The 81,629-nt window shown below is 36.3% G+C and carries 72 protein-coding genes, 8 tRNA genes and 1 pseudogene; 48 read left to right on the forward strand and 33 right to left on the reverse strand.

Annotated elements, in window-relative coordinates; all coding sequences use genetic code 11:
• From JCM15579_RS13830 to JCM15579_RS13840, 3 genes and pseudogenes are all read left to right on the forward strand, one after another.
• A partial coding sequence (locus JCM15579_RS13830) for a DUF4238 domain-containing protein (protein WP_218186177.1) occupies positions 1-488 on the forward strand: 488 nt, incomplete at its 5' end.
• A 274-nt stretch (positions 489-762) separates the two neighbouring features.
• A pseudogene (locus tag JCM15579_RS21545) lies at positions 763-1,185 on the forward strand (VOC family protein).
• A 27-nt stretch (positions 1,186-1,212) separates the two neighbouring features.
• Positions 1,213-1,974, forward strand: a complete 762-nt coding sequence (locus JCM15579_RS13840) for a cyclase family protein (protein WP_054721048.1) — start codon at positions 1,213-1,215, stop codon at positions 1,972-1,974.
• A gap of 300 nt (positions 1,975-2,274) precedes the next feature.
• Here the strand turns inward: JCM15579_RS13840 and JCM15579_RS13845 are convergent, their stop codons facing one another.
• From JCM15579_RS13845 to pheT, 3 genes are all read right to left on the reverse strand, one after another.
• On the reverse strand, positions 2,275-2,949 hold the full coding sequence (locus JCM15579_RS13845) for a PrsW family glutamic-type intramembrane protease (protein WP_054721049.1): 675 nt from the start codon (positions 2,947-2,949) through the stop codon (positions 2,275-2,277).
• A 162-nt stretch (positions 2,950-3,111) separates the two neighbouring features.
• Positions 3,112-4,860 carry a tetratricopeptide repeat protein gene (locus tag JCM15579_RS13850; RefSeq protein WP_218186179.1) on the reverse strand — a complete coding sequence of 583 codons (1,749 nt, stop codon included), beginning with the start codon at positions 4,858-4,860 and terminating at the stop codon, positions 3,112-3,114.
• Between the two features lie 162 nt (positions 4,861-5,022).
• Positions 5,023-7,470 (reverse strand): phenylalanine--tRNA ligase subunit beta, encoded by a 2,448-nt coding sequence (gene pheT / locus JCM15579_RS13855; RefSeq protein ID WP_054721051.1) that lies wholly within the window; start codon positions 7,468-7,470, stop codon positions 5,023-5,025.
• Between the two features lie 219 nt (positions 7,471-7,689).
• Here pheT and surE point away from each other — a divergent pair, with 219 nt between their 5' ends.
• The 3 genes from surE to lpxB all read left to right on the forward strand — a co-directional run bounded on the left by surE (position 7,690) and on the right by lpxB (position 9,998).
• Positions 7,690-8,463 (forward strand): 5'/3'-nucleotidase SurE, encoded by a 774-nt coding sequence (surE, locus tag JCM15579_RS13860; protein WP_054721052.1) that lies wholly within the window; start codon positions 7,690-7,692, stop codon positions 8,461-8,463.
• Positions 8,447-8,746 (forward strand): hypothetical protein, encoded by a 300-nt coding sequence (locus JCM15579_RS13865; RefSeq protein ID WP_054721053.1) that lies wholly within the window; start codon positions 8,447-8,449, stop codon positions 8,744-8,746. The genes surE and JCM15579_RS13865 overlap by 17 nt, the downstream gene beginning before the upstream one ends.
• 121 nt (positions 8,747-8,867) lie before the next feature.
• Positions 8,868-9,998 carry a lipid-A-disaccharide synthase gene (gene lpxB / locus JCM15579_RS13870; protein WP_054721054.1) on the forward strand — a complete coding sequence of 377 codons (1,131 nt, stop codon included), beginning with the start codon at positions 8,868-8,870 and terminating at the stop codon, positions 9,996-9,998.
• A 2-nt stretch (positions 9,999-10,000) separates the two neighbouring features.
• On the opposite strand, the gene JCM15579_RS13875 is transcribed toward lpxB, so the two are convergent.
• Positions 10,001-10,744: a GIN domain-containing protein gene (locus tag JCM15579_RS13875; protein WP_054721055.1), complete on the reverse strand. Its 744-nt coding sequence runs from the start codon at positions 10,742-10,744 to the stop codon at positions 10,001-10,003.
• Complete coding sequence (locus JCM15579_RS13880; RefSeq protein ID WP_172677440.1) at positions 10,731-11,702, reverse strand: acyloxyacyl hydrolase; 972 nt, start codon at positions 11,700-11,702, stop codon at positions 10,731-10,733. The genes JCM15579_RS13875 and JCM15579_RS13880 overlap by 14 nt, the downstream gene beginning before the upstream one ends.
• A 242-nt stretch (positions 11,703-11,944) precedes the next feature.
• Here JCM15579_RS13880 and gldF point away from each other — a divergent pair, with 242 nt between their 5' ends.
• The 6 genes from gldF to JCM15579_RS13910 all read left to right on the forward strand — a co-directional run bounded on the left by gldF (position 11,945) and on the right by JCM15579_RS13910 (position 19,306).
• Positions 11,945-12,676, forward strand: a complete 732-nt coding sequence (gldF, locus tag JCM15579_RS13885) for a gliding motility-associated ABC transporter permease subunit GldF (protein ID WP_054721057.1) — start codon at positions 11,945-11,947, stop codon at positions 12,674-12,676.
• Positions 12,670-14,382 carry a gliding motility-associated ABC transporter substrate-binding protein GldG gene (gene gldG, locus JCM15579_RS13890; protein WP_054721058.1) on the forward strand — a complete coding sequence of 571 codons (1,713 nt, stop codon included), beginning with the start codon at positions 12,670-12,672 and terminating at the stop codon, positions 14,380-14,382. The genes gldF and gldG overlap by 7 nt, the downstream gene beginning before the upstream one ends.
• Positions 14,383-14,630: 248 nt before the next feature.
• Entirely contained in the window at positions 14,631-15,761 is a 1,131-nt protein-coding gene (gene dnaN / locus JCM15579_RS13895; RefSeq protein ID WP_054721108.1) for a DNA polymerase III subunit beta, read from the forward strand.
• A 101-nt stretch (positions 15,762-15,862) separates the two neighbouring features.
• Positions 15,863-16,630, forward strand: a complete 768-nt coding sequence (locus tag JCM15579_RS13900) for a 3'-5' exonuclease (protein WP_054721059.1) — start codon at positions 15,863-15,865, stop codon at positions 16,628-16,630.
• Positions 16,631-16,660: 30 nt separating this feature from the next.
• The gene (locus JCM15579_RS13905) at positions 16,661-17,272 is read left to right on the forward strand and encodes a fumarylacetoacetate hydrolase family protein (RefSeq protein ID WP_054721060.1); all 612 of its coding nucleotides are present in this window, start codon (positions 16,661-16,663) and stop codon (positions 17,270-17,272) included.
• 237 nt (positions 17,273-17,509) lie between these two features.
• The gene (locus tag JCM15579_RS13910; RefSeq protein WP_054721061.1) at positions 17,510-19,306 is read left to right on the forward strand and encodes an AMP-dependent synthetase/ligase; all 1,797 of its coding nucleotides are present in this window, start codon (positions 17,510-17,512) and stop codon (positions 19,304-19,306) included.
• A gap of 246 nt (positions 19,307-19,552) precedes the next feature.
• Here the strand turns inward: JCM15579_RS13910 and JCM15579_RS13915 are convergent, their stop codons facing one another.
• The 5 genes from JCM15579_RS13915 to JCM15579_RS13935 form a co-directional block, all read right to left on the reverse strand.
• Positions 19,553-20,419 (reverse strand): class I SAM-dependent methyltransferase, encoded by an 867-nt coding sequence (locus tag JCM15579_RS13915; protein WP_054721062.1) that lies wholly within the window; start codon positions 20,417-20,419, stop codon positions 19,553-19,555.
• Positions 20,420-20,453: 34 nt separating this feature from the next.
• Positions 20,454-21,161, reverse strand: coding sequence for an MgtC/SapB family protein (locus JCM15579_RS13920; RefSeq protein WP_054721063.1), 708 nt, complete (start codon positions 21,159-21,161; stop codon positions 20,454-20,456).
• Between the two features lie 9 nt (positions 21,162-21,170).
• On the reverse strand, positions 21,171-21,596 hold the full coding sequence (locus JCM15579_RS13925; RefSeq protein WP_172677441.1) for a GNAT family N-acetyltransferase: 426 nt from the start codon (positions 21,594-21,596) through the stop codon (positions 21,171-21,173).
• Positions 21,589-23,016 (reverse strand): NfeD family protein, encoded by a 1,428-nt coding sequence (locus tag JCM15579_RS13930; protein ID WP_054721065.1) that lies wholly within the window; start codon positions 23,014-23,016, stop codon positions 21,589-21,591. The genes JCM15579_RS13925 and JCM15579_RS13930 overlap by 8 nt, the downstream gene beginning before the upstream one ends.
• Positions 23,017-23,091: 75 nt before the next feature.
• The gene (locus tag JCM15579_RS13935; RefSeq protein WP_054721066.1) at positions 23,092-23,874 is read right to left on the reverse strand and encodes an EI24 domain-containing protein; all 783 of its coding nucleotides are present in this window, start codon (positions 23,872-23,874) and stop codon (positions 23,092-23,094) included.
• Between the two features lie 191 nt (positions 23,875-24,065).
• Between JCM15579_RS13935 and purB the strand changes: the two genes are divergently transcribed.
• The 3 genes from purB to JCM15579_RS20290 all read left to right on the forward strand — a co-directional run bounded on the left by purB (position 24,066) and on the right by JCM15579_RS20290 (position 27,670).
• Positions 24,066-25,403: an adenylosuccinate lyase gene (purB, locus tag JCM15579_RS13940; protein ID WP_054721067.1), complete on the forward strand. Its 1,338-nt coding sequence runs from the start codon at positions 24,066-24,068 to the stop codon at positions 25,401-25,403.
• 120 nt (positions 25,404-25,523) lie between these two features.
• Entirely contained in the window at positions 25,524-27,353 is a 1,830-nt protein-coding gene (locus tag JCM15579_RS13945; protein ID WP_054721068.1) for an ABC transporter ATP-binding protein, read from the forward strand.
• A gap of 170 nt (positions 27,354-27,523) precedes the next feature.
• Positions 27,524-27,670 carry a hypothetical protein gene (locus tag JCM15579_RS20290; protein WP_157471486.1) on the forward strand — a complete coding sequence of 49 codons (147 nt, stop codon included), beginning with the start codon at positions 27,524-27,526 and terminating at the stop codon, positions 27,668-27,670.
• Between the two features lie 134 nt (positions 27,671-27,804).
• Here JCM15579_RS20290 and JCM15579_RS13950 read toward each other — a convergent pair.
• A tRNA-Trp gene (locus JCM15579_RS13950) sits at positions 27,805-27,877 on the reverse strand.
• Between the two features lie 253 nt (positions 27,878-28,130).
• Here JCM15579_RS13950 and JCM15579_RS13955 point away from each other — a divergent pair.
• Positions 28,131-28,574, forward strand: a complete 444-nt coding sequence (locus tag JCM15579_RS13955) for a (4Fe-4S)-binding protein (protein ID WP_054721069.1) — start codon at positions 28,131-28,133, stop codon at positions 28,572-28,574.
• 67 nt (positions 28,575-28,641) lie between these two features.
• On the opposite strand, the gene JCM15579_RS13960 is transcribed toward JCM15579_RS13955, so the two are convergent.
• The 4 genes from JCM15579_RS13960 to JCM15579_RS13975 are packed head-to-tail and all read right to left on the reverse strand — an operon-like array spanning position 28,642 to position 33,094.
• Complete coding sequence (locus tag JCM15579_RS13960) at positions 28,642-29,553, reverse strand: DUF4249 domain-containing protein (RefSeq protein ID WP_172677442.1); 912 nt, start codon at positions 29,551-29,553, stop codon at positions 28,642-28,644.
• A gap of 4 nt (positions 29,554-29,557) precedes the next feature.
• The gene (locus JCM15579_RS20295; protein WP_157471487.1) at positions 29,558-29,821 is read right to left on the reverse strand and encodes a hypothetical protein; all 264 of its coding nucleotides are present in this window, start codon (positions 29,819-29,821) and stop codon (positions 29,558-29,560) included.
• A 23-nt stretch (positions 29,822-29,844) separates the two neighbouring features.
• Positions 29,845-32,136, reverse strand: a complete 2,292-nt coding sequence (locus tag JCM15579_RS13970) for a TonB-dependent receptor (RefSeq protein ID WP_054721072.1) — start codon at positions 32,134-32,136, stop codon at positions 29,845-29,847.
• Between the two features lie 7 nt (positions 32,137-32,143).
• Positions 32,144-33,094, reverse strand: a complete 951-nt coding sequence (locus tag JCM15579_RS13975) for a FecR family protein (protein WP_054721073.1) — start codon at positions 33,092-33,094, stop codon at positions 32,144-32,146.
• Between the two features lie 251 nt (positions 33,095-33,345).
• On the opposite strand from JCM15579_RS13975, the gene JCM15579_RS13980 reads away from it, so the two are divergent.
• Positions 33,346-34,323 carry a tetratricopeptide repeat protein gene (locus JCM15579_RS13980; protein ID WP_054721074.1) on the forward strand — a complete coding sequence of 326 codons (978 nt, stop codon included), beginning with the start codon at positions 33,346-33,348 and terminating at the stop codon, positions 34,321-34,323.
• Positions 34,324-34,339: 16 nt separating this feature from the next.
• Complete coding sequence (locus JCM15579_RS13985) at positions 34,340-34,717, forward strand: hypothetical protein (RefSeq protein WP_054721075.1); 378 nt, start codon at positions 34,340-34,342, stop codon at positions 34,715-34,717.
• Between the two features lie 42 nt (positions 34,718-34,759).
• Here JCM15579_RS13985 and JCM15579_RS13990 read toward each other — a convergent pair whose 3' ends face one another.
• Complete coding sequence (locus tag JCM15579_RS13990; protein WP_054721076.1) at positions 34,760-35,305, reverse strand: RNA polymerase sigma-70 factor; 546 nt, start codon at positions 35,303-35,305, stop codon at positions 34,760-34,762.
• Positions 35,306-35,455: 150 nt separating this feature from the next.
• On the reverse strand, positions 35,456-35,776 hold the full coding sequence (gene hpf, locus JCM15579_RS13995; protein WP_245625906.1) for a ribosome hibernation-promoting factor, HPF/YfiA family: 321 nt from the start codon (positions 35,774-35,776) through the stop codon (positions 35,456-35,458).
• 313 nt (positions 35,777-36,089) lie between these two features.
• On the opposite strand from hpf, the gene JCM15579_RS14000 reads away from it, so the two are divergent.
• Positions 36,090-36,935, forward strand: coding sequence for an AraC family transcriptional regulator (locus JCM15579_RS14000; RefSeq protein WP_054721078.1), 846 nt, complete (start codon positions 36,090-36,092; stop codon positions 36,933-36,935).
• A gap of 109 nt (positions 36,936-37,044) precedes the next feature.
• On the forward strand, positions 37,045-37,674 hold the full coding sequence (locus tag JCM15579_RS14005; RefSeq protein ID WP_054721079.1) for a LysE family translocator: 630 nt from the start codon (positions 37,045-37,047) through the stop codon (positions 37,672-37,674).
• Positions 37,675-37,725: 51 nt separating this feature from the next.
• Here the strand turns inward: JCM15579_RS14005 and JCM15579_RS20440 are convergent, their stop codons facing one another.
• From JCM15579_RS20440 to JCM15579_RS14020, 4 genes are all read right to left on the reverse strand, one after another.
• A complete protein-coding gene (locus JCM15579_RS20440; protein WP_172677443.1) occupies positions 37,726-37,881 on the reverse strand; it encodes a hypothetical protein in 156 nt (51 codons plus the stop codon).
• Positions 37,882-37,956: 75 nt separating this feature from the next.
• Complete coding sequence (locus tag JCM15579_RS14010) at positions 37,957-38,937, reverse strand: permease (protein WP_083464694.1); 981 nt, start codon at positions 38,935-38,937, stop codon at positions 37,957-37,959.
• A gap of 435 nt (positions 38,938-39,372) precedes the next feature.
• Positions 39,373-39,945: an RNA polymerase sigma factor SigZ gene (sigZ, locus tag JCM15579_RS14015; RefSeq protein WP_172677444.1), complete on the reverse strand. Its 573-nt coding sequence runs from the start codon at positions 39,943-39,945 to the stop codon at positions 39,373-39,375.
• Between the two features lie 326 nt (positions 39,946-40,271).
• Complete coding sequence (locus JCM15579_RS14020; RefSeq protein WP_054721081.1) at positions 40,272-40,694, reverse strand: mercuric transporter MerT family protein; 423 nt, start codon at positions 40,692-40,694, stop codon at positions 40,272-40,274.
• A 276-nt stretch (positions 40,695-40,970) separates the two neighbouring features.
• Here JCM15579_RS14020 and JCM15579_RS14025 point away from each other — a divergent pair, with 276 nt between their 5' ends.
• Positions 40,971-42,434, forward strand: a complete 1,464-nt coding sequence (locus JCM15579_RS14025; RefSeq protein WP_054721082.1) for a hypothetical protein — start codon at positions 40,971-40,973, stop codon at positions 42,432-42,434.
• Between the two features lie 124 nt (positions 42,435-42,558).
• Entirely contained in the window at positions 42,559-43,026 is a 468-nt protein-coding gene (locus tag JCM15579_RS14030; RefSeq protein WP_054721083.1) for a hypothetical protein, read from the forward strand.
• An 18-nt stretch (positions 43,027-43,044) separates the two neighbouring features.
• On the opposite strand, the gene JCM15579_RS14035 is transcribed toward JCM15579_RS14030, so the two are convergent.
• From JCM15579_RS14035 to JCM15579_RS14045, 3 genes are all read right to left on the reverse strand, one after another.
• Positions 43,045-43,572: a hypothetical protein gene (locus JCM15579_RS14035; protein WP_054721084.1), complete on the reverse strand. Its 528-nt coding sequence runs from the start codon at positions 43,570-43,572 to the stop codon at positions 43,045-43,047.
• Between the two features lie 73 nt (positions 43,573-43,645).
• Positions 43,646-44,683 (reverse strand): hypothetical protein, encoded by a 1,038-nt coding sequence (locus tag JCM15579_RS14040; RefSeq protein ID WP_054721085.1) that lies wholly within the window; start codon positions 44,681-44,683, stop codon positions 43,646-43,648.
• Positions 44,670-46,502, reverse strand: coding sequence for an AAA family ATPase (locus tag JCM15579_RS14045; protein WP_054721086.1), 1,833 nt, complete (start codon positions 46,500-46,502; stop codon positions 44,670-44,672). The genes JCM15579_RS14040 and JCM15579_RS14045 overlap by 14 nt, the downstream gene beginning before the upstream one ends.
• A gap of 222 nt (positions 46,503-46,724) precedes the next feature.
• Here JCM15579_RS14045 and JCM15579_RS14050 point away from each other — a divergent pair, with 222 nt between their 5' ends.
• Positions 46,725-47,972 (forward strand): hypothetical protein, encoded by a 1,248-nt coding sequence (locus JCM15579_RS14050; protein WP_157471488.1) that lies wholly within the window; start codon positions 46,725-46,727, stop codon positions 47,970-47,972.
• 82 nt (positions 47,973-48,054) lie between these two features.
• Here JCM15579_RS14050 and JCM15579_RS14055 read toward each other — a convergent pair.
• Both JCM15579_RS14055 and JCM15579_RS14060 read right to left on the reverse strand, forming a co-directional pair.
• Positions 48,055-48,129: transfer RNA gene (locus JCM15579_RS14055), tRNA-Arg, on the reverse strand.
• 45 nt (positions 48,130-48,174) lie between these two features.
• Positions 48,175-48,249 (reverse strand) — tRNA-Arg (locus JCM15579_RS14060).
• Between the two features lie 326 nt (positions 48,250-48,575).
• On the opposite strand from JCM15579_RS14060, the gene JCM15579_RS14065 reads away from it, so the two are divergent.
• Entirely contained in the window at positions 48,576-49,748 is a 1,173-nt protein-coding gene (locus JCM15579_RS14065; RefSeq protein WP_054721110.1) for an MFS transporter, read from the forward strand.
• A 49-nt stretch (positions 49,749-49,797) separates the two neighbouring features.
• Here the strand turns inward: JCM15579_RS14065 and JCM15579_RS14070 are convergent, their stop codons facing one another.
• Together JCM15579_RS14070 and JCM15579_RS14075 are read right to left on the reverse strand one after the other, a co-directional pair.
• A complete protein-coding gene (locus tag JCM15579_RS14070) occupies positions 49,798-50,562 on the reverse strand; it encodes an MBL fold metallo-hydrolase (RefSeq protein WP_054721088.1) in 765 nt (254 codons plus the stop codon).
• 31 nt (positions 50,563-50,593) lie between these two features.
• Positions 50,594-51,526, reverse strand: a complete 933-nt coding sequence (locus tag JCM15579_RS14075; protein WP_054721089.1) for a bile acid:sodium symporter family protein — start codon at positions 51,524-51,526, stop codon at positions 50,594-50,596.
• Between the two features lie 236 nt (positions 51,527-51,762).
• On the opposite strand from JCM15579_RS14075, the gene JCM15579_RS14080 reads away from it, so the two are divergent.
• The gene (locus JCM15579_RS14080; RefSeq protein WP_054721090.1) at positions 51,763-52,470 is read left to right on the forward strand and encodes an SAM-dependent methyltransferase; all 708 of its coding nucleotides are present in this window, start codon (positions 51,763-51,765) and stop codon (positions 52,468-52,470) included.
• A gap of 208 nt (positions 52,471-52,678) precedes the next feature.
• Here JCM15579_RS14080 and JCM15579_RS14085 read toward each other — a convergent pair whose 3' ends face one another.
• On the reverse strand, positions 52,679-53,713 hold the full coding sequence (locus tag JCM15579_RS14085) for a DHH family phosphoesterase (RefSeq protein WP_054721091.1): 1,035 nt from the start codon (positions 53,711-53,713) through the stop codon (positions 52,679-52,681).
• Between the two features lie 210 nt (positions 53,714-53,923).
• Here JCM15579_RS14085 and JCM15579_RS14090 point away from each other — a divergent pair, with 210 nt between their 5' ends.
• Complete coding sequence (locus JCM15579_RS14090) at positions 53,924-54,343, forward strand: nucleoside-diphosphate kinase (RefSeq protein WP_054721092.1); 420 nt, start codon at positions 53,924-53,926, stop codon at positions 54,341-54,343.
• 50 nt (positions 54,344-54,393) lie between these two features.
• On the opposite strand, the gene JCM15579_RS14095 is transcribed toward JCM15579_RS14090, so the two are convergent.
• Positions 54,394-54,684, reverse strand: coding sequence for a DciA family protein (locus JCM15579_RS14095; protein WP_054721093.1), 291 nt, complete (start codon positions 54,682-54,684; stop codon positions 54,394-54,396).
• Positions 54,681-55,790: a DNA replication/repair protein RecF gene (gene recF / locus JCM15579_RS14100; RefSeq protein WP_054721094.1), complete on the reverse strand. Its 1,110-nt coding sequence runs from the start codon at positions 55,788-55,790 to the stop codon at positions 54,681-54,683. The genes JCM15579_RS14095 and recF overlap by 4 nt, the downstream gene beginning before the upstream one ends.
• Before the next feature lie 176 nt (positions 55,791-55,966).
• On the opposite strand from recF, the gene JCM15579_RS14105 reads away from it, so the two are divergent.
• The gene (locus JCM15579_RS14105; protein WP_054721095.1) at positions 55,967-56,659 is read left to right on the forward strand and encodes a tetratricopeptide repeat protein; all 693 of its coding nucleotides are present in this window, start codon (positions 55,967-55,969) and stop codon (positions 56,657-56,659) included.
• A 57-nt stretch (positions 56,660-56,716) separates the two neighbouring features.
• On the opposite strand, the gene JCM15579_RS14110 is transcribed toward JCM15579_RS14105, so the two are convergent.
• The gene (locus JCM15579_RS14110) at positions 56,717-57,583 is read right to left on the reverse strand and encodes a diacylglycerol/lipid kinase family protein (protein ID WP_054721096.1); all 867 of its coding nucleotides are present in this window, start codon (positions 57,581-57,583) and stop codon (positions 56,717-56,719) included.
• Positions 57,584-57,992: 409 nt separating this feature from the next.
• Between JCM15579_RS14110 and JCM15579_RS14115 the strand changes: the two genes are divergently transcribed.
• From JCM15579_RS14115 to JCM15579_RS14170, 15 genes are all read left to right on the forward strand, one after another.
• Positions 57,993-58,075 (forward strand) — tRNA-Tyr (locus tag JCM15579_RS14115).
• A 41-nt stretch (positions 58,076-58,116) separates the two neighbouring features.
• Positions 58,117-58,189: transfer RNA gene (locus JCM15579_RS14120), tRNA-Gly, on the forward strand.
• 20 nt (positions 58,190-58,209) lie between these two features.
• Positions 58,210-58,292: transfer RNA gene (locus JCM15579_RS14125), tRNA-Tyr, on the forward strand.
• Positions 58,293-58,334: 42 nt separating this feature from the next.
• Positions 58,335-58,407, forward strand: a tRNA-Gly gene (locus JCM15579_RS14130).
• A gap of 9 nt (positions 58,408-58,416) precedes the next feature.
• Positions 58,417-58,501: transfer RNA gene (locus tag JCM15579_RS14135), tRNA-Ser, on the forward strand.
• Between the two features lie 242 nt (positions 58,502-58,743).
• Positions 58,744-58,827, forward strand: coding sequence for a GIY-YIG nuclease family protein (locus tag JCM15579_RS22330; protein ID WP_218186188.1), 84 nt, complete (start codon positions 58,744-58,746; stop codon positions 58,825-58,827).
• Between the two features lie 601 nt (positions 58,828-59,428).
• A complete protein-coding gene (locus JCM15579_RS14140) occupies positions 59,429-61,855 on the forward strand; it encodes a TonB-dependent receptor (RefSeq protein WP_054721097.1) in 2,427 nt (808 codons plus the stop codon).
• 255 nt (positions 61,856-62,110) lie between these two features.
• Positions 62,111-62,797: an aquaporin Z gene (aqpZ, locus tag JCM15579_RS14145; protein ID WP_054721098.1), complete on the forward strand. Its 687-nt coding sequence runs from the start codon at positions 62,111-62,113 to the stop codon at positions 62,795-62,797.
• 107 nt (positions 62,798-62,904) lie between these two features.
• Positions 62,905-63,483, forward strand: a complete 579-nt coding sequence (locus tag JCM15579_RS14150; RefSeq protein WP_054721099.1) for a DUF1287 domain-containing protein — start codon at positions 62,905-62,907, stop codon at positions 63,481-63,483.
• A gap of 129 nt (positions 63,484-63,612) precedes the next feature.
• On the forward strand, positions 63,613-64,050 hold the full coding sequence (locus tag JCM15579_RS14155) for a VOC family protein (RefSeq protein WP_054721100.1): 438 nt from the start codon (positions 63,613-63,615) through the stop codon (positions 64,048-64,050).
• A gap of 147 nt (positions 64,051-64,197) precedes the next feature.
• Entirely contained in the window at positions 64,198-64,434 is a 237-nt protein-coding gene (locus tag JCM15579_RS22005; RefSeq protein ID WP_218186180.1) for a DEAD/DEAH box helicase, read from the forward strand.
• Positions 64,428-64,778: a DEAD/DEAH box helicase gene (locus JCM15579_RS22010; protein ID WP_218186181.1), complete on the forward strand. Its 351-nt coding sequence runs from the start codon at positions 64,428-64,430 to the stop codon at positions 64,776-64,778. Before JCM15579_RS22005 ends, JCM15579_RS22010 begins: the two co-directional genes overlap by 7 nt.
• Positions 64,775-65,518 carry a helicase-related protein gene (locus tag JCM15579_RS20920; RefSeq protein WP_218186182.1) on the forward strand — a complete coding sequence of 248 codons (744 nt, stop codon included), beginning with the start codon at positions 64,775-64,777 and terminating at the stop codon, positions 65,516-65,518. The genes JCM15579_RS22010 and JCM15579_RS20920 overlap by 4 nt, the downstream gene beginning before the upstream one ends.
• 123 nt (positions 65,519-65,641) lie before the next feature.
• The gene (locus JCM15579_RS14165; protein ID WP_054721101.1) at positions 65,642-65,854 is read left to right on the forward strand and encodes a hypothetical protein; all 213 of its coding nucleotides are present in this window, start codon (positions 65,642-65,644) and stop codon (positions 65,852-65,854) included.
• 173 nt (positions 65,855-66,027) lie between these two features.
• On the forward strand, positions 66,028-71,583 hold the full coding sequence (locus JCM15579_RS14170) for an alpha-2-macroglobulin family protein (protein WP_054721102.1): 5,556 nt from the start codon (positions 66,028-66,030) through the stop codon (positions 71,581-71,583).
• Between the two features lie 309 nt (positions 71,584-71,892).
• Here the strand turns inward: JCM15579_RS14170 and JCM15579_RS20925 are convergent, their stop codons facing one another.
• Positions 71,893-72,096: a hypothetical protein gene (locus tag JCM15579_RS20925; RefSeq protein WP_218186183.1), complete on the reverse strand. Its 204-nt coding sequence runs from the start codon at positions 72,094-72,096 to the stop codon at positions 71,893-71,895.
• A 5-nt stretch (positions 72,097-72,101) separates the two neighbouring features.
• On the opposite strand from JCM15579_RS20925, the gene pbpC reads away from it, so the two are divergent.
• From pbpC to JCM15579_RS14200, 6 genes are all read left to right on the forward strand, one after another.
• A complete protein-coding gene (gene pbpC, locus JCM15579_RS14175; RefSeq protein ID WP_218186184.1) occupies positions 72,102-74,357 on the forward strand; it encodes a penicillin-binding protein 1C in 2,256 nt (751 codons plus the stop codon).
• A 76-nt stretch (positions 74,358-74,433) separates the two neighbouring features.
• Positions 74,434-75,480 carry a CNNM domain-containing protein gene (locus JCM15579_RS14180; RefSeq protein WP_054721104.1) on the forward strand — a complete coding sequence of 349 codons (1,047 nt, stop codon included), beginning with the start codon at positions 74,434-74,436 and terminating at the stop codon, positions 75,478-75,480.
• 21 nt (positions 75,481-75,501) lie between these two features.
• Positions 75,502-76,416, forward strand: a complete 915-nt coding sequence (locus JCM15579_RS14185) for a glutaminase (RefSeq protein ID WP_054721105.1) — start codon at positions 75,502-75,504, stop codon at positions 76,414-76,416.
• Positions 76,417-76,495: 79 nt separating this feature from the next.
• Positions 76,496-77,035, forward strand: coding sequence for a carbonic anhydrase (locus tag JCM15579_RS14190; RefSeq protein ID WP_054721106.1), 540 nt, complete (start codon positions 76,496-76,498; stop codon positions 77,033-77,035).
• Between the two features lie 62 nt (positions 77,036-77,097).
• Positions 77,098-77,823: a pseudouridine synthase gene (locus JCM15579_RS14195; RefSeq protein WP_054721107.1), complete on the forward strand. Its 726-nt coding sequence runs from the start codon at positions 77,098-77,100 to the stop codon at positions 77,821-77,823.
• A gap of 558 nt (positions 77,824-78,381) precedes the next feature.
• A partial coding sequence (locus JCM15579_RS14200) for a hypothetical protein (RefSeq protein ID WP_218186185.1) occupies positions 78,382-81,629 on the forward strand: 3,248 nt, incomplete at its 3' end.

Here is an 81,629-nt window from a genome sequence, read left to right on the forward strand (position 1 = left end):
CATTTAAAACTAAGGAAATGTGTAAAGAGAACCTTTTTATATATTCCTTGAACAAAAAGGCAAACAAAGAGCTGGTAGGCTTAATAGTTTATAATATTACTGATAAAGATGTAGCATGTAAGATAGATAGACAAATTACTAAATCAGTTGATAGAAATGATATTGAAAATAGTTTGAAAAAATTAGAAAATGAATATCAAAAAATCATACAATTAAAAACCAAACTCGAATCATTTCTAGATATTCACACTTTAGATATTGACACAGAGTATTTACTTTTAATAAGTGATATTTGCATGAAAATTAGAGCTTTTGAAATCAAATTCAATCGAAATTATAATTCAAAAGACTTATTTGATAAGGGGTTGATGAAAAGACATGACATTGAAGGAATAAGTGAATTAAGAAATTCTTATGAACTAATCATCAATTTAACAATTTTCCTATTAGGTAATGACAATATCGAATATCATATTGAGAAGAAATAAAACCAGTTGCCAACAAACCGCAACAGAGCATAAAGGGTGCAGTGCCTTTTGGTAGGTTCGTAGCTTCGGCAATCAACGCCAAATCGCAGATTTGGCTCTGAAATGAAAAGTCAAAACAAAATATGCGCTTTGGCTCTGCTCAATTTGGAAAGTGTGTAAGGTTAAATTCCTTTACGCTCCATGCGGCAGGCCGTTGCAAAGGCATTTTATTCCTTATCTAGTGCAAGAACGAAAAGAATTTTAATAACAAAATAAATTGAAGAGATCATTATTCATGAAACAATCAATAATACATATAGCATTAGTTGTAAGAGATTATGATGAAGCAATCGATTTTTACACTAAAAAGTTGAATTTCGAATTAATTGAAGATACCTATCAGCCAGAGTAGGATAAACGTTGGGTTGTTGTTTCACCTCCAGGCTCATCTGGCACTACGATACTTCTTGCAAGAGCATCTAAGCCAATACAAAAAGAATTTATTGGAAATCAGGCAGGCGGGAGAGTGTTTCTGTTTTTGAATTCAGATGATTTTTGGAGAGACTATAATGAAATGATTTCGAAAGGGATTGAATTTGTTAGAGAGCCTAAAGAAGCAGATTATGGAACCGTAGCAGTATTTAAGGATTTGTATGGCAACCTTTGGGACTTATTGGAATTGAAAGCAGATCATCCATTAGCAAAGAGAAATAACTAATCGGGAGTAAGAAATTATACGGAGACAATGAAAATAGTAGATTTATCAAAAACCATACGATACAATAAGTCCGACCCTTGGTTTATGAAGGTTAAGATTAAACACAAGGCACATAAAAAGGCAGGTTTGTTATTGCGTTTTTTGGGCTTACCAAAGCGCTTGTTCCCTAAAGGATTTAAGGGTTGGGCAGATGATACCATCAAGCATATGGGGGTGCATTCGACAACACATATTGATGCCCCCTGGCATTATACACCTACCGTAAATGGAGAACGTGCAAAGACCGTAGATGAAATACCTTTGGAATGGTGCTATGGCGATGGTATTGTGATTGATATGAGCCATAAGGAAGATTTTGATGCGATTAGTGTGGAGGATATTCAAGATTTTCTTGAAAAAGAAAAGCTATCGATAAGGGAAGGTATGATTGTTTTGATTTATACCGGCAGAGACATTTATAATGGCACAAAAGATTTCCCGGATAAAGGGACAGGCATGAGTGCAGGCGCTACCGAATGGCTAATTGATCAAGGTATAAAAGTGATGGGGATTGACTCCTGGGGTTGGGATTTACCATTGAAACATTTGATAAAGAAGGCAAAAGAAACCAAGAATTCGGAGTTGTTTTGGGAAGCTCATGTAGTTGGACAAAGGAAAGAGTATTGTCATATGGAACAACTTGTAAATTTGGGAAGCCTTCCATACACGGGTTTTAAAGTTGCCGTTTTCCCACTTAAAATTGAAGGGGCATCAGCTGCACCAGCCAGGGTTGTTGCAATTTTTGAATAAGAGGAAGCAGTCTCACAGTTGGTGTGCGATTCTATCGCGTTTCATTTCTAAAACAAGCCACACTAGAGGACTCATGCGGTCAATGTCATTAAGTTAAGAGTGAATCCTTTTGATAAACATTGCCAAATTACCCCAAACCCCTAAAGGGGCTTACCCAACGCGCTGTTCCCTTTAGGCTACAAAGCAAAGCGTTTCATGACTAAAAGGAATAATAAAAGGGTGAGCGTGGGGCGAAATCGGCTAACTTAATGACATTGCTCTTGCTTTGCGAGCCGGAGTTACAAGTTTGGCTGATTTTAATTACCTGTATCTAAATATCGATTTGTTATTCAATTCGGTCATTTTCCCATTGGTTTTGTACATCAAATAAATTAGGAATGGGAAGAATAGGATCAATACCCAGTTGATTTGTACCATGAGAATAAAGTCGTAGATGCCATGTACCAGGAATGGAATGAAGAATGCCATTACAAAAAGTGGTAGCCTGCTGCCTTTCGAAAACTTGGCTAGTCCTAGATAATAGCCCATCATGATGCCGAACATGGCATGGGCAGGAACAGCGGTGAAAGCTCTCGCAATTCCGGTGCTCATTCCGTTTGAAAATACATACATGATGTTTTCTACCAAGGCAAATCCCAGCGATACGAAAACGGCATATACAATTCCATCGAATCGTTCGTTAAAGTTTGGGTTTTTCCATACTAAAATGTAAACCGCCAATAGTTTAAAGGCTTCTTCGCAAAGGGCTGCTACTAAAAAGGCATCGCCAAAGGCATAACCAATTTTTTCGTGGAAAATATGAGGAAGAAAAGAAGAAACTGTTTGCTCGGCAAATATAATTGGTATAGTAATGATCATACCGGCCAGTAGTCCTTTTCCCAATAGAGAAATTGGTTCTTTCTCGTATTTGTCGCGATAGTAAATGTAGAACAGAATAATGGCAATGGGAGCTACAGAGATTAGTAGAAGGTTCATGTGTGTATATTGATGTGATATGAAGTCATCAAATTTAGAAAAAGTATTTTGTTAAACCAATAAGAATAATAAAAATGCTTTCCGCACTGGTTAAATGAGATAGCAGGCATACAATTTCCTCGTAGCCTGCTATGCTTGTATGTTTTATGTGAGAATGCTTATTTATTCGGAATCCTCCATGTCTGCAATTCTGCAGTAGCAGGATCGATCTACTTTTACATCAGCACGTGCGCTGGCAATCTCGAACTGTGAGTGATATTTTTTTGCTTCCTCTTCCTTGCCCTGTTTTTCTAAAGATTCGGTAAGTCCATGCAATGCCCAAAGATTTTTGGGATGACGTTTCAAATCATTGCGATAGACTGATTCTGCTTCTTCAAATCGCTCTTGTTCCATTAGTAAGGCACCAAGCGCATGTCGAGCAGGTTGCATCCATCCCCAAGGCTCATCGTAGTTTAAGGCATCATCGAGCTGAACTGCCTGTCGCAATTGCTCGAAAGAAAATTCATAATCTCCTTTTCGATAGGCAATTTCACCTGCCATCATTTTATTGGCAACTCCTAAAATATCACGCGAAGTGTTGTTGAATAGTATGCTTGTTTTGGGAACTTTGGCCAGGGCTTGTTGGTAAGCTGCCTGTTCCTTTTCGGCTTGTTTTACCATACCTTTTGTGGCGAATGCAAGTGCCCGGGCATAATGCCATATGCTGCGCGACACTGGTAGGTATTCCGCAGGTTCGGGTTCTTCTAAAATCTCATCCCAACGACCAAATCTTACCAGTACGTGCAGAGGTATTGGCATGAAAGCATCTAAAAAATCAGCCCATTCCTTCAAGAAATCCTCCGGAACCTGTTTTGGAATCTCTCTCGCAGTCTTTAGGGCCAATTCGCTTTGTCCGTCGAACATGGCTCCGTAAACCAGGAAGTGATAGTTGTGTAAGCGATACAATGTGTAAAAATTATAAGCTCCCTCTTTCTTTAAGAATTCTTTATCTGCGGCTATTGCTCTCAGGTTGGCTTTATTGGCAGCATCGTAATTTCCAACCAATACGTCAATATGAGAGGGCATATGTACAAGATGTCCTGCTCCAGGCATTGCATCACGCAATGCATTGGCTGTAGGTAAAGCCTTTTCAGGAGTAGGAGAGGCTTCCATTACATGAATGTAAAAGTGACACAAGGCAGGATTACCTGGAGATTGTTTGAGACCCTCTTCTAAAACGGCAACAATTTCAGGAGTTTCTGCGGCAGGGGTGCCGTCGGGAGTCCAATGGTTCCAAGGGCGAAGGTTCATAAGCGATTCGGCAAAGAGTGCAGTGACCAATGCATCTTTGGGATATTTTTTGTGTAGTTCTCGCATCGCGTCGGCGTATGCCTTGTTGAGTGGGTACCTGTCATCAGGAACAGGTGTGGCATATCGAAGTGCGAGTGTTGCAATCAAATCCTTTTCTATCGGGCTGGCATTTTTCGCATGTAAATTGGCCAGGTGTAGGCAGTGAGCTGCCTGTGCTATCTGATGCGCTTCAATTTCCAGGTTGTTAATGTTAGGTCCCCATGCATATGCAATGCCCCAAAGAGCCATTGGCATGGCCGGATCTTCTTGGAATGCACTTTCAAAGCAGCGAACAGCTTCTTCATGGTTGAAGGCATGACATAAAGCTAAGCCTCTGTCGAACCAGATTTGCGCCTGATTTGATTTGGTTGAGACTTTGTAATGAAAATCCCCCAAGTCATAGTAGGAATCTTCATACTTTGTATCGTGATTGGATAATTCATTACCTGTTTTTGAGTGAAAATCACAGCCTGCACTAAAGGTTAAAAGCAGGATTATAATAATGGTATTTACTTTCTTCATTGCGTCTCCTTTCTCCACATCTCTCATTCCCTTCTGACGACGTATTTTTGTGTAAATCAAATTTGATATGCAATTTACGAAATATAGATCTGGAAGTCAATGGCAAAGATTTGAGGAGCTCAGTAGTAGATACCATATGTTATGGTGTTTAAGGTGTGATGTAATGATAAAAAAAAAGCCGACTCCCAAAGGAATCGGCTTCTCAGTTTTATTTGATAACAATTAACGCAACTCAGCGCCTATTTGTTTTTCGTAGCTCTTAATTAGCTTTTGCATGATCTTGTCAATCTGCTTGTCATTCAAAGTTTTTTCAGTATCCTGAAGAATGAAACTTACTGCGTATGATTTTTTATCCGCACCTAGTTTTTCACCTTCGTATACATCGAACAATGAAACAGACTTCAATAACTTCTTCTCGCAGTTGAAAGCAATGGTTTTGATTTCAGCAAAGCTTACCGATTTGTTGATTAACAAAGCAAGGTCACGTTTTACAGCTGGATACTTTGGCAATTCGGTATAAGAAACCTTATTCTTCATGGCCTCTTTAATTAAAGTAGCCCAATCGAAATCAGCGTAGTAAACCTGAGTGTCAATATCCATTGCTTTCAAGATTTTTCCGCTCACCATACCCATTTCAACCAAAACGGTTTTCTTAACGCCATAGCTTAATCCTTCGGTAAACTGATCGTTTTCAGTTTCCTTGATTTTTAGCTTCTCAATATCGAAACCTAAACGCTTCAAAATATTCTCTACATAAGCTTTCATGTGGAAGAAGCTTGTTGGCTCTTCTTTCAAGTTCCAGCTAGCAGGAGTTTTGTTACCACACATGAAAACACCCAAACGTTCTTTTTCAAAATAGTTGTCAACTGGGTTTTCGTTTTCAGGATTTACAAAGTGCTGGTATGATTTACCGAACTCGTAGAATTTCAAATCAGAATTTCTGCGGTTGATATTGTAAGCCACACACTCTAAACCACCAAACAACAATCCTTGACGCATTGCGTTCAAATCAGAACTCAATGGGTTGAAGATGCGAACTGTGTTCTCTTGTTTAAAGCTTTCCAATCCTTCGTAGTAAGAAGCTTTGGTCAACGAGTTATTCATGATTTCGTTGAAACCAGCAGCTGTCAACATATCAGCAATGGTATTTCTTAGCTTGTGCTCGTCAATTTTTGGAGCATAGCTCAATGAAGCATTCACTTTTGAAGCTACTTCAATATTGTTGAAACCATAAATACGCAATACTTCCTCTACGATATCCGCTTCGCGTTTCACATCCACTCTGTAAGGAGGAACCAACAGGTTCAATGTGTCACCATCTTCTTTTTCAACTTTAATTTCTAGAGCCGAAAGAATATTTTTGATGGTTTCTTTTCCAATCTCTTTTCCGATTAAGCTTTCGATACGCTCAACGCTTACCTCTACTTTGAAATCTTCAACAGGATTTGGATAAATATCGATAACCTCTGATGCAATTTCACCACCTGCAATCTCTTTGATTAAAAGAGCTGCACGTTTCATTGCATAGATGGTGTTGTTAGGATCGGTTCCACGTTCGAAACGGAAAGAAGCATCGGTATTTAAACCGTGACGACGTGCAGTTTTACGAACAAATACTGAATCGAAATAGGCACTTTCCAAGAAAATGTCGGTAGTAGTTTCGCTTACCCCTGATTCTATTCCACCGAATACACCAGCAATACACATTGGGGCTTCGTCGTTGCAGATCATCAAATCTTTCTCGTTCAATTCTCTCTCAACTTCATCCAATGTTTTGAATAAGGTACCATCAGCAAGGGTTTTTACAAGCACTTTGCCATTTGTTTTTGCATAGTCGAATGCGTGCAATGGCTGACCAGTTTCAAACAATACATAGTTGGTAATATCCACTACATTGTTGATTGGGTTTAAGCCAATTGCTTTCAAACGATTTTGCAACCATTCTGGAGATTCAGCAATTTTAACACCGCTGATACAAACTCCTGAGTAACGGTGACAAGCCTCGTTATTTTCTACCTTCACATCGATAGGCAAGTTGTTGTTGTCAACCTTGAAATCTTCAACTGAAGGAATTTTGTAATCAATCTCTTTTTGTTGTTTTAGGTATGCCGCCATATCGCGAGCCACACCAATGTGCGATGCACCGTCAATACGGTTAGGAGTCAAGTCAATCTCAATGGTCAAGTCATCCTCAATGTTGAAGTACTCTGCAGCAGGAGTTCCCACAACAGCATCTTCAGGTAGAACCATAATTCCATCGTGACCTTGTCCAAGACCAATTTCGTCCTCAGCACAAATCATACCCATTGAAAGCTCACCTCTAATTTTTGATTTCTTAATGGTAAAGCTATCGTCGCCATCGTACAAAACAGTTCCAACTGTGGCAACCACTACTTTTTGTCCTGCAGCCACATTAGGTGCACCGCAAACAATAGGTAAAAGTTCGTCGCCGTTAACATCAACGCTTGTAATGCTCAAATGATCTGAGTTGGCATGAGGTTCGCAAGTCTTTACTTCACCAATTACCAATCCTTCTAAACCTCCTTTAATTGATTGGAACTTTTCAATTCCGCCAACTTCCAATCCAATTTGAGTTAGAATCTCATCCATTTCTGCAGGTGAAAGATCAATGTCAATATAATCTTTCAGCCATTTGTACGATACCTTCATTTGTATGTATATTTTATCAGATAATTATCAAATTATACTTGCAAACAGATGCAGTTTGTCTACTGTTTACAAGCTTACAAAAGTAGAAATTTTAGGCTCAAGTACCAAAGAACATCTAAGGATAAAGTGTTTAAGTTTTTGTTTACTTTAAATCTGTATGATTGGAATTGCTTATTGCCCCAAATTCGGATATATTTGTACAATTATCAAAATTGAGATATGAGCGATAAACCAATTATACTTGTTACTAACGATGATGGATTAAATGCCAAAGGAATTAAAGCTTTGGTGGCAATGGTTAAAGGATTTGGCGACATCTACGTGGTTGCCCCGAACCGTTCTAATTCAGGAAAATCAAATTCTATAACTGTAGAGGTTCCTATTCGAATTAAAAAAGTTCGCGATGAAGAAAATTTACACATTTATTCTTGCAAGGGAACTCCGGTAGATTGTGTAAAATTGGCTTTGAACAAGATTTTACCTCGAACTCCTGATTTTCTGGTTTCAGGTATTAATCATGGTGCAAATACATCGGTTAGTGTTTTGTATTCGGGAACCATGGGGGCTACTATCGAGGGTTGTTTGAATGGAATTCCTTCTATTGGGTATTCGCTTAACGACTTTAGTGCAGATGCTGATTTTTCTCAAAGCATTAAATATGGCCGAAAGATTTTTGCCAATTTAATTGAAAAGGGATTGGAGAGAAGCGTTTGTTTGAATGTGAATTTCCCTAAAGGCGATATTAAAGGCATTCGTGTTTGTCGTCAGGCAGATGGTCGCTGGAAAGAGGAGTTTGATCATAGACAAGATCCATTTGGAGGAGATTATTACTGGTTGACAGGCTACTTTAAGAATGCAGAACCTAATGCTGAAGAAACGGATGAATGGGCAATTCATAATGGCTATGCATCTGTCGTTCCTACAAAAATTGATATGACAGCTCATCAATTGGTAGAAGACCTAAAAAACTGGGATTATGAAGTCGAAGATTAATTCTACTATTTTAGGACTTATTATTGGTTTACTTGTGCCGGTGTTATCAATTTTGTTGGCTTATGTGGTACGTTTTCAGGATGAATTAACCATTAAGGAGTTTGTTGACAGTTTGCTAATCTACAGGGTGTATACCAAGGTAATGGCTTTGGGAGTATACTTTGGCAATATCGTTTTTTTCTTTTTGTTTATTAAAACCGATTTGTTGAAAGCGGCAAGAGGTGTGCTTTTGGCTACTATACTGTATTCTTTTGCCATAATGGTTTTCCGATTTGGATTTTAGACGCTGATTAGAAGTAAAATAAGATTTGGTGATTGAACCAAATCCACAAATAAGTATTGAATTGTGAGGATTTAATTCTCAACTCATTCCCGATAACTATTGGGATCATATTCAGAATTCCATGAGATATTATATTATAGCAGGAGAAGCATCAGGAGATCTTCATGCTTCGAACTTGATGAAAGAAATAAAAAATGAGGATTCGGCAGCCGAATTTAGATTCTGGGGTGGCGACCTTATGCAAGCACAAGGCGGTGAATTGGTAAAGCATTATCGAGAAACTGCTTTTATGGGATTCTTAACTGTGCTAAAGAATTTGGGAAAGATTCGAGCGAATTTTTCATTGTGCGAGAAGGATCTTTTGGAATACAAACCTGATGTTTTGATACTAGTAGATTATCCTGGATTTAATTTAAGAATGGCAAAATTTGCCAAGGAGCATGGAATACGTGTTCATTATTATATTTCACCTAAAATTTGGGCCTGGAAGGAGGGGAGGGTGAAGAAGATTAAAGCTTATGTGGATCGCATGTTCACCATTTTTCCTTTTGAAACAGAATTCTACAAAAAGCACAATTATGAGGTGAGTTTTGGAGGAAACCCCTTGTTGGATGCCATCGAGAATCGTCCCAATAAAGAGGAATCATTTGAAGATTTTACCACTAAAAACAATCTACCTAACAAACCAATTGTAGCCTTATTGGCAGGAAGTAGAAAGCAGGAAATAGAAAGAATACTCCCTGTAATGTTAGATGTTGTTGGTGATTTTCCAGATCATCAGTTTGTGGTGGCTGCAGCTCCTTCTATCACAAAGGAATTTTACGCACAAGTAGTTGGCAATAGAGATGTGAAATTTGTTTACGGACAAACCTACGATTTATTGCAGCAGTCAAAAGCGGCATTGGTAACTTCGGGAACTGCTACTTTGGAAACCGCTCTTTTAAGAATTCCTCAGGTGGTTTGCTATATCACAGGTGGAGGAAGAATTCTTTTTGCAATTGGCAAGCGCTTGCTAAAAGTAAAGTACATATCCTTGGTTAATTTGGTGATGGATAAATTGATTGTGAAAGAATTGATTCAGCATTACTGCAATAAAGAAAGTATTGCCAGCGAGTTAAAGAACATTTTAGCGGAAGGAAGCTATCGTTCCGAAATGCTTACGAATTATCAACTGCTAAATGAGAAATTGGGAGGAGCAGGTGCTTCGGCTCGATTTGCCAAAATGATTATTACAGACCTGAGAGCTCAGTAAAATTATTCCTCGATTACTTTTCCGGTTGGATTCTGATTGTTAACCTGAACTCTTTTTACGGAAATTTCAGGAGTTCCTGTGTAGTATATGTTACCACTAGAGTATATGCTTACACTGAGTTTGTCTTTTGCCCAAACATGAGCTTCTCCAATACCATTTTGAGCCAGAGTTATGTTGTTACTCTGTAAACTTCCTGCTTTAATATTAATTACACCATTAAGAATATAGTGAGCGTTGGGACAGATTCCTGAAAATTTATATCCGCCAGTTGCTGAGCCCAATGAGTGAAACTTCATGCTGTCATATTCTAAATTCAAATTCATTTCAACAAGTTGTGATTCTGAATAAACAATAATGTCGAGGTGATTTCCACTAAGTTCATTTATACTTGAAATGTTTGCCGGAGCTGAACAAGTTATTTTATTCACTTCTTTTAAATGAACCTCTGCAGTAATTAAATCAAAATTACGAGCTTTATTGTTGTATGAATGGTCTATTATCAATTGTTGATCTGCTACTTTAACATTTGTTTTTGAAATTAAATTTTCTCCACCTTTCAGCACAATAAACTCTTCATCATCCTGAATGATTTGGATCTGAAAAGTATTTAAGTTTTCGATTGCACTTACTCCGTTTATATCTATTCTCTTTTCTATATATTCTCCTTCACTTTCGAAAGGATTAAAAGAACTGCAAGATGACAGGCAGAATGTTGTTAAAATAATTAGTAGGCTAACGTTTCTCATTATTATTTGTTTTTAATCTATAACCAATTCCCCATTCAATATAATCGGCCTTTCCCAAGTGAGCTTTTAAACCTAAACTGGCTAAAAAGTGTTCATTTATCTTATATTTTAAACCAATTCTAGTATATAAGGGTTTTTCTGGTTTTGTTTCGAAAAGGGTATAAGCTCCTACGTTTGCAACAATGCTAAACCTTTGTATAATCAGTTCGTGGGATACAAAAATAGCCTGGCTAAAACGATCTTTAAATTTGGTTTGAGGATCAAAATCCCATTTTCCTCTGTTTGCTGATTTATCGTAGAAGAGATCGATTCCTAATCCTATTTTCTGCTTGGCGTTTATGCCTCTTAAATATCCTAGATTTAAGCCTATTGTGTAATATTTATGATCATCTTTTACTGCTGTTTGTTTAATGCCATTGTTCCAAATAATTACAATTTCATCATTTAATTTTGGATGGTTTAAATTTTCGTGGCTCCTAACAGACTTATGAAATTCATTAAAATGATATTGAATACCAATACTTGCAGTGGCCATATTAAGTCCTTTGTTAGGTACTTTTATGGAACCATTGGAAAGGTGTTGGAAACCTACTCCTGCATTGGCAGACCACTTATTTGTGAAATGATATGAACCATTTAATAGAATTTTGAAGAAAGCATTGAATTCTGATCCTATTGCCACATTCGTATAATTCTCTGTAGGGTGAAAGTGTTTTTTTGTATGCGCAATTCCAAAACCTGTTTGAAAACGTAAATTTCCTTTCTGGTAATCTTTAAGATTAAAATTGATATATGGAAATAAAGCATTTGTATTCCCAAATACTTCATCATTTCCCAGACTTCCATGATAAAATCCTAAACCTATCTCTGGTTGATTGTACAATTTGGACCACGATCGACTTCTTGAAGGAAGAAAACCAAAATTTAGTTCAATAGCACTAACTTGATCATTAACCAAATAGCTTATTGATTTATGATGAGGTATAACCACACCATAATGATATCTTATGTTTGTTATAAATATATCTTTATTATCATTTTCTTGTGCAGTACCGCACTTGAAAATTAAAAAAGAGAGTAAAAGCAGTACGCAATTTTTCATGTTCAAATTTATGTAAATTAAATGATTTGAAAAACAAATTTTTTCTACTAAAATAATTTTGCAAATTTGTGGTAGTATAGTAAAATAACACACATTTTATGCTAGCACTTCTAACAAAGGAGTTCCGAACCTTTTTCAGTTCTCTTACTGGTTACCTGATTTTATCAGTTTATTTAATAGCTACAGGATTATTCGTATGGGTATTTCCAGGATCTACAAATCCATTGGATACAGGATATGCAAATCTTGATGTTTTGTTCGAGATGTCTCCCTGGATCTATCTGTTTTTGATTCCTGCGGTTTGTATGCGATTGTTTGCAGATGAGAAAAAACAAGGCACCATAGAACTGGTATATACGAGACCCTTAAAGGAGATGGAAATTGTATTTGCAAAGTATTTTTCGGCCCTTTTGGTTATTTCTGTTTCTCTACTATTCTGCCTGATTTATTATTTCTCCATTTATTATTTGGGAAATCCTGTTGGGAGCATTGATTCAGGAGCTTTCTGGGGATCGTTTATTGGACTGTTTCTACTCGCTGCAGTATATGTTGTCATTGGTGTTTTTTCCAGTTCGGTAACCGATAATCAAATTGTAGCATTCCTACTAGCCTTGGTTCTGTGCTTTTTATTTTATACCGGTTTCAATTACTTAGCTGACTTGATTATCTTCCGGAATGTGCAATCGGACATTTACAATTTAGGAATTCAAGAGCACTATAAATCAATTTCTCGAGGAGTGGTAGACTCCAGAGATTTGGTATATTTTATGGGTGTAATTGTGGCTTTTTTGTTGATTACAATAACAGTTTTAAAGAGTAGAAAATGGTAAAAGAAAAAGCTATGATTAAAAACAGAAGGAAGCAAGATATTCTTAATTTGTCGATTTCTTTAATTGCATTAGGAGTTCTGGTTCTTATTCTTCAAGTGTATTTTTTTCGCATTGATTTTACAGCCGAAAAAAGATATACATTATCAGATAATACCAAGCAATTGGTAGGTTCTTTAGATAAGGATCTGTACTTTGAAATTTACCTTGCGGGAGGTTTGCCACACGGGTTTAAAAAGCTTCAGAAAGCAAGTATTGAAATGCTTGACGAATTGGAAGCTTATGCAAATGTGAATATCAATTATGCCTTAATTAATATCAGTGATATTCCTAATCCCAAGCAAAGGAACGAAATGTACGAACAGTTGGCTGCACGAGGATTAAAACCAACCAGTGTGCAAGAAAGAACTACCGATGGAAGTTTAAAACAAAAGATTATTGTTCCGGGAATAATAGTGCATGATACAGAGAAGGAAACCTCGGTTCACTTGTTGAAAAATGTGGCTGGTTTATCTGCCGAAGAAAATCTTAACCATTCCATTGAAACCATAGAATTTGAGCTGACAAAAGCCATTCGAATGTTGCAAAGTAAGCAACCAAAGAATATCGCTTTCCTAACTGGACAAGGAGAATTAAGCGAATTTGAAGTTGCCGATTTTACAGCTTCTTTACTTCAAAAATATGAGGTGGATAGGATCTCTGCCCAAAAATTGAATCAATCTAAAAAGAAATATTCGGCGTTGGTAATTGCACAGCCAAGAAATGAATTTTCCAAAGAGGCCAAATATCAGATTGATCAATACTTGATGAATGGCGGACGAATCCTGTGGCTTGTAGATGAGGTGGTGGCAAGTATGGATAGCTTACAAGTAAAAGAAAGTACAGTGGCTTTTTATAAGCCACTAAATATCGAAGATCAGTTGTTTACTTATGGAGTTAGGATTAATCCTGATTTGGTGATGGATATTCAGGGACAATTGATTCCGGTTCAAACTGCTTTGCCCGGAGAAAAACCAAAATTTACGCCTGCTCCATGGTATTATTCGCCTTTATTGAATGCGCCAGATCATCATCCGATTACGCGAAAATTGAATGTGGTAAAAGCTGAATTTGCCAATTCGATTGATTGGGTGGGAGAGAATGCTAATGTGAAAAAAACGACTCTGCTTACAAGTTCTGATTATACGCGATTAGAGAAGGTGCCAAGTATTGTGAGTCTAGAAATTGTGAATCAAAAGCCTAAGCCGGAAGATTTTGTGGCAGGTAGAAAGAAAATTGCTGTTTTGCTGGAAGGGAAATTTCAATCGGCATTTAAGAACAGAGCCTGGAAAGGAATCGATCGCGAATCATTTAAATCAGAAAGTGACCTAAGTAAAATGATTGTGATTTCTGATGGAGATATTATTAAAAACAGAGTCCGTGGAGTTGGAAAAAACAGACAGATTGAAGCTTTGGGATATGATAGATATTCTAGAAAAACATATGGGAATCGAAATTTTCTTTTAAACTGCATTGATTATTTGTGTGATAACGAAGGTTGGATGGAATTAAGGGCACGAGAAGTAAAGCTCAGAATGCTTGATAAAACCAAAATCAGATCGGAAAGATTATTTTGGCAAGTGGTGAATGTGATTTTACCCTTGTTATTACTTTTGATATTGGGAGTGTTAAGATATTTTATGAGAAAAAGAAAGTTTGCAAGATCATAAATATGAGAGAGATATTTATGATCTCAAAGATTGTTGTGGATCTTAATATTATTGGTAATATCCGCTGTTTGAATAAAATTCTGATTTTATTTAGTAAGGTGGCAAATCTTTTTTGTCTTAAGGATATCGTCAATCCTTAATAAATTTGTATATTCACCACTTAATACTGTGCTAAAATAAGATTCGGTTTTGAACTTGTTTAAGCGTTGAAATATAGAATTTTAGGTTAACTTTTAAATATTATGCAAATGAAATTTGTAGTATCAAGTACAGAATTGTTAAGTCATTTACAGGCCATCAGTAGAGTTATCAGTAGTAAAAACACTTTACCAATTTTGGATAACTTCCTTTTTGAGCTTAAAGATGGTGAATTGATAGCGACTGCATCTGATTTGGAATCTACTTTAATTACCACTATTCCTCTTGAAACTTCGGAAGGCGAAGGGGTAATTGCTTTTCCTGCTAAAATTTTGACTGATACTTTAAAAGAATTTCCAGAACAACCTCTAACTTTCGATATCGACAGTACATCTTTGGCTGTAAGAATTACATCTGAAAATGGTGTGTTTAGTATCGTTGGACAGAATGGTGAAGATTTCCCAAAACTTCCAGAAAAAGAGGAAGGTAATTTGGTAAACATTACCGTTGAGAGCAATGTTCTTTTAACAGGTGTAAATAAAACTTTATTCGCAACTGCTGATGATGAACTTCGTCCGGTTATGAATGGTATTTTCGTTGAGTTGGGTAATAATGATTTAACTTTTGTAGCATCAGATGCTCACAAGTTGGTTCGTTACAAACGTCTAGATGGAAGATCAGATGTGGAGTCATCTTTCATTTTGCCTAAGAAACCAGCTTCTTTATTACGCAATATCTTGCCAAAAGAAGAAAATCCTGTAAAAGTGGAATTCGATGAAAGGAATGCATTCTTCACATTATCAAATTACAAGTTGATTTGTCGTTTGGTTGAAGGAAACTATCCAAGTTATAACTCGGTGATTCCAAAGAATAATCCTAATGTTCTTACCATAGATAGAGTAGAGCTGTACAACACATTAAAACGTGTATCTGTATTCTCAAATCCTGCAAGTAACTTGATTAAGTTCGAATTGAAAGCGAACGAATTGGTAGTTTCTGCTCAGGATATCGACTTCTCAATTTCAGCAAGGGAAAGATTGCTTTGTCAGTACGAAGGACAAGAATTGGAAATTGGATTTAAATCAGTATTCTTATTGGAAATCCTTGCAAATATTTCATCATCGAATGTGATGATTGAATTATCTGATCCAACAAGAGCAGGTATTTTCTTACCATACGATAATGAAAATGCCGATGAAGATGTATTGATGCTGTTAATGCCAATGATGATTAATGCATAAACAGTATTAATTCCAAATAATGATATTAAAAACCTAACAGAGAGCATATTTCTGTTAGGTTTTATATTTTTATACCGTATAAAAAATTACAAGAAAAATAAATGAATCTTAATTTAAAGAATCCAATAGCGTTTATCGATTTAGAAACAACAGGTATTAATGTTGCAAAAGATCGTATTGTTGAAATCTGTATTGTAAAAGTTAGTCCCAATGGCGATGAAGAGGTGAAAACATATCGTGTTAATCCTGAAATGCATATTCCAGCCCATGCGTCAGCAGTTCATGGCATAAAGGATGAGGATGTAAAGGATGAGCCAACGTTTAAAGAGTTAGGAAAAAACATTGCTAAATATTTAGAAGGATGTGATTTGGCAGGTTACAATTCGAATCGATTTGATTTTCCGTTATTAGCTGAGGAATTTTTGCGTGCTGATATTGATTTTGATATGCGCAAAAGAAAGTTTATTGATGTACAGACCATTTTTCACAAAATGGAACAGCGCACTTTAAGTGCGGCTTATCGTTTTTATTGTAATAAGGAATTGGAAGGAGCTCATGGTGCAGAGGCAGATACCAAAGCAACTTACGAAGTGCTAAAATCACAATTGGATAAATACGATTCTTTAGAGAATGATATTGAATTTTTGGCAAAATTCTCAACTCAGAATAAAAATGCTGATTTCGCAGGTTTTATTATCATTGATGATAAAGGGGTAGAAAGATTCAATTTTGGTAAGAACAAAGGAAAAACTGTTGAGGAAGTGTTGGAGCAACAACCAGGGTATTATGGTTGGGTTATGAATAGCGATTTTCCATTGTACACGAAAAAAATCCTTACAGAGATTAAACTTCGAGGGTTTAATAAATAGTTCATTGTTTAACCGATCATACTTAATGAAATGAAGATATTAGCCATTGGAAGAAATTACGTAAATCATGCCAAGGAGTTAAACAATCCGGTACCTGAGGAACCTGTTGTGTTCTCTATGCCTGATTCGGCTTTGCTAAAGAATAATAATGATTTTTATTATCCGGATTTTTCCAAGGATATTCATCATGAGTTGGAAGTAGTGGTGAAAATTAATAGAGTGGGTAAGAATATTCCTATTGAATTTGCTCATCGTTATTATGAAGAGATTGGTTTGGGAATTGATTTTACGGCTCGAGATATTCAGGTGGAATGCAAGAAAAAGGGACTGCCTTGGGAAAAGGCCAAAGCCTTTGATGGAGCAGCTCCAATTAGTAAGTTTATTCCTAAAAATAAGTTTAAGTCGGTTGATAATTTGAATTTTAATTTGGATATCAATGGGGAGAGAGTACAGGCTGGAAATACAGCAAATATGATTTTCTCAATTGATTACTTGATTTCTTATTTATCACAGTTTTTTACATTGAAAATTGGAGACATGATTTATACTGGAACGCCAGAGGGAGTTGGTCCTGTAAAGATTGGAGATCATTTGGTTGCAGATTTAGAAGGTGAGAAATTATTGGATTTTCATGTGAGATAAGGCATAATACAGCATAATTTCTGTATTTAAGATATCTACAACGACCATTAACTTATGTTGATGGTCGTTTTTTGTGTAAAATGTTGAAGTGTAGCTTACTTATCGAATTTTAAAAATTGTATTATGATGTGAATTGATAATATTTGACGAGATTATAAGTCCTTACAATTCAATGAAAATATTTTAAATCGGGTAAACATGATTATATTTGTATCGATTTACAACTAAAATACTTTTATGGAGTATCAACATTGGGGCAAGTTGATTCGTGACAGAATTGAAAAATTCGGCGATCGAATCGCAATGCGCTATAAAGATGAAGAGAGCAATAAGTGGATTGGTGTAAGCTGGAATGAATTTGGTTTGCAAATTCGACAAGTATCAAAGGCTCTTATGAAATTGGGTGTTAAGGAGAAGCAATCTGTTGCAATTTTCTCTCAAAACATGCCTGAATGGATTACCGCAGACTTAGCTATTATGAGTGTTCGCGGCATTTCTGTTCCAATATATCCTACAAACTCAACAAACGAAGCAAAATACATCGTTCAAGATTCTGAAGTTCAGGTTATTTTTGTTGGAGAACAAGAACAGTACGATCGTACCATGGAATTGATTAAAGAGGTTCCACACGTGAAAATGGTTGTTGTTTTTGATAAAAAGACAGAGCTTACGGATCATGATAAATCTATGTATTGGGATGAGTTCATCATTAGTGGACAAAACTCAGGTTTAGGAAAAGAATTTGATGAACGCTTTTACAGCGGTGAGTTCGATGATCTGGCTACCTTGATTTACACATCAGGAACCACAGGTGAACCCAAAGGAGTAATGATTGATCACAAGAACATTTCGAGTGTATTGGTCTCTCACGATAAGGAGTTAAATGTTTCAGAAGATGACATTTCTCTTAGTTTCTTGCCATTAAGTCATGTTTACGAACGTGGATGGTGTTTCTTCTGTTTCCATCGTGGGATTGAGGTTTACTTTAACCGTGATCCGAAGAAAATTGCGGAAACAATGAAAGAGGTAAAACCAACATTAATGTGTACGGTACCTCGTTTGTATGAAAAGATTTATTCGGGCATTAAGGATAAAACCGAAGAAGCTTCGGCAAGCAAACGTGCTTTGTTAAATTGGTCGCTAAAAGTTGGCGAAAAATATTACAATCAATATCAGATGTTTGAGAAAAAAGTTCCTCTGGGATTAAAGCTTAAACATAGAATTGCCGACAAGTTAGTTTTAAGCAAACTACGCGGAATTATGGGAGGTAGAATCAACTTTACACCTTGTGGTGGAGCTCCTGTTTCTAGAGAAATATTAGAGTTTTTTCATTCTTTAGGGATTAATGTAAAAGTTGGTTATGGTCTTACCGAAACCATGGCTACTGTTAGTTTGTATGGCGATAAGAATATCGATTTTAGAACAGCCGGAAATACCATTGTTGGAACCGAAATTAAAATTGGTGAAAATGATGAGATCATGGTGAAAGGCCCGGGTGTAATGCGTGGTTATTACAAAAAGCCTGAAGCTACGGCGGAAGTAATGAAAGATGGCTGGTTCTGTACCGGTGATGCAGGTAGAATTGACGAAAATGGTTGCCTGATTATAACCGATAGAATTAAAGATCTGATGAAGACTTCTGGAGGAAAATATGTTGCTCCACAGAAAATTGAAACTACCTTGGTTAACGATCAATTTATTGAGCAAATTGCTGTAATAGGGGATTGTAGAAATTATGTGACTGCACTGGCAGTACCAGCATTTGGTCCCTTGCAGGCTTATGCAATTCAGCAAAATATTGTATTCAATTCAATTGAGGAGCTTTTAGCAAACTCACAAATTATTGAGTTTTTTGAAAAGCGATTTGAAGAATTGCAGAAGGAGCTTTCAAGGTTTGAGAAGGTGAAGAAATTTACCCTTCTTCCTAAAGAATTTACGATTGAAGCAGGAGAAATTACCTCTACTCTTAAATTGAAAAGAAAGGTAATTCAGGAAAAATACAAGCATCTTATCGAAAAGATGTATAAGGAATAAAACGACAGTTTAACCATTAATAGAAACCCGAGAAATTAAATTTTTCGGGTTTTTATTTTGTGATTAGAATCACGCGAACAACTTGCGACTATGGGCGCGAACTATAGGCGCGGTATAGCGCAAGAAGCATGCGTGCAAAGTCGCGAACAGTTTGCGGGGATAAGCTCAAACACCTTGTGCCTATAGGCGCAAGTTTATAATAGAGTAAAAGGAATTTTTCCAAGCTATTACAAGAAGCTTTTTAGCTTACTTCTGAACAATCATACCAATCCATGGACTACCCTCTTCATATGGTTTTCCTCTTAAATTAGCCCAGTAATCCTTAACTGTAAATCCATGTTCTTCGGCCATTGCAATGGCTCGCTTTACCGAAAAATAATGTTTCCAAATGTGATGAGTTCTCATCTCACCATCATTAAAAACTAAGGTGTATTTGTCGAGACGAACCTTATCCTTTTTGTATTTGTAGTGCGATTGTAATAGTAAATGTTCTTTCTCGCTCCAGAAACCGTCTTCATTGCTAATGTACCAAGATTGATCTGGCTCCCTTGTTTCAAAATAATATTTGGTAAATACATCAAATATTAGGAATCCGCCAGGTTTAAGGGCTTTATAAACTTTCTTAAGAAGCTTGTCGCGATCTTGATGCGACAGTACACACAAATCCCCGTAGATTAAACTTACAACATCAAATTCCTTTTCGTAATCAATCTCAAGATAATCCTTACACAGGTATTGAATTGGATAGCCGAATTCTGCTGCCTGTTCCTTTGCATAGTTAATAGAGTTCTCTGAAAAGTCGATTCCTGTTACATCGAATCCCTGCCCAAAGAAATTTTCGCTATACAAACCCGGGCCACAACCAAGATCAAGATATTTACTTTCTTCAGGTAATTTCATGTAAGCACTAAGCCAGTTAACTGCCTGAATAATATTTTCGTACTTTCTTGATCCTTGATCTGAATCATCATCAAGGTGAGCATAAAGAAGATGTTCTGATATATATGCATCTTGCCAAAAATTACCATCATCCTTGGCAAATAATTTAGGTTTCTTTGTGATCTTTTCCAGATCATTGAAGTTAAGAAGACCTTTTGCAGTTAGTAAGTTCATAAAACTAGACATTTGAATTGAGCATCGGTGATGCTTATAGAATTTGTTGCAATTTTACTCTTTTTATTCCTGGAATACTACCCAATTCAGAGGTTAGTTTATTTAGTTTAACTCTTTCCGAAATTTGAACAGTAAGGTAGTAACTAATTCTATTTTCATCGTAATGCTGTTCCACATCAATGGTTCGAATGGCAATCTGATGTTTTTTCAGGATATGTTTAAAATCATCAGGAGATACTTCTTTGTTTTTAACATGGATATGAAGACGTTTGATGAATTTTCCTGGGAATAATTTCTTTTCAATAACATCCATTGCAATTAAAGAGATCAGTAAAATGGTAGCTCCAATGATAGCTCCCATATACATTCCAGCACCAATTGTTAAACCAAGTGCGGCGATTACCCAAATCGAAGCAGCGGTAGTTAATCCTTTTACATTAACGCCAAATTTCATAATGGCTCCTGCTCCTAAAAAACCTATTCCCGATACTACCTGAGCGGCAATTCTACCTGGATCTCCATTTTGAAAATTTTGAAATGTTTGGGGAATATAAATCGATAATAACATGATTAAGCTGGCTCCCATACATATTAAGATATGTGTACGTAATCCGGCTGGTTGTCTATGAGCTTCACGTTCAAGCCCAATTATGGCTCCAATAAAAAAACTAAACAACAATCGCCAAAAGATGGTTGCAGTTGTTATTTCGGTGGTTGATATGAGTTGATTGATATAATCCATTTATCGATTTTAGTGTTTGCGCTTGATCATTACATCGTATCTGTCAAGATATTGGAAGCCTAAATTTTTGTAAAGTTTAATGGCATGTTTATTTGTTTCATGAACTTCAAGCTTAATTTGCATGTTTAATTTTTTTGCAAACTGAAGAGCTTTTTCACTTAATAATCTTCCGTATCCTCTCTGCTGATAGTTTGGGTGCACGCCCAAGTGATGCAGGTACAATCTGCGTGAATCATTGGTAAGCCAAATTGTGCCAATGCACTCGCTAGTGGTCAAATCTTCAAGAATCCAGAACTTACCTCCAAATTTTAAGCTCTTTTCTATCGTGAGAGCTGTATCAGCACGTTTTTCGTCAGCTAAACCAGTTAATTCCCATAAACCAAGCACAGCAGCGAAGTCATGAGCCTCATATTCTCTAATCTCTATTTTATTCATCATCCTCTTTCTTTATCACATAAACTTGACCTGTTTCGAATCGAATTACCTCTACTTCGGTCTCTTTATCGATAAAACCATCTTCCGATTTGGCATCGTAGATTTGATTGTCGATAATCACTTTTCCGGATGGGCGAAGTACACTCATTGCAATACCAATTTTACCAATCATGGTTTTTGCCCTCATGTCAACGCCAACGTAACCTTCTTCAGCATTTTCGACGGTACTTAGAGCCAAATGACCAAGGAATGAGTTGGCAGAAAATAGTTTCTTACTCAGGTAAATGGAACCCACAATGGCTACAAGAATTGAAAAAATCACCAAAAGCAATGAAGCTACAATGGTTTTGATATGTCGAGGTTCAAATTCAAAAGCAACATTATCGACTAAACTTAAGGTCAAGCCAGTGATGATGAAAATGATTCCGGAAACTCCTGCAACCCCAAAGCCAGGGATTACAAATATTTCCACGGCGAGCAGTATCACTCCGACTCCAAAAAGAATAATCTCCCAATTTTCAGCCATTCCTTCCAGATAAAGAGGAGAGAAGTACAATACTGCTGCAATTGCAGCAGCAAGAATTGGAAATCCGATTCCGGGAGTTTGCAATTCAAAATAAATTCCTCCTATAATGATCATGATTAGAATTCCTTGCAATACCGGATTTATCATGAAATCAACCACTTTTTCTATTCCAGATGGTTCGTAGGATTTTATGGTATATTCTTTGACTCCTGCTTTTTCTAAAACTTCAGAAACGCTGTTGGCAATTCCTTCGCAGTATCCATTTTTAATGGCTTCATCCGGAGTAAAGGTCAATACTTTTCCTGTATCAATTACATTTTCGATATAGGTTCTTGGATCAACCATTGCTTCAGCAATTAATGGGTCGCGTTTCCATTTGTAAATGGTATCGCCAGCTAGAATAATTGTGTCTTTTCCATGTGCTTCCGCAGTAGCACGCATGGTTGATCTCATGTAAGACTGGTATTTATCTGGCATGGCCTGCCCGGTTTGATTTACCACGGTAGCAGCGCCAATATTAGCTCCAGATCTCATGTAAATGCTGTCGCAAGCAATTGAAATTAATGCTCCTGCCGAGGCTGCATTGTTGTCGATAAATACATAAACCGGTTTTTTGTTATTTAATATCGCAGTACGAATCGAGTCTGCGTGAATTACCATACCACCGTAAGTATTCATGTGAATTAAAATCAAATCGGCATTTAATTTATCAGCTTCCCGAAAGGCATCTTTGGTTTGACGCCAGGCTGCAGGGCCAATTTCTCTTTTGATATCAAATTTGTATACAAGTTTTTCAGTCGATTCAACTAAGGAATCAGAGGCAAGTTTTGCTTCAGCGGATAAACCGATAAGTATTACTAGCAAAGAGAGAATAATATTTCTGAAAAGATCCATATAAGTACTTTTAGTTGTTTATTGTATATAAGATAACAATTAACTCGCAAATATTCTTTTGAAAAAGCTTAAGATTTAGTGCTTCTCTTTTTCCCAAATTTCATTAACAGCTAATGTTCCGGCTACAACCGATACAATTGCTGCAAAGCTTGAGAAAGAAACACCACAGAAAGGAACAATCAAGCATAGCGAAAACACAAAACCATTTGCAATTACAATTCCCTTGTTTTCTCTCATAAATTGCACACTTTCCTTAATGCTTAGTCTTTTTCTTTCAATGGCATAATCCAAAAATGAAAATCCATAAAAGTAAGCCGAAATGAAAAACAGAATTATGGCTGAAGCCCAACCAATAATTGGGATAAAACTTAGAATAAACATTAATGCGGTTAATAGCAACTCTATGCAAAGGTTTCTAAGGGCAATAAATACTCCGCGAATAATATCTTTAACCAGTTGTCTGAATTCAAAAGGATAATCGTTACCAGTTTTAATTTTCTCGGTTCGCTCCGATAGGTAAGAGAACACTGGAGACATGATGATAATGATGATATAACCTCCGAAGTATGCAAAAATTAGGAAAAAGAGAACTTTGAACACAATCCAGATAAATCCACCAATTGTAGCCTTTAGAAATCCAGAACCCCAAAAATCAGCATTTTCAAGATCTAACCAATTTTGTAGGTAGGTTTGAGTTTGGTCCGATAACGAGCCAATATAATCCCATCCAACCCAGAATAGAAGAATATTCAGCAATAAAGGAAAAATAAAGAACCAAGCCAGTCTTTTTCTAAATATATAATTTAAGGCTTCCGAATAAGTGCGTAAACCAAATCCAAAATCTTTAATCAGTTTCATGTTTTTATAGATGTAAGATGACAATTGTGCTTTAACAAAAATAAGATTAAATGTGTAATACCAAAAGAACCTGAATCCAAAATCTTTAATCGAACTCAGGTTAATATATTGCGTCAGACTTCTTGCATTTCATAGCTTTTAATTACCTTTGTGACTCTAAATAACCATTATTGATATTTAATATTTTAGAAATGCAAAGTTTGATAGCAATTTCGCCGGTTGACGGGCGTTACCGTGACAAAGTAGATGTATTGGGTGAGTATTTTTCAGAGTACGCTTTGGTACGTTACAGAGTGTTGGTTGAAGTAGAATATTTTATTGCTCTTTGCGAGGTTCCTCTTCCACAGTTGAAAGATTTTAGCAAAGATTTATATACTGATTTGCGTAGCATTTACCTTGATTTTACCGTTGAGGATGCGCAAAAAGTGAAGGATATCGAGAGTGTAACCAACCACGATGTAAAGGCAGTTGAGTATTTTATCAAAGAAAAGTTCGATGCTTTAAAATTAGAGAAATACAAAGAATTCATCCACTTTGGATTAACATCTCAGGATATAAACAATACTGCAACTCCATATTCTTTGCGTGATGCTGTTTACGATGTGTATTACCCTTTATTGGATCAGTTGATTGCGAAACTGGAAAGCCTTTCTGAAGATTGGAAAGAAATTGCAATGTTGGCTCGTACTCATGGTCAGCCAGCTTCTCCAACTCGTTTAGGAAAAGAAATTCAAGTGTACGTTTACCGATTGAAAAGACAATTGGATTTGTTAAAGAGCGTTCCTTGTTCTGCTAAATTTGGAGGTGCAACAGGTAACTTCAATGCACATCATGTTGCCTATCCTGAAGTGGATTGGAAAGAATTTGGGAATCACTTTGTAAATGACATTTTAAAACTAGAGAGAGAAGAGCTAACTACTCAGATTTCGAACTACGATAATATGGGTGCGATTTTCGATAACTTGAAACGCATCAATACCATTTTGGTTGACTTGAACCGTGACTTCTGGACTTACATTTCCATGAACTATTTCAAGCAGAAAATCAAGGAAGGTGAAGTTGGTTCTTCAGCAATGCCACACAAGGTGAATCCTATCGATTTTGAAAATTCAGAAGGGAACCTAGGATTGGCGAATGCTACTTTCGAACACTTGGCTACTAAGTTGCCAGTTTCTCGTTTGCAGCGTGATCTAACGGATTCAACTGTACTAAGAAACATCGGCGTTCCTTTTGCACATACCATCATTGCATTTAAATCTTTATTAAAAGGTTTAGACAAACTATTGATTTCAAAAGAAGCTTTTGAAGCTGATTTGGAAGCAAACTGGGCAGTGGTTGCAGAAGCGGTTCAGACCATCTTGCGTCGCGAAGGATATCCAAATCCTTATGAGGCATTAAAAGCTTTGACTAGAACCAATACTCATGTTACTCGAGAAAGTATTGCTGAATTTATCGATACACTAGAAATTGGTGATGATTTGAAAGCTCAATTGAAAACAATTAGTCCTGATAATTATACAGGAATCTAGAAAATATTAATATTTGTTAATACTTTGTTTTTAGGCTGTAAGAGTTGTACTTTTACAGCCTATTTTTATTGGGCAAATTCTTAAGTTCCCAATATTCTTATTTAACTATTTATACTTTTAATGAAAGATTTTATTAAGGTTCTTAGGCGATTCCTTCCTCCTTATAAAGGGGATACGACAATGATGTTTGTTTATAACCTGTTAGGTGCTATTTTTGGAGTTTTTTCGTTGGGTGCAATTGTTCCTGTGTTAGATACATTTTTTAATAAAAGTGTAGAGGTTTCGGTACTTGAAAAAATGCCATGGGAGCTCAAAACAGATGTAGTAATGCACAATTTTAATTATTACATTACCTTAATAAAGACTGAGTATGGTCCTGAGTATACGTTGTTTTTTATAGCTGTAGTTGCATTAACTATGGTGTTATTTAAAGTACTATTTACTTTTTTAGGCTCATATCACTCAGTTAATATCAGGAATGGAGTCGTAAGGGATTTACGCCTACAGATTTATAATAAAATGATTTCATTGCCTCTTCCTTTTTTCTCAGCGGAAAAGAAAGGAGATATCATTGCGCGCTCAACAGGAGATGTTCAAGAAGTTGAGATTTCGGTGATGAGTTCAATTGATATGATCTTCAAAAATCCAATTATGATACTAGTTTATTTAATTGGATTGTTATCAATTAGTGCTCAGTTAACATTATTTGTATTTATCATGTTACCAATTGCAGGTTATATTATTGGATTAACGGGTAAAAAATTAAAGAAATCTTCAAGAGATGGACAGAATAAAATGGGCGATATCTTATCAACCATAGAGGAAAGTTTATCGGGGTTGAGAATTATTAAGGCTTTTAATGCCGAAGAGAAAATGCATATTCGTTTTTCGGAAGAAAGCAACTCTTACAGAAGAATCATGAATAGCATGATGCGCCGTTATGTTTTAGCGCACCCAGTAAGTGAGTTCATGGGAACTTTAGTAATGTTGACGATTATGTGCTATGGTGGAATGTTAATTCTTAATGGTACTGGTAATTTAACAGGCTCTACATTTATTGCATATCTTGGGATGTTCTATATGATAATTGCACCTGCTAAAGCTTTTTCAAAGGCTGCATATACTATCCAGAAAGGTTTAGCAGCAATGGATCGTATTGATCAATTGTTAGAAGCAAAATCTACCATTACCGATAAAGAAAATGCAAAATCAGTTAGTGAATTCGGTAACTCAATCCATTATAAAAATGTTACCTTCTCTTACAATGGAGAAAGGAATGTGTTGAAGAATGTAAATTTGGAAATCCCGAAAGGAAAAACTGTTGCATTAGTTGGTCAATCAGGTTCGGGTAAAACTACTTTTGTTGATTTATTGCCAAGATTTTATGATGTAAATGAAGGTAGTATTAATGTTGATGGTATTGACATTCGTGACTATAAAATGAAAGATTTACGAAACCTGATGGGGAATGTAAATCAGGAGTCAATTCTTTTTAATGATACCATTTTTAACAATATTGCTTTTGGAGTTGAGAGCGCAACAATGGAAGATGTAGTTGCGGCCGCAAAAATTGCCAATGCTCATGATTTTATCAGTGCTACAGAGAATGGTTACAATACCAACATTGGAGATCGCGGTAGTAAACTATCAGGAGGACAGCGTCAGAGATTAAGTATTGCACGTGCGGTTCTTAAAAACCCACCAATCATGATTTTGGATGAGGCTACCTCAGCTTTGGATACGGAGTCAGAAAGATTGGTGCAGGATGCATTGGATAAATTAATGGAGAATAGAACCTCATTGGTGATTGCTCACCGACTATCAACAGTGAAGAATGCAGACTTGATTTGTGTTTTCCATGAAGGAGAAATTGTAGAACGAGGCAAACACGATGAATTAATCGAGAAAGGTGGAGCCTACAAGAAACTGTATGATATGCAGCTATTGTAGTATTTAAAAGAATAATACATAGAGAAAGATGGATCATTTTAATGGTCCATCTTTTTTTTGATCATTATAGAAAATGATAAGGATTGTGAATTAAAAATGTAACGCCACAAAACCTTTTCTCGTACAAATATCTGACAATATGATTTTTGAAGAACTAAAATTTTGATGTTATGTCTAAAACTTTTAGAGCTGAACAGACCAGAGAAAAGAGAAGACGACCTCAATCGAAGAAATCAAAGAGAGGATTTAAAAACATAATAAACCGAGAAAATCATCAGGAAATAGCAGACAATTATTTATTGAAAGAGCGTGTGTGAAATCACCGATAGGTGACTCTTCATACCAGAGTGAAATAATATTAGTATTGGAACAATTAAAAACAGAGAACCGCCTTCGGGCGGTTTTGTTTTATATAGAAACAAAAAAACCTTCCAAAAAATGGAAGGTCTTGCACGGGAGGAGAGACTCGAACTCCCGACACCTGGTTTTGGAGACCAGTGCTCTACCAACTGAGCTACACCCGTGTGTTTTTGTAGACTTTAGGACTATCGTTTCTCAAAAGTCTGCGACAAAAGTAGAACATTTTTTTAGATCTGCAAGAGCTTTTTCATGCTAAAATTAGGAATTTAATCAGCTTGACTTTTCTTGTTATTGCAGGAGATTCAGGATGAGGGAATTGTCATAAGAACTTTTTTTAGGCTTTAAAATAAAAATCTGCAATTTTTTTAAAAATGTGGTAAATTAAAAGGTGACAATCTAACATCAAAATAAGAAATCATGAAGAATACAAAAAAGGAATATTCAAACGGAGAGGTTACTGTGGTTTATGATTCGGCTATTTGTATTCATGCCGGAATCTGTTTTAAAGGTTTGCCAACAGTTTTTCAACCAGGAACACGCCCATGGATCAAAATGCAAGGATCGGATACGGAATCAATTATTAAGCAGGTGCAAAAATGTCCATCTCGTGCTTTATCCTTTTACATGAATTCTCCTGAGGAGGATGAGGCTGATAAGGGGCCAATTAAAGCTTTGGAAACTGGTAAAAAAGTTGAAGTTATGACCAACGGGCCATTGATGGTTGAAGGGCCAATTACACTTGTTAGATCGGATGGAAAGCGGGAATCTATGGAAGATACTTGTTATTTTTGTAGGTGTGGAGCTTCGAAAAATAAACCATTCTGTGATGGTTCGCATCAGGATATTGGTTTTAAGGAATAAAAAAGAGCACTTAATCCAGTGCTCTTTTTACTTATAAAATCATTTAAATATCAAATATCTGTCTGCATTACTTGTCTCGATGAACAATAGTGGTTCGAGTAATAGAGTAGACAGCAAAAAATCCAATGGCCCCATTAGAAATATTTGAAGTAATATTTCCAGGAGGTCCTGAAAACATATTTTGGCCTTCATCCAATTCTTGAAGTTGGCTCACAAAGTCGTAATATTCTTCACTGATTGCATAGGTTTCCAGAGTAATTATATCATTGTCTTTTAGTATTTCATCTGTTTTTTCCTGGTTAAACTCACCAACATCAACACCTTTTGAGGTTTCACCATTAAAGTAGGTGTCCTTCTGAACCAGTATTTCTGTAATTGTATCATGTACCATCACATCATTTATTCTGCATGCAAAACCATAATAATCTTCTGTTTTAATATCATCTTTCATATATAGAGAAACCAGCCAAAATGGTCCTTTATCAACATCTTCGTCATAGGATTCGTAATCAGGATCAAAATGCATTTTTATAGAATCTATGACGTAATTTGATTTCATTGTTGAACTGGCCAAATATTCTTCTAATGTTCCGTCCTTATTTACATCTACATTTGTAATTGACAAAGAGTATGTGTTACCTGGTTGACCAGCAAATGCCTCCTCACTTTCGTAGTATCCTGGTTTAGTTTCTTGATAGTTATAGGTGGTTTTGCCGTCAGTAACGGTAATTTTAGCACTGTGAACAGGTATGGCATCCTGGTTGAAAAAGACATCACTTGTTTCTTTCAGGATTACATGGTGTTTTGTTAAATCAGATGTAACAGCAGCTTCAACTGATAAGCGGGTTTCTCCACTATCAACATCAACATTAATCTCTTCTGTACAGGATGAAAAAATAATAGTAAACATCAACAAACAAATGCACTTCAACTGTTTGTTTGTAAATGACGAAAATGGAATTAATATTTTAGTTTGCATCATTCTAAAATTTAAAGTTATAAGTGATTGAAGGAACAAATGTAAATAGGTATGTTTTTTCAGCTTTCATCACCTTAGGATTATCATCATCCTGCTTGAAACTAATGTACCATGGATTTTTTCTGCCATAGGCATTGTACAATGAGAAATTCCATTCGCCTTCCCAATTACGGCCAGGTTTCTTTTTGCCTTTTAAAGTTAATGCCAAATCTAAGCGATGATTATCGGGCATTCTATAGGAGTTTCTACCCGAATAGATTTTTACCAATGCACCTTGGTATTCTGCTCTTCCTATAGGTAGGTAACCGGAGCACCGGTAGAATAGGTGAAATTGGCCGAAATGCTTGTTCTTTTTGTCAAGTTATAGCTCAATGCAGCTTTGATATTGTGCGGAACATCGTAAGGTGAACGATATGACTTTCCATCGTTAATACCTTCAATTGTTCGTTTTGTTCTGGAATAGGTATATCCAATCCAACCTTGTAGTCGGTTGAAATTTAAATTGGTTGTTAATTCAAAACCATAAGCTTCTGCCGATCCTGTTCGTAATTCTCCCTCTAGATGCTTGTTTAGAAGCAATTCTGCAAAGTCTTTAAAATCGATAGAGTTATTCATTTTCTTATAATATCCTTCCAAAGACATTTCAATGGTATTGTCTCTAAAATTTCTGAAATATCCCAAAGCGAATTGGTCAGAAGTTTGAGGTTTTACATTTGGAGAAGCTGGAAACCAAATGTCTAAAGGTAAGCCACCTGTAGAGTTTTGAGTCAGCTGCATGTATTGAGTGGTTCTTGAATAACTTGCCTTTACCGAAGAAGTAGGAGTAAGCATGTATTTAAGACCGAACCTAGGCTCCAAATTAGTATATGTATTAAAAATATCACCATTCTTATAAGTTGTTGAATCAACAACATTGTAATTTTCATCAAAATCATAAACGGTTCCTTTACCTATATTATTGAACATGCTAAAGCGCAATCCATATTTTAAGGTCAAGCGATCGCCAATTTTTTGTTCATTGGAAATGTATAATGCTTCTTCTAATCCATTTGACTCATTTACGCGATAGTCCGAAAGAAAAGATTGCTCTCCTAAGCCAAACGCATGACCTGGCTCAAATTTGTGATAAGTAATAATTCCACCAAATTTGATGTTGTTATTGGCATTTAAGAAGTAATTGAAATCAAGTTTCGCCGAATAATCTTCCATATTCGATTTCCACTTAAATGCATCGGCTCCTAATTTATTTGATAATTCGTAATCGTATTTACTATATAGGAAAGTAGCATTGGAAAACAATTTGTTTGAGAACAGATGGTTCCAACGCAAACTAACCGTACGATTTCCATAGTTCAACTCGTTTTCGTTGCTTTTAAAAACATCCTTACCCAAATAGGTTGATATAAAAAGACGGTTTTTATCATTGAAGCGATGGTTGATTTTTGCATTTACATCGTAAAAGTACACGACATTGTCTTTCACATCTTCGTCGGAAGATAACTTCAGGAACAAATCGGCGTAACTTCTTCTTCCAGAAAGCATGAAAGAGGTCTTTTCGTTTTTGCCTATTGGACCTTCAAGAGTTAACCTTGATGAAACAGTACCAATACCACCATTTCCACTAAACTTTTTGCTGTTTCCGTTTTTCATTCTGATGTCCAGAAAAGAAGAAAGACGTCCACCTACAGCAGCAGGAATATCTCCTTTGTAAAGCTTCATATCGCTTAAAGCATCGTTGTTAAAAATAGAGAAAAAGCCAAGCAAGTGAGAAGCATTATACACAGGAGCTTCATCGAGAAGCAGCAAGTTTTGGTCTGGATTACCTCCTCGAACACTAAAACCACTCGAACCTTCGGCAGCAGGTTTTACACCAGGAAGCATTTGTACAGCCTTAATTAGATCGACCTCACCCATTAAGGCAGGTAGCTTTTTTATGGTTGTTGCCGGCATTTTTACCACACTCATTTCAGCACGTTCAACATTGCTGGCCGCAGCCTCTCCTCTTACTACAACTTCTTTTATTTGGAGGTTATCCGATGACAAATCAATATTTAAATTCAGGTTATCGGTAACTTCCAAAACTTTTGATTGAGTTTTTGTACCCAAAAAAGAATAGCTAAGCGTATAAAAACCAGCAGGAACACTTAAGGAGTAAAAACCATATGGATTGGTGATGGTACCTTTTTTTAGCTCTTTGATATAAAAGGTAGCACCAATTAAGTCTTCACCATTGTTTGCATCTTTTATATACCCACTAATGGTTACCTTTTTTGCTGGATACTTTTTAAAAGCAATCTGATTTCCAATGATTTTGTATTTTAATTGTAGCTGCAAACAGACCTTATCCAGCAATATTCTTAGTTGATAAGATTTTTTACCCAAGTAAATTTTTTTCTTCCCAAGTTCTGCACTTGGGTAGGTACAATTCAATTTTGTTTGGTTTTTAATTAAATCCATTAAATCCACAAAGGAATAAGCTTCTTGATTGGTTTTAATGGTTTGGGTGTCTTTCGATTGAGACATTACCGTATTCATTCCCAACAGCATGAATGTTGCTGTTAGAAAAAGAAATATATTTCTCATGTACAAATTATTTTAGTAGGATGTACGAATTGTTTTTTTCGATATCAAGATCTAGGGTAAAAGAGATGGTTTCCAGAATATTTTCCAGATTTTGATTTTCAAATACTGTTGTCAACCTGAGCTGTGGAACAGCTTCCCCTTCTAATCTGATATCTACATTAAATAGTTCATTTAAATCATTACATATCGATTTTAAACTTTCGTTCTGATATGCTAAATACTGAATTTTTATTTCTGAATGATGAGAGTCATTTGTGCTTTTAAGAATTGCATGTTGCTTGGTAATAAACTTCGCTTTATCACCTCTCACCAGTCGTACCTTATTTGTTGATTCATTTTTTCCCCTAAATTCAACAATTCCCGATTCAACCTCAATAAAGGTATTGCCATTGGCTTCCGAAATTCGAAATGATGTTCCGATAACCTTTGTCTGGGTTTGACTGGTGGTGATGATAAATGGTCTGTTTTTGTCCTTTGCTACATTAAAAAAAGCTTCCCCTGTAAGCTCAATTGATCTCACTTTCTCTGAAAAGTGTTTCGAATGCTTAATGGTACTTCCCTGGGCCAACAGAATCGTACTTCCATCAGGCAGATTCAACAACTTTTCATTTGCAATATTATTTACAACCAATGTTTGATTCGAATTGGTATTCATATATAAATACGACGTAATTCCACTTACCATTAGTATTGCAATTGCTGCCGCATACTGCAGGTAACGGCGAATTTTAACACGCTTTTGTAAGTTTTTCTTTTGTAATAATTTACTGTAAGCTTTTTTCGAATCAAATTCAATTTTCTTTGCGGATGAGGATTTGCATTCCCAATAAAACCTTAACTCTTCAAGGTATTTTTGGTTGGTAGGATCTTCCTCCATCCAATTTTCCACTGCCTGTTTTGTTTTGTTATCACATAGCTTGTTTAAATAATCAGTTAATATTTCTGTGTTAATTTTCATGGCCCTGAAATCTTAATACATGTATAAATAAATTGCAATTCTATAGGTAAGACAACTAAATCAGATTTACCCCTATAGAATTTTCATTTTTTTTACCAAAAAGATGAAATTAGACCATTTATCACTCATAATCAGGAGTTATTCATTTGGAATTGAAGTGCTAAAAATACCTCAGAATATTCAATTCATTCAGTTATTCTTTTGTTCAAATATTAAACGTTATATTTATTACAAAGAAACTTTCGATTTAAATGAAGATATCATTCAATAAGCTGAGTTTAATACACCTTTTAATTCAGTTCTTATTAATAGGAGTAAATGCTAATGCGCAAGACTTTGATTCGTTAAAATCAGAATATGATTTTGATATTCGATTGGAATCAGATAGTATACTACTAATTAGAAAGAGTTCCTCTTATATGGTTTCAGCATTTATATCAAGCCGAAATAAAATCTGTTTAAATGCTAATATTTATAATGCAAGACATTATCATGGCAATGGGATTTGTTATGAACTGGAGGGTTTTAAAGACGGTAAGTTTGTTTCTTATCAAGAATTTGATGATGGATTTGGCCTGGATGTAAACTACTCTGGCGTTTACTATACTGAATTGTCAAAACAGATCAAATATGAGTTTAATCCTTTTGATTGTCATCATCCGGTTTCAAATAGGGTGTACAGGTTTAGGCTATTTCTTCGTTTACAGGATAAAGTGATAAATACTTCTGAGTGGAAATATGTATATGCTGTTAGGAAGAAAAAGCAAATAAAAGAAGTCATTAAAAGCATGCGTAGACTTGTTAGTACTTATCAATTTAAATCACAAAAGGCAGATCCTTTAAAGTATGATTGGTACTTAAAAAAAGCACAATATTCTTTGGAGCAGAATGAATATGAGAAAGCTCGTGATTATAGTTTGAAAGTAATAGAATTAGATTCATTAAATGGCAATGCTTATGTATTGGTTGGTTTAGCGTATATAGGATATGCAAATGTTGATGAGATAAAGTATTTTCCTAAAAAAATGATCTATTGTCTTGCCGTTGATCAGTTTCAAAAAGCCAAGGCAATAGATCCGAATGTAAGGGAAAGAGCACAAAAATTAATACAAATCTACTCTAAACATTTTTTGCGCAGAGATGAATTTTATGGTGACTTTAGGGAAGGAGATAAATACACAGTAGGTTATTGGATTAATGAAGAAACTACAGTTCGATTTTCCAATTAATTAGTAAATAATAAGAATGAATAAGAACATAGATTTATATAGTTTGCTTTTTGCGGTAGCAGTATTAAGCTATCTTCTATACAGAACATATCAGCTGGTTTTAAGTGCTCAAAGCATAAAAGTTTTTCTTAGAGATTACTATCAAAGAGAGGGGTATTCCAATATTGAAATTTCTGAATTGAATACAACAGAAAGATTAAAATATGGTGTGCCAGTTATATCTATTTTTAGATTTTACAGTTATTATTTCGGTGTATTTAGTAGTCAGATAGAGTATGTTAGAAAGGTAGAATTGGTTGATAAAGCAGAGAATGATTACATTATATATGTAGAATTAATAGTTAAAAAGAAAAGTGTTATCCAGATAAAGGAGTTTGATAGTTATAAGTTCTAGTTTCTTTTTAAGGAAGTAAGGTGTTTGTTCACTGATAACTGCTCACTGATCATTGCTCACCATCATCAAGAAATAAACCAGCAAGTCATTTTTATCCAATTGTGCTCTTAATTTTTTAATTGCCGTATTCATCTGGTTTTCGATGGTTTTTTTGGAAATGTTAAGGTGTTCAGAGATCTCAAGATAGGACATCTGCATATTTCTACGCATGATAAATACCTCTTTGCATTTGGGTGGTAAATTTTCAACGGCACGTTCTACCTTCGATCTAATCCTGGCAAGGTTTTCTTCTCTATTTAGCTCAAATGGAGTATCAATAGGATCTTCAACTTCCTCGATAGGCAGAATACTTTGCTGTACATTTTTCTTCATTTGGCTGATGCAGGCATTCTTAACCGCTCTATACAAATAAGAGGAGATGGATGTATTGATTTTAGGAGGAGAATCCCAAATTTTAAGAAAAATGTCCTGTACCAAATCTTCGCACTGATCTTGATCAGTTAGAAAAGAATAAGCATAATTGCACAAAGGAGAGTAGTACTCTTTGAAACAACTGTTAAAATCAATTTTGTGGGTAGAGTGGGACAATTGTATTTCAATTTTCGTTCGCTGCGATCAAAAATAGAAATATTATCCTATTAAATTGTTAAAATAAATGTGAAGAAAAGTTAAGGAAAGTGTTGGAGGGATGTAAAATAAAAAAAAACGGAGCTCATTAGCTCCGTTTCTGTTCGAGGATTATCTCTTTTCTTTATATTTTAGAATTTGGCTTCGAAGTGCATCTGCTACCAAATCTGTTGCTTCTTCAAATGTCTTGCTTTGTTTTTTGGCAAATAGTTCCGATCCTGGAACTTGCATTTTCACCTCAACAACCTTATTCTCCTTATTACTCGCTTTGTCAACATTTAGTATTACATCATAAGCGGTAATACTGTTTTCCAACTTCTCAAGCTTTTTAAGTTTTTGGTTAATGAAAGCTTCTAATTTGCTATCTGCTTTAAAACCTACGGATTGCATTTTCATGTTCATCACAATTCCTCCTATATTTAATATCCACAAGTGGATAAGTTAATATTCTGATAAGTGTAAACCGGTTTTGTTCTGCGCATATGTTCGGCTTCGTTAAGCCTTTTTGATTAATCTTTCTACCCTGAAATTAAGCAAAAAAATTAAGCTTACGAAACGAAAAATGCGTTTTTATTGAAGTTTAACAAATGTTAATTTTCAAAGCGTTCAAAATAAGCAAACTAAAAAAATAAATTTTTAAATGTTAAAAATAATTTGTTGGAAGCTGACTTTTATCTGGAAAAAATGCTATATGGATTTTTAATAAAAATCAATTAGATTGCATCCTCTTTCCAATAACAAATAGATGATGGAGATACAGGAGTTGCAAAATGCGAATCGCGATCATTTGTCCTTTCAAATGATAGAAATCGAACACAAACCAGTGTACGATTTTTCCAGTATTCACAGGCACGATTATTTTGAGATCATCTTGTTTGAGAATGGTGGGAGAGGATCGCAGTTGATCGATTTTAAAGAATATCCCATTAGCGAAAAATCCTTGTATGTGGTACTGCCAAAGCAAGTGCATTTGATGAATCGCAAGAAGGAAGAGAATGGCATCATCATTCAGTTTACCAAAGAGTTTTTGCAAGCCAGTTTATTGCCCGTTCAAAGCGATTTTATAAAAATACTTCGAAAGAATCCTTATACTCAGCTCAATTTGGAGAACTTCGAATTGCTTTATAATGGCTTCATACAATTAAAGGAGCTGTACTTTTCTGAAGGGGAATACAAGATGCATCAAATCAGACATCTGTTTGCGTTCGTGTTTTTTCAGATTTTGGACATTTTCCCACAAAAGGTTGAAAGTTCGAAACATGATGCTTTGGTAGATCGCTTTATCGATTTGGCAGAGAGCAATTTTAAGCAAATGCGTTTGGTAGCCGATTATGCCAAAATGCTAAATGTATCAATGAGCAAGCTGAATAGCGAGTTGAAAGCAAAAACAGGAAAAACTCCTCTGCAAATCATACATGAGCTGCTGGTATTGGAAATTAAAAGTATGCTATTGGCCGAAGATTTAACTCATAAGGAAATCAGTTACCAGTTGAATTTCGATAACCAGAGTTCCTACAGTCGATTTGTTCAGAAACACCTGGCTTGTAAGCCTTCCGATTTAAAGGAGCAATTGCTAAACATTCATCCATAAGTAATGAGCCAAATGCAAATGGCACAATTTGATGTGGAAATTGCTAAGGGCCATTTGATCTAATACTACTTAATTTGCTGGTAAGTACTAACGAAAGAATTGTGTAGATATGGAATTAGAGATGATACTTTCTTTTTTAACGGCATCAGTGGTTTTATCAATCATGCCAGGTCCCGATAATATTTTTGTATTGACCGAAAGTGTAAGCAGTGGACAGCGCACAGGCCTGGCCATCTCCTTGGGATTATCGCTTGGAGTTTTGGTGCATACCTCGGCAGCCGCTTTGGGTTTGTCTATTATCATACAGCAATCGGCCCTGGTTTTTTCGATAATTAAATATATGGGAGCTGCCTATTTGTTCTATTTGGCCATTTCTGCTTTAAGAAGTAAAGGCGAGGGAATTCAGGATGAATCGATAAAGCAAGAAGTGCCAATGGGTGCATTCAAGCTGGTTCGAAAAGGTTTCTTGATGAATGTGCTAAACCCCAAGGTTTCCTTGTTTTTCATTGCATTTTTGCCTCAGTTTATTAGCAAATCGGGCATTGCCATTAGTGTTCAAATGATTGTTTTGGGAATCATTTTCATGATACAGGCCTTGATTGTTTTTAGCCTGATCGCCATTCTTTCAGGGCGTTTGAATCGCTACCTGAACAGTCAGAAATTTTGGAAGATTACCCAATGGAGCAAGTTTGGTGTTTTGTCGGTTTTGGCCAGTTTGCTTTTGCTGTCGGAGAAATAATTGTACTGAGAACATCACCTCAAGTGATGCCCTCAGATTAATTAATTGGTTCTAATGGCAGCAATTGCCCTCAGTTTTTTTAGTATCCTCTTTCACCTCTTCAATTTTAATGTCGCAACAGCCTGATGTTGCTTTCTTGTTGTCTTTGACCTCTTCAATCTGAACGGTACAACAACTTGATTTCTTCTTTTTTCCAAATAATCCCATAATCTTAAATTTTAAACATTACTAAGCAATCAGCTTTCAGCGGTCAGCTAACAGCCAATGGCGAATCGCTTTTTCTTACATGATAATATTGAATGCATAACCTGTGATGACTGCTACCAAAAAGATCACTCCAATAAAGGTGATCAGTAACTTCCTCTGGAAAATCTTTGCCAGCATGGTCATTTCAGGAATCGCCATGCCTGCTCCTCCAATGATGAGAGCGATTGAAGTTCCCATGCCCACACCTTTTGAGATGAGAGACATGGCAATGGGAATGGCGGTTTCGGCGCGGATATACAAAGGAATTCCCACTACCGATGCAATGGGCACGGCGAAAATATTTCCCTCACCCGCATACTGAGCTATGGTTTCCCCCTTGGGAAGGTATCCGTAAATGCCAGCCCCTATGGCAACCCCAACAAAGAGGTAGGGCAGAATGGGGCGCAAAGAATCCCAACCTGCTTTTAGCGAAATGGAAACCTTCTCTCCCAGTGGCAGGGATTTTCTGGTGTCTATGCCATTGTTAATGCTATGTCCTCCGCCACTAAGCTTTACGGCTTTCACATGTTTGGCAAAGCCAAATTTCTGGAGCAGGTATCCAAAGGCAACTGCCAGGGCAAAGGAGAAGGCGAAGTAAATGGCCGCGTTTTTCACCCCTACCGTAGCGGCTAACATGGCCACGATAATTGGATTTAGCAGGGGAGATGAAATTAAGAATGACATCACCGAACCAAAGGGAAGCTTGGCATTTAAAAATCCTACGGTCATAGGAATTGTGGAACAAGCACAAAATGGTGTTACCGCTCCAAAAGTGGCTGCAGCAATGTTCCCAAGTATTCCTTTGCCTTCGAATAACTTCTTCAGTTTGTTCTGATTCACATGCATCATGATAAATTCGATGATGGCCGTGATGGCAATAAACAGAACAAACAGTTCCAGGGTAATGAAAACGAAGTTTCCAAGTGATTTTGTTAATGCCTCATAAAAAGGTGTGGGAACTACCCCCAGCGTGTGGTAAAATAAATTTTTGAATGCTAGTATTATATTTTCTTGCATGATTTCTACTTGTTGATTGTTAATGATGAATTGATTTGACGATTAGATTCAGGTCTCATTCATTAACCGGGACAACAAGAAGTTTTTCCGCTTCTGCCGTAAACCTGTTTTAGCCAGGCTATGGATTTGTTCTTTTCTTTCATTATCATCCTAAACTGATATTGTTTTCACAATAGAGTCGCAGAAGGATGGTAAAAGATGCAGGAGGGGGGTGATTTTCGAACAAAGTTCTCAACTTCCCCTTCTTCTTAAAGTTTTTCTGCGTCTAATCAGCTTGACCTTCCAATGCCGGCAAAGCCCGCTCGAATTGAGCAGTTTATTGTAGATCACCTCACGATCTCTTTTAATCTCTAACATTTTCACTTTAAGTACTGAAAGTATTCCAAGTACTTTAGGCACTTATAGTATTTGCCCACTAAAAATGATATAGAGTCTTTATCGCTTTCGCTGATTTCTCTTTTCAAGAAGAGGGGTGCAATGGTCCTTAATCTCACAGGAGATGATGTTGCCCTGTGCATCGAGTTCCACATCGCAGCATTCAAAAAATAAATCGCGAAGCTTTTTGCGAGCGCGCTGTACCCTCGATTTGGCCCCGGGGAGAGAGATGTCCAGCTTTTGGGCAATCTCTTTTTGAGGGATGCCATCAATATCGCTCCACTTCAGGGGAAGCGCATACTCTTCGGGCAGCAGGCTAATCATGTCGGACACATCATCGGAAAGGATTTGTTGAAAATCGGCCGAGTTCAGGTGGTTCAGGTTAATGTAGTCCTCTTCGCGAAAGTCTTTGTTTTGCAGGCGGAAATAATCGGCAATGGTATTGCGAGTTACCTGAAACAGCCAGCTTTTTAAATTTTTAATCTCCTTCTCGCTGATGCACGACTCCATGGTTTTCAGGAAAACTTCCTGAAGCAGGTCGTCGGCACTTGATGTGTCTTTAATCTGTTGGCGAATAAAAGCCAGCAGGTGGGTGCTGTATCGTTGGTATATGTTGTGAATATCGCAATTCATATTGGTACTTTTTTGGTGAAGGATAAAATAAGCAAAAGGGATTGCATTATCAAGAAGCATGAAAACCTTCATTCTCGGATTGAAGCTAGTCTTTATGAACAAGTATTTTGGAGTTTCATAGAAATGCTGAATTAGGCGAGGAACAGCTTGATTTCCGAAATCTCCCTTTTCAGGGGAGATGCCGACAGGCAGAGGGGTGTTTTTAGATTAGATTTTAATGATTTCACCCTTTTGCCAGCCGTCTCAATAATTGTATCTAAAGTAGATCATTCAAGAGAATGAAGGTTCCGTTTTATAATGATTTATTGCTGCCCTGCCTTGCTTAATCAATGATTTTGTGAACATTCGCCATTGCAACTACTGCTTTCAGGACTAGCCTGGCTGGGGCAGCATGACTTTGTGGCATTTGAATTTGTAAGGCTCAGCCCCAAAAGGACGATGATAAAAAAGCTTACCACCCAAAGAAAAAGTTTAGACCTTCCATTGCCCTTTGTTTTACCAGCAGACTCGGTGCTGCAACAATTACCGCTCTTTTTAAAGTAAAGACGGTAGAAACCAATGCCCAGGGATATCAGGGCAACTGAGATAAGGTAGGGCTGCAGGGTATGTAAATAATTCAGCTGACTGGCCCCAATTCCTACCGAGGCCAAAATGCCCGCAATAACAGGAGCTCCACAGCAGGTAATACTTCCCAGGGCGGCAAGAATGGCTGCACCTGCTCCTGCAAAAGATGATCGATCACTTTTCATATTCCATATATTTTAATTCGTAACATGTATAGGTGTCGGGAAGGAAGGGGAAAAGATGCAGGAATTTTGAAAAAAGTGAAGTGGATAACAAAATTACTGATGAAGTAAAGTTTTTAATGGCCTGTTGGAAGAAATATCAGGAATCTTAATTCCGCAAACGATATAAGTGTTATCCCTTTAAAAATGGGGCTTCTAAGAGGAGATGTATTGGTAGGAATTCTGTATCTTTAACAATTGAAAAGCACACCTATTCATTAATTACAAGAAGTCTGGCGAATGATAAATGAAGTTGTAAAAATACACGATAAGTTTTCTGTAGAGATCAAAATGGGCTACGAACCCAGCAAGGAAAGAAAGGTAAACGAGTTTTCGATTAAAACCTGGCTGTTCGTTCCAAGCAGTTTGGATATCAATCCATCCACCTACAAGAAGGAAGACTTTTACAACGATTTTAATTCCAACATCCGTTTGATTACCCCGCCTTACCTGCTAAGGGAAATTGCCTTGGGCAATCAATCGGTGTTCAAGTATTTGGAGGACTCCTTTCAGAAGGTGGCCAATTATCCCTCTTCCAGGAATGAAGCAAACTATGAGTATCACATTCGCATGTTTCATACCATTCTTCGTTCAGCGCTTCGCCGCGAAATTCAGCATATCTTTAGAAATGAACAGGAAGAAGATCGCCAATATCTCATAAAGGATTACCTGAGTAATGTTCGAAAAATTGGGGAGCGATACCGTGAACTGCGAAGAATTGTTAATGTTCCTACGGTTCGGAAGGAGATGTTCGATTACTTTCTGTTTGGGGATGAGTTCATGAGCAATCAATTCGATGAACATTCCTACTATTTGCACCGAGGATTGCGCAAAGTGAATGATCCGGAGATTGAAAAACGCAAGCAGGAAATTCTAAACCTGGTGCGCGATGAGGTAGCCTACAAGAAAAGCAAAAACTACCTGGTGATAGAGGAGAAGCCTACCGACAAAAACCGATGGTTTGTGCATCGCAGGGGAGCCTTTAAGAAGTATTTCGAAGGACAGCTATTGCTTTCGGTCCGCAAGAAAAAGGAAGGGGTATTCATGATTCAGTTTCTGTATAGCATAGCTGCAGGATTGGCCATGATTATTGGTGCTGCTCTTACCTTTGTGTTTCAGCAGAGCCTGGGGAATTTTACCATTCCTTTGTTTGTTGCCCTGGTAATTATCTACATGCTAAAGGATCGGATCAAAGACCTTAGCCGTCATTATTTGGTAGGAAAGATCAACAAACGATTTTTCGATCACAAAAGTATCATCCGCGTAAAGGGAGATGAGAAAATAGGTTGGTGTAAGGAGAGTTTCGACTTTGTTCGTGAGGATACGGTTCCGCTTCGTGTGATGAAACACCGGAACCGATCGAGAATTGTGGATGTAGAAAGCCGTGGAGTGGGAGAGAAAATCATTTTCTACAGAAAGCTGCTTCGCTTGGATCAAAAGGCTTTGGACAATTCCTATGGCAACTACAACATTACAGGGGTTGTGGATATCATTCGTTTTAATGTATCGCGATTTATTCAGAAAATGGACAATCCTGAAATTCCTCTTTACTACCTAAAGGATGATCAGTTCGAAAAGACAGCGGGCGAAAAGGTCTATTTTATGAACATGGTGATTCGTTTCAAAATGGACGATCAGACCAGCTATCGTCGCTATCGAATCATTTTTAACCGACGAGGCATTAAGAAGGTAGAGAAGGTATAAGTTTAATTCCATTTTACAAAATGAGAATTAATGTCCAAAATTTATGACAAATATCAGCTTTTGTAACTTTAAGAATTATTAAATTGATACTGATATTATTAGTATTAATCTAAAACTAAATTTCATGCAAAAAAATGTATTCGATTTGGTTTTAACTGCTGAGGAGCAAACTCAAATTGATGATGCTCTTAAAGTACTAAATGATGTATTGCTGCCTAAACTGCAAATCTTATCTGATGGTAAGAAAGATTTGCTAAACATGGGCGACAAATCGATAGGTTTTGTAGACAAGGCACATGAGGTGGCTCGTCAGGAAACCGACCTTTTAGGAGGATTCATCGATTTGCAGGCATTCGATCATGATGTAGCGGCAATTGATAGTCTTAGGGCTATTAATTTTAAATTGTCGCAATTGCATTCAGCAGTTGAAGATTCATTCGCAGTGGCAGGGAGCGAAGCTTACAATGCATCTTTAATGGTGTATAGTTTGATGAAAAATGCTGCCAAAATGGGATACCCAGGTGCAAAGGATAAGGTTGACGAAATGTCGGCTCGTTTCCCTGGACGTACCAAAAAGAAAACAGACGAGTAAACCCGCCTGTTTTATTAGCTAGTGGAAAAGGGTACTGCGTTGCGGTATCCTTTTCTCGTTTACAATATCTGCAAAAGCATTAGCATTGCCAAAGAATTGAACTTTTCTTCCACCAATAGGGAAGTGCCAGGTGTAAAAGGATGGTTTGGAAGGAAAAAGGAAAAAATTGCAAGCGATACATCGTTTTTGATATAGAAGTATGGCAATTTGCCATTGCCAGGCTCGAACTTTCTGTTGCAGATAGAAAGTTTGATGTGGATGACAGAAAAGTTCCTGTCGTAAATAGAAAAGTTGATGTGTTGGCATAGAAAAATTGCTGTTGTGAATGGCAAATTTCCTGTCGGCGATAGCAATTTTGCTGTCGCGGATATCAATTTTACTGTCCGGCACAGCAATGTTTCCATCATATACATCTCGGTGCATGTTGCGGATAGAAACATTGGGGTTGCCGATAGCAATTTTGAGCTGTATCTGCTTTCTTTTTGTATTCTTTTGCCCTTGGTAGCCTACACTGAGAGCATCACTTGGAGTGATACCCTCAGCCATATGGATTTGATGCTCTCACTGGAGTGAGGGGTTCAATAAGAAAGTATCATACTTTCAGTATTAGTATATATCGCTATTTAATTATTCCAAACTCCTTAGCAATATCGATAGTTAGTTTTGATAATGGCCTCTTATTTATGTCATCTTCGTTAATGTAATTGGCTAAATATGCCTGTAGAAAATCTTCTTGAGAAGAAAAGATATCAGGAAAACATTCGTGCAAAGAATCCATATAGTCTTCATTATACAATTGAGCTTTCTTTAATATTTCTAGAACGTAATCTTTATGGTTTTGATAGAGTTCTTCAATAAAAAAGAGTTCCTTAGTTAGGAAAGCTTCTTTTGTTTCACTTCCATTTTTAGGGACCAAATTAATTTTGAAGACTTCTGTTTTGTTATTTAGTAGGGCTGTTCCAAAATATTGTTCTATATCTTTTTTTCTAACACCCTCTTTCATTATAATATCTTCTTTGTTTTCGAAATCAACAGTAAAGCGATAATGTTTATCTAAACTATCAGAGTAAGGATGGAGTATAGTCCAATCTCTTTTGTGTTTTAAACGTGAGTTACAAATAGTACAACATGGAATGAGATTGTAAAGTGAAATTGCTAAGTATGGATATTTTTCTTTTGAATAGAAGTGATCAATGTCTGGCTTTAAATTGGGATTATGACCTTTAATCCATTCATAAGTTTGGTTATCAAATTTTTCTCTAAGTGGAGTTAGCTTTCTTCTATTTAATCTTTTGGTTGGATTGATAAAAATTCTATTGCAATAAGGACATGCATTTACTCCAAGTTTTTTAAAATAACTGTAGGCTCCCCATTTTGGAGGTTTATTGTCTCTAAATATTTCGTAGTTAAATATCAGTTTTAATTCATTATTGATGTTACCAGTTATGACTGGACACAATTGAATAATTTGTAGTAACTGCTCTTTTTCGCCAATAAGTAAGTTTTCAAGATTTTCTATCAGAAAATCATACAATTGAGGAGCATTGTGTCGGTGCAGGTTTAACTTGTTTAATATTTCTAAATTGCCCATACAAAAATCATAATGCACCTTTTCTATTTTTGCCTTTTCTAGCTCTTTAATTTTAATTATTTGCATGACCATTTAGATTTTGAATAAATTCTTGAAGCTCGCTTGAAGTAAGAGATGAGGTTAATTTATTCTCAAGTTCTTTGAATTTATCTTCTTTTGATAGTGTTTGATTCAATCGTTCATTGAGCAGTTTTTGTAACCTGCTTTTAAGTAAAGGTTCTCCAATTTGATCAATTATGAATTGATACTCATCTTTGTTTTTGACAATTGTTTTAGGAGTTTTTCTCTTGTCTGTCAAAGCATGAATTACGCTGTCAATCTTGCCCTTCGCAAACTCACCCATTAAACCATTCTCTAAAAAGAAGGAATTACGATACAGGGAGTGGATATTGGCACCAAAGGTGTGTGTCATATCCTCGGGTTGTTTTACTTCACATTCTCCATTATCCTTTTTATTTAAAAAGATGATGTTGTCTTTTGGGAGGTCTGAGGCTAGGAAGGGGGAGTGAGAAGTTAGCAGCAATTGTATATTTTGGTTTTCCTTTAGAAGTTTTGGAAGAAATTTTATAAGAGCGTTTAGATATTTTTTTTGCCATTGTGGATGTAATGAAGTTTCTCCTTCATCTATGCATAAAAGTATTATATTACTATCTTCAATTTGCTTGAATAGTTCAAAAAATATTCCAAATTGATTTAGTATTACTTCTTCTCCTGCACTTAAACCTTTCCAAGATAAGTTTAATACATTTTGAAATTCGATCCCTAATGATTCAATTATCTTATTATAGAAATCTATCGCATTTAAATTCTCATGATTCAAGGTAATATCTTTAGTGTTTTTTCCATATTTGAGAATTATTGGTTCACTTAAATTGCGAGTCGTACTATTTTCAATAATATAATCAACAAGAAGTTTTGTTTTATTTATTGCTTGTTGAGCTTTTTTAAGAATTGGAGTATCTTTTTCAGATTCTTTTCTAATTTTATCGAATAAACTAGTTATAACACTATCATCAGAAAGGCTCTTTTTAATTTCAATTTCATTAGGGAACTTATAAGGCGTATAGTTACTTAAAATTAACAGTATAGTTAAATTGATTCTAAAAGTTAAGTTTTCTTGAGTCGTTTTTAAACTTTCAACAAAGGGGTAAATTATAGATTCTAATTTGTACGATATGGCAGGATATGTTATTGAAAGACTATTTGGTTGAAATGTTGTCTTAAATGTTTCAGTAAATTCATCGTTAAAATTTCTTAAAAATTCTATTTGTCTTTGAGTGTTGATATACTGATATTTTATAAATACATCTCTAAAATTTGCTGGTTGTTGTACACTTATATCACCGCTATCAAGTTGTCCAAACATAGATAAAGAATTTATTTTAAATAGAGGTCCATTACTTGAAATAGCAGTAAGGGTTGTATTTATATCTCTATGTTCTAAATGAGAATTATAATATGCCCAATAAAGCTGATTAATATCTAATGAATTTCCTTTTTGAATTTTAAGATCAATTTTTTTCTGAGGTGATAATTCAACATCTACACCACTAGAATAATAAAATAAACAGTTATTTTTTTTGTAGCATATAACGAAAAGATTATCATCATTTGCTATTGAACTCATTATAAATTCAAGAAAATTTGTTTTTCCCGAACCATTTTTCCCAATAACAGCAGTAGCGTTAATGATTTTTGAAGAATTAAAAAAATCATCAGGTATTGAGGTATTTTTTTTTTGAGTGGATAATTCAACTTTATTAATATGCCTTGAATATTTTTCAATTCTTAGTTCTTTTGTTGAAAACGAATACTTAGGCGAAAAGTTAAATCCCTGATTCTTGATGTTTTTGTAGTTTTCAATCCAAACGTATAGCAGTTCCATAATAACAGGTGTTTTGTGTTTGACGCTGTCAGCATCTAGCAGTCTGACAGGTCGGAAAAACCTGACAGCATCCAGAGGATCTGTCAGCCTTGATAATATTGTAAGATTTTTAAATGTAAGAAATTCATCTCATAATCTGCTGTAAAAAAGTATATAATGTTTAACAATGGATGGAATTATTTATTAAATTGTAGGGGAACTTATGAAAAGAAGACTTTTGTTATGGCTAAGAAGAGGAAAAAGAAAAACAACCAAATGGTTCGAAAGCCTTTGAATAAAAAGAATGGCTTAAAAGTATTCGAGAAGAAGATGTATGAGTTTTTGCGGACTAAATTTCCGAATGAAAAAGAGATTCGCTTTAGTTCAATGGAAATGAATATCATGTTTGTTTTCCGAATTGTAGTACCTAACCCCGTAAAAACAGAAGGCCAAAATGTTAGTTCAAGCGAAATGAATCGTATTGGTCATTTGATTCAAAAAAGACTGCGCGAACCCATATTGCTTCACGATGGTGTTTGGTACTCTACCATTGAATTGGGACTGTTGTATTGTTATTTCTGTGTAATGAATGACAAAAGAATAACGCCTCAAAGAAGGATGGAATTGTGGCAATATATTGGAAATGCCAATGAAATCAGTTTAACAGCTGCAACAATAGCAGAACATTATGCGGATGCTTTTAGAAAGACCATAACAGCCATTAGTAGTGTTAGAAATAAGATTTACAGTTTAAATATTCGAGAAACCTATTATGATCCGAAAAATCCTGTCCTGGAGTTTGGACATAGGATTTGTGTAGGATATGCCAGGTCGAAAAAGATTGAAATTAAAGGGAAGGTGCGAATGGTATATCGTTTTATACTGCCCCGTATTCATGAATCACCTTGGTATGGACAGATGGGAGCTTCGGATTTAAAGGAGGTATATCATGGTAGCAAGGAATGGTTAGATATTTATATTCAGGCCCATGCTTTGGAACGCTTAAAGGAAAGATTGGATTTGTTGGATGAGGAGGCTTTGAATTATGCCATTTACGAAAGCTTTTTAAATCTCGAATTTTTGATTCTAAGTGATGGTTACGTTTTAATTACGGTGGAACTATTCAAATGTAAAGTTGGGTATTGGGTTGCCAATATTATTAATGATGATTTTGTGATTCGCACCTTTTTATTCGTTACCCATGCGAAAACACCCGAAGGAGATAAACTGAAGGAGATTTGCGGTTTGGAGCGAAAAGACGTGCCTTACTGGAAGATTGATCGCCTGAGTACCTTTATGAATGTTGATGCAGAACAGTATCCTAAACTTTCGGCCATGTTCGAAGAGGCAGGATGTGGCGATTTGTTTAAACTGCACAACGAAGAATTCTCGGTTGAAGCCATGCAGACCGCTAATTTGGATGGATTACGCGAGTATGTATTAAAAGGACGAATGGAAGTGGAGGAGCCGGTAGAAGAGTTTGAGTATTGAGGTGGTATGATTAAATGAAAATTTCAATTCTGAGATAGAAATCAGTACAAACAAAAAAGGGTAGCAAATTGCTACCCTTTCGTGATCCAGCCAGGATTCGAACCTGGGACCCACAGCTTAGAAGGCTGTTGCTCTAATCCAACTGAGCTACTGGACCGGCCTTATAGAAACATTAAATTTTTAAACTTTTAAGAAAGTTTTGTGATCCAGCCAGGATTCGAACCTGGGACCCACAGCTTAGAAGGCTGTTGCTCTAATCCAACTGAGCTACTGGACCATCCTTAAAAGGCGATGCAAATATAGGGATTAATTGCGCTTTTAAGCAAATGTTTTTATGATTTTTTTTTCAGATATATGGCTAAAAGGCACTAAATACTTAGGTTTCAGAAAGAATAATTTTTGAAAATATTTTCATTCGGCAATGATATTTTAGCTGGTAGGGCAGGAATAGGGCAGATGCTCCGGATAGAGCCTATCATTCATGGGTGAAAATCTTCTTTTTTTCATCCAATTGAGGAATAATCTTTCCTTAATCGAAGCTCTTGTGTCAATATATTTTAAGATTTGAGCAGAGAAATTATCTTTGCATTTCAAATTAAGCAGATGTCAAGAACTTACGCTGGAAATATTCCCAAACTGTATGCTATTAAAATAGCCAAGTGGTTCATGTTAACCATGCCGATCATTGTTCTGTTTTACCAGGAAAACGGTTTAAGCATGCAAGATGTACTTACTCTAAAGGGAATTTATTCTGTTGCTGTGGTAGTTCTTGAAATTCCTTCGGGATATCTGGCCGATGTTTGGGGACGCAAGAAATCATTGATTCTTGGTGCAATATTGGGATGCCTGGGATTTGTTGTATACTCGTTCAGTTATGGATTTACAGGTTTTCTGGCTGCTGAATTAATTCTTGGAATAGGGAGCAGTTTTATTTCGGGTTCCGATTCGGCAATGCTTTACGATAGTCTTTTAAAAATGAATCGCGAAAAAGAATATCTAAAGCAGGAGAGTAGGGTAATGTCTGTTGGAAATTTTGCGGAAGCAATTGCCGGAATCGCAGGGGGTAGTTTGGCTCTAATTAGTTTGCGAACCCCTTTTGTACTGCAATCATTTATCGCCTTTATAGCAATACCAGCGGCATTTTTGCTTTTGGATCCCAATCAGGATTCCCAAAAATCGAAAGCTGGTTTCAAACACATCTTAAACATTGTGAAGTTCTCCCTTTGGGATAGTGCAAAGCTTCGTTGGAACATTGTGCTTTCATCGGTGATTGGTTGTGCTACGCTAACTTTGGCCTGGTTTATACAGCCGTATTTAAAGGATTTAGATATGGAAGTGAGCACCATTGGTGTGATTTGGACCCTATTGAATTTAACGGTTGGTTTTGTGGCTTTGTTGGCTCACCGAGTTGAGGGTTACCTGGGGAAAATTGGAACTTCAACTTTTATAGTAATTGGTATTTCAAGCGGCTTTATTTTAAGTGGTTGGTTTCACTCCTTAATTGGGGTTGGCGTTTTCTTCTTTTTCTATTTTGTGCGAGGAATTGCTACGCCGGTACTGAAGGACTATATCAATAGAATTACCGAATCGGATATGCGAGCCACGGTTTTATCGGTGCGTAACTTTATCATCAGGATTTGTTTTGCTGTGATTGGACCTTTCCTGGGATGGTACACCGACCATTACAGCATTTCATCAGCCTTGATGCTGGCCGGAAGTATTTTCCTTGTTCTTGGTGGAGTGAGTGTGATTTTTATGAGAAAAGTGGAGAGGTAATTGATTTTGCTCTCAAATACCCCATTTATACAATTTTACTTTTCAACTGTTAGACTTCGATTGTAAGTTCATCGTAAGCCAAATAAACATTCTCAGGAAGTTCAGCCTGAACATCATCATGGAATCCCATTTGGTGACTGATATGAGTAAAGTAGGCCTTTTCTGGTTTCAATTCGTTCACCAGGTCAATAGCTTCTGATAGGTTGTAATGCGAAATGTGTTTTTCTTTTCTGAGAGCATTCACCACCAATACCTTGATGCCTTTTAGTTTCTCTATCTCTTCGGGAGAGATAGAGTTTGCATCTGTGATGTAAGCCAAATTGCCTATTCGATATCCGTAAACCGGTAGTTTTAAGTGCATGGCTCTTATGGGTTGAATTGTAGTTCCATTTATTCGGAAAGGTTCGTTGTTCACCTCAATCAAATTCATTTGAGGAATGCCAGGATACTTAAATTCAGCAAAAACGTAGGCAAACTCTTTTTTAAGAGATTCTTGAACTCGTTTCTCTGCATAAATATTTACGGCAGTTTTGTTTACCCAGTTGAATGCTCTTATATCGTCCAAGCCTGCAGTGTGATCCTTGTGTTCATGAGTAAATAGAATAGCGGATATATTTTCAACACCTGCACGTAGCATTTGGTATCTGAAATCAGGACCACTATCAATTACAATATTTTGATTGTCAACAGTAATCAATACAGAGGTTCGCAATCGCTTGTCTTTTTTATTATCAGATAAGCAAACAGGGCATTTGCATGCAATAATTGGCACGCCTTGAGAAGTTCCAGTTCCAAGAAAAGTTAGTTTTACCATACTTTGTTCTAATCAGAATTCAACCCTTCGGTTAATTTGATTTTTTTGAATCTTTGAGTTCTTTTCGGATGGATAGAAACAGTAGATAAGCCAATACAAATACTGCTAAAACAGCAGATGGAATTGCAGCTTTTTCACCAAACAAAGTTAATGCTGTAACCACAGCAAAACCAGAGCTTTTTACCGTTACCAATAAATTTTGAGTCATAGCAACCGGAGCAGGAACTCCAATTTTTTTGCTTATTTTCTCAAAAGTCCATCCTAAACCGAAAATCCCCAGAAATAAAACCAAAGAAACCAGTAAGAGTATTTCAAAATTAGAAAAAAATACCTGTCGGTTTAACCCTACAGCAGTAAAAATTATGAGTGCAAATCCCCAATCAACAATTCTACCTCTCACTTTTTCGATTGTTGGTTTTATTGGTTTCCACAATAAAAGTCGAGAAATCAGTAAAGGGATGATTACCAGCTGAACCATTGCAATGAATAAATCTAAAGGATTTATGCCTCCGTCAACATTGGAGAATAATCCAACGATTAAAGGAGCAAAAAACAATGAAGATATGAATGCACCCAAAGTTCCTACAATGGCATATTTTAAGTCACCATCTAAAATGTGAGAAAATGGAATAACCGCAACGCCTGGTGGTGTTGAGGCTATTACAACAAATCCTAAAAACAACTCGGGGGTAGGCATTAAGAAATAGGAAAGAGAAATCACTACTGCGCCAAAAACCACATAATTGAGAAAGGAACCCATTAGCATTGGCTTGATCATTTTCTTTAATGGAAACATGGCCTTTGTCGAAATTCCAGTTGTAGAGAAGGTCATAACCACTGCCAGTACGTAAAAAGTGTAATTCTTAAACAGGGAAGCATGTTGACCAATGACTAAGCCGAGTATTACTGCCAATACCAAGATGAAGTTTCTATTTAATATGATTTTTGTAGCAAACTCTTTCATTCTGTAATGATAAATGATAATTTAGATGTAAAGATGAAACTTTTTTAATTGGTTTCAAAATTATTTAGAATTATTCCAGATAGAAAATAAAGCTGAATTTTAGAAAGGCGGAAAAGCAAAAAGTGGAGGAGATTTGGAATCTTTTTGGGTATCCCGTTTTACAAAACGATAAATCGAATTGGATACAAAATCAATAATACAAGTAATTTCGTACATTTGCCGAAAATTAAATCATCATGAAAGGCAAGTTATATTTGATCCCAACAACTTTGGGTGATACATCCATTAATCAAGTAATTCCTCAGGATATTCAAGAGCTGATTCCAACCATTAAGCATTTTATTGTGGAAAATATAAGAACGGCACGCAGGTATCTTAAAAAGGTGAATTCTGCCATTAATATTGATGAGCTTCGCTTTTATGAATTAAATAAACACAGTTCGCCTAACGAAATTTCAGGATATTTGAATGCGATTAAAGATTTTGATATCGGGATCATTTCGGAAGCAGGTTGTCCAGGAGTTGCTGATCCGGGAGCTGATGTTGTAAAATTGGCTCACGAAAAGAACATACAAGTAGTGCCATTGGTGGGTCCATCCTCAATTTTAATGTCGCTGATAGCATCGGGTTTTAATGGACAAAACTTTGCCTTTAATGGATATTTACCAATAAAAGCCAATGAACGATCGAAAAAAATAAAGGAGTTGGATTCAAGATCATTGAGTGAAAATCAAACGCAAATCTTTATTGAGGCTCCATATCGTAATAACAAATTGGTTGAAGATTTAATTGCTAATTGTAGCGGAGCCACTAAGTTGTGTATTGCAGTGGATATTACAATGGAGAGTGAATTTATTAAAACCCTTCCCATAAAAGCATGGAAAGGAATGGATATTGATTTGCACAAGAAACCAGCAATTTTCCTATTGCACCGAGAAAAATAATATCAAAAAAACAGCGCAGATTGTAAAAACCTGCGCTGCGAACATTATAGTTAAAAATTTAGGCATAATCCCGACCGCCTAAAACCGGGATTACTTCTTGACTTCGTCTTTTTATCCCTAAAATTTACAAAACCACTATTTAAGACAAGACTTTAGTCGGCTTATATAGGGCAAATATCATACCATCAGGTCTTTTTTGTTGTCTAAATTAGATGTTGAGACTCTTATAAAATGCAGGTATTACAGCTTTAAATTTGTCAATGGCATCTTTAAGATTATCCGAGGTTCTTCCTCCGGCAGCGTTCATGTGACCTCCACCATTAAAATGTGTTGAAGCCACAGCATTTATAGGTACATTGCCTTTTGATCGGAAAGAGATTTTTACCATATCTTCTTTCTCAATAAATATTACCGATACCAGCATTCCTTGTATGGATAGAGGGTAATTTACAAAACCTTCCGTATCGCCATCTTTGTAATTGAATCGTAGTAAATCGTCTTTGGTTAAAGTGATAATTGCGGTTTGGTATTCGCTTAAAACTTCAAGTCCTTGATCCAAACAGTGGCCCAACAATTTCATTCTGTCGGTAGAGAAATTATCGTATACATTTGAATGGATCTTACTCTTATCGATTCCTCTTGCCAATAAATCTCCAACAATTTGATAGGTTCTTGGGTTGGATGAATTGTAACTTAATCCGCCAGTATCTGTAACGATTCCTGTATACAAGCATTCTGCAATGTGGGTGTCGATTAAGTTTTCATCGCCAAGAGCCTCAATAAACTCATACATGAACTCACAAGTGGCACACATTGCTGTATCCGAAAACATCAAGTCAACAATTTGTTCAGGTTCTGGATGGTGATCAATCATGATCTTTTTTGCTGGCAAATCTTGCAGAACTTTCTCCAAATCTCCCGATCTTTTAAAAGAGTTGTGATCGACAATAAATACCAGGTCAGATGATTTTAAATAATCCTCGGCTTCTTTTTTGCCATTTGTATAGATCATCACCTCCGAATTTTGTGGCAACCAATTCAAAAATACTGGATACGCACTCGGGCTGATAATTTTAGGGGTTTTACCTTTTTTCTTTAAATACTGGTACAATGCTAAGGATGAACCTATGGCATCGCCATCGGGACCAGAGTGGGGGATTATTGCTATTTGTTTTGATTCCTCCAACAGAATTTCTGCCTTCTTAATCAAATCACTATCTATTCTATTCTTTATATTATTCATTCTCTTAAGAGTAAATATGATTCAAAATTAGTGGGTAAAGATAGAAATTGATAGGCAGAATTCATCATTTTAAAATGATTTGCCAGTGAAACGGGATTCAGTGCAATTAGCTAATTAGAATTATTCCAAATAAATTATTGGGATTTTATTGCATGCCTAAACAGAAATATTATTTTTGTATACCTAGGTTAAACTTATACACACATATTAATGAGAAGCGATAGAACTTTTACAATGATTAAGCCTGATGCAGTAGCAGCGGGTCATATTGGAGCAATTCTGGCAAAAATTAATGAAGCTGGATTTAGAATTGTAGCCATGAAATACACTCAAATTACCAAGGAACAAGCGAAGAGGTTTTACGAAGTTCACAAGGATCGTCCGTTTTACGATGAATTGACTGATTTTATGAGCTCTGGACCAATTGTAGCTGCAATTTTGGAAAAGGAAGATGCTGTAGCTGCTTTCAGAAAGTTAATTGGAGCAACCAATCCAGCCGAAGCAGAAGAAGGTACAATTCGTAAAGAGTTCGCAGAATCAATGTCGAAAAATGCAGTCCACGGTTCAGATAGCGACGAAAATGCTTGCATCGAAGGAGCATTTTATTTCTCTGCAACAGAAGTGATTTAAATAATATCAAATATCCAGAAAGCACATTGATGACTTATTGATGTGCTTTTTTATCTCACCACAATATCATCAATAATATTGGCTTGTACTTCACGGTTTAAAGCCTTCACCAATCCATCACGAATAATCATGAGTTCGTTTCGGATTACCGATGAGCGAACTGCAACAAACAATCTTCGGTTGCGAATGTAGATATCAGTAGTTGCATTGGCTACTGTTTTGCCAATTACTTTTTCCCACGAGTTCACCAACTCATATTCTTTCAGTTTCACGTCAAGTTTCGATTCTTTCAGAACTTCCTTGATCAATTCATCTATTTTTTGAGTGTTGCTTCTTCTCATGATTCCGAATTAATAATGGCACCGTTAGCGATAGTAAAAAGTTGATATTCCAAAGCTGATCCTGATAAGATATCATCCAAATGATCACGATTGGTATCAGAAATAAAAATCTGACCAAATCGTTCTTCTGAAACCAAACGAACAATTTGCTCAACGCGATTCGAATCTAATTTGTCAAAAATATCATCTAGCAAAAGAATAGGCGTAAAACTCGCAATTTGTTTTATGAATTCAAACTGAGCCAGTTTTAGCGCAATTAGATAAGTCTTCTTTTGTCCCTGAGAACCCATTTTTTTAATTGGATATTTTCCCAGATTCAGAATCAAATCATCCTTGTGAATTCCTACGGTTGTGTATTGCATTACCTGATCTTTCCAGCGTGCATTGTCTAACAATTCACGCATTCCGTGTTCGTGCAGTTGCGATTTATACTCAAGGCTAACAATTTCGTTTCCCTGAGATATAACAGAATAGTATTCCTGGAAGACAGGCATTAGTTTGTGCAGAAAATCTTTTCTTTTCTTATAAATGTCCGCACTTAAATGTACCAATTGTTCATCCCAAATGCTTAAGGTATCTTCATCGTATTTGGTTCCGGCAGCAAAATCTTTTAGTAATTTATTGCGTTGCAGAATTACACGATTGTAACGAATCAAATCATCAAGATACTTTCTGTCGTACTGCGATATTACACTATCCATGTACTTTCTGCGTTCCTCGCTGCCATCGGTAATTAGTCGGCCATCGGCAGGAGAGACCATAACAATAGGAAGTAATCCAATATGCTCAGATAATTTTTTGTATTCTTTTTTGTTTCGCTTGAAATTCTTCTTTTGGCCACGTTTTACACCACAATAAACTACTTCTTCCAATTCCTTACGTTGATATTTTCCTTCTAAAACCATGAACTGTGCATCATGATTGATGTTGTACTGATCAGTAGATGAAAAGTAACTTTTACAAAAGCTTAAGTAGTAAACTGCATCGAGAAGATTGGTTTTTCCCATTCCATTATTGCCTATAAAACAATTGATTTTTGGAGAAAAATTTAATTCTAACTCAAGTATGTTCTTGTAGTTAATAAGAGATAGCTTTTCAAGATGCATGTGCAAAACTTTAAGGTAATGCTGCAAAATTAAGAAATAAAATCAATTCAAATTAGGGAAAGCTTGGCAATAATTAAGTTCTAATTTATTCTCATTTTTTATATTAATCATGCTTAATATTTGGCAAAAAAAATTACATTTGCGTTAGAAAAAATAAACCTATTAATTATTTGAGTATGTCGAAGAACAAAAACAATCCGGAAACTGCGGATAATTTCGAGAATCTAGAAGATGCGTTAAGTAAGACTGAACAATATATAGAGAAGAACCAAAAGAAATTGACTAGTATTGCTTTTGCTGTTATTGTGGTGGCTGTGGCAATTTTTGCTTATCAAAAGTATTACAAAACTCCTCTTGAAGAAAAGGCTCAGAAGCAATTGTTTCAGGCTCAAAGATATTTCGAACAAGATTCATTTAAATTGGCTTTAAATGGTGACGAAAACTATCCTGGATTTTTGGAAATTGTTGACGAATTTGGTTCAACTGCAGCAGGTAATCTTTCTAAGTACTATGCTGGTATTTCATACTTAAGAATTGGTGAGTATCAAAATGCGATTGATAAGCTAACTTCTTTTAGTTCAGAAGATTTTCTTTTAAGTTCTTTAGCTAAGGCTGCTGCTGGTGATGCTTATATGGAATTAGGAGAAAATGTTAAAGCTGCTTCGAACTATATGGATGCAAGCACAATTAACGCAAATGATTTTACAACTCCTATTTACTTACAAAAAGCTGGCTTGGCTTACGAAATGATGGGAGAATACAAAAAAGCATTGGCTGCTTACGAAAAAATTGAAAAAGATTTTTCTAAATCAGCAGAAGCTCGTGATATCGAAAAGTATATTACAAGAGCGAAAGCAATGATGAAGTAATCATCTTTATAAGATATTTAAAAACGGAAATCTTAATTGGTTTCCGTTTTTTTTGTGTCAACAAATTACGCGCAGAGCCTTCTCTTCAATGGTTACGGTAAATTTTGTTCCTACTGTTGCAGGTTCTCCATCTAAGTGGGCAAAATCATTCTCCTGGGTGATATCAAAAGCTTTGCCTTTTATTCGGTAATACAGCGAGTGACTTTCTACGGTTCCTGTTAGGATTTTATAGGCAAACAAAGGAATTTGTATGAAGGATGGCTTTTTAACCAATACCAGATCTATAATTCCATCTGAAACATCTGCGCCCGGGGCAATGTAGGCATTATTACCAAACTGACTTGCATTGGCAAAACACAGCATAAAGCCATTTAATAAATGCTCCTTTTGTTTGGTGTGTACAATGAAGTTTTGGTTTTTACTTCGATTAAAGCAGCGTAAACAGGCTATAATATATGAGAAAAGTCCTCTGGCTTCCATTTTTTGGAACATTCGGCTGACTTGAGCATCGAAACCTATGCCTACAACACAAAAAGAATACATGTTGTTTATTCTTATAGTATCCATTTGCAGGGTTTGCATTTTATTAATGAGTTTCACAGCTCCTTTAACAGATAAGGGAATTTTAAGATGCCTGGCCAGACCATTTCCTGATCCTGACGGAATGATTCCCATAGGGATGTTAGAATGAACCAAAACCCTTGCCGTTTCATTTACCGTGCCATCTCCACCAACAGCAATAATTGCTTTGTATTTTTCCTCTAATGCTTGTTTTGCCATCTCCGAAATGTGTCCTGGATATTCCGAATATTTAAAATAAGGTTTAAAAATATCAGTATCCAGATATCGAATAATCTTCTGATGGATATTTATTCCTGATTTTTTGCCTGCAATTGGATTGATAATAAAAAGAATTTTCTCCATGATATTACTAATATTTCGAAAATGTAATTTAAAATCAATTTCAAGATTGTCTTAAAAAACGATTCCTAAGTACATCATCGAATATAATCAATAAAAGAACGCTAAAGGTTCCAAAGCTTAGCATTCAATACTTTAGAATATTACTTGTTTAAAGAAAACGTTAAAAATAGTATTGTAAATTGCTGATATTGTGCGATTAAGGTGTTGTGTGGATCGTGTAATATTCACATGAAAAAAGTATTGAAAAAAAATGACAAAAATATTCGCTAGGAAATCAAACACTTACATAAAAAACTTAATTTTTTTTCAAAAAAAAGCTTGGTAGCCCTTGTATATTCTACCAAAGCCCCTATATTTGCAACCGCAATCGAGAAACAAACAACAGTTCTTTTACATACCGATTGCTTTTGGGGAGATACCAAAGTGGCCAACTGGGGCGGACTGTAACTCCGCTGACTTTCGTCTTCGTAGGTTCGAATCCTGCTCTCCCCACAAAACGGATTGAAAACGTTCAATTTGTGAAAAACATTCTTGCGGGAATAGCTCAGTTGATAGAGCATCAGCCTTCCAAGCTGAGGGTCGCGGGTTTGAGTCCCGTTTCCCGCTCAAACGTACTGAAAAATATTGGGGAGATACCAAAGTGGCCAACTGGGGCGGACTGTAACTCCGCTGACTTTCGTCTTCGTAGGTTCGAATCCTGCTCTCCCCACAAAACAGATTGAAAACGTTCAATCTTTGAAAAATAATTCTTGCGGGAATAGCTCAGTTGATAGAGCATCAGCCTTCCAAGCTGAGGGTCGCGGGTTTGAGTCCCGTTTCCCGCTCAAAATTTTGGAGAGATGGCAGAGTGGTCGAATGCGGTGGTCTTGAAAACCATTGTACGGCAACGTACCGGGGGTTCGAATCCCTCTCTCTCCGCCTTCGCCCGCCATAGCAATTTTTTGCGATGGCGGGTTTTTTGTTTTTATAAACTTGAGCTATATTATTGGATTTATTAGATTTGGCTACGGCGGATGAAATCCGCTTCTTTAAGATAAAGCTCATTGTTTCCCTAAGTTTTCCCGTAGGTTTTTCAATAATTATAGACCTATTATTTTAAAATCCTCACTTTTGATAATTTAAATAGATGCAGTAAATTAATGATCAATTAATTTACAATTATGTATTACGTCTATATTTTGCATTGTTCAAACGATAAACTTTATACAGGCTGCACTTCTAATTTGAAGGAACGTCTGGAATGACATCAAAATGGTTATGTTCCTGCAACAAAGAATATTCGTCCTGTAAAATTGATAAGCTATATTACGTTTTCAGATAAATACAAGGCTTTTGAATTTGAGAAATATTTAAAATCAGGATCTGGAAGAGCTTTTGTAAAAAGGCACTTGGTATAAATTTTAAAACTTCCGTTCTAAACTGTCAATTCACCAATAATCCCTCTGCTACGTAGTTTTAGTATACTCTATATTAAATATACTTACCTGTTGTACCACTTTGATTATACAGTTATCACTTGGTATAATGCAAATCTTCCATTTGTATTTAAAGGTTCTCATTGAGCTAAACTAAATTTTATAGCTGAAACCGTACATTAATTTGTCCGATATCGAACATGAAAATAAATTCATTGGAATGTTAGTTGTTGAAATAGTGTTGTTTGTAATTTTTGGCACTATCTCTGATTGTATCGTGGAGAATGTCTAAAAAGGGTGTTCGTATTTACTAACTGACTACGCGTTTTAATACAAATATCGAAACAAGATTGGGGTAAATAACGAGTAGATGTGATGATTGATTTGATGTAGTCTAATTTTTAAACCCACTAACAAATTAAAAAGTATTATGAGAGAAAAACTACTAATAGTTGTTTTGTTGTTGTTGAGCTTTACAGTTTTTGCAGAAACTGAAATCACAACTGCAGTAAAAAGCGGTTCATTAACGGGTGTAATATTAGATCAGAAAACTAAAGAACCACTGCCATATGTAAATGTAGTGATACGTGATGCCAATGAAAAAATTCTTACCGGAGGGATTACTGATATTGAGGGAAAGTTCATTATTAAGAAAATCCCTGAAGGGAAAAATGTGGTTGAAATACAATTTATGGGATACAAACCCTACAAAAGGCAATTGGATTTTTCTAAAACAAAGGTGCACAAATTGGGTACTGTTCATTTGGAAGAGGATACGGAAATGTTAGGAGAGGTAACGGTTAGAGCTGAATTGTCTACCATTACTCAGAAAATCGACCGTAAGGTGGTAAACGTTGGGAAAGACCTTACCGCTGCTGGAGCAACTGCTTCAGAGGTGTTGGATAATGTACAATCGGTAAGTGTGAATAGTCAGACTGGAGCTGTTAGCCTAAGAGGTAACGAAAATGTTAGAATCTTGGTTGATGGCAAGCCTACTAATATTAGTCCTGCACAGTTGTTGCAACAGATTCCTTCAACATCCATTAAAAGTATCGAGTTAATTACCAATCCATCGGCAAAGTACAATCCTGAAGGGATGAGTGGAATTATTAATATCGTTCTGAATAAGAATGCCAATATTGGTTTTAATGCCAATGTAAATATGGGTGTAACACGTGGAAAAAACACACGTGCCAATGGTTCGTTCGATATGAATTACAAGCAAGGAAAAATGAACTTTTTCCTAAACTATGGAGCAAATGGAGGTAAAAGAAATAACTATGGAGACGTTTTAAGAAGCTCGTTGGATGAGAATGGACAGACAATCTTAGCAGATGATCTTCTGCAGAAATTTGAATTTGATAGCGAAAACTATTCTCATTTATTAAAGGTAGGTGCCGATATTTATTTGAATGAAAAGAATACACTTTCTTTTTATACGACTCAAAACTTTCGTGATGGTGATTTTGATGGAACAACCAAGATTTTTAGAGGCAATAGTTTGGACTTCCACAATCTGATGAAATCGAAAACCGATAATTCAACTGGAACCTATAACGTTAATTATAAGATCGATTTTGAGAAAGAAGGGCACAACCTGGAGTTTGAAGCTACCTATAGTGAGAGTGATGATCCTGAAGATGCAACTTATAGAGAATTACTAAATCCTGATGATCGTAATTCAAATTACTCCGATAATATTGAAAATGAATACACCAATACGCTTCTGAATTTGGATTACACAAATCCTTTATCAGAAAATACAAAGCTGGAAATGGGATTGGAGTTAAGACTGAATGATACGGAAAATTCACGTGTAACCGACCAATATGATTTTACCAATACTAAAGTTGATAATTCGGCATTTAGCTACGACAGAAGTATCTACTCGGGATATGTGAATTTAAATCACAAGATCGATAAATTTTCGATGCAAGTTGGTGCCAGATTGGAGCAATATGAAGTAGATGGAGATTTTATGAAAGGTGACGAAAAAGCAAAATATACCGATAGTAGATTTACGGTTTATCCTTCGGTATTCTTTACCTATAATTCTAACGAAAAAAATCAATTTCAGTTGAGCTACAGTCGAAGAGTTGATCGACCTTCAATAAGACAGGTAAACCCAATTCGAGAGTGGAGTACACCATTGATTAGCTCTTTTGGGAATCCAGAATTGGATCCTCAGTTTACCAACTCGTTCGAGTTCAATTACACAAAGGGATTAAAGAAAGGATCGACTACCATAGGAGTATTCTACCGAAGAGTAAGTGGAAATATCTCTAGGGTATTGAATAAAGATCCGCAAGATATTGAAAAGGTAGAAATGTCGTACTATAACACCAATGACAACGATCGTTATGGTGTTGAGCTATCGGCAAATTACAGATTCTTCAAGTGGTGGTCGATGAATGCAAGTTCCGATTTGTATATCCAGAAAGAAACAGGTGTTTCGAATGGTGAGAATTTAGAGATTACCAACAATTCATTCAATGTGCGTGTTGCAAATAGTTTTACTGCAACCAAAAAGTTGAGATTCCAGTTGTTTGCCATGTATCGTGGTGGCGGAAAAGACTTGCAGTTCGAAGTTGATCCGATGTGGATGATTAATACAGGTGCAAGCTACAGCGTAATGAAAGGGAAAGGTACCATTACCTTTAGAGTGAATGACATTTTCGAAGGAATGAAGTTTAAGTTCGATTCGGAGGTTCCATACAGACAGAATGGTGAATTCCATTGGGAAAGCAGAACCGCTTACTTAGGATTCTCTTATCGATTTGGTAGTGGTAAAAACAAAGCCAAACAACGCAAGCGCAGAGATAATCGTGAAACGCAAGGTGGCGGTGGATTCATGTAATAGGAATCTTTCAACAACTACATACAATTAGTTTAATTGCAATCTCCCTGTTCAGTAATGAGTAGGGAGATTTTTTTATTGTACATCTTCTATCTGTAATTTAAATGTATTGTGTTTTAGCTGATTCTGTTAAGTGTTTAATTTAGATGGTCATATGCGTCAAAATGATTATATTTATTATTCTGGAGAGATGAAATGGAAGAATGCTTGAGGATCAAACATGAGAGATAATTATTAACCTTTAAATAATATATCATGAAAAAACTAGTAGCAGAGTTTATTGGAACCCTTTGGTTGGTATTGGGAGGATGTGGTAGTGCGGTATTGGCAGCAGCTTATCCCGAATTGGGAATTGGCTTTGTTGGTGTTGCCATTGCTTTTGGGTTAACAGTACTTACCATGGTTTATGCAATTGGACATATTTCTGGTTGTCATCTAAATCCTGCAGTATCAATTGGTTTATGGGCAGGAGGTCGATTCGATGGAAAGGAATTAATACCTTATATTATTGCACAGGTGTTGGGGGGAATTGCTGGAGCTGGTATTCTGTATATGATTGCAAGTGGAAAGCCAGGATTTGAGCTGGGTGGATTTGCTGCAAACGGGTTTGGAGAACATTCGCCGGGTGGTTATGGAATGCTTTCGGCATTAGTATGCGAGGTGGTGATGACTTTTATGTTCTTGCTTATCATACTTGGGGCAACGCATTCAAAAGCTCCTGCTGGTTTTGCTGGTATCGCAATAGGTTTAGGATTAACATTGATTCACTTGATTAGCATACCAGTTACCAATACATCGGTTAATCCGGCCCGAAGCTCTAGCCAGGCATTATTTGTTGGTGATTGGGCCATGGATCAATTATGGTTGTTTTGGTTGGCACCAATATTAGGGGCTATTCTGGCAGGTTTGGCCTATAAATTTATGTCGCCAGAGAAAGGGTAATTCTAAAATATAATATATGTAAAAGAGTGTACCTTTGGTGCACTCTTTTTTATATTGGTTTGGAATGGTTGTTGTAAAAGCATTAAGATATTATTAATTGGTAAATAATGAGAAGATTATTTTTGACATTCATCTGTAGTGTCTTTTTTATTTTTGGACACGCTCAAAGTTTTTATGATCAGTTAGCGATTGCTGCAAAAGAACTCACCAGGCAGCATGTGATTTACGATCCATCTTATTTTGCAATTGATTACCCGAATGGTGATGTTCCCGCAGATCGGGGAGTATGCACTGATGTCGTAATTCGTGCTTATCGTTTGTTGGGAATCGATTTGCAAAAAGAGGTGCATGAGGATATGAAAGCCAATTTTACACTGTACCCTAAAAATTGGGGACTGAAAACTACCGATAAAAACATCGACCACAGAAGAGTGCCGAATTTGATGACTTTTTTCGAACGTAAAGGGATGATCAAAGCTAAAACCAGAAATCCAAAGGATTATTTGCCGGGTGATATCGTTTGTTGGGATCTGGGGGGAGGAATAACTCATATTGGAATTGTAATTGATCAGATGTCTCTCGATGGGAAAAGACCATTATTTGTTCATAACATTGGAGCAGGGCAGGTGGTTGAAGATTTGCTGAATAAGTATACCATTATTGGTCATTATACTTATCAGCAATAAAAGTTTTCTCCTTTTAGGATAAACCAAGGCTAAATTCAATTCTAAATTGTTGTCAGATATTGATTTTCGCAATAATCTTCTGTATTTTCAGTAGACTTTAAAATTAGTAAAAACCTTAATGCACAAATTATGACAACACTTAATGTTTATCTTGCTTTTAATGGAAATTGCGAAGAGGCTTTTGATTTTTACAAGTCGGTTTTGGGAGGAGAGTTTAGCCATGTGGCTCGATTTGGAGAAATGCCTCCTTCGGACACTTGTCCGCCAGTTGCAGAAAAAGATAAGAATTTGATTATGCATGTTTCTTTGCCAATCAGTAAGGAAACCGTGCTAATGGGTAGTGATTCTTCAGAGGCATTCGGACCACTTCCAACGCAGGGGAATAACTTTTCCTTATCACTAAATACAGATTCAAAGCAAGAAGCCGATCGCATTTTTGCGGGGCTATCTGCAGGTGGAAAAGTAATCATGCCAATGGATAAAACATTTTGGGGATCGTATTTTGGAATGTTTACCGATAAATTTGGGATTCAGTGGATGGTGAGCTTTGAATTGGAACCGCATTGATCTGCAAGTATAAAGTATAAAGTATAAAGTAGAGCCGCAAGGAATTGCGGCTTTTCTATTTATAATGGTTTGATATAGAAATGATTTTGTATAAATGTTATTAATCCAAACTATTAAACTACCTTTGCCGCTCATTTTTATAAGCATATGACATTTGACAAATTAGATATTGTAGAACCCATATTAAAAGCGATAGAGGCGAAAGGTTATACAAATCCCACTCCCATACAGGCGGAGGCAATTCCAGTTTTATTACAAAAAAGAGATCTTTTAGGTTGTGCCCAAACAGGAACCGGGAAAACTGCAGCCTTTGCCATTCCAATACTTCAGAATTTATTGGAAGATGGTCACGGAAAGGTAAAGCGAAAAATTAAGCTTTGGTAGTTACGCCAACAAGAGAGCTGGCCATACAAATTGGCGATAGTTTTACAGAATATGGTCAGCATACAGGGATTAAAAACACTGTAATTTTTGGTGGAGTAAAGCAAGGAGCACAAACCGATGCGTTAGCCACGGGAGTTGATGTTTTAGTGGCTACACCTGGTAGATTGTTAGACTTGATCAATCAGGGATTTATCTCTTTACGAGATATCAGGTATTTTGTGTTGGATGAGGCCGATCAGATGTTGGATATGGGGTTCATTTACGATATCCGAAGAATTATAGATCAGTTGCCAAAGCGAAGACAATCATTGTTCTTTTCGGCTACCATGCTCCTAAAATTGTGAGTCTGTCGAAGCAGATTTTGGGAAATCCTGAGAAGATTACCATTCAGCCACAGCAAACTACAGCTGAAAGGGTTGAACAGTCTATCTATTTTACCAGCAAGAGTAAGAAGTCGAAACTTTTAACACACTTGCTAAAATCAAGAGAGTTAGGATCTACCTTGGTATTCTCGAGAACCAAGTATGGTGCCGATAAAATTGCACGAATTCTAAGAAAAGCCGATATCAATACGGAGGCCATTCATGGTAATAAAACCCAGAATTCTAGACAGAATGCTCTAAATAATTTTAAGGAAGGTACAACCAAAGTATTGGTTGCAACCGATATTGCAGCACGTGGAATTGATGTGGCTGGTTTGGCTTTGGTAGTGAATTATGATTTACCAAATATTCCGGAATCATATGTGCACCGAATTGGCAGAACGGGTAGAGCAAGTGCAAGTGGTGTGGCCATATCTTTTTGTAGTCAGGATGAATTACCATATTTAAAGGATATTCAACGTTTAATTAAGCAGACTATTCCGGTAATTAAGGATCATCCTTTTCAGGCTGAGGAAATGCCAGAATTGCCAAAGGAGGAAAAGAATACAGAAAAGAAAACTGAGAAGAAAAAGCCACGATCGCGTTCGGGTAAATCAAATGGTTCTGGCAATAAGGATTGGAGAAGAAGGTCTAATTCAAAAGGTAGGTCTGGTTCTCAAAACAGATCAGGATCACAGAAAAGGTCGGGTAAGAAAAGATAATTTAATACCGATTAGTATTTAAAGTAATCGATAACTTCACTTTATTTGTTAGCGATTTTTAAATATCTATCGGCATTATACCTCAATGATCTTTGATAAATAAATGGTATAAAAAGATAAGCTATGGATCAGAAAGATTTCGACAAAATCAGAAAGATTAAAAAGGAACACAAAGAGGCTTATAATCCTTGGAACAGAGAAGATGATGACGAATTGATCAACCTGTTTTTTGATGGAGTACCCGTTGGTGAAATGGCCATTAAGCTAAAAAGAACAAAAGGAGCTGTTCGTGCTCGCATTCGCAAAATGGAACTCACGAAGATCAAAAAGAAATAATTTAAAGTAAATTTAGCAATTGCTAAGTTGCATATAATAAGGCCGAATAGAGAAATCTGTTCGGCCTATTTTTATAATATGTATTTTAAGAACAATAAGATTGTCTTTTTGTTTGATTAATCATTTTCAATTGCTAATATTATGCTGAATTATCAAATCCAATTATTTATAAAATGAGAAAATTTTTCTGCCTTCTAATTGTGCCGTTAATTCTCTTAACGGCAGTCAATTCCTGTAAAAATAAAAAAGTAACCAAACGAAAAGTCGATCCTGGATTTGGACAATATATTGCTGCATTTACCTCGGGAGTGGTGTCTGCGGAATCGATTATTGAAGTTCGATTGGTGGATGATTATAAGAATCCAATTGAGCCAGGACAAGAATTAGAGGGAGGAATTTTTACCGTTACTCCAAAGTTGAGTGGTAAAGCTTACTGGAAAGATCCAAGAACCATTGAGTTTAGATCCGATTCGAGAATGAAATCGGGTGGTGTTTACAATGTAAATGTAAAAATCGGGAAGTTAATGGAAGTGCCTGAAAAGTATAACAATTTGAAGTTTAACTTTCAGGTAATCAAGCAAAGTTTCAGCTTTACCGGAGAGGGTTTACAATCCTATGACAAAAGCGATATGAAATCGCAGAAATACAAAGGCTACCTTACCACTGCAGATATTATTAACGATGATGAAATAGAATCTGTTTTAACGGCAAGTATAGATGGAAAAGAGAAGCCAATTAGCTGGACCCATACAGGTGATGGTAAAATTCATCATTTTGTAGTGGATAGTTTGTTAAGAACCGAAGATAAACGAGAGTTGGTGGTTCGATGGGATGGAAATAGAATTGGCGTTGATGAAAATGGCAAAAAGGAAGTGGAAATTCCTGCTCTGAATGTATTTAAATTGATGAGTGCAACGGTAATTCAACAGCCAGAACAATATGTTTCTCTTCGTTTTTCTGATCCTTTAAAGAAAGATCAAAATCTGAAAGGTTTAATTCGTATTGATGCTCAATCCACTTTCAGATTTATTATTGATGGAAATGAAGTAAGAGCATATCCGCAATACAGATTGGCAGGACGCAGAACCATTGAAATTGAAGAAGGAATCAAGAATGCTTTGGATTACTCTTTAAAAAAGAGCAAGAAGTTAGAGTTGGTTTTTGAAAATATTAAACCTGCAGTTCGCTTGTTGGGCAAAGGAGTTATTTCTCCTTCATCGCAGGGATTGATTTTGCCTTTTGAGGCCGTTAGCTTAAAGGCTGTAGATTTGCGCGTAATCGAAATATTCGAAAACAATGTTCATCAGTTCTTGCAGGATAATAGAATGGGTGGACAAGAAAGGTTGAGAAGAGTTGGGCGTTTGATTTTACAAAAGCGTGTTGATTTAGGGAAAAATGAAGCCATAGACTTAAGAAAATGGAATGCTCATACCATTGATGTTGCAAGTTTTATTGATGTAAATCCAGGAGCAATCTACCGATTGGAACTTCGATTCAGAAAAGAATATTCATTGTACGGCTGCGAGGACGAGAAAGGAAAAGATAGCAATTTGGCATCGGTGGATGAAATGATTGCTGAACAGGAGTTGGAAAATGAAATGAAGGAATGGGACAAACCAGGTTGGTATGATGATTACTATTATCCAAATGGATACAACTGGAACGAAAGAGAGAACCCTTGTCATGTTTCTTATTATCGATCAGGAAGATTTATAAATCGTAATATTTTCGCTTCAGACTTGGGCTTAATTGCGAAAGCAGGAAACGATAAATCAATCACTTTTGCAGTTACAAATCTGTTAACAGCACAACCAGAAAATGGTGTTGAACTGGAGGTCTACAATTACCAAAAGCAATTAATGGCCAGGTTGAAAACAGATAATCAGGGATTCGCGACTGTGCAGTTGGATAGAAAGCCTTTCCTTTTGGTAGCGAAAAAAGGCAGCCAAAGAGGATACCTTCGTCTTGATGATGGTTCGTCCCTGTCCTTAAGTAATTTTGATGTTGGTGGAGCACAAATTCAGAAGGGAATTAAAGGATTTATTTATGGAGAGCGTGGAGTTTGGAGACCTGGAGATAAACTGTTTCTTACTTTTGTTTTGGAAGATGCAGGGAAAACTTTACCAGAGAATCATCCTGTAATCTTTGAATTGTTGAATCCGGAAGGACAAACAGTTGTGCATAAAGTAAGCACAAGTGGTATAAATGGATTTTATTCGTTCAATTGTGAAACAGATTCTGAGGCCCCAACAGGAAACTGGATAGCAAGAGTAAAAGTTGGTGGAGCAAGTTTTACCAAAGTGGTTAAAATTGAGACGGTAAAACCAAACCGTTTGAAAATTAATTTGGATTTTGGAACTGAGGTTTTGAAGTCAAAAGCTTCTGGTCAAAATCTTGATATGGAAGTGAAATGGTTACATGGTGCTACAGCACGCAATTTAAAGTCAAATGTTAGCCTTAAATTTTCGCCAACCAAAACATCATTTCAAAAGTACAAATCATATATTTTCGATGATCCGGCCAAAGAATTTGAGGCGGATGAGCAAGTGGTATTCGACGGTAAGGTGGATCAGAATGGAAAGGCTGTCGTTCCTCTTAACCTGAAAGGAAACAAATCGGCTCCGGGAATGTTGAATGCGAATTTTGTTACCCGAGTGTTTGAAGAAGGTGGCGATTTTAGTATCGACATGCAGAGAGTGAAATTTGCACCATACAATTCCTTCGTTGGAATGAAAATGCCAGAATCGAAAAGAGGATGGTATCTGACAGATACAGATCATGAGCTTAAAATTGCTACAGTTGATGCAGAAGGAAATCCTGTGGACAGAAAGAAAATTGTGGTGAAGGTTTACAAGATTGACTGGCGCTGGTGGTGGGATTCGAGCGAAGAAAATTTGGCATCCTATATCAGAAGATCATCAACTCGAATTGTTGATTATAAAACCATTTCGACAAAAAATGGGCAAGCAACTTACAAGTTGAATATTGAATACAATGACTGGACCGATTATGGACGTTATTTGATTCAGGTATTTGATCAGGAGAGTGGTCACTCGGCTGGAACTACGGCTTATTTCTCTGAATATTATGGAAGATCACCGGAAGGAATGCCAGGCAATGCAAATATGCTTTCGTTTGTTTCAGATAAAGACAAATATGAAGTTGGAGAGGAAGCAACAATTACAATTCCTTCATCGAAAACAGGAAAAGCATTGGTAAGTATTGAAACTGGTGCTAAAGTTTTGGATGCTTTTTGGGTTGAAACTGATTCTCGAGAGTCGAAGTTTAGTTTTAATATTACTCCTGACATGGCACCAAATGCCTATGTGAATGTAAGCTTAATTCAACCACATGCCAATGTTGAGAATGATTTACCGATCAGAATGTATGGTGTAATTCCTATCATGGTGGAAGATCCTGCTACACGATTGAATCCGCAAATTGATATGCCAGAGGTACTGGAACCTGAGAAGGAATTTGTGGTGAATGTATCAGAAAAAGATGGCAAACCAATGACTTATACCATAGCTGTGGTTGATGATGGATTGTTGGATTTAACCCGATTCAAAACTCCTAATCCTTGGTATACGTTTTATGCTCGTGAGGCTCTTGGAGTTAAGACTTGGGATATGTTCGACTTGGTAATGGGAGCATTCGGAGCTCGTTTGGAGAATGCATTTGCCATTGGTGGAGATGAGGATTTGAAAGGCAAGAAGCAGGCAAAGGCCAATAGGTTTAAGCCTGTGGTAATGTTTTACGGTCCGTTTACATTGCACTCGGGAGATTCTAAAACGCATAGAATTGAAATGCCAAATTATGTGGGATCTGTAAGAACCATGGTTGTGGCCGGAAATAAGGGTGCTTATGGAAATGCTGAGAAAACCTCGAAGGTTCGTAAACCACTAATGGTATTGGCAACCTTACCAAGAGTGGTTGGTCCGGATGAAACAGTGAAATTACCGGTAACTGTTTTTGCTATGGATCCAAAGGTGAAGAATGTAAAAGTTAGAATTGAACCCAATGAATACCTGATTCCTCAGGATGGCAAAGATAAAACCATTGTGTTTGAAAAAACAGGCGAGCAAGTGGTTAATTTTGATTTAAAAGTTGCAGCTAAGCTTGGTATTGCAAGAGTTAAAGTAATAGCTGAAAGTGGCAATTTAAAAGCGACATATGATATTGAGTTGGATGTTCGCAACCCTAATCCTAGAGTGGTTAATGTTACAGATACATTACTGACCAATGGGAAAACATTTGAAATGTCGGTTGATTTGCCGGGAATGGAAGGAACCAACAAGGCAGTTTTAGAACTTTCAAATATTCCTCCTATTGATTTTGGTCGTAGATTAGAATACTTGATTGATTATCCTCACGGATGTATTGAGCAAACTACTTCTTCGGTATTCCCTCAAATGTATTTGAATGGAGTTGTTGAATTAACAGCAGACCAAAAAGTAAGAATTGAAGAGAATATTCGTGCTGGTTTAACTCGATTGCTGAAGTTCCAAATGGCAAATGGCGGTTTTAGTTATTGGCCGGGAGGAAACTATGCAAGTTCTTGGGGAACAAGTTATGCAGGCCACTTTATGCTTATGGCTGAAGAGAAAGGATATACTCTTCCTATCGGATTAAAATCATCATGGTTGAAGTATCAAAAATCCGCTGCAAAATCTTGGAAAAAATCTACTTACGAAGGTTATTCTTACCAAAGAAATGATCTGCTTCAAGCATATAGATTATATACTTTGGCCTTGGCAGATGAGCCGGATTTGGCATCGATGAATAGGTTAAGAGAGCAAAGCAATTTATCAAATGATGCAAGATGGAGGTTGGCTGCAACCTATAGAATTATAGGCAAAAAAGAAGTTGCAGAAGAGTTAATTTCAGGATTGACCACCGAAGTAAAATCATATAGAGAACACTCAGGTAGTTTTGGATCTTCATTGCGTGATAAAGCTATGATTTTGGAAACTTTAAGTCTTTTGGACCAAAGGACAACAGCTTTCCCATTGGTTCAGGAAATATCTAAAAAGTTATCCAGCGATTCATGGATGAGTACCCAAACCACAGCCTATTGTTTGGTGGCTATGGCTGAATTTGCAGGTGGTGAAAATCCAGGACAAATGTCATTCTCTTATACCCTAAATGGTAAAACTGAGGAGATAATAAGTAACAGTCCTGTAAAGCAGATTCCAATAGACGTGAAATCTGGCAAACCAAATGTGAAGATTGAGAACTTGTCGGATGCAGTTCTTTACACCAGAGTAATCGCCAGTGGAATTCCTGTTGCAGGCGATGGTACTGCGGTTGAGAAGAATTTGAAATTGAGAATTGTTTACAAGGATATGCAAGGAAATGTTATTGATGTAAGTAAGTTGCAGCAAGGAACAGATTTTAAAGCAGAGGTAACAATCGAAAATCCAAGCGTAAACAAATATGAGCAAATGGCCCTGACACAAATCTTCCCATCGGGTTGGGAAATTTTGAATACTCGATTTGGAGAGGTGGATCAGGTAAGTGAAAACGATATGCCGGATTATCAGGATATCAGAGATGATCGTGTTTACTCTTATTTCGAATTGGACCGATACAAGGACAAAACATTCACCATTGCTTTAACTGCAGCTTATGTAGGTAAGTATTATTTGCCAACCATTTCTTGTGAAGCAATGTATGATAATAACATTAATGCCCGCAAACCGGGTCAATGGGTTGAAGTTGTAAAATAAATTACACAAATAATTGATGTTCTGGTTCAGAGTGCTAAATTTTTAAATGCGATTAGCTTGATATTTGTAACAGAGTTAGAACACTTCTCAAAAACTTAGTATACTAAGTCTTCAAAAGATAGTATACTAAGTTTTCAAAAGATAGTATACTAAGTTTTCAAGAGGAAGCATACTAAGTTTCCAAGAATAAGTATACTTATTTTCGAAAAGATAGTATACTAAGTTTTGGACATTGAGTCTACTGAAATTTGATGTTGCTTATGGAGCATTTTATATGCAATTGGTATAATAGCCCAAAAAAAAGAAGGATTAGTACAGCTTGTAAATCTCCTTTCTGTCGGCTAAGCAAGCTGTAGTGATGTCTTTTCGTTTTAGCGTTGAAAAAAATGAATTTTTCAGAAATAAAATATTGCCAATCTCGAAAATGCCGTATTTTATTGTTGGCATTTTTTCTGTTATTGATTTTGTTTTGGTTTTCATTGCCAAAGCAGCTTTTTCATGATCCGTACTCAACGATTTTGTATTCGAAGGAAAACAAATTGTTGGGAGCTAGAATTGCCGATGATGGTCAGTGGAGGTTTCCTCAAATAAAAGAAGTGCCAAAGAAATTCGAAAAATCATTATTGGCTTTTGAGGATCAATACTTTTATTCTCATCCTGGAGTGAATCCAGTTTCGATGGGAAGAGCGCTAATTCAGAATCTTAAGGCTGGAAGAGTTGTGAGTGGAGGAAGTACCATCAGTATGCAGTTGATTAGGATTTCCCAAAAAGGCAAATCGAGAACGGTATATCGTAAGATTCTTGAAATGATTCTGGCTTTTCGATTGGAGATTCGATATTCTAAAGAAGAAATTTTGGCTTTGTACTCTTCTCATGCTCCTTTTGGAGGAAATGTGGTTGGATTGGAAGCTGCATCCTGGCGATTTTTTGGACGCACTCCCGATGAATTATCTTGGGCAGAATCTGCAACTTTAGCTGTTTTGCCAAATGCTCCATCTTTAATTTATCCGGGAAAGAATAGCAAGACATTGCTAAGGAAACGAAATGGATTATTGGATAAATTGTACAGGATTGGTGAAATTGATTCAACAACTTGTGAGTTGGCAAAACTAGAGGATGTTCCTCGTCAGATTCATCATTTGCCAAGAGTTGCGCCTCATTTGTTGGATCAAGTGCATAAGAAGAATAAAGGGGAGAGAGTTGTCTCCTCCATCAATTTTGGTTTGCAGAACAAGGTAAACGAAATTGTGAGAAGACATCAGAAGAATCTAGAAGCGAATCAAATATACAATATGGCTGTTTTGGTAGTTGATACTAAAAGCAGAAATACTTTGGTTTATGTTGGAAACACGGAAAATAATGGTAAAAACTTACATGGCAATCAGGTTGATATTATTCATTCCCTAAGAAGTACCGGGAGCCTTTTAAAACCATTTTTGTTTGCCAGTATGCTAAATGAAGGTGAAATTTTACCCAATACCTTGATCGCAGATATTCCTACTCAAATTGCCGGTTATTCACCAAAAAATTTTGATTTAAAATATAATGGAGCAGTTCCTGCACAAAAAGCATTGGCAAGATCATTAAATGTTCCTGCAGTAAGAATGCTTCGTGATTATGGTGTTGAACGTTTTCACTTCTTTCTGAAAAAGATGGGGATGTCTAGCTTGAACAGGCCAGCTGGTCATTATGGACTGTCGTTAATACTCGGAGGTGCAGAGGGGAGTCTTTGGGATATGTGTGGTATGTATGCCAGCATGGCTGGAATTTTGAATCATTACAATTCAAATGATGGAGTGTACTATTCAAACGAATTTCAAACTCTAAAATATACCAGGGATTCAATTCAATGGAAAAATCCAGAATCTCAAGCATTTTTAAAAGCTTCATCGGTTTATCAAACATTTGAAGCATTGTTGGAAGTAAATCGCCCTGATGGTGAAAGTGGTTGGAGGTCTTTTTCATCATCACAAAAAATTGCCTGGAAGACAGGAACCAGTTTTGGATTTAGAGATGCGTGGGCAATTGGTGTAACATCGGATTATGTGGTTGGAGTATGGGCCGGAAATGCTGATGGAGAAGGCAGACCTGGTTTAACTGGAGTTGGTGCTGCTGCGCCAATCATGTTTGATGTGTTTGATTTGTTACCGAAAAGTGAATGGTTCCAACAACCTGTTGAAGAGATGGAATTGGTTCCTATTTGCAGAAACAGTGGACACAGAGCAGGGCGGTGGTGCGATCAGGTTGATACCCTTTGGATAGGAAGATCTGGCTTGGAAACAAATGTGTGTCCCTATCACAAACAAGTGCATTTGGATGCAACAAAAAGATATCGGGTAAATTCGCATTGTGAAAATGTGGATAATATGGTACACAAATCCTGGTTTGTTTTGCCTCCTGCCATGGAATGGTATTACAAAAAAAGAAATCCTTTGTACAGACCATTACCGCCATATAGAGATGATTGTGTTGGAGTTGCAGAATCTCAAGCAATGGAGTTGATTTACCCGAAATCAAATGACAGGATATTTGTACCAATTGGTTTGGATGGTAAGCGTGAGAAGGTCGTATTTGAAATTGCCCATCATGATCCCGATGCAAATGTTTACTGGCATTTGGATGGGGAGTTTATTGGAACAACTTGTGGAAATCATCAGTTAGAAATTGCTCCTGGAGTAGGGAAGCATGATGTAACTTTTGTTGATGAAGAAGGAAACGTACTGTCAAAGCGCTTTGAAATTGTTGGGAAACAAGAACATCAATTGAATTATTAAAATTAGGGATTACGCTTATCAAAAATCAGTAAAAAGAAGTATTTTGGGACAAAATAACTTGTAACAAAAAAATAACATGTTTCTTCTGTTTTTTTACCTCTTTTTGGCTTTGTTTGTTTCTTTTTTGTGTTCAGTAATGGAATCAGTACTTCTGTCTACTCCACTATCTTTTTTGAATGTAAAAAAGGAAAATGGAGTAAAATCGGCCAACACTTTTATTAAGCTGAAAGAAAATATTGAGAGGCCATTATCAGCAATTCTTTCTCTAAATACAATAGCCCATACTATTGGAGCGGCTGGAGTTGGTGCTGAGGCTACAAAACTTTTTGGAGAGGTTTATTTTGGTGTGATATCGGCTGTGTTAACTTTTCTAATTTTGATATTCTCCGAAATTATACCAAAAACCATTGGAGCATTATATTGGAGAAATCTGGCTATGGTTTCGGGTTTAATTATTAATGCAATGGTTTTTCTAACCTATCCATTGGTAATTTTAACTGGCTATATCTCAAAAATATTTTCACGTGGTGAGGATGAGGTTTCTGTGAGTCGTGAAGAGATTTCGGCAATGGCAAAGATTGGAACAGAAGAAGGTGTGTTTGAGGAAAAAGAGAACAGAATCATCCAGAACTTGATTAAATTAAAGAGCTTAAATGTTACTCAGATAATGACCCCAAGAGTTGTGGTTGCTGTGGCAAATGAAAATATGCTTTTAAAGGATTTTTTGACTGACAAAAGATATTTGTACTATTCTAGAATACCTGTTTACAAGGAAAATAAAGATAATATAACAGGCTATGTGTTTAGACAAAGTGCTTTTGAAAAGATGTCAGATTCTGGAGAGAATTTGATCCTAAAGGATGTTATTCGACCGATTGTAGTGGTTTCAGAATTTCAGACTTTACTGAATGCTTGGGATAAATTACTCAAAGAGAAAGAGCATATTGCATTGATAGTTGATGAGTATGGAGGTATGGATGGTATTGTAACCATGGAAGATATAATTGAAACATTGCTTGGTTTGGAAATTATTGATGAGCGTGACAAGATTGTAGATATGCAGCAATACGCCAAGGAAAGATGGAAGGAAAGAAAAGCCAAGTACAATATATTTGAAGATTAAATCAGATCAATAGTGTGTCAAATGAATTATAATGAGGTTTTTTGTGAGGTTAATAAGTTGTTAAAATCTCATGTAGACAATGGTACTGTGGCATCCTACATACCAGAATTGCAAAAAGTGTCTCCTGATAAGTTTGGCGTGCATTTATGTACTGTGGATGGAGGAAATTTTGCTTTTGGTGATTCGGAGGAAAAATTTTCTATCCAAAGTATTTCTAAGGTTTTGTCATTAACCATGGCTTTTGAAATAGAGGAGGATAAACTTTGGAAAAGAGTTGGTGTTGAACCTTCAGGAAATCCGTTTAATTCATTGGTTCAGTTGGAATATGATGAGGGAATTCCTCGAAATCCATTTATTAATGCTGGAGCCATTGTAATTGCCGATGTGTTAGTGAGTAAATTGAAAAAACCTAAGGAAGATTTTATCAAATTTGTTCGACAACTGTCTGGTAATAATCAAATAGATTATTGTGATCGTGTTGCACAATCTGAGAAATCGAAAGGACATAGAAATGCTGCATTGTGTAACCTGATGAAATCTTTCGGGAATATTGAGAATGACATTGATGAAGTAATTAATTTTTACTTTGAGTTGTGTTCTATAGAGATGACCTGTAGCGAATTGGCTCGAACATTCTTATTCCTGGCTAACTATGGTAAAGATCCTGTAAGTGGCAATAAAATAATTAGTTCTAGCAAGTCGAAGCGAATTAATGCGGTAATGCAGCTGTGTGGTTTGTACGATGAGGCAGGTGAATTTTCATTTAAGGTAGGATTGCCTGGAAAAAGTGGTGTTGGTGGTGGAATTGCCGTTGTACACCCTGGCAAATACAGTATGGTAGTTTGGAGTCCTCGTTTAAATAAAAAAGGCAACTCAAATAAAGGCGTGAGGTTTTTAGAAGAGTTCACCAGCTATACTGAATCATCAATATTTTAATTTTTGGGGATATTTGCAAAAGAGATTCAATTGGCTATCTTTAGAATTATTCTAAACATTAACTATTGTCAAAATTACCATGAATCAACTTATCGAAATTAATTCTTCGGAAGATATTCTTTCGGCTTATCAGAATACACCCATTTCTTTATTGATAGAATATCATAATCTAAACAAAACTTTTGACGATTATGCAGAAGCTGAGCTGCTTGTAGGAATGTGTATGGATCATAGAAAACATTTACATATTCCGGATAATTTTTCCTACATCATTCGTACAGGTGGAGCCAACCTTCGATATAGTGAATTTAAAGTGTCATATGCCATTTCGGTAGGTGGAATTAAGCACATTGCACTTATTGGACACAATAACTGTGGAATGGTTAATTTGGTTTCGAAGAAAGGACAATTTATAGATGGATTGGTAAATAATGGTGGATGGAGCAAAGAAAGAGCAGAAGAACATTTTAACAATTTTGCTCCAATGTTTGAAATTGGAAATGCTGCTGAATTTGTAACCATGGAAGCGAATAGATTGCGCAATAAGTATCCTAACGTTGTTGTAGCGCCACTTTTTTACAATGTTGATAACAACAAATTGTATATGATTGAGGAGTGATGGAAAGAAATATTCCATTACTTTTGTCAACCTTTAAATATTAATAACAGGCGATTTAAGGAATGGAATATACCCGATTAAATAAGGCAATTGCAGAAACAGGATATTGTTCACGTAGAGAAGCGGATAAGCTGATTGAAACGGGCAAGGTGAAAGTGAATGGCAAAGTAGCCGAAATGGGGTTAAAGGTTACAAAGTCTGATGAAATTTCGGTTAAAGGTCAGGTTGTAACTAAAACTGTTCGAAATATTTACCTTGCATTTCACAAGCCTGTAGGAATAACATGTACTACTGACCTTAGAATTAAGGGCAATATTGTTTCGTATATAAATTATCCGGAAAGAATATTTCCAATTGGTAGATTGGATAAACCGAGTGAAGGATTGATTTTTATGACTAACGATGGTGATATCGTGAATAAAATTCTTCGTTCAAGAAATAATCATGAAAAAGAATATATTGTTCGTGTAAATAAAAAAATTACCAACGACTTTATTCGTAGAATGAGTAATGGGATTCCAATTTTGGATACAGTTACCAAAAAGTGTAAAGTTTCGAAGGTTAACAATTCCACATTCAAAATCATACTTACCCAAGGGTTGAATCGCCAGATTCGTAGAATGTGTGAATATTTAGGTTATGAAGTTACCATGTTAAAACGTCTTAGAATCATGAATATTGAGCTGGGAACTTTAAAGCCTGGTAAGTATCGTTCTTTTACTAAAAAGGAGCTTCACGATTTGTTGAATTTGTGCGAAGATTCGCACAAGACACATGATGAATTATAGCCTCAATTATTTCTTGTTTTAAATATTATCATTCATTGTTAGAATTCCTGTTGTGGTATTCTTCATGAGTTTTATGTGAAAATTATCTTTTTAATAGTTACGGCTTGCCATTTAATGTGATTTTGATGTAAAGTTCCACCAGATTTTGATCTGGTTTTAAATAGGAGTTTTTACAAATTAGGACAGAAATATCTGGATCTTTTAAATAAATTTTTGGGACCTTAGGACAGAAGAAGACAAATCGATACAGAAGATTCTATTTTAAGAGATCTTCTCATTAAAAATTCCCTTCTTTTATAATGTAAATCTAACTTTCTGGAGATAGAATTTTACGTCAAACTCACCTTATTTAATTTCAATTTGAATAAAATAATATTACTGAGCAAAATGTCTCATTATCAGCGATATGATTTCTTGTTTAAGAAAACTTAGCTTTTAATTGAGGTTTTTACGAACTTTAATCATTAAATTTACGTAGTTAAAGAAGTAAAAATAATCATTCGTCAAAAATGAATTGTTGTGAGAGAATAATGAGCCTAAGTAAAAAGAGGAGGGAAAATGAATAAACTTTTACGACTGTTTTGTTCTACGTACTTTTTAATATTTGGTTATCATTTAGGAACAGCGCAAATTGTAAGTCCAAAAAATGATACCATTATTTGTGCTGGAGAATCTGTTACGCTTCAAGCGGCACCAGGCTCTTATATGTACAATTGGAATACCGGTGATTTGTCGAAAAATATTACTGTATCACCTCTTACAACTACCTCTTATTCTCTTAGAGTTTTTATTCCTGATAGGGGAACGGAATTAATTGCGAATGGTGATTTTGATTCTGGGAATACTGGTTTTTATAGTGAGTATGTTTATTGTCCGGATCCTGTGTTGTCTTCATCAAATCATTCTGATTGGCAATCTCTATGGGAAGAGGGTCGATATACTGTTGATGATAATCCTAGCGAATACCATTCAAACTTTGCAAATTGTACAGGTCATACAGGTAATTCTCCTGATAATTATCTGATTGTGAATGGATCACCTGATGAAAATGTTGTAATCTGGAGTCAAACGATCACAGTAAACCCAAATCAATATTATGCATTTTCAACATGGGCTTGTAATGTTCACCCTACAAATCCTGCTCGTCTTGAGTTCATGATTGATGGAGTGCTCATGGGAGACTATATTGAACCAAGTTCTGGTTCCACTTGTAATTGGGAAGAATTTTATTCATTATGGTATTCTGATTCGAAAACATCCATTGAAATTTCAATTGTAAATAAGAATTTAATTCGAAGTGGTAACGATTATGCATTGGATGGAATTTCATTTAATCCGTTAATAGAAGTTCCTGACTCAAGAGTAGTGAATGTTGTGGAACCAGCTGTTGTAAATGCTGGTCCTGATCAAACAATTTGTGCCAATACTCGTGCATCGCTTTCCGCATCTGCTACCAATTATACCGGATTTTCTTGGGCAAGCTCAGGAGATGGAACATTTACAAGACCTAATAGTTTTAATTCTAAATATATACCAGGAGATAGTGATATTGCTACAGGAACAGTGGTTTTGACTGCACTTGCAAATGCAAACTCACCTTGTGGTGTAGTAACCGATAATTTGACATTAACAATAAATCCTGCTCCTAATCCTAATTTAGGAGACCTACAGATTTCTTGTAATGGAAGTCCCGTAATTCTTGATGCTGGTGAAGGTGGTGTTTTTTATCAGTGGAGTACAGGAGAAAGATCATCGAAAATTGATGTTACTACATCAGGAAATTATTCAGTTATTGTCGCTAATAGTTATGGTTGCATAGAAACAGATGACGTTTATGTTGATTTCGTACCAAGTTTAAATATCGATTTGGGGCCTGATATTACTGTATGTGAAGGAGAAGCCGTGGTTTTAGATGCAGGTATATCTAATGCTAATTATTTATGGAGTACTGGAGATACAACGCAGCAAATTGTGGTGTATTCGGCTGGAAACTATTCAGTAACGGTTTCAAATGATTATGGTTGTAACGATACGGATGATATAAGTGTTAGTCTTAATCCACTTCCTGTGGTTGACTTAGGTCCGGATCAGGAATTAACGGAAGGTGATGTGATTCGCCTGGATGCCGGAGTACATGCACAGTATATATGGGATAATGGACATACTGGCCGATACCTGGATGTTGATATACCTGGTCTTTATGCAGTTCGAGTTTATGATTCGAATGGGTGTTCGGCTATGGATATGGTAAATATTTCAGGAGGAACAGGTTCGGTGCCTGATATTAACTTAAATGATACCATAATCTGTAGGGGAGAATCAGTGGAACTTTTTGCAGGTGAAGGGTTTCTATTTAATTGGGATGTTGATGGTTTATCTAGTCGAGTTGTGGTTAGTCCCGACTCTACCCAAACATACCATTTAAGAGCATTTTATATTGATGAGACCATTGAAATGATACAAAACGGAAACTTTAATCTGGGAAATGTTGGGTTTACCAGTGATTACTATTTCTGTTCTAATCCTATTGCCAAAGATTGTAAAGATCAAAAAAGTAAGTATACCATTAATAGTAATACTACTATTTTAGGAGGTGGCTTTCATGATTGTGTTGGTGTTACAGGTAATTCACCAGATAATGTAATGGTGGTAAAAGGTGCTGAAGCGAACTATACAGTTTGGGAACAAACCATTGATGTAGATCCAGATAGCTACTATGTGTTTTCGGTGAATATTACCAATTTACATTCAAATAGTTACGATGAGTTTGAAGTTTTGGTAAATGGTGTTAGAGTGGATCATTTTTATACTGATGAGCCTTGTGATTGGGATTTATTTAAGAGTTTAATTTATACCGATGGATTAACACAATTGACAATTTCAATTGATAATGTGAGTACATCTGGTGTTGGAAATGGTTATGCTCTTGATGAGATCAGTATGTTTAAATTGGCAGAATTGCCTTTAGATGTTACAGTTACTGTAGTTCAGAATGTTGATGCAGACGCAGGGAGTGATTTATCAATTTGTGAGTCTGAAACAGTTTCATTAAATGGTACAGTTCAAAATGAATCTTCTTTTGAATGGAGAACATTAGGAGATGGTACTTTTGATAACAACAACATTTTAAACCCTAGCTATACTCCTGGTTTAAATGATATAGCTAATGGGTATGTAGATCTTGAGTTAAGTGCTCAACCAGTTGCTCCTTGTACAGTTCCTGATTTGGATACGCTTCGTGTGGATATTAATTCAAACTTATCCATTGATTTAGGTTTGGATAGAGATCTTTGTCAGGGAGACTCGATTACACTCACGGCCAATTTTGCAGGTGGAACTTATTTATGGAATACAGGAGAAACAAGTCAGTCGATCGTTGTGAAAACAGCAGGGAATTACTCTGTTGTAGTTGCTGATATTAATGGTTGTACAGGAACTGATGATATTGAAGTGAGAGTGCATTCCAATCCGGTTATTGACTTGGGGCCAGATCAGGTAACTTGCGATGGTGTTGCAGTTATGCTGGATGCGGGTGATTCTGGCTCATCATATATATGGAGCAATGGAGAAACAAATCAAACCATATCAACTTCAATTGGCGGCAATTATAACGTAGTTGTAACTGATGCCAATGGTTGTGTTGGAATAGATGATGTTAATATCATAGTGAATATGCCACCGACAGTAAATCTTGGTCCAGACCGGGAAATTTGTGCTGGTGGCACGGTTACATTAGATGCCGGCAATGCAGGATCAAGCTACCTATGGTCAAATGGCGCAACGACTCAAACTATTATCGTTCCAAG

Source organism: Marinifilum fragile JCM 15579 (genome assembly GCF_001310955.1).
Lineage (GTDB): Bacteria > Bacteroidota > Bacteroidia > Bacteroidales > Marinifilaceae > Marinifilum > Marinifilum fragile.

Bases quoted from the DNA above. Each gene is read 5' to 3' on its own strand.
- JCM15579_RS14070 (WP_054721088.1), bottom strand. From the start codon at position 50,562: ATGGTAAAACTAACTTTTCTTGGAACTGGAACTTCTCAAGGCGTGCCA.
- JCM15579_RS13930 (WP_054721065.1), bottom strand. From the start codon at position 23,016: ATGGATCTTTTCAGAAATATTATTCTCTCTTTGCTAGTAATACTTATC.
- JCM15579_RS14195 (WP_054721107.1), top strand. From the start codon at position 77,098: ATGGAATATACCCGATTAAATAAGGCAATTGCAGAAACAGGATATTGT.
- JCM15579_RS13975 (WP_054721073.1), bottom strand. From the start codon at position 33,094: ATGAAAATTAACACAGAAATATTAACTGATTATTTAAACAAGCTATGT.
- aqpZ (WP_054721098.1), top strand. From the start codon at position 62,111: ATGAAAAAACTAGTAGCAGAGTTTATTGGAACCCTTTGGTTGGTATTG.
- JCM15579_RS13900 (WP_054721059.1), top strand. From the start codon at position 15,863: ATGAATCTTAATTTAAAGAATCCAATAGCGTTTATCGATTTAGAAACA.
- JCM15579_RS20290 (WP_157471486.1), top strand. From the start codon at position 27,524: ATGTCTAAAACTTTTAGAGCTGAACAGACCAGAGAAAAGAGAAGACGA.
- gldF (WP_054721057.1), top strand. From the start codon at position 11,945: ATGCTAGCACTTCTAACAAAGGAGTTCCGAACCTTTTTCAGTTCTCTT.
- JCM15579_RS14020 (WP_054721081.1), bottom strand. From the start codon at position 40,694: ATGAAAAGTGATCGATCATCTTTTGCAGGAGCAGGTGCAGCCATTCTT.
- JCM15579_RS14010 (WP_083464694.1), bottom strand. From the start codon at position 38,937: ATGCAAGAAAATATAATACTAGCATTCAAAAATTTATTTTACCACACG.
- JCM15579_RS13970 (WP_054721072.1), bottom strand. From the start codon at position 32,136: ATGAGAAATATATTTCTTTTTCTAACAGCAACATTCATGCTGTTGGGA.
- JCM15579_RS14050 (WP_157471488.1), top strand. From the start codon at position 46,725: ATGGCTAAGAAGAGGAAAAAGAAAAACAACCAAATGGTTCGAAAGCCT.
- JCM15579_RS14190 (WP_054721106.1), top strand. From the start codon at position 76,496: ATGAATCAACTTATCGAAATTAATTCTTCGGAAGATATTCTTTCGGCT.
- JCM15579_RS13910 (WP_054721061.1), top strand. From the start codon at position 17,510: ATGGAGTATCAACATTGGGGCAAGTTGATTCGTGACAGAATTGAAAAA.
- JCM15579_RS14110 (WP_054721096.1), bottom strand. From the start codon at position 57,583: ATGGAGAAAATTCTTTTTATTATCAATCCAATTGCAGGCAAAAAATCA.
- JCM15579_RS13945 (WP_054721068.1), top strand. From the start codon at position 25,524: ATGAAAGATTTTATTAAGGTTCTTAGGCGATTCCTTCCTCCTTATAAA.
- JCM15579_RS14005 (WP_054721079.1), top strand. From the start codon at position 37,045: ATGGAATTAGAGATGATACTTTCTTTTTTAACGGCATCAGTGGTTTTA.
- JCM15579_RS14035 (WP_054721084.1), bottom strand. From the start codon at position 43,572: ATGGCTGAGGGTATCACTCCAAGTGATGCTCTCAGTGTAGGCTACCAA.
- sigZ (WP_172677444.1), bottom strand. From the start codon at position 39,945: ATGAATTGCGATATTCACAACATATACCAACGATACAGCACCCACCTG.
- JCM15579_RS13925 (WP_172677441.1), bottom strand. From the start codon at position 21,596: ATGAATAAAATAGAGATTAGAGAATATGAGGCTCATGACTTCGCTGCT.
- JCM15579_RS14180 (WP_054721104.1), top strand. From the start codon at position 74,434: ATGTTTCTTCTGTTTTTTTACCTCTTTTTGGCTTTGTTTGTTTCTTTT.
- JCM15579_RS14095 (WP_054721093.1), bottom strand. From the start codon at position 54,684: ATGAGAAGAAGCAACACTCAAAAAATAGATGAATTGATCAAGGAAGTT.
- gldG (WP_054721058.1), top strand. From the start codon at position 12,670: ATGGTAAAAGAAAAAGCTATGATTAAAAACAGAAGGAAGCAAGATATT.
- JCM15579_RS13920 (WP_054721063.1), bottom strand. From the start codon at position 21,161: ATGGATTATATCAATCAACTCATATCAACCACCGAAATAACAACTGCA.
- dnaN (WP_054721108.1), top strand. From the start codon at position 14,631: ATGAAATTTGTAGTATCAAGTACAGAATTGTTAAGTCATTTACAGGCC.
- purB (WP_054721067.1), top strand. From the start codon at position 24,066: ATGCAAAGTTTGATAGCAATTTCGCCGGTTGACGGGCGTTACCGTGAC.
- JCM15579_RS14000 (WP_054721078.1), top strand. From the start codon at position 36,090: ATGATGGAGATACAGGAGTTGCAAAATGCGAATCGCGATCATTTGTCC.
- JCM15579_RS14030 (WP_054721083.1), top strand. From the start codon at position 42,559: ATGCAAAAAAATGTATTCGATTTGGTTTTAACTGCTGAGGAGCAAACT.
- surE (WP_054721052.1), top strand. From the start codon at position 7,690: ATGAGCGATAAACCAATTATACTTGTTACTAACGATGATGGATTAAAT.
- JCM15579_RS14170 (WP_054721102.1), top strand. From the start codon at position 66,028: ATGAGAAAATTTTTCTGCCTTCTAATTGTGCCGTTAATTCTCTTAACG.
- JCM15579_RS14185 (WP_054721105.1), top strand. From the start codon at position 75,502: ATGAATTATAATGAGGTTTTTTGTGAGGTTAATAAGTTGTTAAAATCT.
- JCM15579_RS13875 (WP_054721055.1), bottom strand. From the start codon at position 10,744: ATGAGAAACGTTAGCCTACTAATTATTTTAACAACATTCTGCCTGTCA.
- JCM15579_RS13980 (WP_054721074.1), top strand. From the start codon at position 33,346: ATGAAGATATCATTCAATAAGCTGAGTTTAATACACCTTTTAATTCAG.
- JCM15579_RS22005 (WP_218186180.1), top strand. From the start codon at position 64,198: ATGACATTTGACAAATTAGATATTGTAGAACCCATATTAAAAGCGATA.
- JCM15579_RS14045 (WP_054721086.1), bottom strand. From the start codon at position 46,502: ATGGAACTGCTATACGTTTGGATTGAAAACTACAAAAACATCAAGAAT.
- JCM15579_RS14025 (WP_054721082.1), top strand. From the start codon at position 40,971: ATGATAAATGAAGTTGTAAAAATACACGATAAGTTTTCTGTAGAGATC.
- pheT (WP_054721051.1), bottom strand. From the start codon at position 7,470: ATGAAGGTATCGTACAAATGGCTGAAAGATTATATTGACATTGATCTT.
- JCM15579_RS13865 (WP_054721053.1), top strand. From the start codon at position 8,447: ATGAAGTCGAAGATTAATTCTACTATTTTAGGACTTATTATTGGTTTA.
- JCM15579_RS14090 (WP_054721092.1), top strand. From the start codon at position 53,924: ATGAGAAGCGATAGAACTTTTACAATGATTAAGCCTGATGCAGTAGCA.
- JCM15579_RS22330 (WP_218186188.1), top strand. From the start codon at position 58,744: ATGTATTACGTCTATATTTTGCATTGTTCAAACGATAAACTTTATACA.
- JCM15579_RS14065 (WP_054721110.1), top strand. From the start codon at position 48,576: ATGTCAAGAACTTACGCTGGAAATATTCCCAAACTGTATGCTATTAAA.
- JCM15579_RS13960 (WP_172677442.1), bottom strand. From the start codon at position 29,553: ATGCAAACTAAAATATTAATTCCATTTTCGTCATTTACAAACAAACAG.
- JCM15579_RS13985 (WP_054721075.1), top strand. From the start codon at position 34,340: ATGAATAAGAACATAGATTTATATAGTTTGCTTTTTGCGGTAGCAGTA.
- JCM15579_RS13955 (WP_054721069.1), top strand. From the start codon at position 28,131: ATGAAGAATACAAAAAAGGAATATTCAAACGGAGAGGTTACTGTGGTT.
- JCM15579_RS14150 (WP_054721099.1), top strand. From the start codon at position 62,905: ATGAGAAGATTATTTTTGACATTCATCTGTAGTGTCTTTTTTATTTTT.
- JCM15579_RS13840 (WP_054721048.1), top strand. From the start codon at position 1,213: ATGAAAATAGTAGATTTATCAAAAACCATACGATACAATAAGTCCGAC.
- JCM15579_RS14105 (WP_054721095.1), top strand. From the start codon at position 55,967: ATGTCGAAGAACAAAAACAATCCGGAAACTGCGGATAATTTCGAGAAT.
- JCM15579_RS20440 (WP_172677443.1), bottom strand. From the start codon at position 37,881: ATGGGATTATTTGGAAAAAAGAAGAAATCAAGTTGTTGTACCGTTCAG.
- JCM15579_RS13935 (WP_054721066.1), bottom strand. From the start codon at position 23,874: ATGAAACTGATTAAAGATTTTGGATTTGGTTTACGCACTTATTCGGAA.
- JCM15579_RS14080 (WP_054721090.1), top strand. From the start codon at position 51,763: ATGAAAGGCAAGTTATATTTGATCCCAACAACTTTGGGTGATACATCC.
- JCM15579_RS14155 (WP_054721100.1), top strand. From the start codon at position 63,613: ATGACAACACTTAATGTTTATCTTGCTTTTAATGGAAATTGCGAAGAG.
- recF (WP_054721094.1), bottom strand. From the start codon at position 55,790: ATGCATCTTGAAAAGCTATCTCTTATTAACTACAAGAACATACTTGAG.
- JCM15579_RS13845 (WP_054721049.1), bottom strand. From the start codon at position 2,949: ATGAACCTTCTACTAATCTCTGTAGCTCCCATTGCCATTATTCTGTTC.
- JCM15579_RS13915 (WP_054721062.1), bottom strand. From the start codon at position 20,419: ATGAACTTACTAACTGCAAAAGGTCTTCTTAACTTCAATGATCTGGAA.
- JCM15579_RS14085 (WP_054721091.1), bottom strand. From the start codon at position 53,713: ATGAATAATATAAAGAATAGAATAGATAGTGATTTGATTAAGAAGGCA.
- JCM15579_RS14140 (WP_054721097.1), top strand. From the start codon at position 59,429: ATGAGAGAAAAACTACTAATAGTTGTTTTGTTGTTGTTGAGCTTTACA.
- JCM15579_RS14165 (WP_054721101.1), top strand. From the start codon at position 65,642: ATGGATCAGAAAGATTTCGACAAAATCAGAAAGATTAAAAAGGAACAC.
- JCM15579_RS14075 (WP_054721089.1), bottom strand. From the start codon at position 51,526: ATGAAAGAGTTTGCTACAAAAATCATATTAAATAGAAACTTCATCTTG.
- JCM15579_RS13905 (WP_054721060.1), top strand. From the start codon at position 16,661: ATGAAGATATTAGCCATTGGAAGAAATTACGTAAATCATGCCAAGGAG.
- lpxB (WP_054721054.1), top strand. From the start codon at position 8,868: ATGAGATATTATATTATAGCAGGAGAAGCATCAGGAGATCTTCATGCT.
- JCM15579_RS14040 (WP_054721085.1), bottom strand. From the start codon at position 44,683: ATGCAAATAATTAAAATTAAAGAGCTAGAAAAGGCAAAAATAGAAAAG.